The sequence below is a fragment of the Microvirga sp. 2YAF29 genome (genome assembly GCF_052114605.1).
Classification (GTDB): domain Bacteria; phylum Pseudomonadota; class Alphaproteobacteria; order Rhizobiales; family Beijerinckiaceae; genus Microvirga.
On record NZ_JBFRFB010000012.1, the window covers coordinates 57,672 to 147,998 of the forward strand.

General features: G+C 62.9%; 77 protein-coding genes (1 of these 77 cut by a window edge). 51 read left to right on the top strand and 26 right to left on the bottom strand.

The window, feature by feature from the left end; translation table 11 throughout:
- The 3 genes from AB4Y85_RS15610 to AB4Y85_RS15620 all read right to left on the bottom strand — a co-directional run.
- Nucleotides 1-1,710, bottom strand: the beginning of a protein-coding gene (locus AB4Y85_RS15610) for a PAS-domain containing protein (RefSeq protein WP_441985833.1). Its footprint begins 1,950 nt before the window's first position; only the first 1,710 of its 3,660 coding nucleotides appear in the window; its start codon is at nt 1,708-1,710; its stop codon lies beyond the left edge, outside the window.
- A complete protein-coding gene (locus AB4Y85_RS15615; protein ID WP_441985834.1) occupies nt 1,707-2,720 on the bottom strand; it encodes an ABC transporter substrate-binding protein in 1,014 nt (337 codons plus the stop codon). Before AB4Y85_RS15615 ends, AB4Y85_RS15610 begins: the two co-directional genes overlap by 4 nt.
- A 378-nt stretch (nt 2,721-3,098) precedes the next feature.
- Complete coding sequence (locus tag AB4Y85_RS15620) at nt 3,099-3,791, bottom strand: Crp/Fnr family transcriptional regulator (protein ID WP_441985835.1); 693 nt, start codon at nt 3,789-3,791, stop codon at nt 3,099-3,101.
- A 173-nt stretch (nt 3,792-3,964) separates the two neighbouring features.
- On the opposite strand from AB4Y85_RS15620, the gene AB4Y85_RS15625 reads away from it, so the two are divergent.
- From AB4Y85_RS15625 to AB4Y85_RS15635, 3 genes are all read left to right on the top strand, one after another.
- Entirely contained in the window at nt 3,965-4,210 is a 246-nt protein-coding gene (locus tag AB4Y85_RS15625) for a DUF1127 domain-containing protein (RefSeq protein WP_441985836.1), read from the top strand.
- Nucleotides 4,211-4,254: 44 nt separating this feature from the next.
- Complete coding sequence (locus AB4Y85_RS15630) at nt 4,255-4,893, top strand: class I SAM-dependent methyltransferase (RefSeq protein WP_441985837.1); 639 nt, start codon at nt 4,255-4,257, stop codon at nt 4,891-4,893.
- 138 nt (nt 4,894-5,031) lie between these two features.
- Nucleotides 5,032-6,663 carry an alpha-D-glucose phosphate-specific phosphoglucomutase gene (locus AB4Y85_RS15635; RefSeq protein WP_441985910.1) on the top strand — a complete coding sequence of 544 codons (1,632 nt, stop codon included), beginning with the start codon at nt 5,032-5,034 and terminating at the stop codon, nt 6,661-6,663.
- Nucleotides 6,664-6,670: 7 nt separating this feature from the next.
- Here the strand turns inward: AB4Y85_RS15635 and AB4Y85_RS15640 are convergent, their stop codons facing one another.
- Entirely contained in the window at nt 6,671-7,084 is a 414-nt protein-coding gene (locus AB4Y85_RS15640; protein ID WP_441985838.1) for a VOC family protein, read from the bottom strand.
- 361 nt (nt 7,085-7,445) lie between these two features.
- Between AB4Y85_RS15640 and AB4Y85_RS15645 the strand changes: the two genes are divergently transcribed.
- Complete coding sequence (locus AB4Y85_RS15645; protein WP_441985839.1) at nt 7,446-7,817, top strand: hypothetical protein; 372 nt, start codon at nt 7,446-7,448, stop codon at nt 7,815-7,817.
- A gap of 64 nt (nt 7,818-7,881) precedes the next feature.
- Here the strand turns inward: AB4Y85_RS15645 and AB4Y85_RS15650 are convergent, their stop codons facing one another.
- The gene (locus tag AB4Y85_RS15650) at nt 7,882-8,946 is read right to left on the bottom strand and encodes a LacI family DNA-binding transcriptional regulator (RefSeq protein WP_441985840.1); all 1,065 of its coding nucleotides are present in this window, start codon (nt 8,944-8,946) and stop codon (nt 7,882-7,884) included.
- A gap of 264 nt (nt 8,947-9,210) precedes the next feature.
- On the opposite strand from AB4Y85_RS15650, the gene AB4Y85_RS15655 reads away from it, so the two are divergent.
- From AB4Y85_RS15655 to AB4Y85_RS15685, 7 genes are all read left to right on the top strand, one after another.
- Nucleotides 9,211-10,731 carry a sugar ABC transporter ATP-binding protein gene (locus AB4Y85_RS15655; protein ID WP_441985841.1) on the top strand — a complete coding sequence of 507 codons (1,521 nt, stop codon included), beginning with the start codon at nt 9,211-9,213 and terminating at the stop codon, nt 10,729-10,731.
- The gene (locus AB4Y85_RS15660; RefSeq protein WP_441985842.1) at nt 10,728-11,726 is read left to right on the top strand and encodes an ABC transporter permease; all 999 of its coding nucleotides are present in this window, start codon (nt 10,728-10,730) and stop codon (nt 11,724-11,726) included. Before AB4Y85_RS15655 ends, AB4Y85_RS15660 begins: the two co-directional genes overlap by 4 nt.
- Before the next feature lie 67 nt (nt 11,727-11,793).
- Entirely contained in the window at nt 11,794-12,744 is a 951-nt protein-coding gene (locus AB4Y85_RS15665) for a substrate-binding domain-containing protein (RefSeq protein ID WP_441985843.1), read from the top strand.
- 134 nt (nt 12,745-12,878) lie between these two features.
- Entirely contained in the window at nt 12,879-13,940 is a 1,062-nt protein-coding gene (locus AB4Y85_RS15670; RefSeq protein ID WP_441985844.1) for a sugar phosphate isomerase/epimerase family protein, read from the top strand.
- Nucleotides 13,941-13,953: 13 nt separating this feature from the next.
- Nucleotides 13,954-15,129 carry a Gfo/Idh/MocA family protein gene (locus AB4Y85_RS15675; protein WP_441985845.1) on the top strand — a complete coding sequence of 392 codons (1,176 nt, stop codon included), beginning with the start codon at nt 13,954-13,956 and terminating at the stop codon, nt 15,127-15,129.
- A gap of 137 nt (nt 15,130-15,266) precedes the next feature.
- Nucleotides 15,267-15,677, top strand: a complete 411-nt coding sequence (locus AB4Y85_RS15680; RefSeq protein ID WP_441985846.1) for a Fur family transcriptional regulator — start codon at nt 15,267-15,269, stop codon at nt 15,675-15,677.
- A 199-nt stretch (nt 15,678-15,876) separates the two neighbouring features.
- Entirely contained in the window at nt 15,877-16,329 is a 453-nt protein-coding gene (locus tag AB4Y85_RS15685) for a Fur family transcriptional regulator (protein ID WP_441985847.1), read from the top strand.
- A 103-nt stretch (nt 16,330-16,432) separates the two neighbouring features.
- Here AB4Y85_RS15685 and AB4Y85_RS15690 read toward each other — a convergent pair whose 3' ends face one another.
- Nucleotides 16,433-19,513 carry an efflux RND transporter permease subunit gene (locus AB4Y85_RS15690; protein WP_441985848.1) on the bottom strand — a complete coding sequence of 1,027 codons (3,081 nt, stop codon included), beginning with the start codon at nt 19,511-19,513 and terminating at the stop codon, nt 16,433-16,435.
- A 10-nt stretch (nt 19,514-19,523) separates the two neighbouring features.
- Nucleotides 19,524-20,657, bottom strand: a complete 1,134-nt coding sequence (locus AB4Y85_RS15695; RefSeq protein WP_441985849.1) for an efflux RND transporter periplasmic adaptor subunit — start codon at nt 20,655-20,657, stop codon at nt 19,524-19,526.
- 144 nt (nt 20,658-20,801) lie between these two features.
- Between AB4Y85_RS15695 and AB4Y85_RS15700 the strand changes: the two genes are divergently transcribed.
- Nucleotides 20,802-21,371, top strand: coding sequence for a TetR/AcrR family transcriptional regulator (locus AB4Y85_RS15700; protein ID WP_441985850.1), 570 nt, complete (start codon nt 20,802-20,804; stop codon nt 21,369-21,371).
- A gap of 7 nt (nt 21,372-21,378) precedes the next feature.
- On the opposite strand, the gene AB4Y85_RS15705 is transcribed toward AB4Y85_RS15700, so the two are convergent.
- Genes AB4Y85_RS15705 through AB4Y85_RS15715 form a run of 3 tightly spaced genes read right to left on the bottom strand, consistent with a single transcriptional unit; the run spans nt 21,379 to nt 24,575 of the window.
- Nucleotides 21,379-22,551, bottom strand: a complete 1,173-nt coding sequence (locus AB4Y85_RS15705) for a CaiB/BaiF CoA transferase family protein (protein ID WP_441985851.1) — start codon at nt 22,549-22,551, stop codon at nt 21,379-21,381.
- A 4-nt stretch (nt 22,552-22,555) separates the two neighbouring features.
- Entirely contained in the window at nt 22,556-23,362 is an 807-nt protein-coding gene (gene dapB / locus AB4Y85_RS15710; protein WP_441985852.1) for a 4-hydroxy-tetrahydrodipicolinate reductase, read from the bottom strand.
- A 13-nt stretch (nt 23,363-23,375) separates the two neighbouring features.
- Complete coding sequence (locus AB4Y85_RS15715; protein ID WP_441985853.1) at nt 23,376-24,575, bottom strand: acyl-CoA dehydrogenase; 1,200 nt, start codon at nt 24,573-24,575, stop codon at nt 23,376-23,378.
- Nucleotides 24,576-24,715: 140 nt separating this feature from the next.
- Between AB4Y85_RS15715 and AB4Y85_RS15720 the strand changes: the two genes are divergently transcribed.
- Complete coding sequence (locus AB4Y85_RS15720) at nt 24,716-25,612, top strand: LysR family transcriptional regulator (protein ID WP_441985854.1); 897 nt, start codon at nt 24,716-24,718, stop codon at nt 25,610-25,612.
- Here AB4Y85_RS15720 and AB4Y85_RS15725 read toward each other — a convergent pair.
- Nucleotides 25,603-26,790 (bottom strand): multidrug effflux MFS transporter, encoded by a 1,188-nt coding sequence (locus AB4Y85_RS15725; protein ID WP_441985855.1) that lies wholly within the window; start codon nt 26,788-26,790, stop codon nt 25,603-25,605. The two genes, AB4Y85_RS15720 and AB4Y85_RS15725, sit on opposite strands and share 10 nt — an antisense overlap.
- Before the next feature lie 415 nt (nt 26,791-27,205).
- Here AB4Y85_RS15725 and bcsN point away from each other — a divergent pair, with 415 nt between their 5' ends.
- From bcsN to AB4Y85_RS15815, 18 genes are all read left to right on the top strand, one after another.
- A complete protein-coding gene (gene bcsN / locus AB4Y85_RS15730; RefSeq protein ID WP_441985856.1) occupies nt 27,206-28,096 on the top strand; it encodes a cellulose biosynthesis protein BcsN in 891 nt (296 codons plus the stop codon).
- A 173-nt stretch (nt 28,097-28,269) separates the two neighbouring features.
- Nucleotides 28,270-30,468: a UDP-forming cellulose synthase catalytic subunit gene (gene bcsA, locus AB4Y85_RS15735; protein WP_441985857.1), complete on the top strand. Its 2,199-nt coding sequence runs from the start codon at nt 28,270-28,272 to the stop codon at nt 30,466-30,468.
- Between the two features lie 10 nt (nt 30,469-30,478).
- Nucleotides 30,479-33,115, top strand: a complete 2,637-nt coding sequence (locus AB4Y85_RS15740) for a cellulose biosynthesis cyclic di-GMP-binding regulatory protein BcsB (protein ID WP_441985858.1) — start codon at nt 30,479-30,481, stop codon at nt 33,113-33,115.
- Nucleotides 33,112-34,206 carry a glycosyl hydrolase family 8 gene (locus AB4Y85_RS15745; RefSeq protein WP_441985859.1) on the top strand — a complete coding sequence of 365 codons (1,095 nt, stop codon included), beginning with the start codon at nt 33,112-33,114 and terminating at the stop codon, nt 34,204-34,206. Before AB4Y85_RS15740 ends, AB4Y85_RS15745 begins: the two co-directional genes overlap by 4 nt.
- Nucleotides 34,197-36,326, top strand: a complete 2,130-nt coding sequence (locus AB4Y85_RS15750) for a tetratricopeptide repeat protein (protein ID WP_441985860.1) — start codon at nt 34,197-34,199, stop codon at nt 36,324-36,326. Before AB4Y85_RS15745 ends, AB4Y85_RS15750 begins: the two co-directional genes overlap by 10 nt.
- A 96-nt stretch (nt 36,327-36,422) precedes the next feature.
- Nucleotides 36,423-36,929 carry a chemotaxis protein CheW gene (locus AB4Y85_RS15755; protein ID WP_441985861.1) on the top strand — a complete coding sequence of 169 codons (507 nt, stop codon included), beginning with the start codon at nt 36,423-36,425 and terminating at the stop codon, nt 36,927-36,929.
- The gene (locus tag AB4Y85_RS15760; RefSeq protein WP_441985862.1) at nt 36,929-38,374 is read left to right on the top strand and encodes a CheR family methyltransferase; all 1,446 of its coding nucleotides are present in this window, start codon (nt 36,929-36,931) and stop codon (nt 38,372-38,374) included. Before AB4Y85_RS15755 ends, AB4Y85_RS15760 begins: the two co-directional genes overlap by 1 nt.
- Nucleotides 38,371-38,964, top strand: coding sequence for a chemotaxis protein CheW (locus tag AB4Y85_RS15765; protein WP_441985863.1), 594 nt, complete (start codon nt 38,371-38,373; stop codon nt 38,962-38,964). Before AB4Y85_RS15760 ends, AB4Y85_RS15765 begins: the two co-directional genes overlap by 4 nt.
- 1 nt (nt 38,965) lies before the next feature.
- Entirely contained in the window at nt 38,966-40,642 is a 1,677-nt protein-coding gene (locus AB4Y85_RS15770) for a methyl-accepting chemotaxis protein (protein WP_441985864.1), read from the top strand.
- Between the two features lie 32 nt (nt 40,643-40,674).
- On the top strand, nt 40,675-42,894 hold the full coding sequence (locus tag AB4Y85_RS15775; RefSeq protein WP_441985865.1) for a hybrid sensor histidine kinase/response regulator: 2,220 nt from the start codon (nt 40,675-40,677) through the stop codon (nt 42,892-42,894).
- Nucleotides 42,891-43,964 carry a chemotaxis-specific protein-glutamate methyltransferase CheB gene (gene cheB, locus AB4Y85_RS15780; protein ID WP_441985866.1) on the top strand — a complete coding sequence of 358 codons (1,074 nt, stop codon included), beginning with the start codon at nt 42,891-42,893 and terminating at the stop codon, nt 43,962-43,964. The genes AB4Y85_RS15775 and cheB overlap by 4 nt, the downstream gene beginning before the upstream one ends.
- A complete protein-coding gene (locus AB4Y85_RS15785; protein ID WP_441985867.1) occupies nt 43,961-45,679 on the top strand; it encodes a response regulator in 1,719 nt (572 codons plus the stop codon). Before cheB ends, AB4Y85_RS15785 begins: the two co-directional genes overlap by 4 nt.
- Nucleotides 45,679-47,598, top strand: a complete 1,920-nt coding sequence (locus AB4Y85_RS15790) for a response regulator (RefSeq protein WP_441985868.1) — start codon at nt 45,679-45,681, stop codon at nt 47,596-47,598. Before AB4Y85_RS15785 ends, AB4Y85_RS15790 begins: the two co-directional genes overlap by 1 nt.
- Nucleotides 47,599-47,840: 242 nt before the next feature.
- Nucleotides 47,841-49,442, top strand: a complete 1,602-nt coding sequence (locus AB4Y85_RS15795; RefSeq protein ID WP_441985869.1) for an ABC transporter substrate-binding protein — start codon at nt 47,841-47,843, stop codon at nt 49,440-49,442.
- 65 nt (nt 49,443-49,507) lie between these two features.
- On the top strand, nt 49,508-50,518 hold the full coding sequence (locus AB4Y85_RS15800) for an ABC transporter permease subunit (protein ID WP_441985870.1): 1,011 nt from the start codon (nt 49,508-49,510) through the stop codon (nt 50,516-50,518).
- Entirely contained in the window at nt 50,515-51,429 is a 915-nt protein-coding gene (locus tag AB4Y85_RS15805; protein ID WP_441985871.1) for an ABC transporter permease subunit, read from the top strand. Before AB4Y85_RS15800 ends, AB4Y85_RS15805 begins: the two co-directional genes overlap by 4 nt.
- 2 nt (nt 51,430-51,431) lie before the next feature.
- Nucleotides 51,432-52,289, top strand: coding sequence for an ABC transporter ATP-binding protein (locus tag AB4Y85_RS15810; RefSeq protein WP_441985872.1), 858 nt, complete (start codon nt 51,432-51,434; stop codon nt 52,287-52,289).
- The gene (locus AB4Y85_RS15815) at nt 52,286-53,113 is read left to right on the top strand and encodes an ABC transporter ATP-binding protein (RefSeq protein WP_441985873.1); all 828 of its coding nucleotides are present in this window, start codon (nt 52,286-52,288) and stop codon (nt 53,111-53,113) included. The genes AB4Y85_RS15810 and AB4Y85_RS15815 overlap by 4 nt, the downstream gene beginning before the upstream one ends.
- Before the next feature lie 195 nt (nt 53,114-53,308).
- Here AB4Y85_RS15815 and AB4Y85_RS15820 read toward each other — a convergent pair whose 3' ends face one another.
- Nucleotides 53,309-55,324, bottom strand: coding sequence for an AI-2E family transporter (locus AB4Y85_RS15820; protein ID WP_441985874.1), 2,016 nt, complete (start codon nt 55,322-55,324; stop codon nt 53,309-53,311).
- A 191-nt stretch (nt 55,325-55,515) separates the two neighbouring features.
- On the opposite strand from AB4Y85_RS15820, the gene AB4Y85_RS15825 reads away from it, so the two are divergent.
- Both AB4Y85_RS15825 and AB4Y85_RS15830 read left to right on the top strand, forming a co-directional pair.
- Entirely contained in the window at nt 55,516-56,268 is a 753-nt protein-coding gene (locus AB4Y85_RS15825) for a dienelactone hydrolase family protein (RefSeq protein ID WP_441985875.1), read from the top strand.
- 78 nt (nt 56,269-56,346) lie between these two features.
- A complete protein-coding gene (locus tag AB4Y85_RS15830; protein WP_441985876.1) occupies nt 56,347-58,410 on the top strand; it encodes a M3 family metallopeptidase in 2,064 nt (687 codons plus the stop codon).
- A 10-nt stretch (nt 58,411-58,420) separates the two neighbouring features.
- On the opposite strand, the gene AB4Y85_RS15835 is transcribed toward AB4Y85_RS15830, so the two are convergent.
- The 4 genes from AB4Y85_RS15835 to AB4Y85_RS15850 form a co-directional block, all read right to left on the bottom strand.
- Entirely contained in the window at nt 58,421-58,627 is a 207-nt protein-coding gene (locus tag AB4Y85_RS15835; protein WP_441985877.1) for a hypothetical protein, read from the bottom strand.
- 74 nt (nt 58,628-58,701) lie between these two features.
- The gene (locus tag AB4Y85_RS15840; protein WP_441985878.1) at nt 58,702-59,712 is read right to left on the bottom strand and encodes an aldose epimerase family protein; all 1,011 of its coding nucleotides are present in this window, start codon (nt 59,710-59,712) and stop codon (nt 58,702-58,704) included.
- A gap of 2 nt (nt 59,713-59,714) precedes the next feature.
- A complete protein-coding gene (locus tag AB4Y85_RS15845; protein WP_441985879.1) occupies nt 59,715-60,596 on the bottom strand; it encodes an SMP-30/gluconolactonase/LRE family protein in 882 nt (293 codons plus the stop codon).
- A gap of 53 nt (nt 60,597-60,649) precedes the next feature.
- Nucleotides 60,650-61,846, bottom strand: coding sequence for an amidase (locus AB4Y85_RS15850; protein ID WP_441985880.1), 1,197 nt, complete (start codon nt 61,844-61,846; stop codon nt 60,650-60,652).
- Nucleotides 61,847-62,005: 159 nt separating this feature from the next.
- Here AB4Y85_RS15850 and AB4Y85_RS15855 point away from each other — a divergent pair, with 159 nt between their 5' ends.
- The 10 genes from AB4Y85_RS15855 (at nt 62,006) to AB4Y85_RS15900 (ending at nt 70,894) form a co-directional block, all read left to right on the top strand.
- Nucleotides 62,006-63,208 carry an ABC transporter substrate-binding protein gene (locus AB4Y85_RS15855; protein WP_441985881.1) on the top strand — a complete coding sequence of 401 codons (1,203 nt, stop codon included), beginning with the start codon at nt 62,006-62,008 and terminating at the stop codon, nt 63,206-63,208.
- Nucleotides 63,209-63,285: 77 nt separating this feature from the next.
- Nucleotides 63,286-63,714 carry an endonuclease domain-containing protein gene (locus AB4Y85_RS15860; protein ID WP_441985882.1) on the top strand — a complete coding sequence of 143 codons (429 nt, stop codon included), beginning with the start codon at nt 63,286-63,288 and terminating at the stop codon, nt 63,712-63,714.
- Between the two features lie 3 nt (nt 63,715-63,717).
- Nucleotides 63,718-65,565: an ABC transporter permease gene (locus AB4Y85_RS15865; protein WP_441985883.1), complete on the top strand. Its 1,848-nt coding sequence runs from the start codon at nt 63,718-63,720 to the stop codon at nt 65,563-65,565.
- On the top strand, nt 65,562-66,338 hold the full coding sequence (locus tag AB4Y85_RS15870; RefSeq protein ID WP_441985884.1) for an ABC transporter ATP-binding protein: 777 nt from the start codon (nt 65,562-65,564) through the stop codon (nt 66,336-66,338). The genes AB4Y85_RS15865 and AB4Y85_RS15870 overlap by 4 nt, the downstream gene beginning before the upstream one ends.
- Nucleotides 66,335-67,048, top strand: coding sequence for an ABC transporter ATP-binding protein (locus AB4Y85_RS15875; protein ID WP_441985885.1), 714 nt, complete (start codon nt 66,335-66,337; stop codon nt 67,046-67,048). The genes AB4Y85_RS15870 and AB4Y85_RS15875 overlap by 4 nt, the downstream gene beginning before the upstream one ends.
- 130 nt (nt 67,049-67,178) lie before the next feature.
- Nucleotides 67,179-67,493, top strand: a complete 315-nt coding sequence (locus AB4Y85_RS15880) for a 2Fe-2S iron-sulfur cluster-binding protein (protein WP_441985886.1) — start codon at nt 67,179-67,181, stop codon at nt 67,491-67,493.
- A 69-nt stretch (nt 67,494-67,562) separates the two neighbouring features.
- Entirely contained in the window at nt 67,563-68,606 is a 1,044-nt protein-coding gene (locus AB4Y85_RS15885; protein WP_441985887.1) for an NAD(P)/FAD-dependent oxidoreductase, read from the top strand.
- 172 nt (nt 68,607-68,778) lie between these two features.
- The gene (locus tag AB4Y85_RS15890; protein ID WP_441985888.1) at nt 68,779-70,017 is read left to right on the top strand and encodes an allantoate amidohydrolase; all 1,239 of its coding nucleotides are present in this window, start codon (nt 68,779-68,781) and stop codon (nt 70,015-70,017) included.
- Nucleotides 70,014-70,454, top strand: a complete 441-nt coding sequence (locus tag AB4Y85_RS15895; RefSeq protein WP_441985889.1) for a GNAT family N-acetyltransferase — start codon at nt 70,014-70,016, stop codon at nt 70,452-70,454. Before AB4Y85_RS15890 ends, AB4Y85_RS15895 begins: the two co-directional genes overlap by 4 nt.
- 23 nt (nt 70,455-70,477) lie before the next feature.
- Nucleotides 70,478-70,894, top strand: a complete 417-nt coding sequence (locus AB4Y85_RS15900; RefSeq protein ID WP_441985890.1) for a GNAT family N-acetyltransferase — start codon at nt 70,478-70,480, stop codon at nt 70,892-70,894.
- A gap of 5 nt (nt 70,895-70,899) precedes the next feature.
- Here AB4Y85_RS15900 and AB4Y85_RS15905 read toward each other — a convergent pair whose 3' ends face one another.
- Complete coding sequence (locus AB4Y85_RS15905; protein WP_441985891.1) at nt 70,900-71,415, bottom strand: GNAT family N-acetyltransferase; 516 nt, start codon at nt 71,413-71,415, stop codon at nt 70,900-70,902.
- Between the two features lie 76 nt (nt 71,416-71,491).
- Between AB4Y85_RS15905 and AB4Y85_RS15910 the strand changes: the two genes are divergently transcribed.
- Complete coding sequence (locus AB4Y85_RS15910; RefSeq protein WP_441985892.1) at nt 71,492-71,794, top strand: hypothetical protein; 303 nt, start codon at nt 71,492-71,494, stop codon at nt 71,792-71,794.
- 47 nt (nt 71,795-71,841) lie between these two features.
- On the opposite strand, the gene AB4Y85_RS15915 is transcribed toward AB4Y85_RS15910, so the two are convergent.
- From AB4Y85_RS15915 to AB4Y85_RS15945, 7 genes are all read right to left on the bottom strand, one after another.
- A complete protein-coding gene (locus AB4Y85_RS15915; protein WP_441985893.1) occupies nt 71,842-73,473 on the bottom strand; it encodes an HAL/PAL/TAL family ammonia-lyase in 1,632 nt (543 codons plus the stop codon).
- 112 nt (nt 73,474-73,585) lie between these two features.
- Complete coding sequence (locus tag AB4Y85_RS15920; protein ID WP_441985894.1) at nt 73,586-74,662, bottom strand: sn-glycerol-3-phosphate import ATP-binding protein UgpC; 1,077 nt, start codon at nt 74,660-74,662, stop codon at nt 73,586-73,588.
- Between the two features lie 115 nt (nt 74,663-74,777).
- Nucleotides 74,778-75,623 (bottom strand): sn-glycerol-3-phosphate ABC transporter permease UgpE, encoded by an 846-nt coding sequence (ugpE, locus tag AB4Y85_RS15925; RefSeq protein ID WP_441985895.1) that lies wholly within the window; start codon nt 75,621-75,623, stop codon nt 74,778-74,780.
- Complete coding sequence (ugpA, locus tag AB4Y85_RS15930) at nt 75,623-76,504, bottom strand: sn-glycerol-3-phosphate ABC transporter permease UgpA (RefSeq protein ID WP_441985896.1); 882 nt, start codon at nt 76,502-76,504, stop codon at nt 75,623-75,625. The genes ugpE and ugpA overlap by 1 nt, the downstream gene beginning before the upstream one ends.
- Before the next feature lie 124 nt (nt 76,505-76,628).
- A complete protein-coding gene (gene ugpB / locus AB4Y85_RS15935) occupies nt 76,629-77,936 on the bottom strand; it encodes a sn-glycerol-3-phosphate ABC transporter substrate-binding protein UgpB (RefSeq protein ID WP_441985897.1) in 1,308 nt (435 codons plus the stop codon).
- 354 nt (nt 77,937-78,290) lie between these two features.
- Complete coding sequence (locus AB4Y85_RS15940) at nt 78,291-79,499, bottom strand: NAD(P)/FAD-dependent oxidoreductase (RefSeq protein ID WP_441985898.1); 1,209 nt, start codon at nt 79,497-79,499, stop codon at nt 78,291-78,293.
- Complete coding sequence (locus AB4Y85_RS15945) at nt 79,496-79,924, bottom strand: Lrp/AsnC family transcriptional regulator (RefSeq protein WP_441985899.1); 429 nt, start codon at nt 79,922-79,924, stop codon at nt 79,496-79,498. Before AB4Y85_RS15945 ends, AB4Y85_RS15940 begins: the two co-directional genes overlap by 4 nt.
- A gap of 114 nt (nt 79,925-80,038) precedes the next feature.
- On the opposite strand from AB4Y85_RS15945, the gene AB4Y85_RS15950 reads away from it, so the two are divergent.
- The 3 genes from AB4Y85_RS15950 to AB4Y85_RS15960 all read left to right on the top strand — a co-directional run bounded on the left by AB4Y85_RS15950 (nt 80,039) and on the right by AB4Y85_RS15960 (nt 84,810).
- Nucleotides 80,039-81,172 (top strand): saccharopine dehydrogenase family protein, encoded by a 1,134-nt coding sequence (locus AB4Y85_RS15950; RefSeq protein ID WP_441985900.1) that lies wholly within the window; start codon nt 80,039-80,041, stop codon nt 81,170-81,172.
- Nucleotides 81,173-81,386: 214 nt separating this feature from the next.
- The gene (amaB, locus tag AB4Y85_RS15955; RefSeq protein WP_441985901.1) at nt 81,387-82,949 is read left to right on the top strand and encodes an L-piperidine-6-carboxylate dehydrogenase; all 1,563 of its coding nucleotides are present in this window, start codon (nt 81,387-81,389) and stop codon (nt 82,947-82,949) included.
- 181 nt (nt 82,950-83,130) lie between these two features.
- Nucleotides 83,131-84,810: a thiamine pyrophosphate-binding protein gene (locus AB4Y85_RS15960; RefSeq protein ID WP_441985902.1), complete on the top strand. Its 1,680-nt coding sequence runs from the start codon at nt 83,131-83,133 to the stop codon at nt 84,808-84,810.
- A gap of 63 nt (nt 84,811-84,873) precedes the next feature.
- Here AB4Y85_RS15960 and tal read toward each other — a convergent pair whose 3' ends face one another.
- Nucleotides 84,874-85,845 (bottom strand): transaldolase, encoded by a 972-nt coding sequence (gene tal, locus AB4Y85_RS15965; protein WP_441985903.1) that lies wholly within the window; start codon nt 85,843-85,845, stop codon nt 84,874-84,876.
- A gap of 328 nt (nt 85,846-86,173) precedes the next feature.
- Nucleotides 86,174-87,064, bottom strand: a complete 891-nt coding sequence (locus AB4Y85_RS15970) for a LysR family transcriptional regulator (protein WP_441985904.1) — start codon at nt 87,062-87,064, stop codon at nt 86,174-86,176.
- A 122-nt stretch (nt 87,065-87,186) separates the two neighbouring features.
- On the opposite strand from AB4Y85_RS15970, the gene AB4Y85_RS15975 reads away from it, so the two are divergent.
- The 4 genes from AB4Y85_RS15975 to AB4Y85_RS15990 form a co-directional block, all read left to right on the top strand.
- On the top strand, nt 87,187-88,683 hold the full coding sequence (locus tag AB4Y85_RS15975; RefSeq protein ID WP_441985905.1) for a CoA-acylating methylmalonate-semialdehyde dehydrogenase: 1,497 nt from the start codon (nt 87,187-87,189) through the stop codon (nt 88,681-88,683).
- Between the two features lie 7 nt (nt 88,684-88,690).
- The gene (locus tag AB4Y85_RS15980) at nt 88,691-89,278 is read left to right on the top strand and encodes a hypothetical protein (protein WP_441985906.1); all 588 of its coding nucleotides are present in this window, start codon (nt 88,691-88,693) and stop codon (nt 89,276-89,278) included.
- An 80-nt stretch (nt 89,279-89,358) separates the two neighbouring features.
- Nucleotides 89,359-90,090, top strand: a complete 732-nt coding sequence (locus AB4Y85_RS15985) for a hypothetical protein (protein WP_441985907.1) — start codon at nt 89,359-89,361, stop codon at nt 90,088-90,090.
- An 89-nt stretch (nt 90,091-90,179) separates the two neighbouring features.
- Nucleotides 90,180-90,327, top strand: a 148-nt coding sequence (locus AB4Y85_RS15990) for an acyl-CoA dehydrogenase family protein (protein ID WP_441985911.1), incomplete at its 3' end; no start/stop codon positions are given.

The following is a 90,327-nucleotide window of genomic DNA, read 5'->3' on the forward strand; positions in this document are numbered from 1 at the left end:
GTATCGAAGGATGCGGCCCTTCGGCGCCGGAATCTCGACGCTTGCCTGCTCGCAGCAACTGATACCGCTCAGAGCCCGTTCGAGCGCGTCCTCTTCGAAGACCTGGCCGACATCCATCACCCGGCAGTGATGGACCATGAGCTCCCGGATCGGCGTTCCTTTGGTCACCAGGGAATCCGGCACCTCCCATAATTCCTTATAGGCCCGGTTGGCCAATCGAACCTTGAGTTCAGCGCTCAGGAATAGGATGCCGTAATCTATCGTATCGAGGAGGGCATTCAGTTCGCGGTGCCGCGCCAACTCCTTCTCGGTCCGCTCGCGCTCCGACAATTCATATTCCAACTGCTCATTGAGCCTGGCAAGACTCTCCCCTCTCTCGTTGAGAGCGGTTTCGCGGGCATCGATCTGCCGTGCCATGGTGGTGAAGGCCTCGGCAAGTTCACCGATCTCATCCTTGCGCTGGAGGTCGAGGTGGGTCTTGAAATGCCCCTCCGCGACGGAGCCGGTGGCGCGCACCAGCTGGCGCAGCGGCACTGCAATCTGGCTTCTGAGAGTCGAGCTGAGGATCAGGATCTCCAGAATCAGCGCGACTGCGCCCATCGCGAAGATCAACCGCGCCGTCTGCCAGGCGCTCTGTGATGCGAGCGCTAACGGGTAGATGGTCGCCAGAGTCCATTGCGGCCCGCTCAAACGTGTGATGGCAACGATCTCGTTGAAATCCTGATTGCGGACAACGCTCTGTTCGGGCGAGCGGTTGAGAACGAGCTGATGAATCTTCTCCAGATGCGCGTCGCCCGTCTCCGAAACAGGCAGAGAGCCGCTGCGCGCCTGGATGGCATCCATGAATTGCGGATGGGCGATGATCCGGCCTTCTTCCGAGAAGAGGACATTGTATGTGCCTCCAAGCTCCGCGCTGGCGGCACGCCCGATCAGGTCATGCACCAGGATGTCCTGCCCGATCTGCAGAAGCTGGCGATTGTCGGCGGCGGCCGGTCGCGTCACCGAGACGAGCCAGTCCTTGATGCCGTAATCGAAATAGAGTCCTGACCAGCGCTCCTGGGATGGCGTCTGCATATTGCCGGTGACGACGATCTCATCTTTCTTGTCTGAGAGGAGGTTGAGCTTTCCGGCAATCTCCCAATCGTCAGCGCGCAGAGCCCAGGGCTGGCCCGGCCAGTACATGATGACAGCGCCCTCCGGCGTGATGACGTAGAGATTGGCGAATTGGCTCTGCCAGGCCGGGCCGAATTGCGTGATGAGATCGAAGGCTGCGATCAGGCGGCGCTTCAGGTCGCGATCCGCCGTGACATGCTTTCCGATGAAGCCGGTCACGCCGTAAGTCCGATAAACATCTTCCGTCAGTCTCAAGGTACCGTCGGGCCGCCTCTCGAAGAGGCTCGCAAACCGCTGCTCGGCGCTTTGGGGGTCGAGCTGGCTCAACTCCCGGACAAAGGCATCCGAGAAGGTTCGGACATTGCTGCTGGCCAGGTTGAAGATGGCGCTTTCGCGAACCCGCCTCTGCTCCACATATCTGTTCAGGCTCTCAACAGCCTGCTCCTCGAAACCGGAACGCACATGCCAGTAGCTCAGGATCGTTGCGATAGCGACGACGAGACTGATCCGGACGGCAATCGTCCGCAGCGTCTTGAGCGTAATGGAGCGCCTGCGCCTGCCATCCTTTGCGGGCCTCTTGTTCTTGAACATCGTCATGGAACGGCTCTGGCGAGTGGCGGCGCCTGCTTGATGCCGAGCGTTCTTGCGATCCGCGCGTTGAAGAACAGTTCCCCATCCCGATTGTAGGACAGCGGAATGGCGCTCGGTTCCACACCGTCGAGAATGCGCAGTGCTGCCAAAGCCGCCCAACGCCCCTGCTCCTCAGGACTCTTGACGACGCCCACGAGACTGACGGCTGTCAGCCATTCGAAATCGGTTCCCGTCGGAATCGCCGTCTTGTCCTCCGCAAGGCGCTTGGCTGGCTCGAGATCCCAATCCCGCAGCGCCCCGACGCCGAAGATCATGAGCATGTCGACCTCGTGCTGCGCCCGCGCGAACGCCTCGCTCCATTCGGCATATGACTTGACGAAATACGTCTTCTCATAGGTGATGCCGAACAGCCGCTCGTGATACGAGAGTTCCTTGCGCTTCACTTCCGTGTCCTCGGACAGGAACCCGATCCTGGAGCCATGGGCATAGCGGCGAAGAAGCTGCACGATCTGGGGGATGGGAGACACCTCCACCATGCCTGTGGTGTTCCGGTAAGGCAGGCCATAGGCCCCCGCATCCCAATTCAGGCCGCAGAAGACCACGGGCATGTCGGCATCGTGGAGATAGGGCATGACGAAGAATTGCGCGGCTGGATCGTCGCTCACCGTCACGACGTCGGGCTTGAAAGACTCGACCTGCCGCATGGCCTCAAAAGCCGAGGCTTTTATTTCTTCCTCGGATGAGCGCCGCTTCGTATCCATGTGAAAGACACGGACCTCCACGCCTCGGTTATGAAGCGTCCAGCGCAAGGCTTCCACGATGCGGTCGTTCCATTCGTTTCCTTTGTGATACGAGTCGATATGGAGGACCCTGCGTGATGCCTGCTCCGCTTGGAGCGGGCTGGGCATGGCGAGGAGCGCGCCCGCCAAGATCAAGGCACACTTCAATCCACGGATCAGGCTATGAATCTCCACATGCCGAATCCGTCCGAGCGCAGCTGTAAAACGTTGTGACATGGCTGTGATCCATTGTTCAAACGTTCGGCTGCCATGGCGGGAGGCTTTCGTACTCAAGACGCCCCGGACTTATGCCTTGCTCGTGAGTTTTTCTTCAAAGACCATAGTATGCCCGGTTGCATGTCGCTCTCGACTATTTCGAGAGACGCCATCTCTTAGGAGGTAGCTATGCAACTGTGTTCAAGCTTACGCTGATCTCTCACGACGCGGCCCGGCGGCCGTTTCCGAGTTCGTGTATTCGCCCCGTCGTCCAAGGCATCAATGTTGTTTCATCCACCGCTCGATCGTCGCAACTGACGGTAAAGAGCCATGGTCTTCCTCCGCTTCGGAGCCGTGGACACCTTGATGCCGAATGAGCGGCAAGTTCTGTGATTTGGGTCACATCGCGCTGCCGTCAGGTTCTCCATTCACGGATATGCCGAGACCTGCGGGTTGAAGCAGGCGGATGCAGTTCCGGCTGAGTTCGACTACACCCTCCCGCCGCCAGGTTTGAAGCTGGCGGTTGACGCTCTCACGGGTGGCTCCCACGAAAACGGCAAGCTCCTCCTGGCTGACATGGATCTCCGCTCCGTAATCCTCACTGAGGGCAACGAGGCGATGGGCGAGGCGCGTCTGCAGGGGCATGAGCGCTCGCTCCTCCATCTGCGCGCTCATCCAGCGGATACGCTCGCAGAGAAACTCGATGATGCGCACGGCCACCTTCGGCTGCTTGGCAAGAAGCTCGATGAAATCCCTGCGATGGATCATGTAGAGATCCGTCGACTCGACGGCGACGGCGTCGGCCGTTCTTGGCCGGCCATCGAGAAGCGCAACCTCGCCGAACACGTCGCCGGACCCGAGCAGGTTGAGCGTTAAGCGGCGGCCCGAGGCGCTTCCCGTGGCGATGCGTATCTGCCCGCGCCGGATGGCGTAAAGCGCATCGCCCGCATCCCCTTTCAAGAAGAGAGTTTCTTCCCGTTCCAGATGTCGCGGCACACAGAGGACGGCGATCGCGTCGATGGCCTCCTGACCAAGCCCTCCGAAAAAGGGATTGGCCGCCAGCAGCAGCGCCATGTTGCGCGGATCGGCCATCAAAAACCCTCCCTCATCGCCACCAGACAGCCTGTGTGACCGGCATCACGGACGGCCAAGCCAAACCCGCGCATCGTCATCTACGGCGATGAGAAGGGGAACACCCGATCCCGTCGCCCCGGACCGACCCTCGGCCCGTCTATTCTAGCAGTTCATGCGCATGGAGGCATGTCATGACATATGCAACAGGATCACTGCATGGCCCAGGGCACTCGGGCTATGCCTGGATCGCTCCCGCAGCTTTCACCAGCGCCGGCAAGGCTGGTCGGTACTTCGTCTCGCTGATGAAGCACTCGGCTGCACGCGAGAGAGCCCGCAAGGAACTGGCGCAACTCGATGTGCGCATGCTGCAGGACATCGGGCTCGAACCTTTCGAAGTCTATTACGGCTGGCGCGGCGTTCCCCGTTCGGGCCACTGACCGTCGCCACGATTCAATCGCCGCAATCAACCCTGGAGACCATCGTGGGCATCTACTCTCGCTATATCGGCCCGAAGATCGTGAGCTGTCTCTGCTCGATGGAAGATATCTCAGCAGAGCGGGAGCGGATCGTGCCGCTGGCGAGCGGCATCGTTCTCGAAATCGGAATCGGCCCCGGCTTGAACCTCCCGTTCTACAACCCCGAACTAGTGACGAAGGTCATCGGGGTCGATCCGAATGCGGCCTTCCTTTCGCTCGGTGAAGAGCGGTGCGAGGCGAGCCTTGTTCCGCTGGAAGTCATTCGAGCCCCGGCGGAGGCGCTTCCCCTGGAGGATGACTCGGTCGATACCGCCGTCGTCACCTACACGCTCTGCTCCGTCGACGATCCGTTACAGGTGCTCAAGGAGATCCGGCGCGTTCTCAAGCCCGAGGGCCGGATGCTGTTTCTCGAGCATGGCCTCTCGCCGGAACCCGATGTGGCAAGATGGCAATTTCGCCTGAACCCGATCTGGCGCTCACTCGCCGTAGGATGCAACCTCACCCGCCCTGTCGCGGAGCTTCTGCGCCAGGCGGGCTTCACCTTCCAGAACCTCGACGAATACTATCTCGACGGCGCCCCGCGCACTATCGGCTTCCATTGCCGGGGCATCGCACAAGCCAAGGCTTTTGTTGACGCAACGTAGCGTCCCCTCCTCGCTGCAGCAGAGTTACCAATCTTCATCTTGCCTTCATCCTGGCAGTGGCATCTCATGACCGGAGCCCTAGAATGGCCCGTCAGACGTTTCCCGTCGCAAAGCCTAGCCAAGGAAGTACAGACCCAGATGGTGACGACCCGCGTTACGACCACACCTTTTTCCGATCAGCGCCCCGGCACGTCCGGCCTGCGAAAGAAGGTCACCGTCTTTCAGCAGCCTCGCTATGTCGAGAATTTCATCCAGTCGATCTTCGACAACGTCGAGAACCGCGACGGCTCGACCCTCGTGATCGGCGGTGACGGGCGCTATTTCAATGAAGCAGTGGTTCAGACAGCCTTGAAGATGGCGGCAGCCAACGGCTTCGGTCGCATCCTGGTCGGCCAGAAGGGCCTTCTCTCCACGCCGGCCGCCTCCTGCGTCATCCGCAAATACAAGGCCATCGGCGGCCTGGTCCTGTCCGCGAGCCATAACCCCGGCGGGCCGGACGGCGATTTCGGCATCAAGTTCAACATGTCCCATGGCGGCCCTGCGCCGGAATCCTTCACGGAGGCCGTGTTCAAGCGCGCGAGCACTATCGCCGAATACAACATCAGTGATGCGCCGGATGTGGACCTCGGCAAGATCGGTGAGACGAAGATCGGCAGCACCATCGTCGAGGTGATCGACCCCGTCGCCGATTATGTCGAGCTGATGGAGACGCTGGTCGATTTCGGCAAGATCGCCGAACTGTTCCGCTCCGGCTTCCGCATGCGCTTCGATGCGCTCAGCGCGATTACGGGTCCCTACGCAAAAGCCATTCTCGAAGACCGTCTCGGCGCGCCCAAGGGCACCGTAGTGAATGGCGAACCCTTGCCCGATTTCGGCGGCCACCATCCCGATCCGAATCCGGTTCATGCCCATGAGCTGATGGAGCTGATGCTTGGACCCGACGCGCCAGATTTCGGCGCAGCCTCGGATGGTGACGGCGACCGCAACATGATCGTGGCGCCGGGCCTGTTCGTCACCCCGAGCGACAGCCTCGCGATTCTCACGAGCCATGCCCATCTGGCGCCGGGCTATTCCAAGGGCCTCGCGGGCGTTGCCCGCTCCATGCCGACAAGCCGCGCCGCCGACCGCGTGGCCGCCAAACTCGGCATCAACGCCTTCGAGACGCCGACCGGCTGGAAGTTCTTCGCCAACCTTCTCGATGCGGGATTGATCACGATCTGCGGCGAGGAAAGCGCGGGCACCGGCTCCGCCCATATCCGCGAGAAGGATGGCCTTTGGGCGGTGCTGCTGTGGCTCAACATTCTCGCTGTTCTGAAGAAGCCGGCGGACGAGATCGTGCGCGAGCATTGGGCAACCTTCGGACGCGATTACTATACCCGCCACGATTACGAAGAGCTCGACACGGCGGCTGCCAACGAATTGATGGACGCTTTACGCGCCAAGCTCGCCAGCCTTCCGGGCCAGCGCGTCAGCGGGCTGACGGTGCAGGCCTGCGATGACTTTGCCTATAAGGATCCGGTCGATGGATCGGTAACGCCAAAGCAGGGTATCCGCATCCTCTTTGCCGAGGATGCCCGCGCCGTTTTCCGCCTCTCGGGCACCGGCACCTCGGGCGCGACCCTGCGCGTCTATCTCGAACGGTTTGAGCCCGACACGGAGCGGCACAATCTGCCCACCGCCGAGGCGCTGGCCGACATTGCTGATGCGGCCAACACCATTGCGGAGATCGCGGCCCGCACGGGACGCAGCGAGCCGAGCGTCGTTACCTGACTTATCCTCAATAGGTCTGCCAAAGGCCGGGCGTCGCCAATTCAAGGAGATGCCCGTCCGGATCCCTGAAATACAGGCTCGTCCCGCCGCGCTGCCAGGTGGTCCGGCCCTCGATGGCAATGCCGGATTTCTCGAGCTTCTCCTCCCAGGCCTGAAGCTCATCCGCCGAAATCGCGAAGGCAATGTGCAAAGGGCCTTGCCCGTCATGGGGCGGTATCGTCCCACCCGAGATCGTCATGGTCTGCGCCGAGGCGCCCCGTTGGAACAGCAGCAGGATGTTGCGCCCGCCCACATCGAAAGCGCACATGCGGTTGTCCGCCCGAAGCAGACCGAGACCCATCCGGTCTTCGTAGAACGCCTTCGCACGAGCGAGATCATCTACATAAAGGGCGGCTTCCAGGACGGCGTTCAACGTCGGCATTCCTCACCTCTGCACCATTGTTGCATCAATTTTGATCAAGCCCTGAGCGCTACCTCCAAGAAACGTTGCAACCGAGCCATTCCTATGAGGTCAAAAAATGGGCAGCCATGCTGACCTTTTAATCTTGTAGAATGTTTGGGCAATCCTTATTTCTTGCAGTGCAGCACGGCGATTAGCGTCGCAGTGTTGCTGCCCTTCTTGGGCGTTTCCTCCCTAAACTTCGGGCCGCTGGCAACAGCGGCCTTTTTTCTTGTCTGCCTTCCTTGCGCACTTGCGAAATGGATTGGAGGGCCCTGGGCCTCCCAGGAACTACGCACGATCCAGACGGTTTCCTCCAGCAGTGGAGCCTGGGAGAGTTGCGATGTCCACCCGTTCAGACCGTCGAGACATTCCGCCGGCCTACACGATCGAACCGGTCACCCCGCCCCCCATGGCCATGGGATCGACCTCAGCCCAGTTGAAGGGCGATATCGACAGCGGACGCACGGGTGACAAGAACGAGGCGCTCGATCCCGGCCTGTCCCCATTAGGGACGGATGATGAGGCCGCCGGCTTCCCGCCGAAGCCTGAGCAGGTCGATCTCGCCCGCCACCAGGAGAACTCGGTTCGCTGGCGGGATGGGGCCGAAAAGGACAGTTACGCCCATCAGAATTCCAGCAAGGCGCTTTATGCCTATGTCGGCTTCATCGGCCTCGTGCTGATCCTATTCGTCGGCGCCTTCAGCATGTTCTAATGCATCGCGGAGGGCCGCGTCAGCGAAAAGCGGTTCCGGTTTTTTGCTTAAACGATGCGCTGCTTTACTTGGGCGGCGCGATGCTGTCGCGGATCACGAGCTCCGTATCGAGTCTAACCCGCATGGACGAAGGCTTGCCCTGCAAGAGATCGATGAGCATGGACGCGGCCGCCTGGCCCAGCTCACGCCGCGGTTGGTGGATAGTGGTCAGGGCAGGTTCTGCAACAGCTGCGAATTCGATATCGTCGAACCCTGCCACCGAGATATCCTCCGGCACCTTCAGTCCTGACGACAGCAGGGTTCGCATGAGCCCGATAGCCATTTCATCGCTGGTGCAGAAGACGGCGCTCGGACGCTTTGTTCGCGCCACCAAGTCCTGTCCCGCCGCGACCCCTGCCGTGATGGTGTAATCGCCGGGAATGACGAGGCCGGGATCGAAGGCAAGCCCTGCGGCCTCCAGCCCCTCGCGATATCCTTCGTAGCGCTCACGCTCCAGCACGTTGCCGGCAGGACCGCTTACATAAGCAATGCTGCGATGGCCAAGCGACGCGAGATGCCGCGTCATCCGCGAGGCGGCGACCCGGTTGTCGATCTCGATCTGCGGAATATCTGCGGAGGGGATGGCCTCACACAGCGCCACCATCGGAATGCCGACCCGCGCCGGCGCCCCCTCGCCTTCGCGGCTTTGGCCGAAGAGATGGCCATTGAGAAGAATGGCTCCATCGACTCGCCCGGCTGCGGTGAAGGCAGCGAAATGCGCCTCTTTCGCCGGTGAGCCGTCGAGATCGCTGATGATCATGCCGTAGCCGGCTTCGAACAGCGTCTCCTCGATTCCGCGCAGGATCTTCGAGAAGAAGGTGTTGGCCAGATCTGGCAGGACCACGAGCACCATATAGGTCTTCTGCGACCGCAAGGACCGCGCGGCGGGATTGGGCACATAGCCCGTCTTGGCAATGGCTTCGAGCACGCGCGCGCGCGCTTCCGGAGAGACACGCTCCGGCGTGGCAAGCGCACGGCTCACGGTGGCCGTCGAGACATCGGCGAGTTTCGCCACATCCTGAATCCGGGCAGCACGGATGGTGCTTGAACCATCTTTTGCAAAGCCGTCAGCGTGCCCGCTCTCGTCCATGTGACCTCCCCCTACGATGGTTCTGTTTGACAGAAGCCGCCGTTGCGGTAAAGTTTTTCATGTAATCGATTACATAGGGGCATTGCCAAGGAATGGAATCCCCCTAGATCGTTCACTCAAGTCCCGCCAGAGGACGACGTGACAAGCCGGAGGAAAGATATGCCAGCGCCCGTTCTGCTCTGCTGACCTGACACATCTCGAGTATTCCGAATGACCGCTTGCGCAGTCCCGCAAGCGAATGATGCCGCTTATCCGGAGCCCTGCATGGATTCTGTCCTGCGCGCAGAAAACATCTCAAAGTCGTTTGGGCCTATCGAGGTCCTGAGCGGCATTTCGCTGGATCTGAAACCCGGCGAGGTTCATGCCGTCATCGGTGAGAACGGCGCGGGCAAGTCGACGTTGATGCGCATTCTCTCGGGCCATCTTCCGCCTACGAAAGGCGGCCTGCATTTGAACGGACAGGCGATCACCTTCACCGGCCCCGTGGATGCGGAGAGCCACGGTATCGTCCTGGTGCATCAGGAAATCCTGCTCGCCGAAGACCTGACGGTCGCGCAGAACGTGTTTCTCGGCCGGGAGATCCGCCGCTACGGTTTCGTCGATGACAAGACCATGCGTGAGCGCACCCGTGCGATCCTCACCGAGCTCGGCACACGCATCGATCCGGACCGTGAGGTGCGCACCCTCTCCATTGCCGCCCGGCAGCTCGTGCAAATCGCCCGAGCGCTTCTCGTGCCGCACAAAGTGGTGGCCTTCGACGAGCCGACCGCCGTGCTCACGCCCATCGAAGCCGAGAGCCTGTTCGACATCATCCGCAAGCTGCGCGCGCAGGGCGTCGCCGTTCTTTATATCTCTCACCGCCTGAACGAAGTGAAGGCGGTGGCCGACCGTGTGACTGTGCTGCGCGACGGTCGCCACATCGTGACCCGCGACATCGAGGGCCTCGAGCCGCTTGAGATGGCGAAGCTCATGGTGGGCCGCGACATGTCCAAGCTCTATCCGGACAAGCCGGAGACGGCGTCCGACCAGACGATTCTGTCCGTCCGCGACATGGCCGTGCCCGGCTATGTGGAGAACGCGTCCTTCACCTTGAAGCGCGGCGAGATCCTTGGCTTCGGCGGCCTCATCGGCGCGGGCCGCACAGAGCTGTTCGAGGGCCTCGTCGGTCTTCGCTCCCATCAGGGCTCGATCACTCTCGACGGCAAGCAGGTTCAATTCCGCGATGCGCGTGAAGCCATGGCGGCGGGAATCGTCTATCTCTCCGAAGACCGGAAGGGCAAAGGCCTGCTTCTTCAGCAAAACTTGAGGGTCAACCTGTCCCTCGCCGCGCTCGAAAAGTTCACGCGCGGCTCCTTTATCGATGTTGGTGCCGAAGAGCGGGCGCTCGACAAGGCGATCCAGGATTTCGATATTCGCGCCAGGCGCCGCGACCTTCTCGCCGGTCAGCTCTCCGGCGGCAACCAGCAGAAGCTGCTTCTCGCCAAGATGATGCTGGCCGAGCCGCGCATCATCATCATCGACGAGCCGACACGCGGCGTCGATATCGGCACCAAGGAACAGATCTACCGCTTCATCGCGCAGCTCGCCGAAGAAGGTCTTTCCGTCATCGTCATATCCTCCGAGATGCAGGAGCTGATCGGCCTGTGCCACCGCGTGATCGTGATGCGCAACGGGCGCGTCGCGGGCGAGGTCGCGCAAGCGAACCTGTCGGAAGATTCGATCGTCTATCTCGCCACCGGCGTTCACGAAGAAAGGGCGGCGGAAATCGCCGCAGGCCATGCATGACCGAAACCGTGCTTCGCAGCAGCGCTGAAAAGCGCAAGTTCAACATCGACATGCGGGCGCTCTCGCCCTTCATCGCGCTGATCGTTCTGATCATCGCGGGCGCGCTCATCAATCCCGATTTCCTGACTGCCTCGAATCTGCTGAACGTGGTCACGCGCTCGGCCTTCATCGCCATCATCGCGGTGGGCGCGACCTTCGTGATCGCGGGCGGAGGGCTCGATCTCTCCGTCGGCTCCATGGCCGCGTTGACGGCGGGCATCATGATCCTGACCCTCAACAATCTCGGTGGCGGAGATATGAGCACCCTGGCGCTCGGCATGCTGGCGGCCATTGCGGTGAGCGCGGCCTGCGGCCTGGCGAACGGACTGATCGTCACGTTCGGGCGGATCGAGCCCTTCATCGTGACGCTCGGCACCATGGGCATCTACCGCTCGCTGGTCATCTGGCTCGCTGCCGGTGGCACGATCACCATGCGCAACTTCGACCTGCGCGAGATGTATCGCCCGGTTTATTTCGGCAACGTCTTCGGCATTCCCTACCCGATCATCGCGTTCCTCGTGGTCGCGGCCATCGGCGCGCTGATCCTCTATCGCACCTCCTTCGGCCGCCACGTGGTGGCGCTTGGCTCCAACGAGGATGTGGCCCGCTATTCCGGCGTTCCGATCTGGCGCGTGCGCACGCTCACCTACATCATCCAGGGCATCTGCGTCGGCATCGCCGTGCTGGTCTATGTACCGCGCCTCGGCTCCGCCACGCCGACCACGGGCCTGTTGTGGGAATTGCAGGCCATCACCGCCGTCGTGATCGGCGGCACGGCCCTTAAGGGTGGCATCGGCCGCATCTGGGGCACCGTCATCGGTGCGGTGATCCTCGAACTCGTCGCGAATATCATGGTGCTGTCGAACTTCGTCTCCGAGTTCCTCGTGGGCGCGGTCCAGGGTGCCATCATCATTGTCGCCATGCTCGTGCAGCGGTCAGTTCACCGCGGGCGATGAAACCGGCAGGAGCCCGCCGGACAAAGGATAAGGGCTCCGCAGCAACAACCCTCCAGGGAGGAATGAGATGAAAGCAACAGCACTCAAGATCGCACTTGCAGCAGGCCTCATGGCCGGCGTCGCCACGGGAGCGATGGCACAACAGAAAAACGTGACGATCGGTGTGTCCATTCCGGCCGCCACCCATGGCTGGACCGGCGGCGTGGTCTATCACGCGCAGGAAACCGCCAAGGCTCTCGAGAAGGGCTATCCGGGCCTCAAGGTGATCGTGAAGACCTCGCCGGACGGCGCGTCGCAGGCTAATGCCCTCGACGACCTCACCTCGCAGAAGGTCGACGCCCTCGTGGTTCTACCCTTCAATTCCGACGAACTGACGAACCCCATGCGCGAGATCAAGAAGCGCGGCACCTTCGTCACCATCGTGGACCGCGGCCTGAAGGATCCTTCGATCCAGGACATCTATGTGGCCGGCAACAATCCTGAATTCGGCCGCGTCGCAGGCAAGTACTTCGTCGACAATCTCAAGCAGGGCAATGTCGTCGTCTTCCGCGGCATTCCCACCGTGATCGACGAAGAGCGCGTGTCGAACTTCGAGAAGGCGCTCGAAGGCTCTGGCGTGAAGGTGATCGACAAGCAATATGCCAACTGGAACCGCGACGACGCCTTCAAGGTGATGCAGGATTACCTCGCCAAGCATCCGAAGATCGATGCCGTGTGGGCGTCCGACGACGACATGGCGCTCGGCATCATGGAAGCGATCCGTCAGGCCAAGCGCGAGGACATCAAGTTCGTTCTCGGCGGCGCCGGCATGAAGGACATGATCAAGAAGGTTATGGACGGCGACAAGATGATCCCGGCGGACGTGTCCTATCCGCCGTCGATGATCTCGACCGCCATGGGCGTCACCGCAGCGCATTTCTACGGCAATGCGCCGATGCGCGGCACCTACGTGCTCAACGCCGAGCTGATCACGAAGGACAACGCGAAGAATCACTACTTCCCCAACTCGCCGTTCTGATCGGCGCTTCCATAAACCTCGCCTCTGACGATCAGGGGCGAGGCAATGGCAAGCTGCTCAACCGGATTTGCGGGCAGCTTCCCTTTGCCTGACGACACCTTTTCCCCTGTACCCCGCACCTTGGGAGTTCATCCATGAAGACCATGAAGGGTCCCGGCCTCTTTCTCGCGCAATTCGCGGGCGACGAAGCGCCGTTCAGCTCGCTCGATTCCATCTGCCGATGGGCGGCGTCCCTCGGCTACAAGGGTGTACAGATTCCCACCTGGGATGCGCGCCTCTTCGATCTGAAGAAGGCTGCGGAATCGGTCGCCTATTGCGACGAGGTTCAGGGGATTGTGCGCTCCCACAGTCTTGAGATCACGGAGCTGTCCACGCACTTGCAAGGCCAGCTCGTGGCCGTGCATCCGGCCTTCGACGAGGCCTTTGATGGCTTTGCCGCTCCCGAAGTGCGCGGCAATCCGAAGGCCCGGCAGGAATGGGCCGTGGATCAGATGATTGCGGCGGCCAAAGCCTCCAAACGCCTTGGCCTGAAGGCGAGCGTCACCTTCTCCGGTGCGCTCGCTTGGCCCTTCGTCTATCCCTGGCCGCAGCGCCCCGCCGGCCTCGTCGAGACCGCCTTCGAGGAACTGGGCCGTCGCTGGAAGTCCATCCTCGATGCTTACGAGGATGCAGGCTGCGACGTCTGTTACGAGATCCACCCGGGTGAGGACATTCACGACGGCGCCACCTTCGAACGTTTTGTCGATGCTGTCGGCGGCCATGCCCGCGCCTGCATCAATTACGACCCCAGCCATTTCCTGCTGCAGCAGCTCGACTACATCGCCTTCATCGATCTCTACCATGAGCGCATCAAGGCGTTTCATGCCAAGGACGCGGAGTTCAATCCGTCGGGGCGCGTCGGCGTCTATGGCGGCTACGAGAGCTGGATCAACCGCGCGGGCCGCTTCCGCTCGCTCGGCGATGGGCAGGTGGATTTCAATGCCATCTTCTCGAAGCTTGCGCAGTACGATTACGATTCCTGGGCCGTGCTGGAATGGGAATGCGCGCTCAAGCATCCAGAAGACGGCGCGCGCGAGGGTGCAGAGTTCATCAAGGCGCACATCATCCGCGTGACAGAAAAAGCCTTCGACGATTTCGCGGCAGGCGGAACGGATGAATCCGCCAACCGGCGGATGCTCGGCATCGGCGCGAAATAAAGGGGAGAACGCCATGGCCATTTCCGGATCGCCGGATCAGAAGCTCAACCGCCGCCTGCGCCTCGGAATGGTCGGCGGCGGCCGCGGCGCGTTCATCGGCGCGGTGCACCGCATTGCGGCGCGGCTCGACGACCGATGGGAGCTGGTGGCGGGCGCTCTCTCCTCCGATCCGGAGCGCGGGCGGCTCTCCGGCGAGGACCTTCTTCTGAAACCGGACCGGATCTATGGCGACTTCAACGAGATGGCGCGCCGTGAGCGGCGGCTGAAGGACGGCATCGATGCGGTCGCCATCGTGACGCCCAACCATGCCCATGCGGCGGCGGCGCGCGCTTTCCTCAAAGCCGGCATTCACGTCATCTGCGACAAGCCCCTCACCACGACGCGGCGCGAGGCTGACCAGCTTGCGAAGCTCGCGAAAGATTCCGGCCTCATCTTCGCGGTCACGCACAATTACACCGGCTATCCCCTCGTGCGGCAGGCCCGTGCCATGGTGCAGGCGGGTGAGCTCGGGCGCATCCGCGTCGTGCAGGTGGAATACGCGCAGGACTGGCTCGCCACCCGCGTGGAGGAGACCGGCAGCAAGCAGGCCGAATGGCGCACCGACCCCGCACGCTCAGGCCCGGCGGGCGCGGTGGGCGATATCGGCACGCATGCCTTCAATCTCGCGGAGTTCATCGCAGGCGATGAGGTTGCCTCGCTCTCGGCCGAGTTGCACACCTTCGTGGAAGGCCGCCGGCTCGACGACAATGCCCATATTATGATGCGCTTCAATTCCGGCGCACGCGGCATGCTCTGGTGCAGCCAGATCGCGTCCGGCCTGGAGAACAGCCTGCGCATCCGCATCTATGGCGACAAGGCCGGGCTCGAATGGCAGCAGGAGAACCCGAACGTGCTGCTGTTCTCGCCCCTGGGCGAGCCGCCGCGACTCATCCGCCGCAACGGCTACGGAGCCGACGACATCTCCCGCGCCGCCTCGCGTATCCCCGGCGGTCATCCGGAAGGTTACCTGGAAGGGTTTGCGCAGCTTTATACGGATGTGGCGGAGCTGGTTACGGCCCGCATCGAGAACCGTGAGCCTAATCCCTTCGCGCTTCAGGTGCCGACAGTGGACCATGGTGTGCGCGGCGTGCGCTTCATCGAGGCCGCCGTGCGGTCATCCCAGCGCAAGGCGGCGTGGGTGGACCTCTAGCGCATCGGACGGATCCCAAAAGTGCGAACCCACTTTTGGGGCCGGTGCTTGGGGCATTTTGTCGGAATCTCTTGAAATCGTCTCGGCAATCATGACGTATAGGCTACATTCTATCCAGCCGGATCACGATTTCACGCATGGCGCCGACGCCCCACCACCATCATGCCCTCGATGAGCTGAACGAGACGCAGAAGCGGGTTCACCGCATCCTGACGGCCGCGCAGAATCCGCTCTCGGCCTATGAGGTGCTGGACAAGATGCGCGGTAAAGGAGCCGTGACCCCGCCGACGGTGTATCGCTCCCTCGATAAACTGATCGAGAAAGGGCTCGCCCATCGGCTGGAGAGCCTCAACGCCTATGTCGCGTGCAAGCATCCTCACCACCACGACATGGCCGCTTTCGCCATCTGCGAGAATTGCGGCTTGGTCACCGAGTTCTGCGATGAGCAGATCAATGACCGACTCGCTCAGTGGAGCGATGGTCACGCCTTCCACCCAAAGAAGGTTACCATAGAGATTCGCGGCCTCTGCGATACTTGCGCAGAGTGATGTTATATCCTGGAACCTAAGCCGGAGTTGTACGTTACTATAAAACGTAACGGTTGTTTTCCGAGTTTCTCTGCTTAGATGCCAGCTTCCGTTTCGTTATCTGCATAATTGCAAGCATTTATAGCAATGATAGCACATTGTGCGGTTCCAAATTTACCTATATGAATATGTAGGTTTTGAAATAACAGGAGCGAGGACCATGAGCACACGAGCCCTCAGGAAAGAAGAGGAGGATAACCTCCTCCGCCGGGCGGACGATCTGTGCCGCCAGAACAACCTTCGGCTGACGCCGATCCGCGAGCGCGTTTATCGCGAGCTGGTCCAGAGCGGCGGTCCGGTCGGCGCCTATGACCTCGTTGATCGCCTCAGCAGCGACAAAAAGCGTCTGGCCCCGGTCACGATTTATCGTGCGCTCGACTTCCTGCGGGATGCAGGCCTCGTGCACCGTCTGGCCACCCAGAACTCTTATGTGGTGTCCCACGGCCAGCCTGAAGTGAATGCCATGAAGATCATGTTCGTGGATTCCAAGACGGGCGAGACCATCGAGGTGCATTCGACGGAGGTGGCCGAAGCGGTCCGCAAGGCCGCCGAGCAGGCCGGCTTCAAGTCGATCTCGCCCTTCATGGAAGTCGAAGGCGAGATGACCCGCTAAGCTTCCAAAAGCTGAAGTTCATAGAAAAGGGCCGGAGCGAATCGCTCCGGCCCTTTTCGTTTGTCCTGGAACTAAGGCCGGCTTTCACCGGCCTCAGATCTTATTACTCTGCCGCCAGGGCCCGGTGATGGGCCTGCTGGTCCTCGGCCTTGCTTCGGACCGTCTCCTTCGAAATGAAGGTGTAGAACATCGGCACCACGAAGAGCGTGAAGATCGTGCCGATGGACATGCCCGAGGCGATCACGAGGCCCATGGAGAAGCGGGCCGCGGCACCTGCACCTGAAGCATAGAGCAGCGGCGCAACGCCGAGCACCATGGCCGCCGTGGTCATGAGGATCGGGCGGAGACGCACACGGGCGGCTTCCTCGATGGCCTCACGCTTGCTGGTGCCGTGCTTCTCTTTCAGATCGTTGGCGAATTCCACCATCAGAATGCCGTGCTTCGTGATCAGTCCCACAAGGGTGATCAAGCCCACCTGCGTGTAGATGTTGAGCGTCGCCAGGCCGAGATTGAGGAAGATCATCGCACCGAACATGGAGAGCGGCACCGACATCATGATGATGAACGGATCGCGGAAGCTCTCGAACTGCGCCGCCAGCACCAGATAGATCACGATGATGGCGAGACCGAAGGCGAGGAAGATCGAATTTCCTTCCTGGATTTCGAGACGCGACTGGCCGGCATAATCCTCATAGAAGCCCTGGGGCATGACCCGTTGTGCGATCTCGCGCAGGGTCGCCAGACCTTCCGAGGTGGTGACGCCCGGCAACGGAAGCGCTCCGACCGTTGCCGAGTTGAGCTGGTTGAACTGCTCGATCACGGCAGGCGCGGCATCCGTCTTGATGCTGACGAGCGCGGAGAGCGGCACCATCGAACCATCCGAGGCGCGCACATAGTACTCGGCCAGACGTTCCGGATTCAGACGATCCTCCTGGCGCACCTGGCTGACCACGTCGTAGCTGCGGCTGTCCCGGTCGAACTTCGAGATCGACGCACCGCCGACGAGCGCACCCAGCGTGTTGCCAATCTCGGAGACCTTGACGCCGAGCGCGGCGGCACGATCGCGATCGATGATGATGCGCGCACGCGGAGTCTCGTAGGAGATCGAATTCTGCACCACGATGAACTTGCCGGACTTCATCGCCTCCTTGCGGATCTGCTCGGCAACCTCATAGGCCTGGGACGAATCGCCGATAGTACGCAGCACGAACTGGATCGGCAGGCCGTCACCGCCGCCAGGCAATGAGGGAGGCGCGAAGGTGAAGGCCTGGACACCGGCATTCTGATTCAGAAGATTCTGAATATCCTGCTTGGTGGCCTCGCCCTTCTTCTCGCGCTCGTTCCATTCCTTCAGCTTGAAGCCGAAGAAGCCGCCGCCGCCGCCATCGATGCCGATGATGAGGAAGCTGTCCTCGATCTCGGGGATCTTTTCGGCCGCGTTCGTGAACTGCTTGGAGAAGGCCTGGGTGTACTCGGCCGTCGCGTATTTCGGCACGTTGACGATGCCGAGATATGCACCCTGATCCTCTTCCGGCGCCAGTTCGGAACCGGTTTTCATGAAGAGGAAGACTGTCGTACCGAGCAGAACCGCGACGATCACAAGCGTCACGCCGCGATAATCGAGCGAGCCCTTGAGGCGCCGTGCATACCAGTTCTCCAACCGCGTGAAGGTGCGGTCGACGAAGGCGGCGAAGCGGCTCTGCGAGCCGTGCGGCTTCAGGAGCTTCGAGGACATCATCGGCGACAAGGTCACCGCGACGATACCTGAAATGACCACCGCGCCCGCCAGCGTGAACGCGAATTCGCGGAAGAGCGATCCGGTCAACCCTTGGGTAAAGCCGATGGGCGCATAGACCGCCGCGAGGGTAACCGTCATGGACACGATGGGAAGGAAGATCTCCTTCATGCCCACGATGGCCGCGTCCACAGGTTTGAGCCCCTCCTCGATATGCCGGTGGATGTTCTCTAGAACCACGATGGCGTCGTCCACCACGAGACCGATGGCCAGCACCATGGCGAGCAGCGTCAACAGGTTGATCGAGTAACCCAGCGCGTAAAGGAAGAAACACACGCCGATCAGCGAGAGCGGAATCGTGACGACCGGGATCAGCACCGAGCGGAAGGAGCCCAGGAAGAGCAGAATCACGATCACGACGATGAGTGCCGCTTCGCCGATGGTCTTGAACACCTCTTCGATGGAGGCCGAGATGAAGTTCGAGGCGTCGTACACGATCTCGACCGTCATGCCTTTCGGCAGCGTCGGACGAATCGAGTCGATGGCCCTCGTCACCTCGTCGGCAACGGTCAACGGGTTGGCGGAAGGCGTCGGCGTGATGCCGATGAAGGTGCCTTCGCTGCCGTTGAAGGCGACGATGGTGTCCGTGCTCTTGGGGCCTAGCTCCACATCCGCCACGTCCCGCAGGCGCACGACCTGATCGCCCTCGGAGCGGATCGGCAGCGCACCGAAGGTCTCCGGCGTCTGCAGCGTGGTCTGCATGTCGAGGGTGTAGGCGACATACGCGTTCTTCGTCTTGCCGGGAGCGGCAAGGAAGTTGTTGGCATTGATCGCCTGCACCACATCGCCCGCCGTCACGCCACGGGCGGCAAGCCGCACGGGGTCGATCCAGACACGCATGGCGAAGTCGCGGCCGCCGAGGATTTCGGCATTGCCGACGCCTTCGAGCGTTGCGAAGCGCGGCTGCACGACACGAGTCAGGAATTCCGAGACCTGCTCGGAGTTCATCTCCGTCGAGCCGAAAGTGATGTACATGAGGGCAAAGCTCTGGCCCGTACCCTTCATGATCACCGGGTCTTCGGCTTCCTGCGGCAGCTGCGCGCGGATCTGCTGCACCTTGGCGGTCACTTCGGTGAGCGCGGCGTTCGGGTCCGTATTCAGGCGCATGCGCACGGAGACCGTGCTCACGCCCTGACGGCTCTGCGTCGTCACGTAATCGACGCCTTCCGCGGATGAGACGGATTTCGCGATGGGCGTGCTGATGAAGCCCTGAATCAAATCCGCGCTGGCACCCACATAGGCTGTGGTCACCGTGATCGTGGTTTCCTTGACCTCAGGATACTGACGCACCTGAAGGCTCATCAGACCCTGCGCACCGAGCAACAGGATCAGAAGGCTCACCACCATCGACAGGACGGGGCGGCGAATAAATAGTTCCGTGAAACTCATGGCGTTTTGCCTATTGCCCGTTCGCCAGCTTGGCCGCGTCGAGCTTGGTCACATCAATGGAATTGTCGATCTTGACGGCCGCGCCGGCCTGCAGCTTGTTCTGCCCCGAAGCGACGACCTGCTGGTCGGCCTGGATGCCGGAGAGGACTTCAAGAGATCCCCCACGACGGCGGCCGGTCTTCACGAAGACCTGACGCGCAACGTCAACCTGCTTGCCCGCCCGTTCTTCCTTCTCGATCGTATAGACGTAGTCGCCGTAGAGGCTGGTGATAACCGCCGTCTGTGGCACGGTGATGACGCCGGGCTCCTGCGGCAGGACCACTTCCACGTGGACGAACTGACCCGGCAGAAGCGCGCGGTCCTTGTTGTCCTCGATGAGAGCCTGCACGGAGACGAGGCGGGTCTTGGGGTCGACGCGCGGGTCCTTACCGGTGATCTTTCCCTTGAAGGGAAGATCGGTCGCGTTCAAGCCCAGGCGCACTTCCTGGTCGAGCTTGACGTCATCCGCCATCTGCTCGGGCACCGTGAAATCGACCTTCATGGAATCGAGATTCTGGAAGCTCGCGATGACGGCGCCGGGCTGGAGATATTGGCCCACATCGACGCGCGGAATGCCGATCACGCCCGAGAAGGGAGCCTTGAGGGCCTTCTGCTCGATGGTCGCCTCCAGGCGGGCGAGACGCGAGCGCGCCGCCGCCAGCAGGGCGCTGGCCTGGTCGAGATTGGCTTCGGTGCCGTAGCCACGCGACGACAGGGACCGCGCACGCTCGAAGGCGCTCTCGGCTGTCTTCACGTTGGCCTGGACATCCTGAATGTCGGACCGCTCCACCGCATCGTCGAGCTGGACCAGCACATCGCCCTGACGGATGCTCTGATTGGACTTGAACTTGATCTCCTTGACGATGCCGGGAGTCTCGAAGGCAAGCTCCACGCCATTCGCCGCCCGGGCGGTGCCGATGGCGCTGATGCTCGGCGTCCAGGTTTTCGCCTCAACCTTGGCGGCAGACACCGTCTGCGGCGGCGGCTGCATGTTGGCGAAGAAGTCGGCAATCATCTTTTCTTTGAAGAAATTGAAGCCAACGAGCCCGGCACAGAGCAAAACCGCAAAAAGAAAAACGAGACTGACTACGATGCGCCGTTTCATGGGCTTCTTCCAGAAGTTATAGCCCGCGAGGCGGGCTGCAGACTTATACGATTAAGGGTGCGGCAATAGCGCGGCTTACCCTTGACGCCATTGCCGTGGCAGCATTTATATACCGACTGGACGGTTTAGTTGCAAGAGTTGCGAATGTTGAAAAATGCCCGAGGCCGAAAAAGTTCCCGCGAGAAAATCCTCGACGCGGCGGCCGAACTCGTGGCCGAAATCGGCGCGGGCCGTCTGACCCTCGACGCGGTAGCCGAACGGGCTGGGCTCAGCAAGGGCGGTCTTCTTTACAACTTTCCCACGAAGGATGCACTGCTTCAGGCAATGATTCAGCGCATGATCGATCAGGTCACGGAATCAAGGGAAACCTTGCGCTCCGAGCTTGAGCCCGGGCCCAACCTGGAGGCGCGGCTGGCTGCCACGACTCTTTTGAAGATGTGTTGCGGCGGCAAGATGCAGGAGATCGCGACCGGCTTAATGGTCGCAACGGCAGAAAACCCCCGCCTGCTCGACCCTGTGCGTACGGTCATTGTTGAAACGTTGCAACGCATCAAGTCAGACTCGGACGATCTGGATTCCGCTCTCCTCGGCTGGCTTGCCGTCGAAGGATTGAGCAACCTCGAAATGCATAATCTCAGCCCCTTCTCGGATCAGGACCGCGAGCGGATCGTGCAGGCGATCAACCGCCTGCTCACGAAGGGCATCGCTTCTTAGAAGCGCGTCACGCCATCCAGGACGGATCGCTCAACACCTCATCCGTATGCTCGCCTAGACGCGGCGAAGGACGGCTTGCCGCCATCGGCTGGCCGTTCATCACGATCGGCGAGCGGACAGACGGGATGCTGCCGCCGTGCGCAGCTGTTGACGTGAGATCGATCTTCATGCCGCGCGCGATCACCTGCGGATCGTCGAACACATCGGCCACGGTGTTGATGGGACCTGCGGGAACACCCTGCTTCTCAAGCTCGGACAGGAGAGTCTCGCGCGTCGTGCGAAGCGTCAGCGCGGTCAGAAGCGGCACGAGTTCATTGCGGTTGCCGACGCGGCCTGCATTGGTCTTGAACCTCTCGTCCTGCGCCAGTTCCGGCTGGCCCAGAACCGCGACGAAGCGCGTGAACTGGCCATCATTTCCCACGGCCACGATCACATGGCCGTCTGACACGGGAAACACTTGGTAGGGTACGATGTTGGGGTGCGCATTGCCCATGCGGCGCGGCGACTTGCCGGAGGCCAGATAATTCATGGCCTGGTTCGCCAGCACGCTCGTCTGCACGTCGAGAAGCGCCATGTCGAGATGCGCACCCTCGCCCGTTTCATCGCGCTGCCGCAAAGCCGCGAGAATGCCCACGACCGAGTACACACCGGTAAAGATATCGACATAAGCCACGCCGATCTTCTGCGGATCGCCCTCCGGATCGCCCGTCAGATCCATGATGCCGCCTAAGCCCTGAATCATGAAGTCGTAGCCTGCACGCGCCGCGTAAGGACCGTTCTGCCCGAAGCCCGTAATGGAGCAATAGACGAGGCGGGGATTGACGGCTTTCAGGCTCTCGTAATCGAGCCCGTACTTCTTCAGGCCGCCGACCTTGAAGTTCTCGATCACCACATCGGCCTGAACTGCCAGCTTGCGCACGAGTTCCTGACCTTCAGGCGTCTCGAAATCGACTGCGATGGAGCGTTTGCCGCGATTGCAGGAATGAAAATACGCGGCTGAGAGATGGTCCCCCTCAGCGCCCTCGATGAAAGGAGGTCCCCAGCCGCGCGTATCGTCGCCCGCGCCGGGCCGCTCCACCTTCACCACATCCGCACCGAGATCGGCGAGCAGCTGCCCGACCCAGGGGCCGGCGAGAATTCGGGCGAGTTCGAGGACTTTGAGACTTTGAAGCGGCTTCATAGGATCAATCCATCACCGTATCGAGACCGCGCTTGAGGCCTTTGAACGATGCGACGCGGCGTGCTGCAAGCAGCGTGCCGGCGACATAGGGAGCAGCCGACGAACCGGCGTCGTGACGGATCACGAGACGTTCATTATCCGCGCCGAACACGGCCTCGCAGGAGAGCACGAAGGATGGCATGCGCAGCGAGTGAACCTGCACCGGTTCCTTCGCACCGAGCGCGCCGCCGCGCGTCTCCTGAACACCGGCAAGTTCGCTCACGGGCTTCGATGTTGCCGCCTGGCGCACATCGCTTAAGAGTTCAGCGAGTTCACGAGCGGTACCTGACGGCGTGTCGGGCTTCTTCGCGGAGGAGTAGTCGATGACTTCCACGTCCGGCACGTAACGCGCGGCTTCCATCGCGAAGCGGCGCAGCAGCGTTGCCGTGATCGAGAAATTACCGGCGGCGAGAACGCCTTTGCCGGCTGCTTGCGCATGACGGTCGATCTCGGCGTAATCCTCCGCCGACAGGCCCGATGTGCCGATCACCACATGGCGGCCTTGCGCCAATGCCGTCACCGCATGAGCTTTGACGGCATTGGGCTTCGTGTAGTCGATCACCACGTCGGAGGGCTGCTGCAACGCCTCCTCCAACGTGGCGCTGATCGTCACGCCGAGGCGCTGCAATCCGGCGACTTCGCCCGCATCCTGGCCCGCCGCGCTGCGGCTGACGGCGCCTGCGAGTTCAAGGTCGTCGGCAGCGGCAATCGCCGCCACCAGTGCCTTGCCGACCCAGCCGGTCGCCCCGGCCAATGTGATGCGAACGGCCATGGCTTACTCCTGATTAAAAGAACGCCTGCAGACCCGTCTGCGCGCGGCCGAGGATCAGCGCGTGCACATCGTGCGTGCCCTCATAGGTGTTCACGGTCTCCAGGTTCTGCGCATGGCGCATCACGTGGTATTCTTCCTGGATGCCGTTGCCACCATGCATGTCGCGGGCCTGACGCGCGATGTCGAGCGCCTTGCCGCAATTGTTGCGCTTCACGAGCGAGATCATTTCCGGCGCCACGCGGCCCTCATCGAAGAGACGCCCGACGCGAAGCGAGGCGTGAAGGCCGAGCGTGATCTCGGTCATCATGTCGGCAAGCTTCTTCTGCACGAGCTGCGTTGCCGCGAGCGGACGGTCGAACTGCTTGCGATCGAGTGTGTACTGGCGTGCCCGGTGCCAGCAATCTTCCGCCGCACCAAGAGAGCCCCAGGAAATGCCGTAGCGGGCGCGGTTGAGGCAGCCGAAGGGACCCTTCAGACCGGATACGTTCGGGAGAAGCGCATCCTCGCCGACCTCGACGCCGTCCATGACGATCTCGCCGGTGATGGAGGCGCGAAGCGAAAGCTTGCCGCCGATCTTCGGCGCGGAGAGGCCCTTCATGCCCTTGTCCAGCACGAAGCCGCGGATCTGGTTGTCATGCGCTTCCGACTTCGCCCAAACCACGAACACATCGGCGATGGGGGAGTTCGAAATCCACATCTTCGAACCGCTGATGCGATAGCCGCCGTCGATCTTCTGCGCGCGTGTCTTCATGCCGGCAGGGTCGGACCCTGCATCCGGCTCGGTGAGGCCGAAGCAGCCGACGAACTCGCCGGAAGCGAGCTTGGGCAGATACTTCTTGCGCTGCTCCTCGGTGCCGTAGGCATAGATCGGATACATGACGAGGGAGGATTGCACGCTCATCATGGAGCGGTAGCCGGAATCGACCCGCTCAACCTCGCGCGCCACGAGGCCATAGGCCACGTAGGAAGCACCGGCGCAGCCGTATTCCTCGGGAAGCGTCACTCCGAGAAGGCCGAGCGCGCCCATCTCGTTGAAGATCTCGCGGTCCGTGCGCTCCTCGCGATAGGCCTCGATCACCCGCGGCTGGAGCTTTTCCTGGGCGTAGGCGCGGGCCGTGTCGCGGATCATGCGCTCGTCATCGGTGAGCATCTCGTCGAGAAGAAGCGGGTCTTCCCACGTGAACTTCGCATATTCCTGTTGAGCACCGGCCATGACGATCCTTCCTCTCCTGCATCACCGGCACGCAGGACCGGGATGCCAAACCTGTTGAATTTCGCTGAGAAAATCGCGCTGGACAGCGCGGAAGTAAAGCGACATCTTCGCAGCAAGTCATTCTCAATTGGAATAAACTGGTGTTCCGTCGCGGTTTTCTGCCCAATGTGGGCAACCTTCTCGCCTTCGAGGCCACCGCCCGCCATGGCAGCGTGTCCCGCGCGGCGGAGGAGCTGAACCTGACGCAGAGCGCCGTCTCGCGCCAGATCCAGCAGCTCGAAGAATCGCTGGGCGTCTCCCTGTTCAGCCGCGCCCGCCAGCGCGTGGTGCTGACCGATGTGGGGCGGCTTTATGCGTCCCAGGTGCGCGGCACTCTGACCGAGCTGGCCGACGCCACCCATCAGGCCATTGCCCTTTCCGGCACCAGCGGCGTTCTGAACCTTGCGACGCTGCCGACCTTCGGCACCCGCTGGCTCATGCCGCGCATTCCCGATTTTTTCACGCGCCATCCGGATGCCACCGTCAATTTCGGCGTGCGCCTCGTGCCCTTCGATTTCGCGGATGAACCTTTTGACACCGCCATCCATTTCGGTGAGCCGCATTGGCCCGGCGCAATCTGCGAGCTGTTGAGAAAGGAAGAGGCGGTGCCCGTGTGCAGCCCGGCCTATCGGCAGCGCGAAGGCATTCACGAGCCCCAGGATCTCGCCCGCGCGCGGCTGCTGCAGCAGAGCACGCGCCCCACGGCCTGGGCGGAATGGTTCGGAAACGTGGATGTGGCCATCGTCAACCCCATGCGCGGGCCTCGCTTCGAGCAGTTCGCCATGGTGGCGCAGGCCGCCGCCGCCGGTCTCGGCGTGGCGATGATCCCGCAATTCCTGATCGGCGACGAGCTCGCCTCAGGCCGTCTCGAAGTGCTGTTTCCGCACTCGGTCCTAAGCAGCGGCGCCTATTACCTCGTCTATCCGGAGCACAAGGCCGAGGCGCCGCTGGTGCGTTCTTTCCGCGACTGGCTGATCAGCGAGACGCGTCAGGGATAGACATGCTTGGGCTTCAGCGCGAGGCGGCTCAGGATCAGTGCGATCCAGGAGCACAAGGCGATGGCGCCCACCATGGAGAGTGACGTCCCGTTATAGAGCGCGCTGACGAGCACGATCATGACGGCGCCCGTGCTCAGCTGCAATGTGCCCATGAGCGCCGAGGCCGTTCCGGCGATGGGGCCGTGCTTGTCGAGAGCGAGCACCGCCGTCGAGGGAATGACGAAGCCGAGACAGGCGAAAGACGTAAAGAGCAGGCCCCACAACAGATAGGCATTGTCGAACCCGGCCAATGTGAGCACGAACAGCAAAGTCACCAGGGCAGCGAAGACCATGAGGGCCGTGCGCACCATCCGCTCGGCGCCGAAGCGGCGCATGAGCGTACTGTTGAACTGGGCGCTGCCGATGAACGCGATGGCGTTCGAGGCGAAGACCATGCTGTAGGCGGATGGCGTCAGGCCGAAATGCTCGATGAACACCACGGACGAGCCCGCGAGATAAGCAAAGAAGCTCGCCTGGCTGAAGCCGCCGATGAATGTGACGCCAAGAAAATGACGGTCCTTCAGAAGGCTGCGATAGGTGGAAAAGGCATGGCCGATGCCGCGCTTTTCCGCACCCGGCGCCCGCGTTTCCGGCAGCAGGAACAAGATCACCGCCAGACCGCCGATTCCGATGGCCGCAATGGCCCAGAAGATGACGCGCCAACTGAAGAATTCGGTCAGCGTGCTGCCGGCGAGCGGCGCGAGGATCGGGGAGACGCTGAAGACCAGCATGGTGGTGGCCATGAGCCGGGCCGCCTCGTGGCCCGTATGCAGATCGCGAATGATCGCCCTCGGGATCACCATCGCCGCGCAGGAGCCGACGCCCTGGAGGAAGCGGAAGGCGATCAGCGTCTCCACATTCGGCGCGAAGCTGCAGCCGATGCTGGCGAGGATGAACAGGCTCAGGCCGAAATAGAGCGGCGGCTTGCGCCCGAATCGGTCGGCGAGCGGCCCATAGACGATCTGGCAGACGGCCACCGCCAGGAAGAAGCTCATCAGGCTCATCTGTACGGCGCTGACATCGACTTGCAGGTCGCGGGCGATGGCCGGGAAGGCCGGCAGATACATGTCGATCGCGAAGGGTCCTATGGCGGAGAGCATCCCAAGGACGAGGGCATTGCGCAGGAAGGCGGATTGCATCGAAACGGCTTTCGTGGCCCCGGCTTTCATGAAGCGGGATTGAGAAAACGGCCCATCAAGGGGTCGAACGAACGGAAAACGAAAAAGGTGCGTGGGGGCCGGCGGTGGGAGACCGTGGGCTCAAGCGCGCATGAGCCTCGCTTTTATGCTCCCTCCCGGTCAGGTCAAGCGGCATCCCCGCCTTTCAGGGGGACAAAGTTCCTCTAACGTCAGGCTGATTACACTTCGTTAACTATGTTTGGCCATCACTGGTTAAAGATTCATTTCTGGTTCGCCGATCTCGGGAAATTGCCCCTATTTCAAGGACAATTTTCAGGAATTGCTCTTCCAGGACCGATTGGCGCCTATAATTAAGCTACTCATGACCCCTGCTTTGCCCACCCTCCGCATGACCTTCGAAGGCACGATGCCAGACATGCGTCTTCGGATCCGGCATCGGACCTCCTTGAGCCGCGCCCTTCGGGCTCTCGCGATCCTGCCGGTCCTCGTGGCGGGAGCCTGCACCACCCGCTCCGATATCGGCTTCGCCACCCTCATGAACGAGGTTCCGGCGACCCAGGCGATCATTGTTCCCCCGCCCGGCGGCCCCTCCATCGTGGCCGTGCTCCAGCGCAACTACCAGAACGGCGTCACCCAGGAGATCGCCCTCTCCACCGCCTCCATGACGCCGGGCCAGAACGCCTTTTATGTCAGCCTCTCGACCGGACGCAGGGGATTGTCCGAGATCGACGACGTTCTCAGTCTGCCCACCTCCATCACCCAGGACCGGATTGCCGGCGAGATGGAGGAAAGGCTGCCCGGCATCGAGATGCAGACCTCCCTCGTCTACGTCCAGAACAGGTACGGACCCTTCGGCTTCGCCACGGGACGCTCCGCGAACGGGGATACCTGCCTCTACGCGTGGCAGCGGATCGAGCCCAACGAACCGGCCATCTTCATCCCCGGCGGTGTCATCTCCGTGCGCTTGAGGCTGTGCGATGCCGCAGCCACCCAGCAGCAACTCCTGCGGTCCATGTATGCCTTCACGATCTCGGCCTATTACATGTCCAATTTCTGGAACCCCTACGGCTCGCCGCCATCGCCGCCCGCCCAGCTTGGGCAGCTCGATGCACCCCTCTACCCGCTCGGCATAGGCACCGCCGAGCCGCCCGCCGTCGTCCGGCAGCGGGTCCGGGTCGAAAGGCCGGCCTCGCGGCTGATCGACAAGGACACGGTTGCACCCAGGAGGGCGCCTGCGGCACCTGAGGTTCCGGAAGGACCGACGAGCGGCTATCCGGTGGTTCCGCCACCTGCAACCGGACAGTAAAATGAGACTTCGCCACCAGAACTGAATAACGTACCGGAAAACTATATTTACTAGCGCGACAAAAAAGGCCCAGGAAACTGCAACAATATTATATGAACAACGATAGACCTTCGTAAGTTCTTATCTTATGCGTGCTATCAGGCACTGAACAACCAAAACGAGACTGGGGAACGATGCGAAGGGGTGTAATCGTAGCCTTTTGGGCGGTGGCGGCGATCCTTGTCGTCGTTCTCGTCGCCCTTCCCATCAGTCTCCAGGCACACCTCGTGGCCGGCCTCGTCGTCGTCGCCTGCATGATCGTGCTCAAATTCTTCCGTGCGCAGGGCGTCTGGCGCATCATCGCCCTGGCGCTCGGCACGGCTATCGTGCTGCGTTATGTCTTCTGGCGCACCACGAGCACGATCCCGCCCGTCACCGAAGTCGCAAACTTCATTCCGGCCATCCTGCTCTACATGGCCGAGATGTACAGCGTGATGATGCTGTTCTTAAGCCTCTTCGTGGTGTCGAGCCCCCTGCCCTCGCGCAAGCCGCCGAAGGTGGATTCCAATAACCTGCCGACTATCGACGTGTATGTGCCGACCTACAACGAGGATGCGAGCCTGCTCGCGACCACTCTCGCTGCGGCAAAGGCGATGAACTATCCCGCCGACAAGTTCACGGTCTGGCTCCTCGATGACGGCGGCACGGACGAGAAATGCAATTCCACCAACCCCGCCGCCGCTCAGGCCGCCCGCGACCGGCGCACGGAATTGCAGGCCCTTTGCGACGCGCTCGACTGCATCTATCTGACCCGCGCCCGCAACCTCCACGCCAAGGCGGGCAATCTCAATAACGGGATGGAGAATTCCACCGGCGACCTGGTGGCGGTCTTCGACGCGGACCATGCGCCCGCCCGCAACTTCCTGGAAGAAACCGTCGGTTATTTCACCAAGGACAAGAACCTGTTTCTCGTCCAGACACCGCACTTCTTCATCAACCCCGACCCGGTCGAGCGCAATCTCGGCACCTTCCAGACCATGCCGTCCGAGAACGAGATGTTCTACGGCGTCATTCAGCGCGGTCTCGACAAGTGGGACGCGGCATTCTTCTGCGGCTCGGCAGCCCTCTTGCGGCGCGAGGCCTTGCAGGAAACGAACGGGTTCAGCGGCCTCAGCATCACGGAGGATTGCGAAACCGCGCTCGAACTTCACTCCCGCGGCTGGACCAGCATCTATGTGGACAAGCCGCTGATTGCCGGCCTGCAGCCGGAAAGCTTCGCCAGCTTCATCGGCCAGCGCTCGCGCTGGGCACAAGGAATGATGCAGATCCTGCGGTTCCGCTTCCCGCCGCTCAAGCGCGGGCTCAAGCTGCCGCAGCGTCTCTGCTACATGTCGAGTACGCTGTTCTGGCTATTTCCGTTCTCACGCTTCGCCTTCCTGCTGTCGCCGCTCTGCTACCTGTTCTTCTCGCTCGAGATCTTCACCGCGTCCGGCGGCGAGTTCTTCGCTTACACGTTCACCTACATGATGGTGAACTTCATGATGCAGAACTACCTCTATGGCCGCTATCGCTGGCCGTGGATTTCGGACCTCTACGAATATATCCAAACCATCTATCTGCTGCCGGCCGTTCTTTCGGTCATGGCCAATCCGCGAAAGCCCACTTTCAAGGTGACGGCGAAGAGCGAGACCATGGACCAGAGCCGCCTGTCGGAACTTGGCCTGACTTATTTCATCATCTTCGGCATCCTGCTGCTCGGCGTGGTGGCGACCGCGGTGCGCGTGTGGCTCGAACCTTACAAGGCCGACCTGACGCTGGTGACGGGCGCGTGGAACGTGCTCAACCTCATCATCGCGGGCTGCGCGCTCGGTGTGGTGTCGGAGCGTGCCTCACGCCGCCAGAGCCATCGCGTGCGCATCGACCGCCCCTGCCGCATCGTGGTCGATGGGGAGATCATCGACGCCGCCGTGCGCGACGTCTCGGTCGGCGGTGCGCGGATCCATGTGGCGCCCTCGGCGGGCCCGAACCTGAAGAAGGGCACGCACGGAACGCTCGAATTCCTGCCCTATTCCGGGCAAACCATGATGCAGCAGATGCCGATCGAGATTCGCAAAGTCGGCATGGACGACAAGGGCCTGCTGCTCGGCTGTCAGTTCCACGTGGATAAACCGGAACATCACAAGCTCGTGGCCGATCTCGTATTCGCGAATGCGGATCAGTGGAGCGAGTTCCAGAAGCGGAGACACCAGGATATCGGCGTCCTGCGCGGCACGATCTGGTTCTTCATGGTGTCCCTCTACCAGACCGGGCGTGGCCTGTCCTATCTCTTCGGCCTGCAGAAAATCGGTGTCTCCAAGCCGCCGGCTCCATCCATCGCGCCGGCGACAAAATAAGGGGCCCGACATGCGTTCGCTCTCGATTTCCGCTCTGACCGCCCTGCTTCTGGGAACGCAGATCGCCGCCGCGCAGGTGGCTCCGTTCTCCATGTCGCCCGGGCAATCCGCGCCGTCATCGCAGCCGGACCCGGCGCAGCCTGCCGCTCCGAGCCAGCCGCCGGCGGCCACTTTCGACATGCGCGGGACAGCACCGTCTCCTCAGGCGCCCGCGCCGCAGCCTGGAGCAAATCCTGCTCCGGCCCAATCCTTCGACATGCGCAGCGGAACGCCGACACAACAGGGTGCCGCTCCTCAGCCGCCGGCGCAAGCAGCTCCCCCTGCTTCCGCCACCTCTCCATTCCAGATGGCGCCTCAGGGCCGTCCGCCCGCCAGCGCGGCGACGCCAGCTCCTTCTCCGGCAAGGCCCGCCGTCACGAGCACGGCCCCGGCGCGGAATGCAGCGCGCATCGAACGACCGGTTATGCCCTTCGAGACCATTCGGCTCGAAGGCGAAACGGATGCGCGGGCCTGGACCTTCCATCTTTCGCAGGATGAGGCGGCCAGCGGCGCGAGCCTTTCTCTCGGTTATCAGAATGCCGTGGTCGTGATGCCGGAGGCCTCAAGGCTGCGCATCTCCATCAACGGCGAGAACGTGATCGATACGCCGATCGCCTCGTCGGACGCCGTGAAGCGCGTGACGGCCAATGTCCGGCCCGGCCTCTTGCGCGCCGGGCAGAACTTCATTCGCATGGAAGCACTCCAGCGCCACCGGACGGACTGCACGATCACCGCGACTTACGAGCTTTGGACGGATGTGGATTCCCGCTCCACGATGCTCACCTTTGCGGAGGGCACCACCAAGACGCTGCGCAGCCTGGAGGACCTTCCCGCCATCGGGGTCGATGCCACGGGCGTGACGACGATCCGCGTGGTCGCGCCGAAGGTCTACCGCCCCGAGATCCGCGACCGCCTGCTGCGCCTCGTGCAGATGATCGCGCTTCGCGGGCGCTATGCACGGCCCGTCATCCAGGTGGTCGAGACCGATCCCGGCCCCTCCCCTGTCGGCACCATCAAGGTCGTCATGGGCGTGGCAAGCGAGTTGCGCGGCCTGGTTCCCGGCATCCCGGATGTGGCCATGCAGCAGCCCTTGACCATGATGATGCCGGAGACCGGCTCCGGCGGCTCGACGCTGCTCGTCTCGGGTCCGTCCTGGGCCGACCTGGATTCAGCCATCGCGGTCATCGGATCGCAGGCCGTCAACATGGCGAATGTGCAGCGTGGCGTGATCGACACCGCGGCGTGGCACTGGCCCGATATCACCACCGCATTCGGGCGTCGGTCATTCCGCTTCTCCGACCTCGGGGTGCCGACGCAGGAATTCTCCGGACGCCGCCTCAAGGCGCAATTCGCCCTGAGCCTGCCCTCCGATTTCTACGCCACCGAATATGGCGAGGCGCTCCTTTATGTGGATGCGGCCTATACTTCCGCCGTGCGGCCGGGCAGCCATATCGATATCTATGTGAACGACAAGATCAGCACGCAGATGACGATCACCGCGCAGGGCGACATCGTCAGGCGGCACACGATCCGATTGCCGCTGAAGAACTTCAAGTCGGGTCTCAACTTCGTGACCGTCGAAGTCGGCCTCATCACCGACGCGGACAATCGCTGCGCGCCGGGCGAGACCTTGTCGGAAGCAAACCGCTTCGTGCTGTTCGACACCAGCACCTTCGAGTTCCCCGATTTCGGCCGCATCGGCCTTCAGCCAGATCTCGGCGTTCTGAGCGTCGGGCATTTCCCCAATGACGACGAGGTGGCAACCACCGTCGTGCTCGCGCGTCCCGATCCCCTGAACGTGTCCGCTGCCGGCACCTTCCTCGCCCGCATGGCGCGCAGCGCCGGTGCGCCGGTGCGTGCACAGTTCTCGAACGCGGCGTCGGCAGAGGACGAATCGGTTCTCTTCGTCGGTGCCGTCGAGCAGATCCCGCAAGGGCTCCTGAGCAATGTGCGCGTGTCCGAGCATCTGCGCATGCTCTGGCCTTCGACACCGCTTCAAAGCGAGCGCAGCGGCCAGCAGGTCGCGAATGCGGAATTCACCATGCCCGCACGGCCCGCTTCCTCCGGCCCCGCCTCATCGTCCACGGACGAGGTGCGCAAGCGTTGGGCCGAATCCTTCGAGCGGCGCGGCATCATCCAGCGCACGTTCGGCTCGCTTCAGGATTGGGTGGAATCCACCTTCAGCCTGTCGCTGTCGTCCCTGTCGCTGAACAGGCGCGCCGATGCGCCCTATGAACCGCCGCAGCGCTCGACTCTTCTCGTCGCGCAGAACAGGACGCAGAACGGAGGTGCCTGGACCCTCGTCACGGCCCGCTCCGATCAGGCGCTCGCGCAGGAAGTGGCGCGCATGGCCGACCCGATTCTCTGGTCCAAGGTGTCCGGACGTGCCGTCGCCCTTGATCCGGCGGAAGCGAAGCTCCAGGTCGAGCCGATCCGCGATTTCGCCTTCGTCCAGACGCGGCCCTTTTCTCTGCTGAACCTGCGTCTCGTGGCGGCGAACTGGATGTCGGCGAATATTCTCCAATATGCGCTTCTCATGCTGATCTGCTGCACGGTGCTCGGCAGCTCGACCTATTTCCTTCTCAAGCGACTGGGCCGCCCTTCATGAGATGCTTCACAGGCCGGTTTCAAATCCTGACCTGCGCTCTTGCCCTCGCGGTATCCGTGTATGGGGCCGCGCAACCTGTGAAAGCCCTTTCCGTGCAGCCGCTGAACGTTGTCGGCACGCTCTCAGCCGACGAATGGCAGGCCTACCGCTCCCGCTTCGTCGAGGAGAACGGGCGTGTGGTGGACAATGCCAACGGCAATATCAGCCACAGTGAAGGGCAGGGCTATGGCCTGCTTCTCTCCCTCGCCGCCAATGACCGCGTGAGCTTCGAGAAGATCTGGAATTTCACCTTCACGGAACTTCTCATCCGCGACGACGGCCTGGTCTCGTGGAAATGGGAACCCACCGCCAAGCCGCGTGTCACCGACAAGAACAACGCGACGGACGGCGATATTCTCATCGCCTATGCGCTCGCAAAGGCCGGGACTGCATGGCAAGAGCCCCGCTACACCAACGCCGCGCAGAAACTCGCCCGAGCCATCGGCAAGAGCACGCTTGGACGCGAAGGCAGCGCCATCTTCCTGCTTCCCGGCGCGGAGGGTTTCAGGGCTGAAGATCGTCCCGACGGGCCGGTGGTCAATCTCTCCTATTGGGTGTTCGAGGCCTTTCCGGTCCTGGCGGGCCTGGCGCCGGAATATGAGTGGAACAAGGTCTGGCAGGAGGGCGTCACCCTGCTCCAGCAGGCGACATCCGGCAGGGTCCGGCTGCCTGCGGATTGGCTCTCCATCCGCACCCGCATGCAGACGATGCCTGCCGAGGGCTTCCCGCCGGAATTTGGTTACAACTCGTTAAGGATACCTCTTTACCTTCTGCGGGCAGGAATGATCGATTTGGAGTGGCTCAGGGCGTTGAAGCAGCGCTGGTCTGCGGAGAATGAAGGGGTTGCCGTCGTCAACGTGGTCACCGGGCAGGTCCGGGAGCGGTTGAACGATCAGGGCTACGCCATCCTTTCGGCAGCACTTGTCTGCGTTCTGGATGGCACTCCCATCCAGGCTTCGCTGAAAACCTTCGACCCGCAGCTCTATTATCCGTCGACCCTGTATCTGATGACGAAGTCGTGGCTTGGTGAAAAACATCCGCAATGCGTTTAGCAAGTAGCGCCATAACGGTTGCGGCCCTGGTCCTGGGCTTCGCGGCCATCGCGCAGCAGGGCGGCTCCGGCCAGTCCCCTGCACCCGCGCCTGCGCCTAATCCCACGGCGCCGCCTGCACGGAACGCGCTTCCTCAGGTCGACGAATCAGCTTTGCGCTATTTCGCATCGCAAGGCGACACGCGGCGCGTGAACGCGGAGATCGCGCGCCTTCGCGCGCTCTATCCCAACTGGAATCCGCCGAGCGATCTCTCACAGCTCTCATCGGGCGGTGGGCAGACGCCTGTCGATCCGATCATCGACCGGCTGTGGGAGCTTTATCGCGAAGACAAGATCGCGGATGTACGGGCCACCATTGCCGAGCGCCAATCCTCCGATCCCAACTGGCAGCCGCCGCAGGAACTGCTCATCGCGCTCGAATCGGTCGAGGCCCGCCGCCGCCTGACCAATGCTTCCGATGCCGGACAATGGCGCACCGTGCTCTCGGTCGCGACTGAGACACCGGCCCTCTTGACCTGCGCGAACGTGGACGTGATGTGGCGCGTGGCCGAGGCCTTCGCCAAAACCGACCAGCCCAACCGCGCGCGCGACGTCTATACTTATCTCATGACCAGCTGCACCAATCCGGGCGAGCGCCTGGCGACGTTGCAGAAGGCGCTGGAGTTCCTGCCCACCAACCAGGTGACGGAACTCCTTCAGCACGAGCGCAAGACCGGCACCGAGATCGACAATTTCGACTCCATCCGCGAGGAGCTTGCGCGCCGCCGCGTCGAGGCCGCCTCGAATGACGGCAAGACAACCGCGACGCCCGAGGATCTGGCAGCTGTCGAGCGTCTGGCCCGCGGCACCGAGGAAGCTGGCCCGGTTCTCGTGCTCGGATGGTACAATTATCATCACGGCAATCCGGCCCGCGCGCTCGAGCTCTTCAAGACCGCCTTGGATCGCAAAGGCGGCCCGAAGGCGGCGGAGGGCTATGCCATGTCCTTACGCGCGCTGGAGCGGCTCGTGGAAGCCGAGGCCTTCGCCTATGAATGGCGCGAGCAGGCTCCGGAAAACATGAAGGTGTACCTGGACATCGCGACGGCCCTTCTGAGCCAGGACCCGCCGCCGCGTCTCGACGCGCGCGTCGTGGCCCGCATCGTCCCCGTCGTCACGGGCCAGCGCTTCCCCGACGGCGCGCAGGCGCTCGGCTGGTACTCCTACAACACCAACCAGCTCCAGACGGCGCGCGACTGGTTCCGCCAGGCGCTGTCCTGGAAACCCGATGACGAGCCTTCCGCCTACGGCCAGGCCCTGTCCACCCAGCGCATGAACGACCGCGCGGGCTTCAACGCCATCGCCACGCAATGGCGCGGTCGCTCGGAGCGCATCGCTGACCTCGCCGACGGCACCCTTCGCGGACAGGCGGCGCAGCCGAGCCTTCCCGCCACGCAACAGGCTCGCACCGTCGAGATGACGCCGGCACCGCGCTCCGTCCCGGCCCCTGTGGAAGAGCAGCCCCGTGTGGTCGTGCAGCGCAACACCTATCAGGCCGAAGCCGCGCCCATGCGCGAAACCGTCGTCGAGACCCGCACCACGCAGGGCAGCGCGGGCGGACGGCGCAACTGCATCATGACCCGCAATGCGGAAGGCCTCTCGCCGGATGCGGCCCTCGGGCTCGGCTGGTGCCTGATGGAAGCCAACCGCCCGTTAGAGGCGGTCAACGCCTTCGACCAGGCCGTGCGCCGCGGCAGCGGCCGCACCCGCGAGGAGGCGGCCTACGGCAAGTCACTGGCCTATCTGCGCAAGAACCTCACCTCCGAGGCCGCCGTTGCGGCGGCACAAGCCCCCCAGACCGGCGAGCGCCGGGTGGAGCTGGGGGCCTCCATTCTCACCCAGCGCGCGCTGGCCGCCTATCGCGACGGGCGCTATACGGAAACGCTCCTGGCGCTGAGCGAGCGAGCCCGCCTCGTGCCCGAGCAGAACGACCTCATGCTGATCCGCGGCTGGTCCTATTTCAGGATGGGCCGCTACGACGACGCCAGAAAGGTCTTTAAGGCTGTTGAGAAAACAGGCTACTCGGAAGAGGCCGCAGCCGGCCTCAACGCCATTCTCGAAGTCACCTCGAACGTGCGGCAATAACCGTTCAGGCCGTTGCCACCCTTCAACGAGTGCCCATATTACCGGGATGCGGGCGCTCGCGTCCCGTTTTCGTTTCCCTCTACCACGACGTGAGCAATGGCAGGCCTGCAGATCATCACTTTCGACGTTAACGGCACCGCCTGCGCCTTGCGCCGGGAGCAGGTGCGCGAATTGCTGCCGCTGCCGCGCCTCTGGCGGCCGCCGGCCCTGCCGCGTCCCGTGGCCGGGTTCTTCAATCTCGGCGGCAAGGCGGTTCCAGTCATCCGTCTCGATGTGCTCTTCGGTCTGGACGGCAAGCAGGAGGACGGCGAGGCCGCTCTGTACCGGCACCTGATGATCGTCCAGGTGCCCGGACAGGCGGAGCCCCTCGCGCTCCTCGCGGACCGGGTGCTCGATGTAGCGACTATCGCAGGCACGCAGCTCTCGCCCGTTCGTGAAGGCAACAGCCTGAACGGATGCGTCGAGGCGGAGATCACGCTTGGATCGCGCCTCGTGCATCTCTTGTCCCTGGATCGCCTGCTCTTCGAACAAGAGCAGAAGGCCCTGGCCGAGCTGGGACGCCACGCACAAAGCCGCCTCGGTGAATGGACGGTTCCGGCCTGATGGCCGCGAAGTCCTTCTCCAATCCCCTGCTCGATGCCGGCTTTCCCAAACTGAAAAGCCGCATCATCGAGCGCACGGGACACTTTTATTATCAGGACAAGGACGACCTTCTCTGGGAGCGGGTGCGCAAGCGCATGCGCGCCACCTCAACAGGCGATTCCACGCAATATCTCGCCCTCCTCGATGACAGGATTTCCGGCCCCGCGGAATGGACGAAGCTCGAAGCCGAAATCACCATCGGCGAGACGTTCTTCTTCCGCTACGCGGAGCAGTTCACCGCGCTTCGCGACACGATCCTGCCTGAGATCATCGAGCGCAAGCAGGAGCAGGGCGAGAGACGCCTGCGCATCTGGAGCGCGGGCTGCGCCACGGGCGCCGAGCCCTATTCGCTCGCGATCCTGGTCAGCGAGCTGCTGGGCCCGCAGCTCGAACAATGGCGCACCACCATCGTCGGAACGGACATCAACGAAAGCTTCATGGAGGTGGCGCGGCAGGCGCGCTTCGGCAAATGGGCCCTGCGCTCCATGCAGCCGCAGGAACGCGACCGCTACTTCCTGCCCGGGAAAGGCGAGCAATGGCAGCTGCGGCCGGAATTCCGGTCTCTCGTGCGTTTCGAACGGCACAATCTGCTGAGCCTTCTCGATGGAACATCGCCGCTGGAATTCAGCGAATTCGATCTCATTCTCTGCCGCAACGTCCTGATCTATTTCCATCCCGACACGGTCACCCAGGTCGTCCAGGCCCTGCGCGACTGTCTTGCCGACAGGGGCTGGATGCTGCTCGGCCACGCGGAACCTAACCCCGCCTTCGCCAACATGATGCAGGCGCTCAGCTTGCCCGGAACCGTCGCCTACCGGCAGGGGGCCGGCGAGGCTCCGCCACCCAGGGAGAAAGCGCCGGAGTCATGGGCGCCGTTGATCCCGCTTCCGGAAAAGCCTGCGGCACAGCCGAAACGCCCTGTCCCGGTCCGCACCACCCAACCGCCGCCCGCTCCCGCGCCGCAATCTCTCCCAGAGCCCTCCGAGCCGGATTCCCTGCTCGATCAGGTGAGGGACCTCGCCAATCTGGGGGATTTCAGGACGGCCCAGACCCTCTGCACCCGGGCGCTTGGCGTGCATCCCCTCAATCCGGCCCTCCATCTCTATCAGGGCCTCATCGCGCAGGCGTTGAATCGGCCCGAGGAAGCCGAGAAGTGCTTCCTTAAAGGCATCTATCTCGATACAAGCTTTGCCATGGCTCACTACCATCTCGGACTCCTGCTGCTTGCCGAGGGGCGGCCCAGCCCTGGGCGGCGCTCCCTCACCAATGCGGCCAGCATTGCCGCCGGCTTAGCCGACGATCAAGAGATGGCCGAAGGGGACGGCCTGACGGCCCGCGACCTGCGCAATCTCGTCCGCATCCATCTTGAGGCGGCCACGCGAAGCGAACGGAAGGGACGCCGATGAAACGAGCCCTGCAGCGCAAGCTGATCAACGTCGCGCGAACGAAAGCCCGCTCCGCGGAGGAACGGGCGCGCCAGATCCTGGACGAGCGCACGGCGCGGCTGGCCGAACGCGGCGGGCTCGAGCCCATCGTCGAGCCAGACCGAGCCCTGATCTGCGCCGCCGGGGGCGAGCATTTCGGCGTTTCCCTGAATGCCATCGCCGAAATCCTGCCCTATCGCGAATGCGTGCCGGTGCCTGACGGGCCGCCGGCCATGGTCGGCGTCTTCGGCCGCAACGGCCAGTTGGTCAGCGTGCTCGATCTGGCCCTGGCCTTGGGCCTGCAACCGAGCGCCAACGAGGACGGCACATGGCATCTCGTGATGCTGCGCCAGAGCCAGCCCCAGGTTGCCCTGAAGGTTGAACGGGCCTATGCCGTGTCCGAAATCCTGCCGCTGGCCGAGACCGAGGCCGGCACATTCCGCAACGAGGCGGTGATCGGTTACGCGAAAGCTCTGTCCAGCTTTGCCGACGAGGAAAGAGTCCTATCTCTGCTCGATACCGCCCGCCTCCTTCGTCCTTTCCTGCCTTCTTCCCCTGTTCCTGGAGTTTGACGTGACGATCTCGATCGCCAACCGCATCCTTCTCGGCTTCGCCGTCATCCTCGCGCTGATGGTCGGGCTCGGCTTCTATGCCATCAACCAGCTCGACGACGTGCGGCAATCCACCGAGACGATCGTGACCCGCGACCTCACCCTCATGCGCCAGATCGAGCGTGTCGGCGATCAGCAGAACACCATGCGCGGCCTGCGGGAGGAAATCCTCTCCCGCTACCTTCTCCGCTCGCTCGGCCAGCAGCAGGCCTCAGCCGAGGATGTCGCGCGCGCCTGGCAGCAGGAGGCCGCATCGACCGAAGCCTCGCTTGCGCAGACCACCGCCATGGTCAACGAGTTCGTCTCCCGCTCGGTGAACCAGCAGCGCGCCGATGCATGGCGACGGATCGGCGAGCAGCTCACCCGCGCGAACACCGATCTTCGCCAGCTGCGCGCGATGAGCGAGCGGCAGTTTGCGGCCCTTCAAGCCAATGATCATGCCGGTGTCATGACGACGCGAGACTCGCTCAACACGACACGCGACAGCTGGAACCGCAACCTGGATCAGGCGAGAGGTATTCTCGGCGAAGCCATCGCGCTTGGACAGCAGCGTGTGAGCGAAGTCTATGAGCAGAGCCGGATGTCGATCATTCTCGCCATTGCGGGCGCTGCTCTTCTCGGCCTCATCATCTCCTATGCGCTGCGCTCTTCCATCGTCGGGCCGCTGACCACCTTCATGGCGTTCGTCGAGAGGGTCGGACGCGGAGAGCTCAGCGGCGAAAAGGCTCTGACCGGCAAGGACGAGATCGGGCATCTCGGCGCGACCCTCAACACCATGGTCGAGGGCTTGAGCCAATTGGCTCGCCAGAGCCGCGAGGCCACCGAAAATCTCAATGCGGCAGCAGCCGAGATCCGCGCTTCGACGCAGGAGCAGGCGGCCTCCGTCGAGGAGCAGCTTGCGGCGGTGCAGGAGACGGCGGCGACAGTGGACGAAATCACCCATTCCGGCACGCAGATCGGCAAGCGCGCGCAGGAAGTGATTGCCTCCGCGCAGGCCGCGGCCCAGACCAGCATGGCCGGATTGCAGGCGGTGGACGAAACCACGCGTGCCATGGATTCCATCCGCGAGCAGGCGGAAGCGGTGGCCGAGAACATCGTGGCGCTGAGCGAGAAGACGCAGGCTGTCGGCGAGATCATCGCGTCGGTCAACGACATTTCCGAGCGCACGCATCTTCTGGCGCTCAACGCCGCCATCGAGGCTGCAGCGGCAGGCGAGAACGGCCGCAGCTTCGCGGTCGTGGCGTCCGAGATGAAATCGCTCGCCGATCAGGCGAAGGATGCGACGATGCAGGTGCGCTCGATCCTCGGCGACATCCAGCGCGGCATCAATTCGTCGGTGATGCTCACCGAGGAAGCCGTGAAGCGCGTCGCGGCCGGCAAGGAACGCACCGACATCACGCAGCAGACCATCACCGGCATTTCCGGACAGATTCAGGAAAGCGTGCAGACGTTCCAGCAGATCGTCGCCTCCACAAACCAGCAGCAGCTCGGCATCGAGCAGGTGATGGGCGCGCTTCAGAACATCCGTCAGGCGAGCCAGCAGACGGCGGCGGGTACACGCCAGCTCGACATGGCGGCGGCCAACCTCTCCGAACTCTCGCAGCAGCTCCTCGGCCTCGCCGAGCGCTACCGCGTGTAGACCGGCGCGGTCGATGTGAGGACGAGCGCAAAGTGACGGATATCCGCAAGCAATTGCTGGCCGCCTTCGATGTGGAGCATCGGGAGCATCTGCATGCGATCCGTGTCGCCCTCGACAATGCGGGGCGAGGCCAGATCGACCTGACGGATGTCTTTCGCCGTGCGCACAGCCTGAAGGGCGCCGCCCGCGCCGTCGATCTGCCTGCCGTGGAAGAGGTCGCGCATCAGCTCGAAGCGCTCTTCTCGCAAGTGCTCGACGGCGAGCGTTCCCTCGACGACCCCACCATTGCCACGGTACGCCGCGACCTTGATACCATCGAAGATCTCGTCGCGAATGTTCTGCGCCCGCAGGGAGAACCCGCCGCCGCATCCAAGCCTGCGCCGCCACAGCCGAAAGGCCCCGCGCCTGAGGTGAAAGCGACCGCGCCTGCAAAGCAGGAACCCTCACCATCCGCTGAAAGCGCCGGCGCCTATCTTCGCGTGTCGGCGGATCAGATGGAGGATCTGTCCGGTTCCATGCACCAGCTTCTCGCGGAGCTGCAGGCGGATGAGGCCATCAACGACACGCTGCGTCAGATCGAGCTGGAGGCGCGCAGCCTCAGGCGAAGCTGGGAGCAGCTTCATGCGCAGGCCGCTATCATGGCATCCTCCGCGCAGTCGGGCGCCGATGCGCCCGCGCGCGCCGGCGCATCCTTCACGCCGCGCCTTCGCGATTTCGACCAGAACCTGAAGACGCTGCTGCGCGGCCTGTCCAATCTCTCCCGCGAGCAGCGGCAATCCGCCTGGTCCATCGGTCAGGCGGCGCGGCAGGTGCGCGAGGATATCGACCGCATTTCGCTCGTGTCGGCGGAAACGGTGTTCGGTAGCTTCGGCCACATGGTGCGCGAAATCGCGCGCAATGAAGGCCGCGACGTGTATGTGCGCAGCATCGGCCTCGACATCCAGGCCGACCGCCAGGTCCTTCAGGCGCTGAAGGACCCGGTGATGCATCTGTTGCGCAACGCCGTGAGCCACGGCGCGGAACCCGTCGCCGAGCGCATCGCCAAAGGCAAGCCGGAGCGCACGGAGGTGACGCTCGAACTTGCCTCGCGCAACGGACGCCTGACCATCAGCATCCGCGACGACGGGCGCGGCCCCGATCTCCAGCGTATCGAGCAGGTCGCCGTCGAGCGCGGCCTTATCCCGCCGCGCCTGGAAGGCAACCCGCCGCCGATGATCGATCAGCTGCTCTCGCTGGTCTTCGCGCCCGGCTTCTCGACCGCGGACGAGGTCGATCGCCTCTCGGGCCGCGGCATTGGCCTCTCCGTGGTGGCGGAAGCGGTGCGCAAGATGCAGGGCTCGGTTCTGCTGCGGCCACGCTTTCCCGCCGGCACCGAGGTTCTGCTGAACGTGCCCTTCACCGCTGCGCGCCAGCCTCTCCTGTTGATGGAGGCGGAAGGGCGCATGTTCGGATTGCCGGCCCATGCGGTGGTGCGCCTGCTGCGGCTGAGCACGAGTTCCCTCGAACATGTGGAGGGACGTCCTGCCGCACGGATCGAGATCGAGGGGCAAGACGTTGTGACTCCTGTGATCGCCCTTGCAGCCCTCACAGGATCCGCCAATGCCCCCATCCCCACCGAGGCCGGGAGCGTGAAAGCCGTGCTCATCCGCCATGGCTCCCGCACCTGCGCCCTTGCCGTCAACGCGTTCCATGACGTGCGCACCACGCTCGTCAGCGACGTGCAGGCCATCGGCTTGAGCGAAATGGTGTCCGGAACGATTCTCCTCGAGAACGAAATGCCCGCGCTCGTGCTCAGCCCCGAGCGCCTGATCGACCATTGGGTCCGGAACGAAAGCAGGCTCGCCGCCGCGGGCCTCGGCCTAGCCGTCGAGGCGACACAACAGGCCCGGACGATCCTGGTGGTGGACGATTCCATCACCACCCGGACGCTCGAAAAGAGCATCCTGGAGGCTCAGGGCTATCAGGTGCTTCTCAGTGTCGACGGCCTCGATGCGCTCAATGTGCTGCGGTCGGGCGAAGCGATCATCGATCTCGTCATCGCGGACGTGGAAATGCCGCGCATGGACGGCTTCGGCCTGCTCCAAGCCATCAAGACTGATCCGCGCCTCTCGGCCCTCCCGGTCATCCTTATGACCTCGCGGGCTGACCCGGAAGATGTGCGCAAGGGTCTCGATCTCGGAGCGAGCGCCTATATTACCAAGCAGAAGTTCGACCAGCGCGAGTTGCTGGCGACGATCGGGCAGGTTTTATGAGCGACTCGTCTCAATCGCGGGTCAGGGTGATGGTCGTCGAGGATTCCCTCGTCGTCCGGCAGCTGCTCGTCCACATCATTTCCCGGGATCCGCGCCTCACAGTCGCCGCCGCCGTGGAATCGGCGGAAGAAGCGCTCCAAGAGATCGACCGCGTTCAACCGGATGTGATCTCGATGGATATCCGCCTTCCGGGCATGGACGGGCTGGAAGCCACCCGCCGCATCATGACGGAACGCCCGACCCCCATCGTGGTGATCGCCGACAGCATCGAGGATTCCTCCCTCAAGATCTCCATGAACGCGCTTCGCGCAGGTGCTCTCACCGTCGTGGAAAAGCCGGTCGGCGTATCGAGCGCCGGTTATGCGGGCATCGCCGAGACCATCTGCACCCAGCTCTACATCATGAGCCAGGTTCCGGTCGTCCGGCAGCGCTCCTTCGCCTGGCGTTCAGTGGCTCCCGCATCGGTTTTCAGCCGCGAATCGGAGACGGACCTCTCCCGCCCCAGCATCATGGGCATCGCGGCCTCGACGGGCGGCCCCCCAGCCCTCGCCAAGGTCCTCGGCAGCCTGCCCGCCGATTTCCCTCTGCCGATTCTCCTCGTCCAGCATATGGGCGCGCCCTTCATGGAGGGGTTCGCCTCCTGGCTGAACGGGCTGATGCCCCTCGACGTGCGCCTCGCTCAGGATCAGGAAATCCCGGTCGGCGGCCGGGTCTATGTGGCGCCGGGCGACCGGCATCTCATGCTCTCGCCCGCCGGCACCCTGCGGGTGAGTGGGGAGCCGCCGATCGGCAACCAGCGCCCCTCCGCCACCGCCCTGTTCCGATCGATGGCGAAGACGGCCGGCCGGCGCGGGCTCGGGGTCATTCTCACCGGCATGGGCGAAGATGGGGCCAAGGGCCTCGTGGAACTGCGCCAGGCCGGCGGATACACCCTGGCCGAGGACGAGACCACCGCCGTGGTCTACGGCATGCCGGCGGCGGCCCAGCGCATGGGCGGCGCCCGTATCAGCCTGCCCCTCGACCTGATCGCTCCCCGAATCCTGAGGCTGACACGGGGGGAGGCTGAATGAGCGCAGGCGCCGTGGCCCAGGCCGCTCATATTCTCCTCGTCGAGGATTCCGAAACGCAGGCCCTTCAGCTCCGGTACATGCTGGAGACGAACGGCTTCAGCGTGTCCTGGCACGCCACCGCCGAGGCGGCGCTCGACGGCCTGAACGAGAAGCTGCCCGACCTCGTGATCGCCGATTACCACCTGCCCGGCATGAACGGCGACGAGCTGACCCGCCAGATGCGCCTGAACGTGCGCACCCGGGCTACGCCCGTGATCATGCTGACCGAAGCCCGCGAGCGGGGCGTGGAGCGGCAGGGGCTGGAGAGCGGCGCCGACGCCTATATCTCGAAATCCGCCGAGCAGGAGCTGATCATCCTGCGTATCAAGGCTCTCCTGCGCCGCCGGGCTCCGCCGCCCGAATCGAAGGATGAGAGCGAGGCGCCGAGCTTCGGCACCTTCCGCCGCGCCTGCGTTCTCGTTGTCGATGACAGCACGACCCGGCGCATCGCCATGCAGGATCTGCTCGCCCGCGAGGGCTATTCCGTCACCCAGGCCAGCGATGCCGTCGCCGCGCTCCAACAGATCCGCAGCCCCGGCTCCACCTGGGACTGCGTGCTGGTCAATCTCCTGAGCCCCAGCTTCGACGGCATCGAGCTGTGCCGGCAGCTCAACACCTATCGCGGCCTTGCCCCCATGCCGGGCATGGAGGTGCCGAGCTTCGCCATTGTCGGCCTCGGCAACGAAGAGGGAGGCGACATGCTCGCCCGCGCTTTCTCCGCCGGTGTGGACGACATCGTGCCCACGACCGTGGAGCCCGACGTGATGCGGGTGCGCATCCGCGCGCTCGTGCGCCGCAAGCTCATGCAGGACGAGAACTGGCGCATCGAGGCCGAGCTGCGCGGGCGTGAACTGGCGCTGGCCCGCGCCCGGGCGGAGGCGGCGTCAGCCGAGGCCCTCGCCAAGGCGAATCGGGAGCTGGAGGAGGCGAATCAACGGCTGAAGGGAACACAGGCCCAGCTCGTCCAGGCAGCCAAGATGGCCTCCTTGGGCGAATTGGTGGCCGGCATCGCGCATGAGATCAACAATCCGCTCGCCTTCGTTCAGGCCCATCAGGGAACCGTGGAGCGTCTTTTAGGCGAGATCGCCACGAGGCTGCCGCCCGAGACCGGCCTGGAGCGGCAGGTCGCCAAGTCCCAGGACCGGGTGGGCGCGATGAAGCTGGGTCTGGGGCGGATCCAGGAGCTCGTTCTCAATCTCAGGCGCTTCTCACGCCTCGACGAGGGCGATTTCCAGACCGTCAACGTGCCGGAATCCATCGAAACCGTGCTGGCCCTCCTCGGCCATAAGATCGGGGCGCGGATCGATGTCCGCCGCCGTTACGAGGCCGCGCCGGACCTTTATTGCTCCCCAGCCCTTCTCAACCAGGTGGTGATGAACATCGTCGGCAACGCCGCCGATGCGATCAAAAGTACCGGGGCGATCGATATTGAAACCGAAAGCGACGAGACAACCTATACCATCAGGATCAGCGATACGGGTCCGGGCATCCCAGCAGAGCTGAGGGAGCGAATTTTCGAGCCGTTCTTCACGACAAAATCCGTGGGGTCCGGAACCGGGCTTGGCCTTGCGATTGCCTATAGCGTCGTTCAGGCCCACAAAGGATCGCTTACGGTGGATGAGGGGCCTCTCGGCGGCGCTTCTTTCACCATCACGATCCCGAGACGAATTGGTTGATGATGCTTGCGAGTGAGATGAAAGCGGAAAACGGAACGATCCTGGTCGTCGATGACGAGCCGGACATTCTCGTTGCGCTCGAGGATCTCTTCGAGGGCGATTACCGCGTGCTGACCGCATCGTCGCCGATCAAGGCGCTCGACATCATCAAGCATGAACCGGACATCGCGATCATCATCTCCGATCAGCGCATGCCGGAAATGCCAGGCGATGAATTTCTCGCCAAGGCGCGCATCTCCACCAATGCGGAAGCGATTCTCCTGACGGGTTATGCGGATCTGAAAGCGGTCATCGGCGCGGTCAACAAGGGCCGCATCATGGCCTACATGCCCAAGCCCTGGGATCCCGACGCGCTCTCCAACATGGTGGCCGTCGCCTATCAGCGCCGCCGACTCGCGCAGGAACTCGACACCGAGCGCGCGCTGCTGCGCGGCCTGATGGAAAGTTCCGACGATCTGATCTCCTTCAAGGATCGCGACGGACGATTCGTGCGGCTCAATTCAGCCAAGGCGAAAAGCATCGCGGGTCAAGCGGATGCCTGCATCGGCCATCGTGAGCGCGATTTCGTTTCGCCCCAGCGTGCGCAGATGATCGAAGAGGCTGAACGGCGCGCCATTGCTGCGAAAGCGCCCGATGAAGTCGTCGAGGAACGCATCGGCGCTGAGAGCGAAACGCAATGGTTCCTCATCAACCACATTCCGATCCTCGATGAATCGGGCGCAGTGACGAAGCTCGCCACCATCGAGCGCAACATCACCGAGCGCAAGCTGATGGAGATGCGCCTGCGCCAGGCCGACAAGATGCAGGCGCTCGGCACGCTCGCCGGTGGCGTGGCGCATGATTTCAACAATCTGCTCATGGCCGTGCTCGGCAGTCTCGATCTCGCCTCCCGCCGCGCGCCCGATGATCCGCGTCTCACGCGGCTTCTGCAGAACGCAACTTACGCAGCCGAGCGCGGCGCTTCGCTGACGCAGAGGCTTCTGAGCTTCAGCCGGCAGCGCGACCTGCGGCTCCAGGCCGTCGACGTCAACCAGGTGATCGTCGAGATGAACGATCTGCTGATGCGCACGCTGGGCGGCATGATCCGCATCGAGAAACAACTCGCGGACAGCCTTTGGACGGCAATGGTCGATCCGGATCAGCTCGAACTCGCGATCCTGAATCTCTGCATCAATGCCCGCGACGCGATGCCGGAGAACGGCATCCTCACTCTTTCCACGCGCAACGAGAATGTCGAGGACGGGCGCATCGCGGATCTCGCCCAAGGCGAATACGTGGTGATCGCGGTGGCGGATACGGGCACGGGCATTCCGCCCGAGGTCCTGTCGCGCGTGCTGGAGCCGTTCTTCACGACCAAGGATGTGGGCAAGGGAACGGGCCTTGGCCTGCCGATGGTCTATGGCCTTGCGCAGCAATCCGGCGGCACGGTGGTCATCAACAGCACATTGGGCGCGGGCACCACCGTGGAACTCTATCTCTCGCGCACCAGCGTGGAAAACCCGAAGGATCCCGCCCGGCAGGTGGAAACCGAGATTGCCGCCCGCAAGGTGCGCGTCCTCCTGGTCGACGACGACGCGGAGGTGCGGACCGTCACGGCCGCCTATCTCTCCGAGATGGGCCACCGGGTGGTGGAAGCCGCCGACGGCGCGACGGCGCTCGATATACTCCGGGCGGACAACCATCTCGACCTGCTGATCGCCGACTTCGCCATGCCTGGGATGACCGGGACGGAACTCGCCGACAAGGCACGCCTCGTCCGGCCCGATCTCGGCGTCCTTCTGGTGACGGGCTATGCGGACCCGGCCCGGATGCCGGACAAGTACCTGCTCCTGAACAAACCCTTCAGCCGCACGGATCTCGCCGCCAAGGTCGTCGAGGCTGCCCCTACGGAACAGAGCGAAGCCTCGGCTTCGGCTTGACCGAATTTACCAATTTGACGCTGAGCTGTGGATGAAAATCCGGTCAAGCCTCAGGAATCCTTTAAAATCGCGGAAAATTGACATCGCAGGAAATTCAAAATTCGCGCCGGAAAGGCATGAAATGGTAAAATTCGTCTAAAATTCGTCCAAGCTTGCGTGGATAGATTGACATTATTGGGGCTTCGCACCTTAACTTCGTCACAGAACGGCCACGAGTAGCGCCGTCTCAGAGGACCAACATAATGAAGAAATCAGCCCTTTTCGCAGCGATCTGCGTTCCGGCTTTCCTGGCCGCCGCCCCGCTGGCCGCCAAAACCCTCGTTTACTGCTCAGAGGGCAGCCCGGAAAACTTCTATCCCGGTATCAACACCACCGGCACCTCCTTCGACGTGAACGAGCACATCTACGACAATATCGTCGATTTCGAGCGCGGCGGCACCAAAGTCGTCCCCGGCCTCGCCGAGAAGTGGGACATCTCTGCTGACGGCACAGTCTACACGTTCCACATCCGCAAGAACGCGAAGTTCCACTCCAACAAGAATTTCAAGCCGACCCGCACCCTGAATGCCGACGACATCGTGTTCATGTTCGAGCGTCAGTGGAAGGAAGAGAATCCTTATTTCAAGGTGACGAGCCCGAACCACTCCTACTTCACCGACATGGGCATGCCCAAGCTGCTGAAGTCGGTCGAAAAGGTCGACGACTACACCGTCAAGATCACGATCAATCAGCCTGAAGCCCCGTTCCTGGCGAACCTCGCCATGCAGTGGGCTGGCGTCCAGTCGAAGGAATATGCCGATGCCATGCTGAAGGCCGGCACCCCTGAGAAGGTCGACCAAGACCCAATCGGCTCCGGCCCGTTCTCCCTCGTGCAGTACCAGAAGGATGCCATCGTCCGCTTCAAGGCTTTTCCTGAGTACTGGGGTGGCAAGGCAAAGATCGACGATCTCGTGTTCTCGATCACGCCGGACGCCTCCGTTCGCTGGGCCAAGCTCCAGAAGGGTGAGTGCCACGTGATGCCGTATCCGAACCCAGCTGACATCGAGGCCATTAGGAAGGACCCGAACGTCACGCTGATGGAGCAGGCCGGCCTCAACATCGGCATGCTCGCCTACAACACCCAGAAGAAGCCCTTCGACGACGTGCGCGTCCGCAAGGCGCTCAACATGGCCATCGACAAGAAGGCTCTCGTCAAGGCGATCTATCTCGACTCGGGCGTCCCGGCCATCAACCCGATCCCGCCGTCCATGTGGTCGTACAACAAGTCCGTCAAGGACGACGAGTACAACCCGGAAGCCGCCAAGAAGCTTCTCGCCGAAGCTGGCTATCCGAATGGTCTTGAGACCGATCTGTGGGCCATGCCCGTCCAGCGCCCGTATAACCCGAACGGCAAGCGCATGGCCGAGCTGATGCAGGCTGATCTCGCCAAGGTTGGCGTGAAGGCTGAGATCAAGTCCTATGAGTGGGGCGAGTATCGCAAGCGCGCCCAGGCCGGCGAGCACCAGATGGTGCAGCTCGGCTGGACCGGCGACAACGGCGATCCGGACAACTTCCTTCACACCCTGCTCGGCTGCGCCTCGGCACAGAGCGCCTCGGGCTCGAACGTTGCGAAGTTCTGCTACAAGCCCTTCGACGATCTCGTCACCAAGGCGAAAGTCGTGACCGATCAGGCTGAGCGCACGAAGCTCTACGAGCAGGCTCAGGTGATCTTCAAGGAGCAGGCTCCCTGGTTTACGATCGCCCATGCCGTGCAGCTGAAGCCCGTCCGCAAGGAAGTGGTTGACTTCAAGCTGTCGCCTTTCGGTCGCCACACCTTCTACGGCGTGGATATCAAGGGTAAGTAAGGCTTTTCCATTGGCCTCCGGCGGAGCAGCTTCTGGCTGCTCCGCCTTTTTCCGTTTTATAAGACATGATCCGCTTCATCCTGACCCGACTGAGCCTCCTCATTCCGACCTTCATCGGAATCACACTGGCGGCCTTCTTCCTAATCCGGCTCGTCCCTGGCGACCCGATCGAAACCATGGCCGGCGAGCGCGGCATTGATCCCGTACGCCACGAGCAGCTCAAGAAGGATTTCGGTTTGGATCAGCCCTTGCTGGTTCAATACGGAATCTATGTCAGCCGCGTGCTGCATGGCGATCTCGGCAAATCGATCGTCACGCGGGAATCCGTGCTGACTGAATTCCAGAGCCTGTTTCCGGCAACGGTCGAGCTGGGCATCTGCGCCATTCTGTTCGCTCTGATCCTCGGCATTCCGGCAGGAATTCTGGCTGCGGTGCGGCGAAACTCGATCTTCGATCACGGCGTGATGGGGATTTCCCTGACCGGATATTCCATGCCGATCTTCTGGTGGGGCCTGATCCTCATCCTGCTGTTCTCCGTACAATTCGGCTTGACGCCGGTCTCGGGCCGCATCGACGTGATCTATTACATCGAGCCGGTCACGGGCTTCCTCCTGATCGACTCGCTCCTGTCGGATGATGAGGGCGCATTCAGGTCGGCTCTCGAGCATCTGATCCTGCCGACCATCGTGCTTGGGACCGTGCCGCTTGCGGTCATTGCCCGCATGACGCGCTCGGCCATGCTCGAAGTTCTGGGCGAAGACTATATCCGCACGGCGAAAGCCAAAGGTCTTTCACGTTTCCGCATTATCGCCCTGCACGCCCTGCGCAACGCCATGATCCCGGTCGTAACCGTGATCGGCCTGCAGATCGGCGTGCTGTTCACAGGTGCCATCCTGACCGAGACGATCTTCTCATGGCCGGGCATCGGCAAATGGCTGATCGAGGCGATCTTCCGCCGTGATTACCCTGTACTTCAGGGAGGCATTCTGCTCGTCGGCGCCATCGTCATGAGCGTGAACCTGATCGTCGACCTGACTTACGGCATCATCAATCCGCGCATTAGGCATACGCGATGACAACTGAAACCATGGAAGCTCCGTCCGTCGCCGCGCCGACGGCCACCCCGCCCCACCCCTTCCGCGAGTTCTGGGGCTATTTCAGCGCCAATCACGGCGCCGTCGCAGGCCTTGTCGTGATCGTCGTCGTGGTGCTGCTCGCCCTGTTCGCGGATGTGGTGGCGCCTCACTCGCCTTACATCACCGACACCACCATCGCCCTGAAGCCGCCGTTCTGGCAGGAGGGCGGCTCGATCGCCTATCCGCTCGGAACGGACCCGATCGGACGCGACATGCTCTCGCGCCTCATCTACGGCGCGCGTCTGTCGCTTTTGATCGGCATCATGGTCGTAACGGTATCGATCTTGATCGGCACCGTTCTCGGCCTTGTCGCCGGTTATGTGCGCGGCTTGACCGAGATCGCCATCATGCGCGTGATGGACATCATCCTCACCCTGCCGAGCCTGCTGCTGGCCATCGTGATCGTCGCGATCCTGGGCCCCGGCCTCATCAACTCGATGACGGCCGTGGCGCTTGTGATCCTGCCGCATTACGTGCGCCTTGCACGCGCGGCCGTCATCACCGAGGTCTCGAAGGATTACGTCATGGCGGCCCGCGTCAGCGGTGCCGGACCCTTGCGCCTGATGTTCAAGGAAGTGCTGCCGAACTGCACCGCGCCTCTCATCGTGCAGGCTTCGCTCGGCATCTCGACCGCGATCCTCGACGCCGCGGCGCTCGGCTTCCTCGGCCTCGGCGCACAGCCGCCGTCGCCTGAATGGGGCACCATGCTGGCCGATGCGCGTGAATTCGTGCTTCGCGCCTGGTGGGTCGTGACCTTCCCCGGCTTCGCGATTCTCATCACGGTGCTGGCCTTCAACCTTCTGGGCGACGGCCTTCGCGATGCCCTCGATCCGAAACTGAAGAGGTCCTGATCATGGCGCTTCTTGAAATCGAGAATCTCGTCGTCGAGTTTCAGACCACTACCGGCATGTTCCGGGCGGTCGACGGGGTGTCGCTGAAAGTGCACGAGCGCGAGGTGCTGGCCATCGTCGGCGAATCCGGCTCGGGCAAATCCGTGTCGATGCTCGCCGTGATGGGGCTCCTGCCCTGGACGGCGAAGGTCACCGCCGACAAGATGACCTTCAACGGCCGCGATCTCCTGAGCCTGTCCGATTCCGAGCGCCGCAAGATCGTCGGCAAGGACATCGCGATGATCTTCCAAGAGCCGGTGGCAAGCCTCAATCCGTGCTACACCGTCGGCTTCCAGATCGAGGAAGTCTTACGCTTCCATCTCGGCCTCGGACGGAAGGAACGGCGTGCCCGCGCCATCGAGCTTCTGACCGCCGTCGGCATTCCCAATCCCGCCGAGCGCCTGGATTCGTTCCCGCACCAGATGTCGGGCGGCCAGTGCCAGCGCGTGATGATCGCCATGGCCATCGCCTGCAATCCGAAACTGTTGATCGCAGACGAACCGACCACCGCGCTCGATGTCACTATCCAGAAGCAGATTCTCGACCTTCTCGTGGATCTTCAGGCCAAGTATGGCATGGGCATGATCATGATCACGCACAACATGGGCGTGGTCGCAGAGACCGCCGACCGTGTCGTGGTGCAGTACAAAGGCCGCAAGATGGAAGAAGCCGACGTTCTGTCGCTGTTCGAGAACCCGCGCAGCAACTACACGAAGGCCCTTCTTGCCGCGTTGCCGGACAACGCCACGGGCGACCGTCTGCCCACCATCGCCGATTATTTCAAGGACGGAAGCGAGATCGCCGGAGCGGCCGTATCATGAGTATTGTTCTCGAAGCCAGAAACATCGTCCGGGATTACCAACTGCCCGGAGGCCTCTTCTCCAAGGGCGGAGTCGTTCATGCCGTCAAGGGCGTGAGCTTCTCGGTCGAGCGGGGCAAGACCTTGGCAATCGTCGGCGAAAGCGGCTGCGGCAAGTCCACGCTTGCGCGCATTCTCACGCTGATCGATCCCGCGACGTCCGGTGATCTCTTCATTCAAGGGAAGAAGGTCGACATCGCGAAGGGTGACCTGACGAAGGATCTGCGCCGCGAAGTGCAGATCGTATTCCAGAACCCCTACGGCTCGCTCAACCCGCGCCAGAAGATCGGCGACGTGCTGACCGCGCCGCTGGTGATCCAGGGCAACGTTCCGGCAGACGAGCGCCGCGAGCGCGCCATGACCCTGCTGAAGAAGGTCGGACTCGGCGAGGAGCATTACAACCGCTACCCGCACATGTTCTCCGGCGGCCAGCGCCAGCGCATCGCGATTGCCCGTGCGCTGATGCTCAACCCGAGCCTGCTCGTTCTCGACGAGCCGGTTTCCGCCCTCGACCTTTCGGTTCAGGCACAGGTGCTGAACCTGCTGGCCGACCTGCAGGACGAATTCAACCTCACCTACGTCTTCATCAGCCACGACCTGTCGGTGGTGCGCTATATCGCCGATGAGGTGATGGTGATGTATTTCGGCGAGGCGGTGGAATACGGCACCCGCGAAGCGTTGTTCTCCGATCCGAAGCACGACTACACCAAGTCGCTTTTCGCGGCGACGCCCCGCGCGGATCCCGCGAGCATCAAGGCGCGCCTGGCGCGGAAGAACGCTGCCTGAAGGCGTTCACCTTTGTCGAGCATTGCAATCCCGGACGGCGCGAGCCCTCCGGGATTTTTTTTGGGTGAAGAACTCTCCACACGTCATCACCGGCCTTGTGCCGGTGATGACGTGTGGAAAAGCGCGGCGTTTCAAACAATCGGGATGGCCGGGACAAGCCCGGCCATGACGGCAGTGTGCATGTAGCTGGAGTGTTTAAGCCGGCAACGGCAGGCGCTTTCCCGCTCCTTCATTCGCGGCCTTCTCCGTCGTCACCGCCTGCGGCATCTGCTCCTCGCCGGTCGCGACCTTGAGACAGCGCACCACGGCATCGCGCATGGACGACACATAATAATCCGCGCCAAGCGTCGAGCGCATCGCCTCGCTCTTCAGCACCGCATCCTCTGCCGGCCACAGGCCCACGACGATGGGAGCCTTCGGTGCCTGATTGCGCAGGCGGCGCAGCAGATAACGCAGATGCGCGGGTGTGCCGCTGATTTCCAGATAGCTGATGCAGATCATCTGCACGCCGGTCATGTCGAGGTTGAAGATCGAAGACCGTGAAACGGCCTCGTGCGGCACGAGCCTGCTGCCGAGCCCGTGCTTGTTCAGCAGCTGCGCCAGCATCTCGGACGCCGCCTCGTCCAGTGGCCCTCGGCCCGCGATGCACAGCACGGCGCCATCCGTACGCCACGCGTCGGCGATCTTGTCCTCATGCGGCATCTCGCCGACGATGGCAGGTTCCTTGATCGCGGGCTTCTCGCTCTGCGGCGATGCAACCGGCTCGTCCTTGGTTTCGTGAGCCGGCGGCTCGATGTCGCTGTGGCTGGAGAGATCCTGCACGAGCGAAGTGATCACATCCCTTACCTGATCGAGCTGGCGATGGGTGAGCACGCCGCGCGTCGCGTCGTTGGCGGCAAGCTGCAAACCTCTAAGGGCCACCTCGTCGTAATAAGAGGTGAGGGAACGCTCCTTCAAAAGCAGCTCCGCCGATTCCAGGGCTTCGTCGGGGTCGCCGGCCAGCATGCGCTGATAGAGGTTTTCCGCAGGCGTCAAAGCCGGCCTGTCGCCGAGGAGCACGTCCAGAAATTCCAACCTCTCCACGTGACGTCCCAGAACCACGAGGCAAAGCGTGAGCGGCGTTGCGATGAGAAGGCCTATGGGTCCCCACAGCCATGTCCAGAAGATCGCGGAGATCACCACCGAGAAAGGCGAGAGGCCCGTGCTCTGTCCATAGACCACCGGCTCGATTGCATGGCCCATCAGGGGCTCGCCGATGAGGAACAGCGCCAGGGTCATCAGCGCCATCGACCAGCCGGGATCGACAGCCGCCGCCAGAATGACCGGCGGGATGGCAGCGACGAAGGAGCCGATATAGGGCACGAAGCGCATGAGGGCCGCGAAGACGCCCCACAGGGCGGGACTCGGCACGCCTATGGCCCAGAGACCGAGGCCGGCCACGACACCGAAGGAGGCATTCAGGGCGAGCTGCGTGAGGAAATAGCGACTCAGGCGCCGGGCGGCATCGTCCATGGCGACCGTGGTGCGGTGCAGGTCGCTGGCGCCGAAAAGGCGGATCATGCGATCGCGCAGATCCTCGCGCTGCATGAGAATGAAGATCAGCACCACGAAGACGATACCCATGGTGGCCAGCGGTTCGAGCACGGGAAGCAAGACGTCGCGCGCCATCTGAGCCGGGGTCGGATCAGGCTGGTGAACCTCGACAGGCAACGGCCCCGGCTCAGCGGGAGCCGACGGCTCAGCGGCGCCCGTTGAAGGTTGCCCGCTCTCCTTTGGCTGCTCGGCGACCGCGCGGTCGAACCGGTGCCCGAAATCGCGCAACGACTGGGACAATTTACCGATGGTTCCCTCACGCAGAGAGCCGATCTTGCTTTCGATGGTGGTCTGGTAGCGGGGAAGATCGGATGCCAACCCCGCAAGCTGGAACCCGATGACGCCGCCGATCGAGACGATGATGCCCAGCGCGACGAGAACCGCGATGATGATCGAGGGCACACGCCCCAGATGCCAGCGGCGCATCAGGTCCACGAAGGGCGCCAGCACAAAAGCCAGAAGAATGGCCATCACCACCGGCAGGAAGACCTCCTGACCCACATAGAGTGCCGACAGGACGACGACACCCACCGCCAGGGTCAGCAGGCCCGACAGGCCTGGAACGCCGGGCGGCTCAATCTCATTCTCAGATGGCGCAGGAACAGGGGCTTGACTCATCGGGTCGATCTCTGGTGGCGCGAGAACAGCTCGCGGCTCTGCAAACAACGTACGGAGCCTGCAAACGATCCTTGACCATTACCCTGAAACGGCCCCCGGGGCGGTGCTGGGACTTTTTGCCATCTGCAAGGCACCAATCCGAGACCCCACTTCATGGATATCCCGGCCCCCTTTCGCAGTTTCCAAGCCCTATGACCCTGACCCGACGCAGCGTTCTCATCGGCGCGACCCTTGCCGTCTCCACGAACCTCCATGCCCGACAGGATAAGCCACGCTCCATGCCCGTGACCACTCAGCGCAACACCTTCAAGAGCGGCGCCAAGCCCATCATGGTCGAGACCTTTCAACCCCGCAGCGAGGCTCCGTGCCCGACGGTGCTGATGCTGCACGGGGCGGACGGCTTGAACCGGAATACGCAATACCGCGAGGGCGCCCGCGCGGTCGCTGCCGCCGGCTATCAGGTTCACCTCGTCCATTACCTCGACCGAACGGGCGAGAAGCGGGCCTCCTTCGCCACGCTTTTCCAGAACTTCATGCCCTGGATGGATGCGGTCCAGGATGCTCTCGCCTTCGCCGCGAAGCAGCCTCTCGCTGATCCGAACCGCATCGGGATCGTCGGCATTTCGCTCGGCGCGGCGCTGGGGCTTGCCGTCGCCAGCACGGACCCGCGCGTGAAAACCCTGGTCAATTATTTCGGGCCGCTGCCGCAAGGCGCCATTGCCGCGACATCGCAGCTGCCGCCGACCCTGGTGCTGCACGGCTCCGCCGATCCTATCGTGCCGGTGGCCAATGCCTATGCGGTCGAGGCCCTGCTGCGCCAGCAGAACGTGCCGTATGAGATCAAGGTCTATCCGGGCCAGGGCCACGGCTTCCGGGGCGCGGCCGAAGAGGACGCCACGCAACGCTCGCTCGCCTTCCTCAACCGGCATCTGGCGCAGGGCTGAGTTTCTCCGCCTCTTCCGCATGACGCTTGAGGCGGGTAAGAGTGGGCAACACGATCACTGACAAAGGCGGAGCGATTCATGACGGCTTCAAGCGTACATTCGGCCAATAATCCTCTTCTTGGCCCCTGGAGCACGCCTTTCGGCCTTCCGCCTTTCGAGAGCATCACGCCGGAGCATTATCGACCTGCCTTTGACAGCGCGCTTGCCGAACAGCAGGCCGAGATCAAGGCGATTGCGGACAGCAGCGAGGCGCCTACTTTCGCCAACACCATCGAGGCCATGGAGCGCGGCGGCGCTTCCCTCAAGCGCGTGGGCGGCGTGTTCTTCAACCTCTCGGGCTCGCATACGAACGAGGCCATTCAGGCTATCGAGCGCGATCTCGCGCCGGTTCTTGCCAAGCACCGCAACAGCATCTTCATGAACGAGGCGCTCTACAAGCGCGTCGCCGATCTCTACGAAAAGCGTGAGTCTTTGGGCCTGACGCAGGAGCAGGCGCGCGTGCTCGACCGCTATCAAACCATCTTCGTGCGTGCGGGCGCCAAGCTGCAGGGCGAGGAGAAGAAGCGCCTTGCCACTATTACCGAACGGCTCGCGAGCCTCGGCACGCAATTCGCTCAGAACGTTCTGGCCGACGAGAAATCCTATCAGCTCGTGCTCGACGGCGAGGCCGATCTCGAAGGCCTGCCGTCCTTCCTGCGCGAGGCGGCAGCACAGGCCGCCGAGGAGCGGGGCCTCTCCGGCAAATACGTGATTACCCTGTCACGGTCGAGCATCGAACCCTTCCTGCAATTCTCGAAGCGGCGCGACCTGCGCGAGCAGGCTTTCAAGGGCTGGGCGTCACGCGGCGACACGGGTGGCGCCACCGACAACAAGGCCATCATCGCCGAAATGGCGGCTCTGCGCGTCGAGCGCGCGAAGCTCCTGGGCTACGAGACCTTCTCCGACTTCAAGCTTTCCGACACTATGGCGAAGACGCCTGACGCAGTGCTGAAGCTCCTCAACGACGTGTGGACGCCCGCCCGCAAGCGCGCGCAGGAAGAGCGGGACGACTTGCAGGCTCTCGCGCAGGCGAAGGGCGACAACATCGTCATCGAGCCCTGGGACTGGCGCTTCTATGCGGATCAGGTGCGCATGGAGCGGCACAATCTCGATGAAGCCGTGATCAAACCGTACTTCCAGCTCGACCGCATCATCGAAGCCTCTTTTGAGACCGCACACCGTCTGTTCGGCTTGAGCTTCAAGGAGCTGAAGGACTTCCCGCGCTATCATCCCGATATCCGCGCCTGGGAAGTTCTGGACGTGGACGGCAAACATATCGGCACTTTCATCGGCGATTACTTCGCCCGAAGCTCGAAACGCAGCGGCGCGTGGATGAGCGCCTTCCGCTCTCAGGAAAAGCTGACCGGCGATGTGCGCCCGATCATCGTCAACGTGATGAATTTCGCGAAGGGCGGCGCGGGCGAGCCGTCGCTCCTGAGCTTCGACGATGCGCGCACACTCTTCCACGAATTCGGCCACGGCCTGCACGGGCTTCTCTCCAACGTGACCTATCCGCTGCTTGCGGGCACCGCCGTCTCGACGGATTTCGTGGAGCTACCCTCGCAGCTCTACGAACACTGGCTGTCGCAACCCGACATCCTGCGCCGTTACGCCACCCATTACCGCACCGGTGAGCCGATCCCGGAGGAATTGCTGGAGCGCCTCATGGCGGCCCGCAACTTCAACCAGGGCTTCGCCACGGTCGAGTACCTCGCCTCCGCCTTCGTCGATCTGGAACTCCATCGCCGCAAGGACGCGGCCGATCTCGACGTATCAGCCTTCGAAAAGGAGACGCTGGAGAAGATCGGCATGCCGCGCGAGATCATCATGCGCCACCGCACGCCGCATTTCGCGCATGTGTTCTCCGGCGACGGCTATTCGTCAGGCTATTACAGCTATCTCTGGTCGGAGGTTCTGGACGCGGATGCCTTCGTGGCCTTCGAGAAAACGGGCGATGCCTTCAACAGGGAAATGGCGGAGAAGCTGAAGCGCTTCATCTACTCGGCCGGAAACCTGCGCGATCCGGCGGAAGCCTACACGTCGTTCCGCGGACGCCTGCCGACGGTGGATGCGCTTCTCGCCAAGCGCGGTCTCGCGGCCTGACGCGATCCGTTCACGCCTGATGCCAGATGAGAGCCTTGGCTCTGCGCCCCAGGCGCAGACGCATCCTCAAAGAGGCCGGCAGCTCCTTCCGGGGGGATACCCCCTTGGGTTCGATCGGCGATGCCAGCGGCTTTTGACGCAGGACGCTCTTGAGGAAAGCCATTCCACGGGGATCGATTTCCAAGGCCTTCGCATCGAGCACGGGCATCGAGAGCATTCCCTTTTCATTCGTGTTTTTCGCGGAACGCAACGCCTGCAGAAAAAACGGCCAAGTTGTGGCAAGGTTCCAGGCTAGCCGGAGAACCGCAGTTCGCTGACTTGCCTGGAAATCTGCCCCGGCCTGAGAAGAGACGATGGGAAATGGGCATTATTGGGGCTGTCGGGAAAACGCTGCGGTTCCAGGCAGAGACCCGCGTGACGCCCATACTGCGCGCCATCGAGGCCGGAAACCGGGATATCGATCATGTGCCCAGCATAGAATTGCACGCCGGGCTCCGTGCTCCATAGCTCCATGTTGAGACCGTTCGCGGGCGATGACAGCGTGGCCGCATGGCGGAGTACCCCGTAAGGGCCTCGCAGCACGTAGTTGGTATCGTAGAGGGTATCGTCGTTGATGAGCTCCGCGCCGACGGATCGCGCCGCCGTGAAATCGTAAGCGGAATCGGCCACCCGCAAAATCTCCCCCGTGGGAATGAGATCGTGCCGCGTCGGCGTGATGTAATCGCCCGCGATCGTCAGCTGGTGCGAGAGAATGTTCGCGCTGCCATCCAGGTTGAAATAGCTGTGCGTGGTGAGATTCACCGGCGTCTGCTGGTCGGTGGTTGCCGTCAGCTCGATGCCGAGGGTGGCATTGGGCAATAGATGATAGGTGCAGGTGGCGACCACACGCCCCGGATAGCCCATGTCGCCGTTCTCGGAGACGAGGCTTAAGGTGACGCTCTCCTCGCTATGCGCGACGATGCTCCAATGCCTTGTGCCGAAGCCCATGGAGCCGCCATGAAGCTGGTTGTCTCCCTCATTGGCATCGAGCCGGTAGGTCTTGTTCCTGATCGTGAACCGCGCGCCGCCGATGCGGTTGGCGTGCCGGCCCACGACGGCGCCGAAATAGGGCGAGTGGGCGATGTAATCCTCGATGGAATTGAGACCGAGCACCACGCGCTGCCGGCCACCCGAAAAGGGCACGATCAGGTCGCGGATCACGGCGCCCCAGGTCAGCACCTTCATCTGCATCTCGTCAGGACCGGTGAGGGTGATCTCCAGGACATCCTCACCGCTTACGGTGCCGAAACGCTCGATCGCCATGCTCAACCCTCGAAGATGCTGGTCTTCATTCCACGAATGCCGCCCGTATCCAGCCTGAACAGATGGCCCGCCATCGGGTCCACATGCGGATCGTGGCCGATGGATGCCGTTGTGATGTAGAGCGTCGAGAGGTCCGGTCCACCGAAGGCGCATTTCGTCACCTGCGCCGTCGGCACGGGCACGATGCGCTCCACCGATCCGTCCGGGGCAAACCGCGTGATTCGCGATGCGCCCCAATGGCAGACCCATACATAGCCTTCCGCATCCACCGCCATGCCGTCAGGATGGCCCCAGCCCTCCTCGAAGCGCGCGAAGCGGCGCGGCTCGCCGAGCTTTCCCTTATCGGCATCGAAGGCGTAGATGATGCCGTTCGTCGTGTCGGTGGCGTAAAGCGTTTGCCCATCCTGGCTGAAGGCGGGACCGTTGGTGACGATGAAGCCGGAATGGAACCGACTCAGCTCCTTTCCATCCCAGCGCCAGAATGAGCCCGATTCATCGGTCTCGTCATCGTGCATGGTGCCGAAATAGATCGCGCCGTCAGGCCCCACATAGCCGTCATTGATGCGGTTACCGGGCTTGTCCTTCTCCGGCGCGACGATGGGCTCGAGCAATCCGGTCTTCAGGTTGAAGCGCGCAAGGCCCGACTTGAAGCCCGCGATCACCACATCGGGATCGGGGGTGAGCGCGATGAAGCCGACGCGCTCGGGCGCATCGATCCGCGAATGCTCGTTGGTCTCGGGATGATAGCGCCAGATGCCGGGGTTCTTGATGTCCACCCAGAAAAGCGTGTTCGAGCGCTCGTCCCAGACCGGCCCCTCCCCCAGCACGCAGGCGCTTGCCACCGCCACATGCGGCATGTGCGGATGAACGGTTGGATTGGTCATGATGCGCCCCTCATGGATGGTCCCGTCGCTAACGGTAGGGGACAGGGATGGGTTCAATCGGAGGAAGTGGAAGCGGCGATGCGCTCGGCAAGGGCGACGAGGCTCCTGTCCGATCCTGCAGGCCCCATCAGCGACAGGCCGAGCGGCGCGCCGAGCCGCGAGGCGAGCGGCATCGACACCTGCGGCAGGCCCGACAGCACGGAGAGGCAGAGCAGGTTCAGCGCCCTGGTCCGGTAATCGTTGAGGGCCTCGTCGCTCTCGGACAGCAGCGGCGCCACATCAGGCATGGTCGGCATGACGAGCACCGTGTCACGGGCGAGAAGTGCGTTGAATCGCGCCCGGAAGGTGCTGCGGATGGCTTGAGCCTCGGCAACCTGAGCGTCCGTGACGGCGCGCGAGAACTCGAACCGGTCCAGGACACCAGGACCCAGCGGGGGCTGAAAGCGCTCGATCATCCGCCCGTTGACACCCCAGGCCTCACGGCTCTGGATGTAGCGCATGGCCCAGTAGAGGGCTGTGAAGCCTTCGGTCGCGACCTCCAGCCCCTCCGGCGCACCGAGCACGGCCTCGATTCGCTTGAGAGCGGGCGCAAGCGCCTCACGCACCTCGGATCTCAGGAGACCGAAGGCATCCTTGGCCAGCAGCAGCTTCGGCTTTTCGGAGAGCGGGTTCGCATCCTCTCCCAGCAGCACCTCTCCGACCCGGGCGAAGGTCGCGCCATCGCGGGTGAAGTAGCCGCAGGTATCGAAGGAGGGCGCGAGATCGTGACAGAGCTCCAGGCTCACCCGGCCATGGGTTGGCCTGATGCCGAAGAGGCCGCAATGGCTGGCCGGCCCGCGGACCGAGCCGCCCGTATCCGTGCCGAGGGCGACATCGCACAACCCATTAGACACGGCGGAAGCCGAGCCCGAGGAGGAGCCGCCGGGAATGCGGTTCGGCGCGCCGCCATTCACCGGAGTGCCGAAATGGGCGTTCTTGCCGCTCAAGGAGAAGGCGAGTTCATCCGTGATCGTCTTGCCCACGAATCGGGCGCCCGAATCGAGCAGCCTCTGGACCGTGGGCGCGGTCCGGGTCCTGATGCCCGACAGGGCGAGCATGTGCGGCGAGCCGCAGCCGGTCGGGTAGCCCGCCACGTCGAAAAGGTCTTTTGCCGCAAAGGTCAGGCCCGAAAGCGCCCCCTTCTCCGCATGGGGCACGGGAGCGGCGGGATAGGGCATGAAGGCCCGGGCGGGATCGTTGTCGAGGAGCATGGGACCACATGAGATAAAGGAACGGACAGGCGAAATGTGTCATTGCCCCTTGGCTTCAAGCAAGGCCGGAAATCTCGAACCTTGGCAATTTGGACTTTCTTCCAACCCCGATTGGCCCTACATCCTGGACATCTCCATGCACATTGTTAGGAACACGCCATGGCACAGGCATCGATGACACGCTGGCTTGCTCTTGGATTGGCGCTGGCCCTCGGCAGCCCCGCCGTCGCCCAGCAGCCTCCGATCAAGATCGGCGAGCTCAACTCCTATGCCCGGCAGGCGGCCTTCACCGTGCCCTATCGCAGCGGCTGGCAGATGGCCCTCGACGAGATCAATGCCAAGGGCGGAGTTCTCGGCCGCAAGCTCGAGATCGTCTCCCGCGACGACGGCGGCACGACGAGCGACGCCACCCGCGTGGCGGACGAGCTGGTGACCCGCGAAGGCGCGGTTCTCCTCTTCGGCTCGTTCCTGTCGAATGTCGGCGTGGCCATGGCGGACTACGCCAACCAGAAGAAGATCGTCTACATCGCCGCCGAGCCCCTGACCGATGCCATCACCATGGCGCAGGGCAACCGCTATACCTTCCGCATCCGGCCCAACAATTCCATGCAGGTCGGCATGCTCATGAAGCAGGCCAAGGCATCCGGCGCCAAGCGCTGGGCCGTTGTCGCGCCGAACTACGAATTCGGCCAGTCGGCGGCGGGAGCCTTCAAGCGCCTGCTCAAAGAACAGATCCCCGATGCCGAGATCGTCGCCGAGCAATATCCGGCTCTCGGCAAGATCGAGGCCGGCTCCACCGTCTCCGCGCTCGAACAGGCCAAGCCCGACGGCATATTCAACGTTCTCTTCGGCCCCGACCTCACGCAATTCGTCCGCGAGGGCAACACCCGCGGTCTTTTCGAGAACACGACGGTTCTCTCGCTGCTCACCGGCGAACCCGAATGGCTGCTGCCCCTGAAGGACGAGGTGCCGGAAGGCTGGACCGTCACCGGCTACCCCTGGGACGAGATCACCGATCCCAAGCACAAGGCCTTCATCGACGCCTATCGCGCGAAGTTCAACGAGACGCCGCGCCTCGGCTCGCTGCTCGGCTACATGGTCGTCTACATGATCCGCGACACCATCGAGCGCGCGGGCTCGACCGACACTGAAGCGATGATCAAGGCGCTGGAGGACGCGAAGTTCGACACGGTCGCCGGCCCCGTCACCATGCGTGGCATCGACCACCAATCCACCATGGGCGCCTGGGTCGGCAAGCTCGTGCTGAAAGGCGCCAATGGGGGCATGACCGAATGGACCTATCAGGACGGCACATCGTTCATGCCGACCGAAGCCCAGGTGAAGGCGGTGCGGAAGGATTGACGCCCTTCACCCTCCCCTTGAGGGGGAGGGTCGGCCGCAAGGCCGGGGTGGGGTGGCACCACAACAGAAAACCAGTCATGCCAAACATCACCCGCTTCAAACGTGAAAGAGCCAACCAGCTCCGCTCGAATGCCACCGAGCCAGAGCAGCGCCTCTGGCGCGCCCTGAAGAACATCCCCGTCTACGGCAGCCACTTCAGACGCCAAGTCCCCATCGGCCCCTATGTCGCCGACTTCGCCTGTCTGAAAGCGCGCCTCGTCATCGAGCTTGATGGTGATCACCATTCTCAAGATGATATTGCCATAAAAGACGAACGCCGGACCCGATGGCTCGAAGGCGAAGGCTATCGCGTCATCCGTTTCTGGAACGCCGAGCTGAGCGAGAATATGTCCGGCGTTCTCGACACGATTTATGCTGCCTTGTATGGCTCACCTCATTCGGAAGCCGTTGCGCTTCCCACCCCACCCCGGCCTAACGGCCGACCCTCCCCCTCAAGGGGAGGGTAAGCGGTGGATCTCTCCTTTCTCGTCATCCAAGCGCTCAACGGCCTCTCAAGCGCCTCCTCCCTGTTCATCACCGCCTGCGGCCTCACGCTCGTGTTCGGCGTGACGCGCATCGTCAATTTCGCTCACGGTTCGCTCTACATGATCGGCGCCTACACCGCCGCGACGCTCGTGCCGCGCCTGCTCGAATATTCCTTCGGACCCATCACCTTCTGGGCGGGCATTCTTGCAGCGGCGCTTTTTGTCGGCATCATCGGCATCCTGATCGAAGTGCTGCTGCTGCGCCGGATCTACGGCGCGCCGGAACTCTTCCAGCTGCTCGCCACCTTCGGCGTCGTGCTCGTGGTGCAGGATCTCGTGATTCTCGTCTTCGGCCCCGAAGATATTCTGGGGCCACGTGCGCCGGGATTGCGCGCTCCTGTCGAAATTCTCGGGCGGCGTTTTCCATCCTACGAACTCGTGCTGATCGCCGCAGGTCCCGTCGTGCTCGGTCTCGTGTGGCTGCTACTGCGCAAGACCCGCTTCGGCGTGCTCGTGCGCGCGGCGACGCAGGATCGTGACATGATCGCGGCGCTCGGCGTCAATCAGCGACTGCTGTTCACCGGCACGCTTTTTCTCGGCGCGTTCCTCGCAGGGCTCGGCGGCGCATTGCAGATCCCGCGCGTCTCGGCCCATGCGGGCATGGATCTCTCCATCATCGCGGAAGCTTTCGTCGTCACGGTCGTCGGCGGAATGGGCAGCGTGCCCGGCGCGTTTCTGGCGGCTCTCATCATCGGGCAGCTGCAGGCCTTCGGCATCCTGCTCTTTCCGAAAAGCACGCTCGTCGTCGTCTTCCTGCTCATGGCAGTGGTGCTGGCGGTGAGGCCGAACGGTTTCTTCGGCAGGCCCGAGGTGATCGGCGGCGCCCATGCGGTCGGCATCACAAGCCGCAAGCATTCGCCGCTCACCAAGCTCTTCGCCTTCTTTGCGCTTCTCATTCTCGCAGCCCTTCCGCTGGTCGGCGATGCCTATGTGCTGAAGGTCGGCACCGAGATCCTCATCTTCGCGCTCTTCGCGTTCAGTCTTCAGCTTCTCATCGGCGTCGGCGGCATCGTGAGCTTCGGCCATGCGGCCTTCTTCGGCCTCGGCGCTTACGGCGCGGCGCTCGCCGTGAAATGGGCGAACCTGCCGATGGAAGGCGCGCTTCCCATGGGCCTGTTGCTCGCAGCCATCGGCGCAGCAGCCATCGGCGCTTTCGTGGTGCGACTGTCGGGCATCTATCTGGCGATGATGACGCTGGCTGCCGCGCAGATTATCTTCGCGGTCGCCTTCCAATGGGTCGATGTGACCGGCGGCGACAACGGCATCGTCGGCGTATGGCCCTCCGCCTGGGCGTCCGGTCAGACGATGTATTACCTCTTCACCCTCGCGCTGACGGCAATCACGGTTTTCCTGCTGACACGCATCATCGACGCACCTTTCGGCTATGCGTTGCGCGCCGCGCGCGACTCCGAAGCACGCGCTGAATCCATCGGCCTGAAAATCCGCCAGCACCGCTGGATCGCCTTCGCCATTTCCGGCGCGGCAGCCGGACTTGCAGGCGGGCTCTATGCCTTCTCGCGCGGCTCCGTCGATCCCACCCTGCTCAGCATTCCGACATCGGTCGATGCCCTGACCATGCTGCTTCTCGGCGGCATTCAGACCATCACGGGGCCGCTCTGGGGTGCAGGCGTCCTGCATGTGCTGCGTGACCAGATCATGCCGCTCACATCCCTGTGGCGGCTGGTGCTGGGTGCCAGCATCATCGCCATCGTGCTCATCTTCCCGCGCGGTCTCGTCGGCACCATTCAATATTGGCGTGAGGAGCGCATATGACGCTTCTCTCCGTTCAGCACCTCGCTAAATCCTTCGGCGGCGTGACTGCGGCGCGCGATGTGAGCTTCTTGCTCGAACGCGGCGAGCTTTTAGCCATCATCGGCCCGAATGGTGCCGGCAAGTCCACCGTGTTCAACATGGTCGGCGGACAGCTGCGCCCGGATCGCGGCGCGGTTCTGCTCGATGGGCAGGACATCACCAACACCGCGCCGCAGAAGCGCTTTCGCCTCGGCGTCGGACGCACCTTTCAGGTCGCGCAGACATTCCTTTCCATGAATGTGGCCGAGAACGTGCAGATGGCGCTGTTGAGCCATGCCAAAGAGACCGGCGGGCTCTGGTCGCCCGTGCGCATGCGCCACCGCGATGAAGCCATGAACCTGCTGAAGCAGGTCGGCATGGAGGAGGCAGCGGACAATCCCTGCTCGGCGCTCGCCTATGGCGACGTGAAGCGGGTGGAGCTTGCCATCGCGCTCGCGGGCCAGCCGAAGTTGCTGCTCATGGACGAGCCCACCGCCGGCATGGCGGCGCGCGAGCGCTCGGAGCTCATGGACCTCACGTCTACCATTGCCGATACGAAGGGAATCGGCGTTCTGTTCACCGAGCACGACATGGATGTGGTGTTCGGCCATGCGGAGCGTGTGATCGTGCTCGTGCGCGGCCAGATCATCGCCGCGGGCACCCCGGACGAGATCCGCCACCATGACGAGGTCCGCCGCGCTTATCTCGGCGACGATCATGCGCTTGATCGGCCCAAGGGAGTGAGCCCCTCATGAGCGCGCCGCTTCTCGAAATCTGGAACATGAGCGCCTCCTATGGCCGGGCGCAGGTGCTGTTCGGCCTGTCGTTCCAGCTTTATGCGGGCGAAGTACTGGCGCTCGTCGGCCGCAACGGCGCGGGCAAGACCACGACGCTCAAGGCCGTCATGAGCCTGATCCCCGCCACTGCCGAGAAGGCCACCTTCAAGGGCCACACCCTCTCCCGCCTGCCCACCTACAAGATCGCCCGCCTCGGCCTTGGCTATGTCCCCGAGGACCGGCGCATCTTCACGGACCTGACGGTGGACGAAAACTTGGAGGCGGGCCGTAAGGCCGGGGGCGGACGGCGCTCCCCCTGGACGCCGGAGCGGGTGTTCCGGCTCTTCCCCAACCTCGCCGAGATGCGCGGGCGGCGGGGCAACCAGATGTCCGGCGGCGAGCAGCAGATGCTCACCATCGCCCGAACCCTCATGGGCAACCCGGACGCCATCCTGCTCGACGAGCCCTCGGAGGGCATCGCCCCGGTGATCGTGCAGATGATGGCGGAGGCCATCCGGGCCATGAAGGCCGAGGGCGTGGCCGTGCTCCTCTCCGAACAGAACTGGGCCTTTGCCGCAGGCATCAGCGACCGGGCCATCGTGATCGAACGCGGCGAAATGCGCTTCATGGGCGCCATGACCGAGCTGATGGCCGATGAGCGCCTGCGGGCGGAGACGCTGGGGGTCTAACCGTGGCGTTTTGGGCGCAACAAACGTAACCCTAATCCATTGACGGGGCGGGCAGAAAAGTCGATATGCACCCCATCGGCGCGCCTCCCGCGCCGCACTCCGTCAAACCACGCGAAGGAACCAGCCTTTCATGGGCGTCATCCATGTGACTGATCGGGACGGCCAGCGCCACACCCTCGAGGCCATCGAGGGCTGGCGGGTCATGGAGATCATCCGGGACTGGGGCCTGCCCATCGAAGGGCTGTGCGGCGGTGCCTGCGAATGCGCCACCTGCCACGTCTTCGTGGACGAAGCCTGGCTGGACAAGCTCTTTCCTCCCAGCGAGGAGGAGGAGGACCAACTCGACACCGTGATGTCGAGGTCCAATTCGCGTCTGTCCTGCCAGATCCTCTGGACACCGGAACTCGACGGCCTGGAAGTCACCCTCGCGCCGACCGGCAGTTAACCACCCTGCCGCATTGCCAAGATTGCGAGACCGTGCTTTTCGAAAGCGGTCTCTCGAAGGAGCCTGTTCATGACCGACCATATCGAAACGGATGTCGTCATCATCGGTGCCGGGCCCGTGGGCCTGTTCGCCGTGTTCGAACTGGGGCTCCTCGACATCAAATGTCACCTCATCGACATCCTGCCGAAGGTGGGCGGCCAATGCGCCGAGCTCTACCCGGAGAAGCCGATCTACGACATTCCGGGCTTCCCGATGGTGACGGGCCAGGGCCTCGTCGACAACCTGATGGCCCAGATCGATCCCTTCCACCCGACTTTCCACTTCAACGAGATGGTGGAAAGCATCGAGACGCTCGGCACCCCCGAGGCGCCCCTCTTCCGCGTCAAGACGTCGGAGAACGGCACGACATTTACCTGCAGGGCTGTGATCATCGCCGCCGGCGGCGGCTCGTTCCTGCCCAAGAAGCCGCCGATCGAGAACATCGAAGCCTATGAGGGCACGAGCGTGTTCTATGCGGTGCGCAAGATGGAGATGTTCCGCGACAAGAAGATCCTCATCGTCGGCGGCGGCGATTCGGCCCTCGACTGGACCGTGAACCTGCAGCCCATCGCCAAGCGCCTGACCCTGCTCCATCGCCGCGACGCCTTCCGCGCCGCGCCGCATACGGTGGAAAAAATGCGTTCCCTCGTCGCCTCGGGCGACATGGACCTGCATCTCGGCCAGGTGAGCCACCTGAAGGGCGATAACCACGTGCTCCACGGCGCGACGATCCGCAAGGATGACGGCTCCGAGTTCACGGTGGATTGCGACGTGATGCTGCCCTTCTTCGGGCTCACCATGAAGCTCGGCCCCATCGCCGATTGGGGGCTGAATCTCCACGAGAACCTGATCCCGGTCGATACCGAGAAGTTCGAGACCAACGTGCCCGGCATCTTCGCCATCGGCGACATCAACACCTATCCCGGCAAGCTGAAGCTCATCCTCTCCGGCTTCCACGAGGGCGCGCTCGCGGCGCAAAAGGTGCATCGCTACGTGTATCCGGAAAAGAAGCTGCTGTTCCAATACACCACCTCTTCGTCGAGCCTGCAGAAGAAGCTGGGCGTCGCTGCCTAAAGCATTTTCGGCGAAGTGAATCCGGTTCGCTGTCAAAAGTGCGGCCCGCCAAAGAAGAGAGATGATTCCACGCAAATGGAAACATCTCTAACCGTTTGCGGATCAACAGCTTTCCAGACGCCTGCTTAACTTCCCCTTGCGGAGGGGGCCGGTTCCTGAAACTGTTATACCCATGACGAACGCTTCCGCCCTCACCCTCGGCCGCCGGGTCATGGGGATGATCGAGGATCTTGCCCAGCATACCGACGAGCCCGGGCGCCTCACACGCCTTTATCTCTCCAAGGCCCATCGCAAGGCCGCCGAGGCCACGCTCGCACTGATGCAGCAGGCGGGGCTCGACGCCCATATCGATGCCCTCGGCTCGGTGGTGGGGCGCATCGAGGGCGGCAATCCCTCAGCGCCTGCCCTGCTCATCGGCTCCCATATCGACTCGGTGGTGGATGCCGGGCGCTATGACGGCAATCTCGGCGTGGTGCTCGGCATCGTCATCGCCGAGGCCCTGCGCGAGCAGAATATCGTGCCCTCCTGCCCCATCGAAATCGTGGCTTTCGGGGATGAGGAGAATGTTCGCTTCCCCACCAATCTCTCGACATCCTACGCACTCGCCGGCCACTTCAACGAGGCATGGCTCGACGGCAAGGATGCGGACGGCATTCTGGTGCGCGAAGCGCTCGTTCAGTTCGGCGGCGATCCTCATGGCATCGCGGCTCTCAAGCGCGATCCTCAGCGCTATCGCGGCTATCTCGAAGTTCACATCGAGCAGGGCCCGCAGCTGGAGGCAGGCGATCTTTCCGTCGGCATCGTTTCCGCCATCAACGGCATCACCCGCGCCCGCGCCACCGTGATCGGCGAAGCAGGCCATGCGGGCACCGTGCCCATGAATATGCGCCGCGATGCGCTGGCGGCCGTTGCCGAGATGATCGGCATCGTGGAGCGCGCGGGCTCGACGCGCACGGACACGGTGGCGACCGTCGGCGTCGCGCAGGTGCAGCCCGGCGCCATCAACGTGATCCCCGCGCGCGTGGATTTCACGCTCGACGCGCGCTCCCCCGACGATGCGGTGCGCCAAGCGATGGTGCAGGACATCGTGACGGAATGCGAGGCGGCCGCGCAGAGGCGCGGCGTATCCTTCACCATCGAACCCTTCATGGAATCACCCGCGACGCCCATGGATAAGGACCTGATGCTGCATCTCGAAGACGCAGTGAAGAGCATCGGCGTCTCGCCCTTACGTCTTGCCTCCGGCGCCGGACACGATGCGGTGGCCATCGCCAGTCTCTGCCCCGTCGCGATGCTCTTCGTGCGCTGCAAGGGCGGCATCAGCCACAACCCGGCCGAGTCGATCACGGTCGAAGATGCGGACGCGGCAGCACGCGTTCTGCTCGAAGCGGTCAAAAGGATCGTTGCGTGAATTTCTATCTCGAGCTTCTCCCGAAGCCGCACATCATCGTCCGCCAGATCATCCTCAATGGCCTGACAGATTTCAACCGCAGCTCCTTCAAGCCGGATTTGCAGATCGAGGAGCTGGCCGTCGTCATCCGTGCCGTCGATTCCAAAACCATCGTCGGCGGATTGTGGGCTCATACCGGTTGGGAGTGGCTGACGATCGAGCTGATCTTCGTGCCCGAGAGCCTGCGCAAGCAGGGCATCGCCACCAATCTGCTCGCCTTGGCGGAGGAGGAAGCGGTGCGGCGCGGTTGCCATTCCGCTTGGCTGGACACACTCAACGCCGATGCGCGATCTCTGTACGAACGTCTCGGCTATGCGGTTTTCGGCGAATTAAAGGATTTTCCAAAAGGCTCCAGCCGCACATTCCTGCAAAAGAAATTGAAGGATGCCTCATCATGACGCCTGATCGTGCGTTGCCAGTCATGGATATTCTCGATGGCGAAGACGAAGCTCTTCATCGGACGATCCTGAATGGCCTTCGTACCTTCAACGCGGAGCTTTTTTCCAATCATCCACCCGGCCAGGATCTTGCGATAGCGTTACGCGATCCACGCAACAGGGAGGCGGTCGGAGGCCTTATCGGCCGCGCATCTCGCGGATGGCTCGAGATAGAGCTAATCTTCGTTCCGGAAGAGTTTCGCGGCATGGGCCTTGCTACGCAATTGATTGCGAGAGCAGAAGTGGAAGCGGCCAGGCGCGGTTGTCATTCCGCGTGGCTTAACACGCTCAACTCCAAAGCAAGGCTCCTTTATGAGCGACTTGGCTATACGGTGTTCGGCGAGCTGAAGGACTATCCTGTCGGTTCCAACCGCACATTCCTGCAGAAAAAACTCGGCTGAAGCTCTCAGCCGCGCCAATCCTCCGAGAGGATGGCCCAGCGCTCGTGATCGCGCCATTCGCCGTCGATCTTGAGATAGCGTGGCGAGTAGCCCTCCAGCCGGAAACCGAGACGTTTCGCCAGAGCCTTCGATGCTTCATTGCCCGGCTGGATATTCGCCTCCAGGCGATGCAGACCAAGCTGGTTGAATGCATGAGTGGCGACGAGACTGACAGCTTCACGCATCAGCCCGCGCCTATTCATGCCGGCGACGGCGTAATAACCCATATAGGCGTTCTGGAAGAAGCCGTACATGATTCCGGTGAGATTGATCACGCCGACAATGCGTCCGCTCTCGCGGTCGCGAGCGATGAAGCCGATAGCTGTGTCGTTATTGCAGCGGCTGAGATAGCCGAGGAAACTTGCCTGGTCGCGGCAAGGCGAAACCCATGATGTGTGCAGCGCGATACTGGCAAGATTAGCGGCGACGAGCTCCGCTCCATCGCTGGCCTGAACATGGTCAATCCTAACGCGTGGCAACATGTGGTTCATCCATTCTTCAGGAACCATGCCATAGACACTCCGTTGTCGTCAGCCTCTCACGAAAAGGATTTTGATCATGCGAGTTTTTCTCATTCCTGCTGCTGCGCTTTTTCTTGGCGCCGGATTCCTTGCTGCTCCTGAAGCACAAGCTCGGTTCAGCCCGCAGCAGATCGAAACCCCTTCGCTTGTGGACAACGTGGCCTGCGTGACGCGCCGTGTGCGCACCGTGCGCCCCAATGGCCGCGTGGTTTATCGCACCGTGCGTCAGTGCGGCGTCCCGGCCTGGCAGCGCCGCGGGGAGCGCTGCCGCATTGTCCGTGAGCGCATCCAGCGCCCCAACGGCAGCGTCGTGGTTCGCGACGTGCGCCGCTGCCGCTAAACAACGGCACCCGACAGCAAAAGGCCCGGAGCGATCCGGGCCTTTTCTTATTCCAGAATGCCGATGGCGCCTTCCACCGCCTCGACCACCGCGCCGGAGCGGACGAGGTCGAGAGCCTCGCGCATCTCCGTCGCATACCAGCGGTCGCCGTCGAGCGCGGGCGGGATGACAGCACGAATGGCCTCCATCGCCGCGCGCGATCCCTTGCCCAGCGGATAATCCTTGGCGACCGGCTCGACCAGGGAGAGAGCCTGCGCCGCCATCAGCAACTCGCCCGCCACGATCTGCTCCACATTCTCCACGATGGTGCGCGCCTTGCGCCCGCACCAGGTGGAGTTCGACACGTGATCCTCGGCATTGGATTTGCCGGGGATGGAATCCACCGAGCCCGGCGTCGCAAGGCCACGGTTTTCCATGACGAGCGCGGACATGGAGCATTGCACTGTGGCGAAGCCCGTATTGAGCCCGCGCTTGCCGGCGAGCAGGTTGCGCGGCAAGCCGTAGGACATGGTGGGGTCGATGAGCCGCGCGAGACGGCGCTCCGAGATCGAGCCGAGATCGGCCATAGCGATGGCAAGAAAATCCATGGCCTGCGCCATGTATTGCCCGTGGAAGTGACCGCCGGAAATCGACACGTATCCGCCTTCGCCGTTATCGAAGATGAGCGGGTTGTCGGTGGCGGAATTCATCTCCGTGCCGACGATGCGCTCCACATATTCCACCGCCTCGACCGCAGGCCCATGAACCTGCGGCGTGCAGCGCAGGGAATACACATCCTGCACGCGCGGCGCGGCGGGCTGTCCGGGCTGGCGCGGCTCATCGGGGAACACGACATCGCGCGCCATTTGCGAGCAGCGCTGCGAGCCTTCGAGAATGCGGAGCAGGTTGCGCGCCACGCGCGCCTGGCCCGGATGCGGACGCGCCTTGTGGACGCGCGGATCGAAGGCGGCGAGCTCGCCGCGCATTGCCTCCAGCGACAGGCACATGGCGATGTCGGCATGTTTCAGGAGACGGCGCGCATCGCTGGTGGCAAGCGCTGCGAGCGCGAGCGATGTGGTCGAGCCGTTGATGAGCGCGGAGGCGTCCTTCGCACCGAGATCGAAATCGGGCTCGAAGCCCGCGGCCTTGATCGCCTCGCGCGCGGGCATCAAGCGGCCCTGATAGACCATGTGCGCTTCCTCGAAGCCGCAGACCGCGCCGGCCATATGGGCGAGCGGCGCGAGATCGCCGGACGCGCCGACGGAGCCTTTGAGCGGGATCACCGGATGCAGGCCCGCGTTGAGGAAGGCGAGCAGCCGCTCGACCAGCTCGACGCGGGGGCCGGAATAATTCGACGCGAAGGCGTTGGCGCGCAGCAGCATCATGGCGCGCGTCACATCCTCAGCGAAAGGCTCGCCGATGCCGGTGGCGTGGGCATAGACCGTCTTCTTCTGGTAGGCCGCCATGTCGGCGATCAGGACGCGCTGGTCCTTGAACAGGCCGACGCCGGTGTTGAACGCATACATGAGCGGCGCGTCGTCATGCATCCAGTTGCGGTCGATATAAGTTCGCGTCGCGGCGATGCGCTCCCGCGCCTCGGGCGCCAGCTCGGCTTTTGCGAACTGCCCCCCGCTGTTCGCGCGCGCTACGCGCACCACATCCCGAATGTCGAGCGTTGCCCCGTCGAGCTTGACCGTCATGGCTATTCCTCACGTTTCCCTAAAAGGGATACCGGGGCTCGCAGAACGGCGCAACAAAAAGCCCGCCCCGGATGATCCGGGACGGGCTCGAAGGATCGGCGATCCGCTAGACTTAGACGCGGCCGAGGCGTTTGGTGGTCTGCGGGTCGAAGAGGTGGACGTTCACCGGGTCAACGGCCAGAGCGAGCTTGCGGGTATCGGCCGCGATCTGGCCCGTGGAGGCCTGCACGACGAAATCCGCGCCTGCGACCTTGCCGTGGAAGAGCTGAGTCGCACCGAGCTCCTCGACGAAATCCACATCCATGGAGAGCGAGCTGAAGCCCGCGCCGCCGGCCTGCACGTCCTCGGGACGCAGGCCCACCTCGATGGCGGAACCAGGCTCAAGGCCCTCACGCATGTCCGTGACGGCGATGGACTGCCCGCCGACATTCACGCGGCCGGGGCCTTCGACGGTGCCTGGCAGGATGTTCATGGGCGGGGAGCCGATGAAGGTGGCCACGAACCGGGTCTCGGGACGGCGATAGACCTCGGCCGGCGAGCCGACCTGCTCGATCTGGCCGCCGGACATCACGACGAGCTGGTCGGAGAGCGTCATCGCCTCGACCTGATCGTGCGTCACGTAGATGGAGGTGACGCCGAGAGCTTTCTGAAGGCGCTTGATCTCCACGCGCATCTGCACGCGCAGCTTGGCGTCGAGGTTCGAGAGCGGCTCGTCGAACAGGAAGACCTGGGGTTTACGCACGATGGCGCGGCCCATGGCGACGCGCTGGCGCTGACCGCCGGAGAGAGCGCGCGGCTTGCGGTCGAGGAAGGGCTCGATGGCGAGGATGCGGGCCGCTTCCTTCACGCGCTTCTCGATCTCGTCCTTGGGCGTCTTACGGTTCTTCAGGCCGTAGGCCATATTCTCGTAGACGCTCATATGCGGGTAGAGCGCGTAGTTCTGGAACACCATCGCGATGTCGCGGTCGGCGGGCTCCACCTGATTGACGACGCGATCACCGATCTTCACCTCGCCGCCCGAGATCGTCTCGAGACCCGCGATCATGCGAAGAAGCGTGGACTTGCCGCAACCCGAAGGTCCGACGAGCACGCAGAACGAACCGTCTTCGATGCTGAGAGAGACGCCTTTTACCGCCTCCACATTGCCCGCGTAGATCTTGCGGACGGTATCCAGAGTGACCCCTGCCATTGCCTTGTTCCTTTTAACCTCGACCCGTTCTGCCTCGAAGGCGCCGGGCTTGAAAATTTCATTGTCGATGAGGAGCCCCGCACTATCGTGGCGCGGGGAACGCTTGAAAGGGGCGCTACTTCTCCGTTTCGACGAGACCCTTCACGAAGAGACGCTGCATGAAGATCACCACCAGCACCGGCGGCACCATCGCGAGCACCGCGGTCGTCATGGCGATCTGCCATTCGGTGAGCGCGTCGGTCGTTGTGATCATCTTCTTGATGCCGATGACGATGGTCTGCATCGAGCTCTTGGTCGTGATCAGCAGCGGCCAGAGATACTGGTTCCAGCCATAGATGAACTGAATCACGAAGAGCGCAGCGATCGTCGTCATGGACAGCGGAAGCAACGTGTCCTTGAAGAATCGGAACGCGCCTGCGCCGTCGATCTTAGAGGCTTCCAAAAGCTCGTCGGGAACAGTCATGAAGAACTGGCGGAAGAGCAACGTGCCGGTGGCCGATGCGATCAGCGGCATGATGAGGCCCGTATAGGTATCGAGCAGACCGAGATCGGCGACGATCTTGTAGGTCGGGTAGATACGCACTTCGACGGGCAGCATCAGCGTGATGAAGATCACCCAGAACGCGGTCTTGCGGAACGGGAACTTGAAGTACACCACCGCATAGGCCGACAAGATCGAGATCAGGATCTTACCGAACGCGATGCCCAGCGCCATGATCATGGAGTTCATCATCATCATGGACACGGGCTCGCGGGCAAGCTTGCCGCCGTAGAACAACGCGCGGGTGTAGTTCTCGCCGGCCTGATCGCCGGGAATCAACGGCATGTTGCCGTTGATGATGGTGGCGGTATCGAAGGTCGACGCCATGACGGCCAGATAGACCGGGAAGGCCACGACGAGGATGCCGATGGCCATCGTCAGGTAGGCCATGAATTGTGTGAAGGGACGATTCTCGACCATCAGTACTGCACCTTGCGTTCGACATAGCGGAACTGGATGGCGGTGAGCGCGATCACGATGACCATCAGGACCACCGATTGCGCGGCCGATAGGCCGAGATCGCCGCCGGAGCGGCCGTCCGCGTAAACCTTGTAGACGAGAGTCGTCGTGGATCCGGCAGGACCGCCGCCCGTCACGGCATCGATGATGCCGAACGTCTCGAAGAACACGTAGACGATCGTGACGACGAGAAGGAAGAAGGTGGTCGGCGAGAGCAGCGGGAAGACGATCGTCCAGAAGCGACGCATCGGGCCCGCGCCGTCGATGGCGCCGGCTTCGATCACGCTCTTCGGAATCGCCTGCAAGCCTGCGAGGAAGAACAGGAAGTTGTAGCTGATGTGCTTCCAGGTGGCGGAGAGCACGAGCAGGATCATGGCATCGTTGCCGTCAAGCATGGGATTCCAGTTGAACCCCATGGCATTGATTGGGCGGCCGAGCGTGCCGAGCGTCGGATGGAACATGAACATCCACAACACGCCGGCGATGGCGGGAGCCACCGCATAAGGCCAGATCAGCAGCGTCTTGAAGGCATGCCCGCCGCGCAGGTTCTTGTCGGCCTGAGTGGCGAGAAGAAGGGCAACGGCCAGCGAGAAGAAAGCCACCAGCGTCGAGAAGATTACGGTTGTGACCATCGCCCGATAATATTCGGGCTGCTCGAACAGAACGACATAGTTCTCGAAGCCGATGAATTCGGAGGCAAGGCCGAAGGCGTCTTCCCGCAGGAAGGACTGCCAGATGGCCTGCGAAGCCGGCAGGTAGAAGAAAATGACGGTGATCGCCATCTGCGGAAGGATCAGCAGCAGAGGCAGCGTCCAACCTGAAAAATGAGCTCGTTTTTCCATCGCGTTAACGCTTGTCCGGTGATGGGGCAGATGACGGCATCAACCGGTCTGCAAGGTTATCTTATAAGATCATCCCGGACAGCGTCGGCTGCCCGGGATGAAAAGTTTCTTTACTCAGTCAGGCTTAGCGAACGGTGCGCTCGAACTGACGGAGGATCTGGTTGCTGCGGGCTACGCCGGTATCGAGAGCTTCCTTGGCGGACTTCTGGCCAGCGAGAGCAGCCTCGATCTCTTCCGAGACGACGTCGCGGATCTGGACCATGTTGCCGAAGCGCAGGCCGCGGGAGTTCTCGGTCGGCTCCTTGTTGGTGAGCTCGATCAGGGCCGTCTGGAGAGCGGGGTTCTTCTCATAGAAGCCCGACGCCTTGGTCTTCTCGTAGGCAGCCTTCGTGATCGGGAGGTAACCCGATTCCTGGTGCAGCTTGGCCTGGCGGTCCGTGTCGGACAGGAAGGTGAAGAACTTGGCAATGCCCTTGTACTCGTCAGCCTTCTTGCCACCCATGACCCACAGCGAAGCGCCGCCGATGATGGAGTTCTGCGGAGCGCCCGCCACATCCGGATAGTACGGCATCGGCGCGTTGGCCCAATCGAACTTCGCGTTGGCCTTCACGTTGCCGTAGAAGCCCGACGAGGTCAGGAAGATCGCGCATTCGCCGGAGGTGAAGCGGCCCTCAGACTTCGAATCACGGCCCGAATAGTCGTAGGTCTTGTCCTTCTGCAGATCGACGAGGTTCTGCAGGTGCTTCACGTGGAAGGGAGAGTTGAACTTCATCTCCGTGTCGAAGCCGTCAAGGCCGTTCGCCTTGGTGGCCATCGGCACGTTGTGCCAGGCGGAGAGCTGCTCGACATTGGCCCAGGGAGCCCAGGCGTTCGAGAAGCCGCAGGTGTTGTGGCCGGCAGCCTTCAGCTTCTTGGCGGCGTCGAACACCTGGGGCCAGGTCTTCGGGATCTCGTTGACGCCAGCCTTCTTGAGCTCGTCCTTGTTGATCCACATGACCATCGAGGAGGAGTTGAAGGGGAACGAGAGCATCTCGCCCTTGGCGGTCGAGTAGTAGCCGGTGATGGCAGGCAGGTAAGCCTTGGGATCGAACTTCTCGCCGGCTTCCTTCATCATTTCAGCGACAGGCTTCACGGCGCCCTTCGCGCCCATCATGGTCGCGGTGCCGACTTCGAAGACCTGCAGGATGTGGGGGGCGTTGCCCGCACGGAACGCAGCGATGCCGGCGTTCAGGGTATCGGCGTACTGGCCCTTATAGCTGACGACGATCTTGTAGTCTTTCTGCGAGTTGTTGAAGTCTTCGGCCAGCTTGTTCACGACGTCGTTATTGGCGCCCGTCATGGCGTGCCACCATTGGATCTCCGTCTGAGCAAAGGCGGAGGTGCTCGTCGCGAGGCCGAGGGCCAGGGCGCCGAGGATGGACTTCTTCATCATATTGGTCTCTCCCATATCATCCCGTCTGGGACGTTATTGTCGTTCATCATCCCTGCGCGAAAGCGGGATGACGTTTTAATGACACATCCATGACAATCATAGCCGGCTTCAAAATGGAAGCCCCTTTCGTTGAAAAGACTTAACATCTGGGGATGAGAACGGGCTGAAGCGCCTATCCGTTGAGGGGGTATCCCAGGGGAAGAAATATGCCCCCGGAACGCCATGGCCCTGTCCAGGCGGCCTGCTCAAGCCCGCGAGCGCCGTCAGGCTCTCATCAAAAGGCCGCCCGGAACGGCGGCCTTTTGATGTTTCTGCAAGTCAACTTGACCCAAACGGCGTGCCAAGGCTTCGTTTTCAAATCACATTTCGCTCGAGCAACGGGCGGTTTTCGAGCACGCGCTCATGGCCAAGCTCGGACAGGTCGAGCGTGCGATAGCCGCCATGCACGATGAGTTCGGACAACGCACGGCCCACGGCGGGCGCCTGCTGCAGGCCGTGGCCCGAGAAGCCGTTGCACAGGTAGAAATTCTTAAAGCCCACGGCCTTGCCGATGATCGCGTTGTGATCGAGCAGGCTCATGTCGTAGGGCCCCGACCATGCACGGCCGGGCTTGATGGCCTCGAAAGCGGGAACGCGGGTCGCCAGGTTCGGCCAGATGAATTCCTCGAAAAATGAGAAGTCGATATCCTGGCTGGCGGGATCATGATCGTGCCAATCGGGATCGAGATCGGCCTCGGGCGACGCGCCGCAGATGAAGTGGCCCTCGCCTTCCGGGCGCACATAGGCGCCTGACGTGTCGATGAGGAGTGGGCAGTTTTCCACCGGCTCCTTGCACGAGAAGGTGAACACGTAGCGGCGCTTCGCCTGCACTGGAATGGCGAGGCCCGCCATCTCCGCAATCGCCCGCCCGCCCGAGCCCGCGCAATTGACGAGCGCGCCGCAGGCGATGCGCGTTCCGTCCGTCAAGCGCACGGCCACGATGGCATCGCCGTCACGCTCGACTTCCGATACTTCGCCCTTCACGTATTCTGCGCCGAGCGAACGCGCTTTCTTGCGGAAGGCCTGAAGCAGGCCCCAGCCGTCAAACCAGCCCTCGCCCGACCGGCCCCAGGTGCCCGCCGCCAGATCCTCCACGTTGAGCCAGGGGAAGCGTGCCTTCAGCTCATCGGGTTTGAGAAAGAGAATATCCGCGCCTTCCGCCGCCTGGAGCGCCTGGTTCTCGCGCAGGATCTGCTCACCCGCTTCCGATGCGCAGTAAAGATAGCCACCCTCCTTCAGCCCGATCTCGGGCCGGTCGTCATCGACGGAAAGATGATCGGCGATGCTGCGCAGGAAGTGGATGCCGTGAAGCGAGACGCGGATGTTCACCGCGCTCGAATATTGCTGGCGGATCGACGCCGCCGACAGGGCGGAGGCGGAAAGCTGATAGGTCGGGTCTTTCTCGATGACGACGACGCGGCCCTTGAAGCCGGAATCGGCCAGAAGTTGATAGGCCGTGGAGGAACCCATGACGGCACCGCCCACGATCACGACATCGGCAATTTGGGATTCTTGGAATGTCATCGTTCGAACTTCGTTGAAAGAATGATGGAGGACTGCGTGCGCTCCACTCCATCGAGCGCGCCGATCTTGTCAATGGCGGCATCGAGCGACGGAACGTCCTCCGCCTCTACCACCGCCAGAAGATCGAAGACACCGGCAACCGAATGCAGCGCGCGCATTTCCGGCATGCGCTGAAGCGCGGTGACCACGCCCGCCGAAGCCTTGGGCGCGACGACGATGGTCACATGCGCGCGCACCATGCGGCTCGTGACATCCTCCGCGAGGCGTAAAGTGTAACCCGCGATGACGCCGCGCCGCTCCAGGCTCTCCACCCGGGCCTGCACCGTGGTGCGCGAGAGGCCGAGCCTGCGGGCAGCCTCCGCATGGCCGATGCGGGCGTTCTCCCTTAAGATGGCGATCAAGGCGCGGTCGGTGGTGTCCAGCATCGTTATGACCAGTCTTTACGGCAATTCGCCGAAAACTACCCGTCTTTCCGTCAGGATGTCTATGGCGATTTGCATGGCTTTGCCGTTTTCTGGAGGCACCACAGGGAGAAACCAATGCACTCGATCCTCGTCATCGGCGCCGGCAAAATCGGCTCCACCATCGCCGACATGCTCCAGGAGACCGGCGACTACACCGTCACCGTCGCCGACGGCTCAACCGAGGCGTTGCAAGCCGTGGCCAAGGGCGGCATCAAGACGGTCCAGCTCGATTTCGGTGATGCCGTCGCCCTGCAGAATGCCCTGAAGGGCCATTACGCCGTGCTCAGCGCTGCGCCCTATCACCTGACCGGCCACGTGGCCCAGGCGGCGCGCCTCGCCGACGTGAATTATTTCGACTTGACCGAGGACGTCGCCACCACGCGTATGGTCAAGGAGTTGGCGGACGGCGCCTCGACCGCCTTCATTCCGCAATGCGGCCTCGCCCCCGGCTTCATCTCCATCGTGGCGCATGACATCGCCAGCCATTTCGACAAGCTCGACACGGTGCGCCTGCGCGTCGGCGCGCTGCCGCAATATCCGTCGAACGCGCTCTCCTACAACCTCACCTGGAGCACGGACGGCGTCATTAACGAGTATATCGAGCGCTGCGAGGCCGTCGTCGACGGCAAGCTTCGCGAAGTGCCGGCCATGGAAGAGCTCGAGGAATTTTCCCTCGACGGCACCCGCTATGAGGCCTTCAACACCTCTGGCGGCCTCGGCACGCTCTGCGAAACGCTCGACGGCAAGGTGCGCAACCTCAACTACAAAACCATCCGCTTCCCCGGTCACTGCGCCCTGATGCGCGTGCTTCTCAACGACCTCGGCTTACGCAACCGCCGCGAGGTTCTGAAGGACATCCTGGAGAATGCCGTTCCGGCCACCATGCAGGACATGGTCATCGTGTTCGTAACGGTCACCGGCGAGCGCGGCGGTCGCTACGTGCAGGAAACCTATGCCCGTTCCATCTACGGCCAGAAGGTCGCCGGCACCCAGCGCACCGCGATCCAGGTGACGACGGCTGCCGGCATCTGCGCCATGCTCGACCTGCTCGTCGCGGGCCAGCTGCCGAAACAGGGCTTCGTGCGCCAGGAGGAGATCAGCCTCGACACCTTCCTCGCCAACCGCTTCGGGCGCGTCTATGCGGGGGAGCGCCTCGACGAAGGCCACGAGCCGGCGGTCAAGAACATCCGGCTTGATGCCGTTGCATGATGATTGGGAACAGGCTCACCTTGCGCATCAAGGGGAGCCTGCCCAGCTTCTTTCCAATTCGGCATGATCCTATTCGGGAAAAGAAGTTCCCACATTTTGCGATCATGCTTTAAGACGGTGCCTTGAGAAGACCGCCGTCCGTTTCGTTTCAAAAACCAAACGAAGGTGGTGGGCTCGAATACGAGCCCGAACCCCGTTTCCATGGGAGATCACAATGTCCGCCCGCGACCAAGCCGCCCTGAAATCTGTCTCCGCCAACCCCGCAGGCGTCGCGGAGGAAGCCCGCGCCATCCTCGCCCGCCTCGGCGTGCCGGACAGCGCCTTTGCCGCCACGGGCCGCCCCGCCACTTCCCCGATCACCGGCGAGGTGATTGCCAACGTCCGTGAGACGACGCCGGACGAGGCCAAGGCGGCCATCGGCCGGGCCGACGCCGCCTTCAAGGCCTGGCGCAAGATCCCCGCTCCGAAGCGCGGCGAATTCATCCGCCTTCTCGGTGAAGAGCTGCGCGTGGCCAAGGACGATCTCGGCCGCCTCGTGACGCTGGAGGCCGGTAAGATTGTTTCCGAGGGCCTCGGCGAGGTTCAGGAGATGATCGACATCTGCGATTTCGCGGTCGGTCTCTCCCGCCAGCTCTACGGCCTCACCATCACCACCGAGCGCGCCGATCACCGCATGATGGAAACCTGGCATCCGCTGGGCGTCTGCGGCGTGATCTCCGCCTTCAACTTCCCCGTGGCCGTGTGGTCGTGGAATGCGGCGCTCGCGCTCATCTGCGGCGACAGCGTCGTGTGGAAGCCCTCCGAGAAGAGCTTGCTGACGGCGCTCGCCACCCATGCCATCGCCCAACGCGCGGCCAATCGCTTCGGCGGCGTGCCGGATGGCTTGATGGAGCTGCTCCTCGGTGGCCGCGAGATCGGCGAGATCCTCGTGGACGATCACCGCGTGCCGGTTCTCTCCGCCACCGGCTCCACCGCCATGGGCCGTCAGGTCGGCCCGAAGCTCGCTTCGCGCTTCGCCCGTGCGATCCTCGAACTCGGCGGCAACAACGCCGCCATCGTCGCGCCTTCCGCCGATCTCGATCTGGCGCTTCGCGGCATCGCGTTCTCGGCCATGGGAACGGCAGGACAGCGCTGCACCACGCTTCGCCGTCTCTTCGTGCATGACAGCGTCTACGACCAGCTCGTTCCGCGCCTCGCGAAGGTTTATTCCAGCGTGAAGATCGGCGACCCGCGTAGCGAAGGCACCCTCGTCGGCCCACTGATCGACAAGGCTGCGTTCGACGGCATGGAGCGCGCGCTCGACGAGGCCCGCGCCGCTGGCGGCAAGGTGCATGGCGGCGGCCGCTTCTCCGATGTGGAAGCGGAAGGCTTCTATGCCCGTCCCGCTCTCGTTGAAATGCCGAAGCAGACCGGCCCCGTGACGCGCGAGACCTTCGCGCCGATCCTCTACGTAATGCGCTATTCGGATTTCGATGAGGCGATCGAGTTGCACAATGCAGTCGGCGCAGGTCTCTCCTCCTCGATCTTCACGCTCAACGTGCGCGAGGCCGAAGCCTTCATCTCGGCGACGGGTTCGGATTGCGGCATCGCCAACGTCAATATCGGCCCCTCGGGCGCCGAGATCGGCGGCGCGTTCGGCGGCGAGAAGGAAACCGGCGGCGGGCGCGAATCCGGCTCCGATGCCTGGAAGGCGTACATGCGCCGCGCCACCAACACGGTCAATTACGGCAACACGCTTCCGCTCGCACAGGGCGTGAAGTTCGACGTGGACGCCTGATCGTTCTAACGACATCCAACGGAGGGCGTCAGAGCATCGTGCGGAAAAGTGGATCCGGTTTTCCGCAAGAACGATGCTCTCATCAAAAAGAAAGCATCGGACCCAAAAGTGCATTCCACTTTTGGGTCCGATGCTTTAGCCCTCCGTTTTCATATCAGCATCATTACATCGCGAGCCTACCATGACAGCGACCTCCCGCACCGGCGGCCAGATTCTTGTCGATCAGCTTACCCTGCACGGGGTCGATCACATCTTCTGCGTACCGGGCGAGAGTTATCTCGCGGCACTCGATGCGCTGCATGATGCGAAGATCAACGTCACCATCTGCCGCCAGGAAGGCGGCGCCGCGATGATGGCGGAAGCCTACGGCAAGCTCACGGGCCGTCCCGGCATCTGCTTTGTCACCCGTGGCCCGGGTGCGACCAATGCCTCGCCCGGCATCCACATCGCGAAGCAGGACTCGACGCCGATGATCCTGTTCGTCGGCCAGATCGAGCGCGGCATGCGCGAGCGCGAGGCGTTTCAGGAACTCGATTACCGCGCCGCTTTCGGCCCGCTCGCCAAATGGGCGACGGAAGTGGACGATCCGGCGCGTTTCCCCGAGATCATCTCCCGCGCTTTCCACGTCGCCACATCGGGGCGCCCCGGCCCCGTCGTGATCGCGCTGCCGGAAGACGTGCTAACGGACATGGCGGCGGTCGCCGACGCTCCGCGATACGAAGTCATCGAGACGCATCCCGGCCTCACGCAGATGGCCGAGTTGCAGAAGCTCTTGCACGGCGCGAAAAAGCCCGTGGCGCTGCTTGGCGGAAGCCGCTGGTCGGAAGTGGCGGTGCAGCGATTCGTGCGCTTCGCCGAGCGTTTCGAACTGCCCGTCGCCTGCACTTTCCGCCGCCAGATGCTCTTTCCCGCCGATCACGCGTCTTACATCGGCGATCTCGGCCTCGGCGTGAACCCGAAGCTGCTGGCGCGCATCAAGGAAGCGGATCTCATCCTGCTCGTCGGCGGGCGTCTCTCCGAGATCCCGAGCCAGGGCTATACGCTCCTCGATATTCCGGCACCCCAGCAGAAGCTCGTGCATATCCATCCGGATTCGAGCGAGCTTGGCCGCATCTATTCTCCACATCTCGCCATCAACGCATCGCCCGTCGCCTTCACGGCGGCGCTGGAAGGCGTGCATCCTCCGGCATCGCTGCCGTGGAGCGAGAGCACGAAGACGGCGCATTCGGATTATCTGGTCTGGAGCAACCCGGCTCAGGTCCGAGTTCCCGGCAATTTGCAGATGGGCGAGGTTATGGCACACCTGCGCGAGGTGATGCCCTCCGACACGATCTACTGCAACGGCGCGGGCAACTTCGCCACCTGGGTCCACCGCTTCTGGCCCTTCAAGCATTTCGGCACGCAGCTTGCACCCACCTCCGGCTCCATGGGCTATGGCGTTCCCGCGGCCGTGGGCGCGAAGCGCGTGCAGCCTGAGAGCACTGTGGTGGTGTTCGCGGGCGACGGCGACTTCCTCATGAACGGGCAGGAATTCGCGACCGCCGTGCAATACGATCTGGCCGTTATCGTGGTGCTGCTCGATAACGGCATGTACGGCACGATCCGCATGCACCAGGAGCGCGAATATCCCGGTCGCGTTTCGGCCACGGAACTGAAGAACCCGGATTTCGCCGCTTATGCAAAAGCCTTCGGCGGCCATGGCGAGCGCGTGGAACGCACGGAAGATTTCGCGCCTGCGTTGGAGCGCGCATTGGCCTCCGGCAAGCCCGCGATCCTGCACTGCCTGTTGGATCCTGAGGCGATCACGCCTTCGATGTCGCTGAGCCAGATCCGCGAGAAGGCGTTCGAAAACAAGAAGTGACGGCGCGCTGACACAAATGTCATCCCGGACGGCGCAGCCGATCCGGGATGACATGTCTTTAATTTAAGCCGCCTTCGCCTCGTCCAACCGCTTCTCCACGAGGCCACGCAGCGAGCGCAGATCCTTCACGAAGGAACGGATGCCCTCGGCGAGCTTTTCCGTCGCCATGGCGTCTTCGTTCATCGCGAAGCGGAAGGTCTTCTCGTCCATGCGCGGCAGAGGTGCGATCTTCTCGACGCCCTCAGCTGAGAGCTTGCGCGGCAGGTCGCCTTGCGCGTTTGCCAGCTCATCGAGAAGTGCGGGCGAGATGGTGAGGCGGTCGCAGCCGGCGAGCGCTTCGATCTCAGCCGTATTGCGGAAGGACGCGCCCATCACAACGGTCTTGATGCCTTGCGCCTTGTAGGACGCGTAGATCTTGCGCACCGAGAGCACGCCCGGATCGGTCTCGCCCGTATAGGGACCACCGCCCGCCTTCACATGCCAGTCGAGGATGCGGCCGACGAAGGGCGAGATGAGAAACACGCCGGCTTCCGCGCAGGCCTGTGCCTGCGCCTGGGCGAACAGAAGCGTGAGATTGCAGTCGATACCTTCCTTCTGCAGAACCTCCGCCGCGCGGATGCCCTCCCAGGTGGAGGCGATCTTGATCAGGATCTGCTCACGCCCGATGCCACGTTCCGCATAGGCCTTGATGATGGCGCGCGCCTTGGCGAGCGTCGCCTCGGTGTCGAAGGAAAGATCCGCATCCACTTCCGTCGAGACGCGGCCCGGCACGATGCCGGCAAGCTCGGCGCCGAAGGCCACCGCGAGGCGGTCGCAGATCGCCTCGACCACACTTTCGCGGGAACCGCTCTGCTTACGGCCCCAAGCCATAGCCTCCTCGATGATATGGCCATAGGCCGGGGTCTCGACGGCCTTCAGGAGCAGGGTCGGGTTGGTGGTGCAATCCTGGGGCTTCAGGCGGCGCACCGCGTCGAGGTCGCCCGTATCGGCGACGACGACCGTCATGGCGCGCAATTGGTCGAGCTTGGAGGGCATCGGGATCTCCGTGGGTTTTTGCATTTGCCTGACTTAGACCTTCCAAGGGGCGGCGTGAAGTCCATGAAGAATAGATTGAGCGCTCACAGCGCCACAGGTTGAGCGGCAGGCAAGTGAAGCGCTGGAACTCTCCTCCCCCATAAGCCTCGGGCTCGCCCGAGACTTATCTTTGGTTTGGCGCAAGTCGGGAACACCCGACTTGCGCTGGGGAGGAGTTGGAGGTGGGGGTGTGAGCGCCACCATTTCAGAACGTAGCGCTGGCACCCCCGCCCTTAATCCCTCCCCACAAGGGGGAGGGAAACTCGCGGTGCCTTTTGTGAACGACCCCTTAGACAAACAATCCCCGATTGGCGCGTACGCGGCTGAGAATGAAGGAATACACCTCCTCCACACGCCTTAAGGACCGCACATCCGCATGGGTCACGAGCCAGTAGCTGCGCATGTAGGTGATTTCCGGCAGCACCACCTGAAGCTCCGGAAAGTTTCCCAAAGCGTAATCGTGCAGGATGCCGATGCCGACGCCTGCCCTCACCGCCTCCATCTGGGCAACGACGCTGGCGCATTCGAACCGGCGGGGCGTGAGCTTTTCGAGTCCGGAGAAATAGTCGAGCACCGGGCTGTAGATCAGATCCGCCACATAGGTGACCAGCGTCTTGTCCGCGAGATCCTCCACGTTCGAAATAGGCCCATGCCGCTTGAGATAATCCTTCGAGGCATAGAGCCTGAGGCGGTAATCGGTGAGCTTTCGCGAGACCAGCCGGCCTTCCGTCGGCTGCTCCAGGGTGATGGCGATATCGGCCTCGCGCTTGGAGAGCGAGAAGGTGCGCGGCAGGGCAACAAGCTGGAGGGTGAGATCCGGGTGACGCTCGGCCAGCGCGCCGAGTTCGGAGGCGAGAAAATACGTGCCGATGCCGTCCGGCGCGCCGATGCGCACGGTGCCGGAGAGTGCCAGATCCGCCCCGCCGACCTCGCTTGCCACCGCAAGCGCCTGGCTCTCCATGTTTTCCGCATGCACTAGGAGCCGCTCGCCCTGCTCGGTCAGGGAATAGCCTTGCGGCTTGCGCTCGAACAATTTCGCCTTGAGGGTGGCCTCAAGCGCTGAGATGCGGCGGGAAACGGTGGTATGATCGGCCTCCAGATGCCTTGCTGCCGCCGTCAGCCGCCCGGCGCGGGCGACGGCCAGGAAAAAGCGAAGATCGTTCCAGTCGAAAGCGCTCATGGGGAGGGTCATACCATATTGGCATTTTCGCACAACGCCGCTTTGTTTTCCCCCATAGAAGTGCGATTTTCACAATGATAGAAGAGGGGCAGACGAGAAAACCCCAATAGGAGAGAGACGCCATGCGCGAGGTCGGACATTTCATCGGCGGCAAGAACGTTCCGGGCAAGTCGGGACGTACCACCGAATTCTTCCAGCCCATGACCGGCGAGGTCATCGGCCGCGTCGCGCTGGCCTCCAGCGAAGAGCTGCGCCAGGCGGTCGAGAACGCCAAGGCCGCGCAGCCCGCCTGGGCCGCCACCAACCCGCAGCGCCGCGCCCGCGTGATGATGCGGTTTCTCGAACTCATCGCCCAGGAGAACGACTCGCTCGCCGAGCTGCTCGCCCGCGAGCACGGCAAGACCATCGTGGATGCCAAGGGCGACATTCAGCGCGGCGTGGAAGTGGCCGAATACTGCATCGGCATCCCGCAGATGATGAAGGGCGAGTACACCGAGGGCGCGGGCCCCGGCATCGACATGTATTCGATGCGCCAGGCGCTCGGCGTGGTCGCGGGGATCACGCCCTTCAACTTCCCGGCCATGATCCCGCTGTGGAAGCTCTCGCCGGCGATTGCCTGCGGCAACGCCTTCATCCTCAAGCCGTCCGAGCGCGCGCCCGGCGTGCCGATGCGCCTCGCCGAGCTCATGCTCGAGGCTGGCCTGCCCGCCGGCATTCTCAACGTCGTCAACGGCGACAAGGAAGCGGTGGACGGCATCCTCGACGATCCGGACATCAAGGCGGTCGGCTTCGTCGGCTCCTCGCCGATCGCGCAATACGTCTATTCCCGCGCCGCCGCCAACGGCAAGCGCGCCCAGTGCTTCGGCGGCGCGAAGAACCACATGATCATCATGCCCGACGCGGATCTCGACCAGGCCGCCGACGCGCTGATCGGCGCGGGCTACGGCTCGGCCGGCGAGCGCTGCATGGCGATCTCGGTCGCCGTCCCCGTCGGCAAGGCGACCGCCGACGCGCTCATGGACAAGCTGATCCCGCGCGTCGAGAGCCTGAAAGTCGGCCCTTCCACCGACCCGTCCGCCGATTTCGGACCGATGGTCACGAAGGCTCACATGGAGAAGGTGCGCTCCTACGTCGATCTCGGCGTCAAGGAAGGCGCGAAGCTCGTGGTCGATGGCCGTAACTTCAAGATGCAGGGCTACGAGAACGGCTTCTACATGGGCGGCTGCCTGTTCGACGACGTGACCACCGACATGCGCATCTACAAGGAAGAGATCTTCGGCCCCGTGCTCTCGGTGGTGCGCGCCAAGAACTACGACGAGGCGCTGCGCCTTCCCTCCGACCACGAATACGGCAACGGCGTCGCGATCTATACCCGCGACGGCGACGCGGCTCGCGACTTCGCGGCCAAGGTGAATGTGGGCATGGTCGGCATCAACGTGCCGATCCCGGTGCCGCTGGCCTATTACACCTTCGGCGGCTGGAAGGCCTCCGGCTTCGGCGATCTCAACCAGCACGGCCCGGACGCGATCCGCTTCTACACCAAGACGAAGACCGTCACCTCCCGCTGGCCGTCCGGCATCAAGGAAGGCGCGGAGTTCTCGATCCCGACGATGAAGTGAGTTGGGCTTGAAAGCCCGTTCGCGAAAGTCTCTTGCCGCCGCTCTCAGCTTGGGAGCGGCGGTTTTTGCTTTGCCCGTCCAGGCGTTGCAATGCCTAGAGCCGACCTACATAAAACCCGATTCATCAATCGATGCTGCTCTCGCCAGAATGCGCAATAATGCAGCAGCGTTGGTCGGAGGGGCCAAGTCGATTTTTAGAGGACACGTTGTTTCAGCAGAGGTTCTGAGTGCGGATAGCCCATATGAAGCCCGATTTCTTGTCACCTATAAGGTTTCCGAGTGGAAGAAAGGCGACGGGCAATCCAATGCCAATGTTATCTATCTTCCTTGGTGTGATGGAGAGTGCGAACCTCGGCAAACCATCGAGAATCTTTTGAGCCATAAGGAAGAACGCATATTTTTTGCTTCTTCGGGCGAAGAGGAAATCAAAGGTTCAGTGATAGACGGATATCTGGGCCCCTGCCATCTTGAGCTCTCGAAACGCCCCATTAACGCACAAAATCCACGTCCGCCATTTAGAGAGTATTTCGGGCAGTTCCTCTATGAACTCGCCATAGCTGCAGAACTTGAGAAGCTTCCTAGCCGACGGCCATAAGGAATACCCTATTTGGGTAAAGCCTTTGCGCCCCGCCTCTGCTCTGGACCCAAACTCGGCTTGCGCTAAGCTCCCGAGCCATGACGATTGAGCGCCCCGACCCAGCTCTGCTCGATGAGAGCCCGGATGACCATGAAGTGATTTGGGTCACAGCGCCTGCCTCTCCCTTGTCCCCCGATCTGCATCCACCTCAAAGCAAGGCCCAGGCCCTTCTCCGCAAAATCCTGATGTGGAGCGTGCCCGCGCTCCTAATCATCCTCGTGCCCTCCTGCGTCGTCTCGTTCAGCCCTAACCTGAAGCGCAGGATGTTCGGGCCGGATTTTCTGGCGAGCGTCACGCTGGAGCCTGAGAGAGCAACCGTCAGCGTTGAGCTGATGGTCAAGGATCCTTTTGGGAAGGTGGAGTACGAACGAAGCCTGATTGTTGCTGCGCCGGATGGTTCGCGGGTGACCGCCGACCTGACACAGGATCACGGCGGCTTTTCTGCCGCCAATCTTTACCGGACGAAGGACGGAAAGCTCGTCCTTGCCGATACCTTCGATGCGGAGCTTGTCTCTCTTTCGCCTCTCAGGATCGATCAATACGGCGAGAACTATCTCGGCAACCGGGCGAAGCTGAAAGCCGGGCTGACGAGGCCTCGGGACAGGCAGCATTATTCGGGACTGCTGGAATCAGCCTATTTCGATGGGCTTTTCTACGTCGGGACCTTCCGTTTCCAGGAGGCGCACGAGGCCAGTGGAAAGCAGACGAGAATCTGGTCCTTCGTGCCGGCCTCCGAACAGGACGAAGTCATCAAGGACCTCCACGGCTGATCCGCGCTCAAGGCTGGCGCCCCGAGGCAGCTGCCCTAGATCGAAAGTCATGCTTGCCCCACACCCCCGAGCTATGACGATCTAGCGCCATGACCCAGTTCTCCTTGACCGAAGACCAGATTGCCGTCCGCGACATGGCCCTTGCTTTTGCTGCGGACAATCTCGCCCCCCACGCCCTCGAATGGGACGAGAAGAAACATTTCCCCGTCGATGTACTGCGGGAAGCAGCCTCGCTGG

Coding starts and splice junctions, on each gene's coding strand:
- AB4Y85_RS15615 (WP_441985834.1), bottom strand. CDS start 2,720: ATGTCACAACGTTTTACAGCTGCGCTCGGACGGATTCGGCATGTGGAG.
- AB4Y85_RS15620 (WP_441985835.1), bottom strand. CDS start 3,791: ATGGCCGATCCGCGCAACATGGCGCTGCTGCTGGCGGCCAATCCCTTT.
- AB4Y85_RS15625 (WP_441985836.1), top strand. CDS start 3,965: ATGACATATGCAACAGGATCACTGCATGGCCCAGGGCACTCGGGCTAT.
- AB4Y85_RS15635 (WP_441985910.1), top strand. CDS start 5,032: ATGGTGACGACCCGCGTTACGACCACACCTTTTTCCGATCAGCGCCCC.
- AB4Y85_RS15640 (WP_441985838.1), bottom strand. CDS start 7,084: ATGCCGACGTTGAACGCCGTCCTGGAAGCCGCCCTTTATGTAGATGAT.
- AB4Y85_RS15645 (WP_441985839.1), top strand. CDS start 7,446: ATGTCCACCCGTTCAGACCGTCGAGACATTCCGCCGGCCTACACGATC.
- AB4Y85_RS15650 (WP_441985840.1), bottom strand. CDS start 8,946: ATGGACGAGAGCGGGCACGCTGACGGCTTTGCAAAAGATGGTTCAAGC.
- AB4Y85_RS15655 (WP_441985841.1), top strand. CDS start 9,211: ATGGATTCTGTCCTGCGCGCAGAAAACATCTCAAAGTCGTTTGGGCCT.
- AB4Y85_RS15660 (WP_441985842.1), top strand. CDS start 10,728: ATGACCGAAACCGTGCTTCGCAGCAGCGCTGAAAAGCGCAAGTTCAAC.
- AB4Y85_RS15665 (WP_441985843.1), top strand. CDS start 11,794: ATGAAAGCAACAGCACTCAAGATCGCACTTGCAGCAGGCCTCATGGCC.
- AB4Y85_RS15670 (WP_441985844.1), top strand. CDS start 12,879: ATGAAGACCATGAAGGGTCCCGGCCTCTTTCTCGCGCAATTCGCGGGC.
- AB4Y85_RS15675 (WP_441985845.1), top strand. CDS start 13,954: ATGGCCATTTCCGGATCGCCGGATCAGAAGCTCAACCGCCGCCTGCGC.
- AB4Y85_RS15680 (WP_441985846.1), top strand. CDS start 15,267: ATGGCGCCGACGCCCCACCACCATCATGCCCTCGATGAGCTGAACGAG.
- AB4Y85_RS15685 (WP_441985847.1), top strand. CDS start 15,877: ATGAGCACACGAGCCCTCAGGAAAGAAGAGGAGGATAACCTCCTCCGC.
- AB4Y85_RS15690 (WP_441985848.1), bottom strand. CDS start 19,513: ATGAGTTTCACGGAACTATTTATTCGCCGCCCCGTCCTGTCGATGGTG.
- AB4Y85_RS15695 (WP_441985849.1), bottom strand. CDS start 20,657: ATGAAACGGCGCATCGTAGTCAGTCTCGTTTTTCTTTTTGCGGTTTTG.
- AB4Y85_RS15700 (WP_441985850.1), top strand. CDS start 20,802: ATGTTGAAAAATGCCCGAGGCCGAAAAAGTTCCCGCGAGAAAATCCTC.
- AB4Y85_RS15705 (WP_441985851.1), bottom strand. CDS start 22,551: ATGAAGCCGCTTCAAAGTCTCAAAGTCCTCGAACTCGCCCGAATTCTC.
- dapB (WP_441985852.1), bottom strand. CDS start 23,362: ATGGCCGTTCGCATCACATTGGCCGGGGCGACCGGCTGGGTCGGCAAG.
- AB4Y85_RS15715 (WP_441985853.1), bottom strand. CDS start 24,575: ATGGCCGGTGCTCAACAGGAATATGCGAAGTTCACGTGGGAAGACCCG.
- AB4Y85_RS15725 (WP_441985855.1), bottom strand. CDS start 26,790: ATGCAATCCGCCTTCCTGCGCAATGCCCTCGTCCTTGGGATGCTCTCC.
- bcsN (WP_441985856.1), top strand. CDS start 27,206: ATGCGTCTTCGGATCCGGCATCGGACCTCCTTGAGCCGCGCCCTTCGG.
- bcsA (WP_441985857.1), top strand. CDS start 28,270: ATGCGAAGGGGTGTAATCGTAGCCTTTTGGGCGGTGGCGGCGATCCTT.
- AB4Y85_RS15740 (WP_441985858.1), top strand. CDS start 30,479: ATGCGTTCGCTCTCGATTTCCGCTCTGACCGCCCTGCTTCTGGGAACG.
- AB4Y85_RS15745 (WP_441985859.1), top strand. CDS start 33,112: ATGAGATGCTTCACAGGCCGGTTTCAAATCCTGACCTGCGCTCTTGCC.
- AB4Y85_RS15750 (WP_441985860.1), top strand. CDS start 34,197: ATGCGTTTAGCAAGTAGCGCCATAACGGTTGCGGCCCTGGTCCTGGGC.
- AB4Y85_RS15755 (WP_441985861.1), top strand. CDS start 36,423: ATGGCAGGCCTGCAGATCATCACTTTCGACGTTAACGGCACCGCCTGC.
- AB4Y85_RS15760 (WP_441985862.1), top strand. CDS start 36,929: ATGGCCGCGAAGTCCTTCTCCAATCCCCTGCTCGATGCCGGCTTTCCC.
- AB4Y85_RS15765 (WP_441985863.1), top strand. CDS start 38,371: ATGAAACGAGCCCTGCAGCGCAAGCTGATCAACGTCGCGCGAACGAAA.
- cheB (WP_441985866.1), top strand. CDS start 42,891: ATGAGCGACTCGTCTCAATCGCGGGTCAGGGTGATGGTCGTCGAGGAT.
- AB4Y85_RS15785 (WP_441985867.1), top strand. CDS start 43,961: ATGAGCGCAGGCGCCGTGGCCCAGGCCGCTCATATTCTCCTCGTCGAG.
- AB4Y85_RS15790 (WP_441985868.1), top strand. CDS start 45,679: ATGATGCTTGCGAGTGAGATGAAAGCGGAAAACGGAACGATCCTGGTC.
- AB4Y85_RS15795 (WP_441985869.1), top strand. CDS start 47,841: ATGAAGAAATCAGCCCTTTTCGCAGCGATCTGCGTTCCGGCTTTCCTG.
- AB4Y85_RS15800 (WP_441985870.1), top strand. CDS start 49,508: ATGATCCGCTTCATCCTGACCCGACTGAGCCTCCTCATTCCGACCTTC.
- AB4Y85_RS15805 (WP_441985871.1), top strand. CDS start 50,515: ATGACAACTGAAACCATGGAAGCTCCGTCCGTCGCCGCGCCGACGGCC.
- AB4Y85_RS15810 (WP_441985872.1), top strand. CDS start 51,432: ATGGCGCTTCTTGAAATCGAGAATCTCGTCGTCGAGTTTCAGACCACT.
- AB4Y85_RS15815 (WP_441985873.1), top strand. CDS start 52,286: ATGAGTATTGTTCTCGAAGCCAGAAACATCGTCCGGGATTACCAACTG.
- AB4Y85_RS15820 (WP_441985874.1), bottom strand. CDS start 55,324: ATGAGTCAAGCCCCTGTTCCTGCGCCATCTGAGAATGAGATTGAGCCG.
- AB4Y85_RS15825 (WP_441985875.1), top strand. CDS start 55,516: ATGACCCTGACCCGACGCAGCGTTCTCATCGGCGCGACCCTTGCCGTC.
- AB4Y85_RS15830 (WP_441985876.1), top strand. CDS start 56,347: ATGACGGCTTCAAGCGTACATTCGGCCAATAATCCTCTTCTTGGCCCC.
- AB4Y85_RS15835 (WP_441985877.1), bottom strand. CDS start 58,627: ATGCTCTCGATGCCCGTGCTCGATGCGAAGGCCTTGGAAATCGATCCC.
- AB4Y85_RS15840 (WP_441985878.1), bottom strand. CDS start 59,712: ATGGCGATCGAGCGTTTCGGCACCGTAAGCGGTGAGGATGTCCTGGAG.
- AB4Y85_RS15845 (WP_441985879.1), bottom strand. CDS start 60,596: ATGACCAATCCAACCGTTCATCCGCACATGCCGCATGTGGCGGTGGCA.
- AB4Y85_RS15850 (WP_441985880.1), bottom strand. CDS start 61,846: ATGCTCCTCGACAACGATCCCGCCCGGGCCTTCATGCCCTATCCCGCC.
- AB4Y85_RS15855 (WP_441985881.1), top strand. CDS start 62,006: ATGGCACAGGCATCGATGACACGCTGGCTTGCTCTTGGATTGGCGCTG.
- AB4Y85_RS15860 (WP_441985882.1), top strand. CDS start 63,286: ATGCCAAACATCACCCGCTTCAAACGTGAAAGAGCCAACCAGCTCCGC.
- AB4Y85_RS15870 (WP_441985884.1), top strand. CDS start 65,562: ATGACGCTTCTCTCCGTTCAGCACCTCGCTAAATCCTTCGGCGGCGTG.
- AB4Y85_RS15875 (WP_441985885.1), top strand. CDS start 66,335: ATGAGCGCGCCGCTTCTCGAAATCTGGAACATGAGCGCCTCCTATGGC.
- AB4Y85_RS15880 (WP_441985886.1), top strand. CDS start 67,179: ATGGGCGTCATCCATGTGACTGATCGGGACGGCCAGCGCCACACCCTC.
- AB4Y85_RS15885 (WP_441985887.1), top strand. CDS start 67,563: ATGACCGACCATATCGAAACGGATGTCGTCATCATCGGTGCCGGGCCC.
- AB4Y85_RS15890 (WP_441985888.1), top strand. CDS start 68,779: ATGACGAACGCTTCCGCCCTCACCCTCGGCCGCCGGGTCATGGGGATG.
- AB4Y85_RS15900 (WP_441985890.1), top strand. CDS start 70,478: ATGGATATTCTCGATGGCGAAGACGAAGCTCTTCATCGGACGATCCTG.
- AB4Y85_RS15905 (WP_441985891.1), bottom strand. CDS start 71,415: ATGTTGCCACGCGTTAGGATTGACCATGTTCAGGCCAGCGATGGAGCG.
- AB4Y85_RS15910 (WP_441985892.1), top strand. CDS start 71,492: ATGCGAGTTTTTCTCATTCCTGCTGCTGCGCTTTTTCTTGGCGCCGGA.
- AB4Y85_RS15915 (WP_441985893.1), bottom strand. CDS start 73,473: ATGACGGTCAAGCTCGACGGGGCAACGCTCGACATTCGGGATGTGGTG.
- AB4Y85_RS15920 (WP_441985894.1), bottom strand. CDS start 74,662: ATGGCAGGGGTCACTCTGGATACCGTCCGCAAGATCTACGCGGGCAAT.
- ugpE (WP_441985895.1), bottom strand. CDS start 75,623: ATGGTCGAGAATCGTCCCTTCACACAATTCATGGCCTACCTGACGATG.
- ugpA (WP_441985896.1), bottom strand. CDS start 76,504: ATGGAAAAACGAGCTCATTTTTCAGGTTGGACGCTGCCTCTGCTGCTG.
- ugpB (WP_441985897.1), bottom strand. CDS start 77,936: ATGATGAAGAAGTCCATCCTCGGCGCCCTGGCCCTCGGCCTCGCGACG.
- AB4Y85_RS15940 (WP_441985898.1), bottom strand. CDS start 79,499: ATGACATTCCAAGAATCCCAAATTGCCGATGTCGTGATCGTGGGCGGT.
- AB4Y85_RS15945 (WP_441985899.1), bottom strand. CDS start 79,924: ATGCTGGACACCACCGACCGCGCCTTGATCGCCATCTTAAGGGAGAAC.
- AB4Y85_RS15950 (WP_441985900.1), top strand. CDS start 80,039: ATGCACTCGATCCTCGTCATCGGCGCCGGCAAAATCGGCTCCACCATC.
- amaB (WP_441985901.1), top strand. CDS start 81,387: ATGTCCGCCCGCGACCAAGCCGCCCTGAAATCTGTCTCCGCCAACCCC.
- AB4Y85_RS15960 (WP_441985902.1), top strand. CDS start 83,131: ATGACAGCGACCTCCCGCACCGGCGGCCAGATTCTTGTCGATCAGCTT.
- tal (WP_441985903.1), bottom strand. CDS start 85,845: ATGCCCTCCAAGCTCGACCAATTGCGCGCCATGACGGTCGTCGTCGCC.
- AB4Y85_RS15970 (WP_441985904.1), bottom strand. CDS start 87,064: ATGAGCGCTTTCGACTGGAACGATCTTCGCTTTTTCCTGGCCGTCGCC.
- AB4Y85_RS15975 (WP_441985905.1), top strand. CDS start 87,187: ATGCGCGAGGTCGGACATTTCATCGGCGGCAAGAACGTTCCGGGCAAG.
- AB4Y85_RS15985 (WP_441985907.1), top strand. CDS start 89,359: ATGACGATTGAGCGCCCCGACCCAGCTCTGCTCGATGAGAGCCCGGAT.